We start from the raw sequence: 112,778 nt of genomic DNA, 5'->3' as shown, positions 1-112,778 counted from the left end.
ACCGCCCCGTGTGGTGAAGCCGTCGATGGTGCGCCCCGACTCAGTGAGGCCGTCGACAGTGGGCCCTGGCTCAGGGAGGCCTTCGAAGGATCGAACCCGGCCCGGCCCGCCCCCGTCAGACGGCACACGGCCGGGGACACCTCCCTCGCGCAGCAAGGCGACGCCGAAGAAGAGATCCAGCGACCACAGCCCTGGCAGGAAGCGGACCACCCGCACCAGAGGCGACCTGGCCGCCACCGCCGCCATCGCCCGCCTGGGCACCCCCTTCTCCTGGGGCGGAGGCAACCCCGCAGGACCCAGCAGGGGCATAGGACGAGGGGCCGGCACCGTCGGCTTCGACTGCTCGGGGCTCACCCTGTACGCGTGGTCCAGAGCAGGGGTGAAGCTCGGCCACTACACCGGCACCCAGTTCCGTCAGGGCAAGCGCGTCAGGCTGTCCGACCTGCGCCGGGGCGACCTCGTCTTCTTCGGCGGAGGCACGGGCGATCCCACCCACGTCGGCCTCTATCTGGGCAACGGCATCATGATCCATGCACCCAAGACCGGCGACGTGGTCAAGAAGACCGACTTCCTCGACTCCACGTACTACCGCCCGCGCTATCGCGGCGCCGTCCGACCGGGATGACCCACCCCGGATACCACCCAACCTCCTGACCAACCGACCGTCCCCCGAGACGCCGCCACATGCCCGCCCCCTCCGCGACCCTGCCATGGGCCCGGCCCTCGGAGTCACCACGGACTCGCCTTCCGGAGTCGCCTTCTGGCTCGCTCCAGGGGCGGCTTCGGGGGTCGCCCTCTGAGGTCCGCTTGCGGGGTCGCCTTCCGGGTCGGGGGGTCGCCTTCTGAGGTCGGCTTCCCTGGGTCGCCTTGTGAGGTCACCTCCTGGGGTCGGCTTCCGGGGGCGGTTCCTGGGGCTGCCTTCGATGCCCTGTGAGGTCGGCTTCTCGCGTCGGCTTTCGAGGTCGGACCCCTTGCGAGTTGGCTTGCGGGGTCTCGTTCCGGGTCGGCTTGCGAGGTCAGCTTCCGGGGTCGGCTTACGAGGTCAGCTTTCGGGGGCGTCCTCCGAGGTTGGCTTTCGGAGTAGTCCTCCGAGGTTGGCTTGCGGGTTCGGCTCCGAGGGGCGCCCTGGAGGTCGGCTTGCGGGGTGGCCTCTGGGCGTCTTGGGGCGCACGGGGTACGTCCTGGGGCGATCGTTGTCAGCGCTCATCTCTGGCAGGGGCCAGTTGAGCTGTCGCCAGGGGTTGATCCTGAGAGCGCGGGGCCCTTGTTGTGTAGGTCTCTGGATCATGTTGTGGTGGCGGTGCGCCGGTCTCGTGTCAGGCGCCGGGTTGGACCATCGTCTGCTGGTGGAGACGAGTGCCGTGGTGTCTGAGGCCGGGGACCAGCGGAGTGGGGCCATGCTGGGTGAAGCCCATGCGTTCGAAGAACCGTACTGCGCGGCTGTTCTCGACGAGGGTCTGTAGGTGGCAACCCGGTGACCCGGCTGCCTTGAGCCGATCCAGCCACCCGTTCATCAGTTCGTCGGCGACGCCCGTTCCTCTGGCCGAGGGCGCCACGTTGATGTGCAGGTGGGATGGCCAGCGTGGATCGTCGAAGTCTCCCGCCGTGGGCTCCCGGCGGACGGCGGACCAGGCCAGGTCGGCCATGCTGCGAGCGAAGAAGGCCGCAGGCTTGCGGCGGAAGATCAGGCGGTACTTCCTTATGGCCTTCTCCAAGCGCTCGCTCTCGCTCGGGAACGTCGCGCTGTCGAGGCATCCCGCCAGGTAGCCGACCAGGGCTCCATCGACCACGGCCAGGAACAGCGAGTCGGGTTCCAGATCCATGTAAGGGTCCAGGTAGATGGCGGCTTCGGATTCCTCGTGTTCCCACAGCGAAGCGGTGGGAGCACCTTCGCCTGCGCGGTGGAACAGCCTGCGCAGCTCGGCGCGGTCGGTTTCCGTAAATGTCCGAATCTCCATCACGTCGACACACTCCTCAGTCCCTCGAATCGGTACGGCGGCCGCTGACACCGCCTCAATAGAGCGTATGCCGTACTGTGTATCACGTATAGAGTTTTATGGCGAGGGAGGTGGAGCGCCGAGTCCGCTACGAGCTCGCCCTTGGGAAGGTGTCGCTGTTGGCGCCACCGCCACCGCCACCGCCACCGCCACCGCCACCGCCACCGCCACCGCCACCGCCACCGCCACCGCTGCCGCTACCGCTGCCGCCGCTACCGCTGCCGCCGCCACCGCTGCCGTCGTCGCGGCTCCGGCTGCGGTGGACTGCGTCGGGGTAGCGCTGATCGCGCTCGTGGATGCCGGGGTGGGCACCGATGTCCGCGATCGTGTCTATCCGGCCAGTAGGCGGGCGATCAGACCGGCGGCCAAGTGGAGATCCTCCCCGTGGCCCTTGTGGCCGCCTTCCCCTCAGGCGTTATCGGCGCGGTCGCCGGGGCTTCTGGGTGGGTGACCGTCCTGTCGGTCATCCTCCTGGCCACTGCCTTCCTGTTCGTCACCTCCGCCCGCAGCGTGCGCCTGCTCCAGCGGTGGAGTACCGGCCTTCTCGGCGTGATGGCCGCCCGTGATGCCGCCGTCCCCCCATCCAGCCGCCCGCACCGGAGAGCTGAAACTACCCAGCCTGGCCACTGGCCAGCGCCTCAACAGATAGGACTTGAGGAGCTGCCGCCATGACGGGAACGCGGGGTGGAGGCCGTTGGCGCGCTCGTCGGCTGGATCTCCGGCCGGATGCAACGCGTCGGGGCATCTGCTGGGGCTCCGATACGGGCCGTGCGCGCGTTGCTCGATAGCGAGTTGAGCCTGAGCGCTTGGCGGCGAAGCCGGCCTCAATGCCCGGGGCGTGGCTGGCCTCGGTGTCTGGGGGGGTGAGTCGGGCCTGGTGTTTGGGTGAGCTGGTCTCGGTGCTCGGTGCTCGGTGCTTGGGGGTGCGGTTGGTGTTGGTGTCTGGGGGGTGAGTTGGCCGTGTTCGGGGTGAGGCTGGTCTGAGTGCTCGGGGCGCCGCTGGTCTCGGCGCTCGGGGGATGAGTTGGGTCTCGGTGTTTGGTGGCGATTGGGGGCCAGGGTCGAGGGTGGTCGGGTCGCCGCCGCGAAAGGAGGCGCGGCTGGTCTCGGCGCTCGAGGATGAGTCGGGTCTCGGTGTTCAGTGGCCACTGGGGGTGCCGGGTTCGAGGGTGGTCGGGTCGCCGCCGCGAAGGGGGTCGTGCTGCCGTGTTGGGAGGCGGCTGTGCGAGGTTCGCTTGTGGTTGCCGTACCTGGTCTCCGAGGGTCGGTTGTGGTTGCCGCACCTGGCCTCAGGGGGTGGTGAGGTTGGCGATCAGGGGAGTGAGGAGGAGTTGGTCCTCGGGGCGGGACGGTTCGTACTCGGTGATGCCGATTCCCGCCAGCTCGAAGTGCTCCGTCAGTGTCCTGACGAGCTTGAGGAGGTCGTCGGGGAGGAGGCCGCCGGGGGCGGGGACGCCGACCGAGGCGAAGGTGGCGGGGTCCAGGACGTCCAGGTCGATGTGGATGTAGACCACGTCGGCGCCCGTGTCGGTGACGGCCTGGACCAGGGTGGCGGGGTCGGACAGGTCGGTCACGCCGAGATGGGTGAGGCCGCTGGAGGTGACGAAGTCGCGCTCGGCGGGGTCGAGGTCGCGGACCCCTGCCAGGACGATCCGCTCAGGGCGGATGGGGTGCTCGGGCAGCAGGGCGTCGTGTCCTTCGCCGGTCAGCGTGCGCAGCACCATCCCGTGGAAGGCGCCCGAGGGGGAGGAGCCGGGGGTGTTGAGGTCGCCGTGGGCGTCGAACCAGACGAGGGCGAGGCGGTCGCCGTACCGGTCGAGGGCGGCGGAGACGGGAGCGAGGTCGACGCCGCAGTCTCCGCCGACGGTCACCACGAGCCCGTCGGGGGCTTGAGCCAGGGCGGCACGGGTGCGGCCGGCGGTGGTGGCGAGGTCGGCGGGGGCGTCGCCGTCGGCGATGTCCACGCGCAGATGTACGGCGTTGGGGACCATCTCGGCGAGCAGCTTGGCGCCGTCGCGCAGTCGGTGGGCGGTGGGGGAGGACGAGCCCTGCCACTGCGGTACTTCGATGACCGTTACCTGGGACATCAGTTCACTTCACCTTGTCTACGAGGTCGACCTTTCTGCGAGGCCGAGGTTCTGTGTGAGTGACGGTTCTGCGAGGCGGCGCTTCTGTGTGAGTGACGGTTCTGCGGGGCGGCCCTTTTGTGTGGCCGAGGTTCTGCGGGGCGGATCGGGGTTCTGCGGAGGCTTGTGGACGGCTTCCGCGAATCCCCGGTCCGGTGTTCGCAGGATATGACGGCCGGGTGCGGGCCGAAGAGGAGGGCATGGGGCGCAGGTGGGTCCCGATAGCATCGAGAGCCTTGACCCCGCAGGCCGATGAGAGTGGCAGAAGCAGATGAGTTCCGTGACCGTCCGGGTGCCCGCAAAGGTCAACGTCCAGCTGTCCGTGGGCCCGTTGCGGGATGACGGCTTCCACGACCTGGTGAACGTCTTCCACGCCGTCTCGGTCTTCGACGAGGTCGTGGCCAAGGAGTCGGAGACGGTCTCGGTGCGGGTGGAGGGCGAGTCCGCCGACCAGGTGCCCGTCGACGACGGCAACCTCGCCATCCAGGCCGCCAGGGCGCTGGCCAAGCACGCGGGCAGGACGTACGGCGTCGAGCTGGTCATCCGCAAGGCGATCCCCGTGGCGGGCGGCATGGCCGGAGGCAGCGCCGACGCGGCGGGCACGCTGGTGGCCTGCAACGAGCTGTGGGGGCTCGGGCTGCCGCTGGAGGACCTGATGGAGATCGCCGCGGACCTGGGGAGCGACGTGCCGTTCTCCCTGCTCGGCGGTACGGCGGTGGGCACGGGCAGGGGCGAGCAGCTGACCGCGCTGCCGGTCAAGGGTGACTTCCACTGGGTGTTCGCCGTCGCGGACGGCGGGCTGTCCACGGCGAAGGTCTACGCCGAGTGCGACAGGCTGAGGGCGGCGGCGGGCACGCCGGTGGCGTGGCCGCAGGTGAGCGAGGCGCTGCTGAGGGCGCTGAAGGACGGCGACGCGCGGGCGCTGGGCGCCGAGCTGACCAACGACCTCCAGGAGCCCGCGCTGACGCTGCGTGGATCCCTGGCCAGGACGCTGGAGGCGGGGCGCGAGCACGGGGCGCTGGGCGCGATCGTGTCGGGGTCGGGGCCGACGTGCGCGTTCCTGGCCGCCGACGAGGAGCACGCCCGCGAGCTGGCCGAGGCGCTGAAGGGCGCGGGAGTGTGCCGTACGGCGGTGCCCGCGCATGGCCCCGTGGCGGGGGCGTCGATCGTCTGAGGGCCGGTCGGCGATGGGCCGTCGTGGACGGGGGAGGGGATAGCCTTGGTGAGCGATGAATCTGGTCAATCTTGAGTCTGTTTCCCATGCCTACGGGCCCAAGCCACTGCTGAGTGACGTCTCCCTCGGCATCGAGGCCGGTGAGCGCATCGGCGTCGTCGGGCGCAACGGCGGTGGCAAGACGACGCTGCTGTCGGTGGTCGCGGGGACGGTGAAGCCCGACACCGGCCGCGTGACGCACAACAGGGGTCTGCGGGTCGGCCTGCTGTCCCAGCGCGACGACCTCGACCCCGGCAGGACCATCCACGAGACCGTGCTCGGCGGTCGTGCCGAGCACGAGTGGGCGGGCGACCAGGCGATCAGGGAGATCCTCGCCAACCTCATCGGCGACCTCGACCTGGAGAGCAAGGTCGGAGACCTGTCCGGTGGGGAGCGGCGGCGTACGGCGCTGGCGAAGCTGCTCATCGACGAGCACGAGCTGATCATGCTCGACGAGCCCACCAACCACCTCGACATCGAGGCGATCGCCTGGCTGGCGGGGCACCTGTCGCAGCGCAAGAGCGCGCTGCTGGTCGTGACGCACGACCGGTGGTTCCTCGACGCCGTCTCCACCAGGACGTGGGAGGTCGTCGACGGCAGGGTCGAGCGCTACGAGGGCGGTTACGCCGCGTACGTGCTGGCCAAGGCCGAGCGGGCGCGCATCGCGCAGGCCGCGGAGGAGCGCCGCCAGAACCTCATGCGCAAGGAGATCGCCTGGCTGCGCAGGGGTCCGCCCGCGCGGACGTCGAAGCCGAAGTTCAGGATCGAGGCGGCGCAGGCGCTGATCGCCGACGAGCCTCCCGTGAGGGAGACCGTCGAGCTGATGAAGTTCGCGGCGGCGCGGCTCGGCAGGACCGTCTACGACCTCGAGGACGTCACGCTGCACGCGGGCGGGCCCGACGCGGGTCCGCTGGTGCTCGACCACTCCACCTTCCAGTTCGGGCCCGGCGACAGGATCGGGCTGATCGGGGTCAACGGCTCGGGCAAGTCGACCGTGCTGCGCCTGCTCGCCGACCAGGTCAAGCCCGACTCCGGACGCATCGTGCGCGGCAGGACGGTGCGCCTGGCCTACCTGTCGCAGGAGCTGACCGACCTCGACCCGGGGCAGCGCGTGCTCGAGTCGGTGGAGCAGATCCGCAAGTACATCCAGCTGGGCAAGAAGGAGTGGACCGCCTCCCAGCTGCTCGAACGGCTCGGCTTCAAGGGCGAGGCGCAGTGGAAGGTCGTCGGCGACCTGTCGGGCGGTGAGCGGCGGCGGCTCCAGCTGCTGCGCCTGCTCATGGACGACCCGAACGTCCTGCTGCTCGACGAGCCGACCAACGACCTCGACATCGAGACGCTGAACGAGCTGGAGGACCTGCTCGACGGCTGGCCGGGCACGCTCGTGCTGGTCAGCCACGACCGCTACTTCCTGGAGCGCGTCGCCGACCGGTGCGTGGCGCTGCTGGGCGACGGGCGGCTGTCGATGCTGCCAGGCGGGGTGGACGAGTACCTGCAGCGCAGGGCGGCGGGCACGGCGGTGACGGCCAGGGTCGCCGGTGGCGCGCCCGTGGCGGACGCTCCCGTGAAGGCCGAGCCCACGGGGATGTCGGCCAAGGAGGAGCGTGAGCTGCGCAAGGAGCTGAGCCGCCTTGAGCGCCAGCTCGACAAGCTCGCAGGGCAGGAGGACAAGCTCCACGCGGCGATGGCCGACGCGGCCAGCGACTACGCCAAGCTGGGCGAGCTCGACTCGAAGCTGCGCGACATCCTGAGCGAGAAGGACGCGGTCGAGGCGGAGTGGCTGGAGGTCGCCGAGCGTCTCGGCGAGTAGCGCTGGCGCGAGGTCAGGCGTCGAAGGGTGTGAGGAGGGTGCGCAGGAGGTCGGCGAGGGCCCTCTGCTCCTCGGCTCCCAGCCCCGCCAGCAGCTCCCGTTCGCGGCGCAGCAGGTCGGCGAAGGCCGCGTCGACCCGCGCCCGCCCGTCGTCGGTCAGCGACACGAGCACGCCGCGCCGGTCCTCGGGGTCGGGCCGCCGCCGCACCAGCCCGGCCTGGGCCAGCCTGTCGATGCGGTTGGTCATGGTTCCCGAGGTCACCAGTGTGGCGCGCAGCAGGGCCCCCGGCGACAGTTCGTACGGCTTGCCCGCCCTGCGCAGCGCGGTGAGCACGTCGAACTCCCACGGCTCGAGGTCGTGCTCGGCGAAGGAGGCCCGCCGCGCCCTGTCGAGATGACGGGCAAGGCGGGAGACGCGGCTCAGCACCTGCAGCGGCGTCACATCGAGATCGGGACGCTCCTGCTGCCAGGACGCCACCAGCCTGTCGACCTCGTCCATCGTCATGACACGAGTGTACTGTCTTGACATCGAGATATATATCTCGATATCAATTATCTTTATGTCAAGAGATATCTGGGACCCCGCGACCTATGCCGCGTACGCCGACGAGCGCTCCAGGCCCTTCTTCGAGCTGGTCGGGCGGGTGCGGGCCGATCAACCCGATTATGTCGTCGACGCGGGCTGCGGATCGGGTGAACTCACCGCGACACTCGCCGAGCGCTGGCCGCGCGCCACCGTCTACGGCTTCGACTCCTCTCCCGCGATGATCACCAAGGCGCGCGGCCTCGAGACCAGGGCCCGCTTCGACGTCGCCGACGTCGCGCTCTGGCACCCCGACCGCCCCATCGACGTGATGGTCTCCAACGCGCTGCTGCAGTGGGTGCCCCAGCACCGCGACCTGTTCGAGCGCTGGATCGACGACCTCAGCTCGGGCGGCTGGCTCGCCTTCCAGGTGCCGGGCAACTTCGACGCCCCCAGCCACGTGCTGATCCGCAGGCTGTGCGCCAGCGACAACTGGAGGGACAAGCTGGGCGAGTTCGAGCGCCCGTGGCCGGTCGCCGAGCCGGTGGCCTACCTGGACCAGCTCGCCGCCCTCGGCCTGCGGGTGGACGCGTGGGAGACCACCTACGTCCACGTCCTGCAGGGTGAGAACGCCGTGCTCAACTGGATCTCGGGCACCGCGCTGCGCCCGATCTTCGATCGGCTCGAACCCGACGAGCGCGCCCGCTTCACCGACGAGCTGGCCGTCCTGCTCGACGAGGCCTACCCCACCCGGTCGTACGGCACGCCGTTCCCGTTCCGCCGGATCTTCGTGGTCGGGCAGAAGTGAGAAAACTTCTCCCGTTCATCGCCTAGTGGCATGATTGTCCGCAATCGAACGGTTGCGAGGTGCAGTGGGCATCGAGATCGAGGACAAGTTCGACGTACCGGGTGACTACGAGGTGCCCGATCTGAGCAAGCTGGGCCAGATCACCGGCCCCAAGAGCTACCAGCTGGTGGCGCTCTACTACGACACCGCCGATCTGCGCCTGGCCGCCAGGGGTGTCACGCTGCGGCGGCGGCGCGGGGGGTCCGATCCGGGCTGGCACCTCAAGCTGCCCAAGGCCAAGGGGGCGCGTCAGGAGATCCAGCTGCCGCTCACCCGCAGCACCAAGGTCGTCCCCGCCGAGCTGGCCGACCTCGTCCAGGGCTACACGCGGGGAGCCGAGCTGCGCGTGGTGGCCGAGCTCGACACCCGCAGAACCGTGACCCTGGTGGCCGGAGCCGTCGAGGTGGCCGACGACCGCGTCAAGGGCACCGTCTTCGGCGACGAGCCGCGCGTCCAGCGATGGCGAGAGGTCGAGGCCGAACTGGTCGACGGCGACCAGGACCTGCTGGCGAAGGTCGGCAAGCGGCTGCGCAAGGCCGGAGCCGTCCCCGCGAGCTCGGCCAGCAAGCTCGCCAGGCTGCTCGAACCCGCGCCGCCGGTCCGCGCGAATGTCGAGCACGGCAGCGCCGGCGAGGTCGTCGTGAACTACCTCGCGGACCAGGTCGCGGCCCTCCTCTCGCAGGACCCCCGCGCCCGCAGGGCGGAGGACGACGCCGTGCACCAGATGCGCGTCGCCTCGCGCAGGCTGCGCAGCGCCCTGAAGGCGTTCGCGAGCGTGGTCAAGGACACCGAACCTGTCCAGGAGGAGCTGAAGTGGCTCGCCGCCGTGCTCGGCGAGGCCCGTGACCTCGAGGTCATCAGAGCCAGGTTCGCGGAGCGCCTCAGGAGGCTCGCCCCCGAGCTCGTGGCGGGCCCCATCCAGGTACGCCTCGGCGACGACCTGGGCAAGCGCGAGGAGGAGGCCCACGGCAGGATCAGGGAGACGCTGAGCGGCCCGCGTTACTTCGCGCTGCTCGACGCCCTCGACCGCCTGGTCGCCGAGCCGTCCCTGGGCAAGACGGCGGGCAAGCAGGCAGGGGCCGCGCTGTCCGCGATCGCGGACAAGAACTGGCAGCGCGTGTCGAAGGCCTACGATCACGCTCGGACCGTGACGGATCCCGGCGAGCGCGAGACGGCCATGCACGAGGTACGCAAGGCGGCCAAACGCGCCCGGTACACCGCTGAGGCGATCGGCGTGGACAAGCTGGCCGAACGCGCCGAAGCCGTCCAGGAAGCGCTCGGGGCCCACCAGGACGGGGTCGTCGCGCAGGAGACGCTCGCCCGAGAGGCCGAGAGCGCGCGGCAGGCGGGCGAGGACACCTTCACCTACGGCGTGCTGGTGGGTATCGAGCGAGCGGCCGCCGAGCGCGCGCACGCCGACTTCCCCCAGGTGTGGGCGAAGGTTCAGACCGCGTAGCGCTCGATGTGGACGATCCGGCCGTCCAGGCGGTGGAGGACGGCGAAGGCGCCCTTGCGCAGGTGCACGCGCAGGCCGCTGAGCTCGTCGATCAGCGGAGGCAGCACCTTGCCGTGGCTGCACACGGCCGAGGGCCCCTCGAGCCCGCGGACGAGCTCGGCGCTCTGCTCCCTGTCGTAGCCCTGCTCGCTGAGCAGCGGGTCGAGCCGCAGGTCGGCTCCGGGAAGCGTCTGCACGCACCGCATGCTCGGCGAGCTGACCAGCGAGGAGGGCCGGTAGGCGGGCAGCACCGTGGCAAGGGTGCGCGCCTGGGCCAGGCCGTCGTCGTCGAGGGGACGCAGGTCGTCGTCGCCCTCCCACGCGTCGCGCGAGCCCGCGCTGCCGTGCCGTACGAGGAGCAGCGGGGTGGTCTGCGGCGGAGGGGCGGTCAGCAGGCTCGCGTCCCACTCGTAGCTGAGGCGGGCGCGCGCCGCGTCGCGGGTGAGCCAGACCAGCTCGTCCACCTCGGGACCCGGGACGAACTCGCCCGAGACGGCGCGGGCCGTCCAGTAGTCGACCCGCTTCAGGCGGCCCTTCCTCAGGTAGTGGACGGCGGGCAGCGCCCTGCCGAGCAGCACGGTGAGCCCCGTCTCCTCCCGCACCTCGCGCAGCGCGGCGGCGATCACGTGCTCGCCCGGCTTCACCTTGCCCTTGGGGAAGGTCCAGTCGTCGTACTTGGGCCTGTGGACGAGGGCGACCTCGTCGCCCCGCCAGACGACCGCGCCCGCGGCCCTGATGAGCTCAGTCGTCAATGGTCCTCCACCGGCGCGTCCCGATCAGGTGGCTCTGCAGGTCGTCGCCGTCGTGGCGACTCCATGTGCCGTCGGAGTTCAGCCACCAGCAGGTGGTGGTGTCGGCCATCGCCAGGTCCATGACCTCGATCAGGTAGGCCCTGTGCGACTGGCCCGTCACCTTCACCAGCGCCTCCACCCTCCTGTCGAGGTTGCGGCGCATCAGGTCGGCGCTGCCGATCCAGATCTCGGGGCGCCTGCCGAGCCCGAACTCGTAGACCCTGGAGTGCTCCAGGAACCGCCCCAGGACCGAGCGGACCCTGATGTTCTCCGACAGGCCGGGAATCCCAGGACGGAGCGCGCAGATGCCCCGCACCCACAGGTCCACCCGCACGCCCGCGCGGGAGGCCCGGTAGAGCGCGTCGATCAGCTGCTCGTCCACCAGGGAGTTGGTCTTGATCCTGATGCGGGCGGGCCTGCCCGCCTGCTGGTGGGCGATCTCCCGCTCGATCCTGGCCAGCAGGCCGCCTCTCAGCGAGTGCGGGGCCACCAGCAGCCTGCGGTAGGCAGAGTGGTGGGAGTAGCCGGTCAGGTGGATGAACAGGTCGGTGACGTCCTCGCCGACCAGCGGGTCGGCGGTGAGCAGGCCGAAGTCCTCGTACACGCGGGCGGTCTTGGGGTTGTAGTTGCCCGTCCCGATGTGGCAGTAGCGGCGCAGCTCGCCCGAGGGCTCCTGCCGTACGACCAGGGCGAGCTTGCAGTGCGTCTTCAGCCCGACCACGCCGTAGACCACGTGGCAGCCGGCCTTCTCCAGCTTGCGCGCCCACGAGATGTTCGCGTGCTCGTCGAAGCGGGCCTTGATCTCCACGACGACCACGACCTGCTTGCCCGCCTCGGCCGCGTCGATCAGCGCGTTCACGATGGGGGAGTCGCCGCTGGTGCGGTAGAGCGTCTGCTTGATCGCCAGCACCTGCGGGTCCTCGGCCGCCTCCTCGATGAAGCGCTGCACGCTGGTGGCGAAGGAGTCGTAGGGATGGTGCAGCAGCACGTCGCGCTCGCGCAGCACGGTGAAGATGTCGTCCTCGGCGTGGATGGCCTCGGCGGGGACGAACGGGCGGAAGCTCAGCTCGCCCCTGTCCAGGTCGGCGATGGCGTCGAGGCCCGTCAGGTCGAGCGGGCCGTCGACCCTGTAGATCTCGTGCGGCGCCACGTCGAGCTCGTCGACCAGCAGATCCAGAACCTCGGGGGTGATCGTCTGCTCGACCTCGAGCCGCACCGCGGGGCCGAAGCGGCGCTTGAGCAGCTCCTTCTCCAGCGCCTTCATGAGGTTCTCCGTCACGTCCTCGTCGACGTCGAGATCCTCGTTGCGGGTGACTCTGAAGGCGTGGTGCTGCAGGATCTCCATGCCCTTGAACAGCTGGCCGAGATGGGCCGCGATCACGTCCTCCAGCGGGACGAACCTGTTCTTCGAGGCGGCCACGAAGCGAGGCAGCTGGGAGGGCACCTTCACCCTGGCGAAGACGGTGTGGTCGGTGGAGGGGTTGCGCACGACGACGGCCAGGTTGAGGCTCAGGCCGGAGATGTAGGGGAAGGGGTGCGCGGGGTCGACGGCCAGGGGCGTCAGGACGGGACGGATCCGCTCCCTGAACAGCTTGCGCAGCTCGGTGCGCTCATCGCGGCCGAGGTCGTCCCACCGGACGATCTCGATGCCCTCGGCGGCCAGCTGCGGGCAGATGCGCTCGTGGAAGAGGGCCGCGTGCCGTTTGGCGAGGTCGTCGGCTATCGTCGCGATCCGCGCCAGCTCCTCGCGCGGCTTGAGCCCGCTCTTGGTCCGCAGCAGCAGGCCCGTCGCCATGCGGCGTTTGAGGCCCGCCACCCTCACCCTGAAGAACTCGTCGAGGTTGCTCGCGAAGATCGCCAGGAACCGCACCCGCTCGAGAAGGGGAAGGGAGGGGTCCTCGGCCAGCTCGAGTACGCGTTCGTTGAACTGGAGCCAGCTTTCCTCGCGGTTGAGAAACCGCTCCTGAGGCAGGGGCAGGTCGTTTCCAGAGGACAGGAGCTCGGCGGACATATCCCGTAATATGCCCAATTAGATTGAACAAAGCGTTAACGCTGGCTCAACGACTCACTCTTGTTCGAGCTTCGCCGCCCGCTCGGCCAGTCTGGCCTCCCGCTGACGGAGCTTCTCCTCGCGCTCCCTGGCCCTCTCGGCCTCGCGCAGCAGCCGCTCGCGCTCCTTCAGCTCGCGCTCCCTGGCCTTCTCGGCCTCCTTGAGCTCCTTGGCGCGCGCCTTCTGCGCCTCCTTGAGCTCCTTCTCGGTCGGCCTCGGGGGCAGCGGCGCCATGGCCGACAGCTCCAGGCCCTTGCTCGTCGCGGTGATCTGGGGCATCGGGTTGAGGCCCGTCAGGCCGTTCCACGCCAGGTTCACCAGGTGCGAGGCGACCTCCTCGCGCCCGGGCTTGCGCACGTCGAGCCACCACTGGCCGGTCAGGGCCACCATGCCCACCAGCATCTGGGCGTACATCGGCGCCAGCTTGGGGTCGTAGCCCCTGCTCTTGAACTCGTCGGCCAGGACGTCCTCGACCTGGCTGGCGATCTCACTGATCAGGCTGGCGAACGTGCCGGTGCCCGAGGCCGCGTGCGAGTCGCGCACCAGGATCCGGAAGCCCTCGCTGCTCTCCTCGATGTACTGCAGCAGCGCCAGCGCCGCGCGCTCCAGCTTGATCAGCGAGTGCGACGCCGACAGCGCCGCCGTGATCATGCCGAGTAGTTTCTGCATCTCGCGATCGACCACCACCGCGTAGACGCCCTCCTTGCCGCCGAAGTGTTCGTACACCACAGGCTTGGACACCTGCGCCGTGGCGGCGATCTCCTCGATGGAGGTCCCGTCGAACCCCTTCTCGGCGAACAGCGTGCGGCTGATCGTGATCAGCTGCTCTCTTCGCTCTCTACCGGTCATACGCCTACGAGATCGGGATTCGGTGGTCACAGGTTCCATAATGGCGGTGCCCGGCCCGTGACCGGGCACCGTGGCAGCGGCACTAGCCAATGCGCTTCGCCGCCAGGCGCTCAGGGGTCGGCCACCTGACGTCGTGGACCCAGCCGAATCGCTCGAAGATGCGGATCAGCCCGGCGCTGAGGTCGATCTGCCCCTTCAGCGCCCCGTGACGGGCGCACGTCGGGTCGGAGTGGTGCAGGTTGTGCCACGACTCGCCGAAGGAGGGGATCGCCAGCCACCACACGTTGCGCGACTTGTCGCGGCTCTGGAAGGTCTCCTCGCCGAACACGTGACAGATCGAGTTGATCGACCACGTCACGTGGTGCAGCAGGCCGATGCGCACCAGCGAGCCCCAGAAGAAGGCGGTCAGCGCGCCCTGCCACGACCAGGTCAGCACCCCGCCGAGGACGGCGGGCAGGAAGATGGAGGTGATGGCCAGCGCGGGGAACCACTTGTGCAGCTTGATGATGTCGGGGTCCTTGCACAGGTCAGGGGCGTACTTCTCCCTGTTGGTCCGCTCGCTCTCGAACAGCCACCCCATGTGCGCGTAGAGCAGACCCTTGGTCATCGACCTGAACCCGGGCCCGAAGCGCCACGGCGAGTGCGGGTCGCCCTCCTTGTCGGAGAACTTGTGGTGCTTGCGGTGGGTGGCGACCCAGTCGAGCACCGACATCTCCAGCGACAGGCTGCCCGCGATGCCCAGCGCGATCTTCATCGGCCGCTTGGCCTTGAACGACCCGTGCGTGAAGTAGCGGTGCAGGCCGACGGTGACGCCCAGCCCCGTGACGATGTAGAAGACGAAGGCGATCGCGATGTCGGTCCAGCTCAGCATGCCCCAACCCCATGCCAACGGCACGGCGGCTGCGATCGCGGCCAGGGGGAGCCCCACGACGAGGCCGAAGATGATCAGCTCGGCCCTGGTCTTGGGCTCGGGGTCTACGTCTGGCTTGGGACCGGGCGCCGGTCGGTCGGCAAGAACGGTCATGGGCTACCTCTCACGACGTGTATGAGGACGATTGTCTGGCTACGCAACCGTAACCTACGTCAGCGTAAGTTAGGAATCCCTAAGATGCGAATGTGTGGAAGATGAAGGTCTTCGGGGTGTGCTGAGTGGATTCCATGGCTTGTCCCTGCCCCAGGAATCTGCTAGCACGCGCGCCCGCCGGCGAACTTGTGATCCCGATCAGCACGCGGGGCCCAATCGCCGGTACCCTAGACGCGGGGTAGCCCTCAGGCTCCCTTCTTCCGGCGTTGAGTAATTGGCAGCTCGCGGTCTTTTGGTGTCCGTTGTTCAGGTTCGAGTCCTGGCGCCGGAGCTGTGGTGAATGTCGCCATGGGTGTGAAGAGGTGACGAAGGCGGGCAGGTATCCTCACGGTGTCGGGAGGGTAGCGGTGCGGTAGCCGTACCTAGCCCTGATCCGCCTCGTCACAGGGAGCCTCAGTCCGTGAGTGTGCCGCGCCCGGCCGCCGTCATCGTCCTCGCCGCCGGCGAGGGCACCCGGATGAAGAGCCAGACCCCCAAAGTCCTCCATGAGCTGTGCGGCCTGTCCTTGGTCGACCACATGCTCGCGGCCGCAAGGGAGCTCGATCCCGAGCGGCTCATCGTCGTCATCGGTCACGCGAAGGAACGGGTCGGCGGCCACCTGGCCCGGACCAGCCCCGACGCCAAGGCCATCGTCCAGAGCGAGCAGCGCGGCACCGGCCACGCCGTCCGCACCGTGCTCGAGGAGACGGGCACGATCGCCGGCACGGTGCTGGTCACCTACGGCGACACGCCGCTGCTGACCTCCGAGACACTGGGGCGGCTGCTCGACGCCCACGCCAGTGAGGGGAACGCGGTCACCGTGCTGACCGCGGAGGTCCCCGACCCCACGGGCTACGGAAGGATCCTGCGCGACGCGGCGGGAGCCGTCCTCGAGATCGTCGAGGAGAAGGACGCCACGCCCGCGCAGCGGGCGATCAGGGAGATGAACTCCGGCGTCTACGCCTTCGACGGGCTCCTGCTCGCCGACGCGGTCAAGCGGGTGTCCACCGACAACGCGCAGGGCGAGGAGTACCTCACCGACGTGCTGTCGATCCTGCGCGAGGAGGGCCACAGGGTCGGGGCGCACGTCGCCGACGACTACGTGGAGGTCGAGGGGGTCAACGACCGGGTGCAGCTGGCGTTCGCGCGCGGCGTGCTCAACCGGCGCGTCCTCGAGCGGCACATGCGAGCGGGCGTCACGGTCATCGACCCCTCCAGCACGTTCGTCGACGTGTCGGTGGAGATCGAGCAGGACGCGGTGATCCATCCCGCCACGCAGTTGCACGGCCGTACCCGCATCGAGGCCGGCGCCGAGGTCGGCCCCGCGACCACGCTGACCGACACCTTCGTCGGAGCGGGCGCGGTGGTGCGCAACGCGGTCGCCGACAGCGCGGTGATCGGGGCGGAGGCCTCGGTCGGACCCTACGCCTACCTGCGGCCGGGCACCGAGCTCGGCCACAAGGCCAAGGCGGGCACCTACGTCGAGATGAAGAACGCCAAGGTGGGAGCGCGGTCGAAGGTCCCGCACCTGTCCTACGTGGGCGACGCGACGATCGGCGAGGACGCCAACATCGGCGCCTCCACGGTCTTCGTCAACTACGACGGGGTCAACAAGCACCACACCACCATCGGAGACGGCGTCTTCGCGGGGTGTGACACCATGCTGGTCGCTCCGGTGACCGTCGGCGACGGCGCCTACACGGCGGCCGGATCGGTCATCGTCGACGACGTGCCTCCGGGGGCGATGGGCGTGGCCAGAGCGCGGCAGCGCAACATCGAGAAATGGGTCTTGCGCAGGCGCGCGGGCACGAAGTCGGCTGCGGCGGCCGAAAGGGCGCTGGCCGAGCAAGAGCAGGAGAGTGGCACGTGACGAGCATCAAACAGCCGGGATCCAAGGAGCTGATGCTCTTTTCTGGACGGGCCTATCCTGAACTGGCCGAAGAGGTGGCCAACCACGTGGGCGTCTCGCTCACCCCGACGAAGCTGATCGACTTCGCCAACGGCGAGATCTACGCCCGTTACCTCGAGTCGGTACGCGGGTGCGACGCCTTCGTGATCCAGAGCCACACCGGCCCGATCAACAAGTGGATCATGGAGCAGCTCATCATGGTCGACGCGCTGAAGCGGGCCTCCGCCAAGCGCATCACCGTGGTCATGCCGTTCTTCGGCTACGCCCGCCAGGACAAGAAGGGCCGCGGACGCGAGCCCATCACCGCCAGGCTCATGGCCGACATCTTCAAGACCGCGGGCGCCGACCGGCTGATGTCGATCGACCTGCACACCTCGCAGATCCAGGGCTTCTTCGACGGACCCGTCGACCACCTGTTCGCGATGCCGGTGCTCGAGAGCTACCTCAAGGACAAGCTCGACCTGGCCAACACCACGATCGTCTCGCCCGACACCGGCCGCGTGCGGCTGTCGGAGCGGTGGGCCGACACGCTCGGCACCCCCATGGCCTTCATCCACAAGCGGCGCGACCTCGACGTGGCCAACTCCGTGAAGGTCAACGAGGTCGTCGGCAAGGTGCGGGGCCGCACCTGCGTGCTGATCGACGACATGATCGACACCGCGGGCACGATCTGCAAGGCGGCCGACGCGCTGTACGAGCAGGGGGCCACGAACGTGATCGTGGCGGCCACCCACGCGGTCTTCTCCGACCCCGCGGTCGACAGGCTGAAGAACTCCCGCATCTCCGAGGTCATCGTGACCAACACGCTGCCGCTGTCGGAGGAGAAGAGGTTCGACAAGCTGACGGTGCTGTCCATCGCGCCGCTCATCGGCAGGGCGATCACCGAGGTGTTCAGCGACGGCTCGGTGACCAGTCTGTTCGAGGGCAACACCTGAGTGCCGTAGACTGCAAAGGTTGCGTTCGTAACGCCTTCCGCTAGGGCGGGTGAGGGGGAACGCAGTATCCGATCTCATGCATCCCTAGGAGATGTCGTGTCCGAAGTACGTATCGCCGCCGAAACCCGTACCGAGTTCGGCAAGGGCGCCGCCCGCAAGATCCGTCGCGCCGACAAGGTGCCCGCCGTTCTCTACGGGCACGGCATCGACCCCAAGCACCTCACGCTGCCCGGCCACGAGGTCCTTCTCGCGCTGCGCACCGCCAACGTCCTGATCCGCCTGCAGGGCGACGGCGTGGACGAGCTGGCCCTGCCCAAGGGCGTCCAGCGCGACCCGATCAAGGGCTTCGTCGAGCACGTCGACCTGCTCCTGGTCAAGCGCGGCGAGAAGGTCACCGTCGAGATCCCCGTCACCACCACCGGTGACGTCAACTCCGAGGGGCTGCTCGACCAGCAGCTCGTCTCGATCGCCGTCGAGGCCGAGGCCACCCACATCCCGACCGGCGTCGAGGTCGACGTCGAGGGCCTGACGGTCGGCGCGGTCGTCACGGCCGCCGACCTGAAGCTGCCGCAGGGCACGACCCTGATCGCGGAGCCCGAGACCGTGATCATCCAGGTCAACGCCAAGCCCGCTGGGGAGCCCGTCGAGGGTGAGGCCGCCGAGGCCCCCGAGGCCGCCGAGGGCGAGAGCGCCGAGGCCGCCGAGTAACACGGGCCGCAGAGCCACTGACGGGGCGGCCGGGCCATGTGCCCGGCTCGCCCCGTTGCCGTATGGAGGAGCGCGATGGATCGCTGGCTGATCGTCGGTCTCGGCAACCCTGGGGCCGAGTACGAGGGCAACAGGCACAACGCCGGTTTCATGGTCCTTGACGAGCTGGCCGCCAGGGCGGGCGGCAGGTTCAAGGCGCACAAGAGCCGCGCGCACGTGCTGGAGACCAGGGGCGCGGTGCTGGCCAAGCCGCAGACGTACATGAACCTGTCGGGCGGCCCGACGAAGCTGCTCGCCGACTTCTACAAGATCGGCCCCGAGCGCCTGATCGTGATCCACGACGAGCTCGACATCCCCTACGGCGCGCTCCGCGCCAAGCTGGGCGGCGGAGACAACGGCCACAACGGCCTGAAGTCCATCACCAAGTCGCTGGCGACGCGCGACTACCTGCGCGTGCGGTTCGGCATCGGCCGTCCCCCCGGCCGCATGGACGCCGCCGCCTTCGTGCTGAAGGACTTCGGCACCGCCGAGCGCAAGGATCTGGCGTTCCTGGTCGACAGGGCGGCCGATGTGGTCGAGTCGCTCGTCGAGAAGGGTCTCGAGGCGACGCAGAACGCCTTTCACAGCCTCGATCTGAACATCTCGGCTCCTCCTCGCTGAATCGGCGCCACGCGCGGCTACCCACCGCTACCATTCCATGACTGTCTGTTGAACAACGGTCACGGGGGGCCGCGTGGAGGGGCTGATGACGGTCGCGAAGGTCGAGCCACCGCTCGTCTGGCGAGCCGGCCCCCGCATGCCCGGATGGGTGCGGTCCTACCGTCTCCAGGCGCTCGGGGCCGATCTCGGCTGCGCGGTGGCGGGGGCGATGCTGGCCTTCGTCGCCAGGTTCGGCGAGCTCACGCCCTACGCCACGCCGTACATCCTGCTCAGCCTCGCGCTGCCGCCCGTGTGGGTCTGCGCCATGGCGCTCAACAGGGCCTACGAGCCTCGCCTGATCGGCATCGGCTCGGAGGAGTTCCGCAGGGTCGTCAGGTGCGGGATGGCGCTGACCGCCGCCATGGCGATCTGCGCCTACGCCACCAAGACCGAGGTCGCGCGCGGCTACGTCGTGCTGGCGCTGCCGTTGACGACGCTGCTCACCGTGCTCTTCAGGTACGCCCTGCGCCGCTCGCTGCACCGGCGCAGGGCCGAGGGACAGTGCATGCACAGGGTCGTGGCGGTGGGCCACGAGGCGGGCGTCGCCGAGCTGGTGAGCAGGTTCCGCAGGGAGCGCTACCACGGCATGGAGATCGTGGCCGCCTGCCTTCCTGACGACACCGCACGAAGCAGGGTGGGCGACGTGCCGGTGGCGGGCGGCTTCGCCGACGTGCCGCTGGTGGTGGCCCAGGTCGACGCCGACACGGTGGCGGTCCTCGCCTGCCAGGAGATGGACGGCCTGGCGCTGCGCCGCCTGGCGTGGCGGCTGGAGAAGACCCACACCGAGCTGGTCGTGGCGCCCGCCCTGATGGAGGTGGCGGGGCCGCGCACGACCATCCGCCCCGCCGCCGGGCTGCCGTTGCTCCACGTGGAGCACCCCGAGCTGGCAGGGGCCAGGCAACTGGTGAAGAACGTCTTCGACAGGGTGGTGGCGGGGTTGCTCCTCGTGCTGATCGCGCCGTTACTGCTGGGGCTGGCGCTCGCCGTCCGCGTGAGCAGTCCTGGGCCCGCGCTGTTCAGGCAGACCAGGGTGGGCAGGGACGGCAGGCTCTTCACCATCGTGAAGTTCCGCACGATGCGGCAGGACGCGGAGCGGATGAAGGTGGAACTGGTCAGCGACGCCGACGGCGTGCTGTTCAAGGTGCGCGACGATCCGCGGGTGACGGCTCTGGGGGCGCTGATGCGCCGCCACTCCCTCGACGAGCTGCCCCAGCTGATCAACGTGCTGTTCGGTCACATGTCTCTGGTCGGTCCCAGGCCCCCGCTTCCCGAGGAGGTCGCGCAGTACGGCGACGACGTCCGCAGGCGGCTGCTGGTGCGCCCGGGGCTGACGGGGCTGTGGCAGGTTTCGGGCAGGTCAGATCTGTCGTGGGAGGAATCCGTACGCCTCGACCTGCGTTACGTCGAGAACTGGTCCCTCATGCTGGATCTGCAGATCCTGTGGAAGACTTGGTCGGCCGTCGCCCGCGGGCAAGGAGCTTACTGATGACGATTCGCGACGACCACGCCCTCGCCTCCGACCTGGCCACGGAGGCGGGAGAGCGGCTGCTCTCGCTGCGCGGGCGCGAGGGCTTCGAGCATCCTCCCGCCCTGAGAGCCGAGGGCGACAGACAGGCCCACGTCTTCCTGACGGAGGCGCTGGCGCGGCTGCGGCCCAGCGACAGCGTGCTGTCCGAGGAGGCCACCCGCGAGGAGCGGGAGGATCCGGCCAGACGTACTGCCGAGCGGGTGTGGATCGTCGATCCGCTCGACGGCACAAGAGAGTTCGCCGAGGAGGGCCGTGAAGACTGGGCGGTCCACGTCGCGCTGTGGGAGCGCGGCGAGCTGGTGGCAGGAGCGGTGGCGCTGCCCGCTCAGGGCCGCACGCTGTCCACGGCCGAGCCGCCCAAGCTCCCGCCCTACGAAGGCGGCAGGTTCCGCATCGCGGTCAGTCGCACCAGGCCGCCCGAGTTCGTGCAGAAGCTCGCCTACCTCGCCGGGGCCGACCTCGTGCCGATCGGTTCGGCGGGGGCGAAGATCTCCGCCGTCCTGACGGGTGAGGTCGAGGCGTACGTGCACGCGGGCGGGCAGTACGAGTGGGATTCCGCCGCGCCGGTGGCGGTCGCGCTCGCCTCAGGGGCCCACGCGAGCCGAATCGACGGCTCCGAGCTGGCCTATAACCAGGAGGACCCCACTCTTCCGGATATCCTTGTTTCCCTACCGGAGCTGGCGCCAACGTTGCTCGCCGGGATCCGCGACCTGCACCGCTAATGCCGGAGGAAGCCCCCATGCTTCAGCGCGACTACACCACGTCGCAACTCGACGTTCTCGAGGCCGAGGCCATCCACATCATGCGTGAGGTGGCGGCGGAGTTCGAGCGCCCGTGTCTGCTCTTCTCCGGTGGCAAGGACTCCATCGTGATGCTGCGCATCGCGGAGAAGGCCTTCTGGCCGGCGCCGATCCCCTTCCCGCTCATGCACGTCGACACCGGGCACAACTTCCCCGAGGTCATCGAGTTCCGTGACCGTCGCTCCGCCGAGCTCGGCGCCCGGCTGGTGGTGGCCAGCGTCCAGGACTCCATTGACGCCGGCCGCGTCACCGAGGAGACAGGGCGGCGCGCCTCGCGCAACCGCCTGCAGACCACCACGCTGCTCGACGCGATCGAGGACCACGAGTTCGACGCGGTCTTCGGCGGTGCCAGGCGCGACGAGGAGAAGGCCCGCGCCAAGGAGCGGGTGTTCTCCTTCCGCGACGAGTTCGGCCAGTGGGACCCGAAGAACCAGCGTCCCGAGCTGTGGAACCTCTACAACGCGCGCATTCGCAAGGGCGAGCACATCAGGGTCTTCCCGCTGTCGAACTGGACCGAGCTCGACATCTGGGACTACATCCGCCGCGAGGGCATCGAGATCCCCTCGATCTACTTCGCGCACACCCGCAAGGTCTTCGAGCGCGACGGCATGCTGCTGCCCGACGACCTCGTGGTGAGCAGGGGCGACGACGAGCCGCTGTTCGAGGCGGTGGTCCGCTACCGCACGGTCGGCGACATGACCTGCACGGGCGCGGTGCAGTCGGCCGCCGCGACGGTCGAGGAGATCATCGAGGAGATCGCGGCGACGAGGATCACCGAGCGTGGCGCGACCCGCGCCGACGACCGGGCCTCCGAGGCCGCGATGGAAGACCGCAAGCGCGAAGGCTACTTCTAATGCCGACGTCCACGCCACGCACGGCACACCCACGGAAGACCGGCTGCGTCAGATACAAGGGCTACCTCTAAAAAATGGACATTCTTCGTTTCGCCACCGCCGGGTCCGTCGACGACGGCAAGTCCACGCTGATCGGCCGCCTGCTGTTCGACTCCAAGGCGATCTTCGAGGACCAGCTCGAGGCGGTCGAGCGCACCTCGCGCGATCGCGGCACCGAGTACACCGACCTGTCGCTGCTGACCGACGGCCTGCGGGCCGAGCGGGAGCAGGGCATCACGATCGACGTGGCCTACCGCTACTTCGCCACGCCCAAGCGCAAGTTCATCATCGCCGACACCCCAGGGCACATCCAGTACACCCGCAACATGGTGACCGGCGCCTCCACCGCCGATCTGGCCATCATCCTGATCGACGCGCGCAAGGGCGTGCTGGAGCAGTCGCGCAGGCACGCCTTCCTCACCTCGCTGCTGCGGGTGCCGCACCTGGTGCTCGCGGTGAACAAGATGGACCTCGTCGACTACTCCCAGGAGCGGTTCGAGGAGATCCGCGAGGAGTTCACCGCCTTCGCCTCCAAGCTCAACGTGGCCGACCTGACCTTCATCCCGATCTCCGCGCTCAACGGCGACAACGTGGTCTCCCGGTCGGAGAACATGCCCTGGTACCAGGGCACCTCGCTGCTGCACCACCTGGAGAACGTGCACATCGCCTCCGACCGCAACCTGGTCGACGTGCGCTTCCCCGTGCAGTACGTCATCAGGCCGCACAAGACCGAGTTCCACGACTACCGCGGCTACGCGGGCCAGGTCGCGGGCGGCGTGCTGAAGCCCGGTGACGAGGTGCTGCACCTGCCGTCCGGGCTGGCCACCAGGATCGCCTCGATCGACACCTTCGACGGCCCTGTCGAGGAGGCCTTCCCGCCCATGTCGGTCACCCTCCGCCTGGAGGACCACATCGACATCTCCCGCGGCGACATGATCTGCAGGCCGAACAACAAGCCGCAGGTCGCCCAGGAGCTTGAGGCGATGGTCTGCTGGATGGCCGACGGGGTGAAGCTGGCGCCGCGGTCCAAGCTGAGCATCAAGCACACCACCAGGACGGCCAGGGCGCTGGTGCGTCAGCTGCACTACCGGCTCGACGTCAACACCCTGCACCGCGACGAGGGCGCGACCTCGCTCGGTCTGAACGAGATCGGCAGGGTGTCGCTGCGGGTCACCCAGCCGCTGTTCGTCGACGACTACGCGCGCAACCGGATGACCGGTGGGTTCATCCTCGTGGACGAGTCCACGAACACCACGGTCGGCGCCGGCATGATCGTCGACGCCAGAGCGTAGTCAGGAGCGTTCCCCAGGGCCGTGGTCGGTGACCACGGCCCTGTCGCGTTCCTTAGGTAGATCCTTTGTCGTTCACTGACGCTTTGATTACTCTCCGCGCTAACGTCTCCACGGTCCGTATTCACCGCGCACCGCCGGAGGCATACTGTGACCGACCGGGTGATCTTTCTGGGTGGGCTCGGCCGCAGCGGCACCACGCTGCTCGAGCGCCTCCTCGGCGAGCTGCCAGGGGTCGTGCCGCTCGGCGAGGTGGTCCACCTGTGGGCCCGCGGCGTCGTCGCCGGCGAGCTGTGCGGGTGCGGCGAGGCGTTCCCCCGGTGCCCGTTCTGGCGCGAGGTCGGCGAGCGGGCCTTCGGCGGCTGGTCGCGCGAGCTGGCCGAGCGGGTGCTCTGGCTGCGCCGCAGGGTCGATCGCACCAGGCGCATCCCCGCCGTCGGCCACCCCGACCTGGCCGAGTACGTCGCCGCCTACCGCAGCGTCTACAACGCGGCGCTCCAGGTCGCGGGCGGCGCGGCCGTCGTCGACTCCAGCAAGCACGCCTCGCTGGCCTTCTGCCTGGCGGCAGGGGGCGTGCAGCCGCACGTGGTGCACGTCGTGCGCGACCCGCGCGCGGTGGCCCACTCCTGGCGCAGGACGGTCCCGAGGCCCGAGGACGGCAGCCACATGACCCGATGGGGCGCCATGCGCACCTCCCTGCACTGGAGCGCGCAGAACCTCGCGATCGACCTGCTCGCCGCGCGGGGGGTCGAGGTGACCAGGGTCCGCTACGAGGACCTGCTCGCCGACCCCCGCGCCACGCTGACCGACCTCGCCGAGCGCCTCGGCCTCGACACGAGGCTCGGCTTCCTCGACGGCACCACCGTCAGCCTCGGCCGCGCGCACACCGTCTCGGGCAACCCCATGCGGTTCGCGGTCGGCCAGGTCGAGCTCTCCCACGACGACGCCTGGCGCGGCGGCCTGCCCGCCGTCCAGCGCGCCGTGGTCTCGGGCCTCACGGCCCCTCTCATGACCAGGTACGGCTATCGCGGAGCGGCGGCATGACTCCTTCGGTCGGCGTGGTGATCCCCACGACGGGCAAGCGTCCGGAGCAGCTCAGGGCGGCCGCCCGCGCGGTGCTCACCCAGGACTATCCGGGCAGGATCGACCTGGTCGTCGTGGTCGACGGCGGCGATCCGATCGCGGTGGCCGAGCAGATCGCCGACGTGGTCGCGCCCAGGTCGAAGGGTGACGAGCCGCACTGCGTGCGCGTGCTGCCCAACCGGCTCAGCCCCGGCCTGCCAGGCGCCCGCAACACCGGCATCGCCGCCTCCGACACCGACCTGGTCGCCTTCTGCGACGACGACGACGTCTGGCTGCCAGGCAAGCTCGCCGCGCAGTCGGAGGCGCTCGGTCCTGGCGCCGACTTCTCCAGCTGCGCCATCGAGGTCGAGTACGGCACGCGCCGCGTGCCGAGGCTCGCGGGCCTCACCCAGGTCACCAAGGCCGACCTGGTGCGCTCGCGGATGGTGATGGTGCACTCCTCGACCTTCGTGTTCAGACGCGGCGCCTACTGGGTCGACGAGAGCGCGCCCATGGGCCAGAACGAGGACTGGGACCTCGCGCTGCGCGCCGCCAAGCGGCAGCCGATCGCGCACGTCGACCGTCCGCTCGTCCGGGTTCGCTGGGGCGCGTCACAGTACGTCACCAAGTGGGCCGACCGCATCGCCGGGCTGGAGTGGATGCTCGCCCGGCACCCAGAACTGGCCGTGGATCCGCGCGGCGCGGCGCGGATCTACGGTCAACTCGCCTTCCACCACGCCGCGATGGGGCGGCGCAGGGAAGCGGGCAGGTGGGCGCTGCGCACCTTCGCCGCCAGGGCGGGCGAGCCCCGCGCCCCGATCGCGCTCGCCGTCGCCGCGGGGTTCGTCTCCGCTCCGGCGGTGCTCTCGCTGCTGCACGACAGGGGGCACGGCATTTGACCGCCGGCCTGCCCTCCCGCCCCGCGAGGGTGACGGTCGCGGGGGTCCCGCTCGATCCGTTCACCGAACAGCAGACGGTCGAGTGGGTGGCCGCCGCTCTGGAGGCGGGTGAGGGCGGACACCTCGTCACCCCCAACGTCGACATCTGCCGCGCCGTCGCAGGCAACCCGGCGCTCAGGGAGCTCGTCAGCGCCGCCGACGTGGTGGTGGCCGACGGCATGCCCCTGGTGTGGGCCTCCAGGCTGCTGCGCCAGGCGCTGCCCGAGAGGGTGACGGGAGCCGACCTGATCTGGTCGCTCAGCGCGATGGCGGCGCGTGGAGGCTGGCCGGTCTACCTGCTCGGTGCTCCTCCCGGAGTGGCCGCGAGAGCGGCGTGGGAGCTGGCCGACGGCTGTCGCGGGCTGCGGGTCTGCGGGGTGGACGCTCCGCCGTACGGGTTCGACAGGAGCGAGGAGGGCGTCGCGCGCGTGAGGGAGAAGCTGGTGGAGGCGCAGCCCAGGATCGTCTTCGTGGGTCTCGGCTTCCCCCTGCAGGACAGGCTGATCGCCGGTCTGCGCCCCCACCTGCCCCACACCTGGTTCGTCGGGTGCGGGTCGGCGATCGCGTTCGCGGCGGGGTCGGTCGCGAGGGCGCCGCTGTGGATGCGGCGCACCGGCACCGAGTGGCTGTTCCGCCTGGCCAGCGAGCCGGGACGGCTGGCCAGGCGCTACCTCGTCGACGACGTGCCCTTCGCGACCAGATTGCTGACCAGGTCGCTGCTGCTCAGGCGGTGAGCGCCCGCACCCTGTCGATCTCGTCGGTGGTCAGGCGCTCGCGGTAGGAGCTCAGCGCCTGGCTGGAGTCCATGGGGCGGTAGGCCGTGCGTGAGAGGCCCGACCAGGCGAAACCGCGGTCAGCCTCGCCGCGGGCCGTGCACGCGCGCGTGATGCGGCGCTCGGCCGCCGCCGTCCAGCGCAGGCCCGCCACGTCGTACAGGCGGCGGAAGCCCTGAAGGGGTGAGCGCGCGAGCTCCTCGTAGGAGACCACGGTGATGCCCTCGGTGCGCGCCAGAAGGGAGCGCGTGACCCGCCACAGCGCGCACACCTTGGCGATGCGGTCCTGGGAGCCGGCCAGCGCGCGCAGCTCCTCCATCTCCGGGTGGTCGCGGACCAGGAGCGGCTGCTCGAGCAGCTCCTCGAGATGGATGGTCCAGCCGAGCCGGGTCCACGAGCCGACAAGAGCGACGGGGTCGCGGACCAGCGCGATCACCGTGCAGCCGAGCCGCCCGGCGAACCAGCCGGAGGAGAGCACGGCGAAGGGGTCGTCGAGCAGCGCCCGCCGTCCGGTGAGCCTGCCCCAGGTGAAGGCCGAGCCGTAGCGGGCCAGCCTGGCCAGGTCGTACGGCGAGCGGTTGGCGCGCAGCTCGGCGAGGAAGCCGTAACGCAGCGCCGTGGTGTCGCGGAAGGCCGGCAGCCAGCCGGCGGAGTTGTCGTCGCAGATGTACTGGAAGCGGTGCGTCACCGAGGCCCGCAGCACGCCGGGGCAGCGGCCGGGCGGGTGCTGGGGGTTAAGCGGCTCGTTGACGTAGACCAGCTCGCCCGAGGCGGTCAGCATCTTGCCCGCCCAGCTCGTGCCGCTGCGGGGCAGCCCCGTCACCAGGATCGGCGTCATGCGGTCGCCCACGACCTGAAGCGGAGCGCGGTCAGGCTGTGGCGGCCGAAGGGACGCAGGCCGTAACGCTGGTGGATCTGCCAGAGCGGCAGCAGGTTCTTCACCAGCACCCCGCCGGACCAGCCCATGGCCGCGCCGAGCGCGCCGTGCGCGGGGATCAGCGCCAGGTCGAGCAGCACGGTGACGGCGACCGCCGCCACGAGGTTGGCGAGGCTGGCGGAGGTGTGGCCCGCCGAGATGAGGACCACGTCGACCATGCCGCACGCCGTGGCGACCATCATCGTCCCTGCCAGGACCAGCGCCACGGGCAGGGCCTCGTCGTAGCCCGTGCCGAAGATCCGCAGCAGCCACGGTGCGAGCAGGGCGTAGCCGAGCCAGACCGGCCAGGTCAGCAGCACCAGCCACATGGTCGTCACCTGGTAGAGCTCACGGGCCCTCGGCAGGTCGCCCTCGGCCAGCGCGCGCACCAGGCGGGGCTGGGCGGCCTGGGCGAGCCCCTGGCTGGCCAGCTGACCGACGACCTTGAACCTGGTGGCGGCGGTGTAGATGGCCGCCTGGGCCGGGCCCGCCAGGAGGGCCACGATCACGATGTCGAGGCGCTGGAAGAGCGCCTGGATCGCGCTCGCCGCCGACCTCGGCGCGGTGTGCCGCCACAGGTCGCGCGCCGTTCCCGGCAGGTACGGCGTGCGCGGCACCCGTCGGCGCAGGCTCAGCGCCGCCAGCGCCGCCACCACCAGGTACGGCGCCGCCCACGCCCCCGCCAGCGTCTCCTGCGGGTACGGCAGCGCCGCGGCGGCCACGACGGCGACCAGGGCGAGCTGGGCCACGGGCAGCAGCATGCCGTCCAGCAGCACGGTCGTCCGCATGGAGCCGAACCCCCTGGTCGCCGCGAGCAGGATGTCGGTCACCACCATCAACGGCAGCGCCAGCGCCAGCGGACCGAGCTGTGGATACAGCACCACGCCCGCGACCGTGGAGAGCACCGCCCCAGGGGTCACCGCCGCCCTGACATAGCCGGAGATGCCGCGATAGTCGTAGGTCTTGGCGCGGGCGACGAAGAAGATCAGGCCGTTGCCGGCGTCGAGCTTGGCGATGCCCGCGACCATCAGCGCCAGCGCGACGGCGGTGAAGAACGTGCCCGCCTGTTCGGCGCTGAAGGTGCGGGTCACGATCACGACCAGGAGGAACTGCGCCAGCGCGCTCACCCCTGCTCCGGTGACCCCCGCCAGACCCGCCCTCGCCACCCGCCCGAGCCTGCCGCCGCTCCCCGTGGCGCGTCGCGCGGGCGTCACCGGCGCCACGAGGGGTCACCGCCCAGCCACGGCACGAGTTGCGTGTCGTACACCTCGAAGTGCTCCATCAGGGTCTGGCGCACCGACTCGGGAAGCGGCTTGGGACGGGAACGCCCGTTGTGCCGCTCGAAGGCGGGGTTGCCCATGTGGGGCATCTGCAGGAACTCCAGCACGCGCGCGTAGGTCCGCTCGGGCTCGGCGAAGAAGCGGTGGCTGTCGATCACGAGGATGCGCTCGCGACCGAACAGCGGCTCGAGCCTGTCGAGCTGCTCGGCGTAGCGTCCGCGGGCCAGGTAGGCGTGGTGGCGGTGGGAGTGGTGGACGGAGTGCGGCTCGGCGCGCAGGCGTTCCTCGGCCCCGGCCAGCCGCCTGACCTCCAGCTCCACCGCGTACTCGAAGTGCGACTCGGTCTCATAGCCCCTGGCCAGCTCGTGGGAGTGGGCCGAGAAGGCCCGCTCGACGGGGTCGCGCACCAGGACGATCAGCTTCACCCCTGGCAGGTCTCTGGCGATCCTTTCGCCGGCCAGCGGGTGGTACAGGTAGTAGGGGGCCGACTCGAAGGCGAGGGGCTGCCTGCCGTACCTCTTCCTCAGCAGCGCCGCGCCCACCTTCAGCGGGAAGTGCCCCTGGTACCAGGAGATGCCCTTGCCGTAGCCGACGTCGAAGTAGTGCACCCCCTTGTGCAGCACGGGCTTCAGCAGCAGCGGGTGCTGGGCGAGGGCGCGGTAGAGGGAGGTGGTGCCGCAGCGCTGTGCGCCCATGATCAGGAAGGACGGCAGCATCCGGCCGCCCGAGGTCAGCCGTCCCGTGGTGCGCGAGACGGACAGGACCGAGTGCTTCATGGCGTTCACGTGAGCAGCTCCTGATGATCGACAAGCGGGTTCAGCCAGTTCTCAGGGGGGCCTAGGGGCTCGTAGCCGTCGGCGGCGTGCCGGTCGGCGAGCGCGATGAGGTAGCGGATCACGGTCAGCCTGGCCTGCGCCGACGACAGGCCGAGTGGCGCGAGCACCCGCACCGACTGGGCGAGGCAGGCCTTGGCGGCCTGGTCGGGCGGCATACGGCGCAGCGCGCGCTGGAAGAGGTGGTGGGCGGCGTCGAAACCTGGAGGGACGCCCACCTCGTAGCGCTCCCAGTCCCACACGTGCAGCCGCCCGTCGCCGGTCGGAGCGATGTTCCACGGGGACAGGTCGCCGTGCCAGGCGGGCCCCGCGTGCCCGCCGGTCGCGGCGATCTCCTTGACGGCCGAGATGAGCAGGGACGACGCGACCCTGCCCCTGCGCACGGGCAGCGCGGACATCGCCAGGACGGCCAGGCCGTTCCACATCCCGTGGTGCAGCACGATCGGTGGCACCACGGTCTTGAGCGGCAGGTCGGCCAGCCTCTTCAGCGTGGCGGCCTCGTTGGTGATGAGGTCGCGGGACTGGGGCGTGTCGCCGATCTTCACGAAGGCGACACGCTCGCCGTCCGCGTGGAGCTCCAGGATCGGCTTGCGGTTGGCTCGGCGGGCGGGCCGTACGTGGAGGGTGGCGCGCACGGGCGTGCCGAACACCTCGCCCAGATGGGTCTCGATCGACCCCTCGACCGGCAGCATGACCTTCGGCCCGAACGCACCGTGCCACCAGCGGCGCGGCGTCAGACGCCGGGGGAGTACGGCATGCGGCAGCAGGCTGTAGGGGTGTGGCGCGCCGGGCCCCGGATAGAGCAGGCGGACGGTCTGGCCGAGATAGCGCAGCCTGATGCGGGCATCACGCATGAGCGTTCCTCCACAGGAGGGCGAAGGAGATGAGGTAGAGGCTGAGCGGCGTGACCAGGCCGTCGTAGACGAACATGTAGAGCAGCACGAGGAGCATCACGAGCACCCCCGCCAGGCCGATCGGGCTGCGATCGGGCCAGTGGCGGCGGATGGCGCCGACGAAGAAGGCGACGTAGAGCGCCGCGCCGACGAATCCCTGCGTGATGATCAGGTGCCACAGCTGGCCGTCGCTGCCCAGCGGAGGGTGTCCGCACTCGGTGCACCAGTCGGTCTTGCCGGTGGTGATCGTGCGGTGGTTGCCCATGGCGTTGCGGGTGTTGCCGTAGCCGATGAACGGTGAGCCGCCCGCCGCCTCGACGGTGGCCGAGACGGTGAAGGCTCTGATGTCGTTGCTGTGCGGGTTGTCGATCCGCTGGGTGACCAGGGCGGCCAGGGGGCTGGCGGCGAACACCGCCGCGCCCACCAGCCCCGCCGCGCAGATGGCCAGGCGGGTGCGCCCGCCGACCCGCACGACCAGGTAGAGCGCCGCCAGGCCGAGGCCGATCCACAGGCCGCGGTTGAGCGAGTAGACGACGGGGACGGCGGCGGCCGCGATGAGCAGCACCGCCACGGCCTTCCTGCGCGGCCCGCCGTACACCCACCAGCCCACGACGAACCAGACGAGCAGCACCGACAGGTTGCTGCCCCAGGCGTTGGCCCACTCGAAGGGCGCCTCGGGGCGAGGTGAGGCGTGCCCGAGCACCTTCTGGATCTGGGCGGCGGTGGGGTGGATCAGGTTCTGGACGAAGGGGTTGCCGCCGATCCAGCCTGGCAGGACGCGTTCGAGCGGCGAGGTGAAGGCGAAGCTCGGGAAGAGCACGCCGAGCAGCCCGCCCGCCACGGTGGTGAGGAAGAGCACGCCGAGCATCCGCACCAGGCGCAGCTGCGGCAGCTCGCGCTCGGTGAGGTTGCCGAGGTAGAGCACCATGACCATGAGCGAGAGGTAGAGCGCGAGGCGCATGACGTAGCCGATGATCCTGCCCGCGCCGAACTCGCCGTAGGTGTCGGGCGGCATCTCGGTCAGCATCAGCGCGCTGACCACGTACCCGGCGAGCAGGAGCGCCCACAGCCCGAGGCCGCGGGGCACCCTGATCGGACGCCTGCGCCACAGGACGTACGCCATGGGGAAGGCGAGGACGATCACCGCGAGGCCGCCGAAGCCCAGCGCCCACCACACGGGATAGCCGACCAGCAGGGCCGCGATCGGCCATGCCGCCCGGCTCCGCGTGGTGGGGGCGTCGGGCAGCCTCACGTGTCGGACACCTGTGGAATCGGCGAGGTGTCGGCCGCCTCGGTCCTCCTGACCTGCTCCGTCGCGTTCCCGCGGGAGGCGGCGACACCTGGCTCCCTTCCCGCGGAGCGGCCCGGCGCCTTCCCCTGGGAGATCCCTGACGACTTCCCAGAAGAGAGGATGTCGCCCGTGACCGGGCTCATCCCGTTGACCGGCCTGCCCGTCACCCCCTGCCGCGGCGAGGGAGGACCGGCGGCCGCGCCGTCGGGAAGGGCGGGAAGCGGCCCCACGGACGCGGGACCCGCAGGCGCGGACCCGCCGGAAGCGTCCCCCACCGGCGCGCCTTCCACCGGCGCGCCTTCCACCGGCGCGTCTTCCACGGGCGTGTTGCTCGGTGACGTGTGGTTCACCGCCGCACGCCCGGTCTCTGTCGCCTCGCGAGCGGCCGCCCTGGGCCGTCCACGGGCAGGGCGCGGGGTCTTCGGGGAAGCGGAGGCCGCGCTCCCTGCGGCGGCCCCGCCGCCGACCGTCACCGCTCCGATGATCGGCACCCCGTGCCGTTCCAGACGCCGTACGGCCAGCGAAACATCCCCCGCCCGAGCCGCCGCCAGCCCGACGACCAGCAACGCGCCCTCCGCCCTGGCCAGATCCCCCACGTCGGACCCGTCGAGCAGCTCGATCCGCGCGCGGCCCCCCAGCGGCTCGACCGCCGCGGTGCCCAGCGAAGGGGGCACCGCGCGCACCAGCAGCGAGGGGCCAGGGCAGGCCGCCACGACCGACGAGGCCAGGTCGTGCATCACCGAGGGGTCGGCGGGACCCGACAGGTCCGCGAGCACCGGCAGCCCCGTCAACCGCTCGACGTCGCAGGGAGCGCGCAGACTCGTGTCGAGCCTGTCGCGGCCGTAGGCGGCCGCCGCGCCGACGAGCAGTCCGAGCATGAGCCCGCTGCCCAGGTGGAGCGGCAGGCTGGGCGAGCTGGGCGAGGTCGGCTCGGCCGCCTGGCTGATGACGTAGCCGGGCGTCACCGCGACCGTCTTGAGCGCGTCGTACTTCATGGTCAGGCTGTAGACCTGCCTGCTGAGCACGTTCTGGCGCTGGCCCGCGATGGTGTGCTCCGCCGTGCCCTTGCGCAGCTCGGCCACCTCCTCGACCGCCTTGGCCATGCTCTTGTTGACCTGTTTCAACTTGGTGAGCAGAGCCTTGAGCTGGGTGGTGAGCGCGGCCTGCGCGGTCTCGGCGCGGTGGGCCAGATAGGCCTGGGCATAGGCGCGCGACTGGGCCGCGGCCCTGGCCGGGGTGGTCTCCGTGACGGCGATGGACAGCACGGCCGAGTTAGGGGGGACCGTCACCTCGGCGGGCGAGGGCGTGGCCTTGAGCAGTGCGGCGGCCTTGGCCGCGACGACCGCGGACTGGGCGATCTGGGCCTCGGTGTCGAGGTTGAGCGCCTCGCGCTGCCTTCCCGTCACCTGGTTGGGCTGCTCCTGCACGCCGGTGGCGGCCACGAGGACCTGCGTCGTGGCGGTGTAGGAGGGCGGGGTGAGGCGCAGCAGCGTGGCGCCGCCGAGCACGCCGGTGACAAGGCAGAGCAGGAAGACGACCTTGCGCCTGCGGAGCAGGGAGACGTGCTCGGCCAGGTCCACGCCAGAGCGGTGCGGGTGAAGGTCCGGCGACATGAAGAGCGTTCTCCCTGTAGTCGCGACGCGACTGTGAGTGACTGGGGTCTGGTCACTATAGGGGCGACGAACATTTCCCGGCTGAATAACGAAGATTTTCGCCGCTCACCCGGATCAAATTTCGCGAATTAATAAGAAATGTCGGTGTTGTGACCTGAGAAGTTCGCGACACCGCAGGTCGCGGGCATGGCAGGGTATTCCGCATCACGGCGAGGGCGGGAAAGACTTATGGAGGGGAGTGGAGGCGACTTGCGTCTCAGAAAAGCGACGGCCCTGATACTGCTCGCCGCGTTGCCGGCCTGTTCCCAGGCGTCGGGCACGGCGAGAAAGGCACAGACCGACACGCACACCGAAGCGAGGGTCAACGGCCTGCTCGGCATCGCCGAGTCACCGGCGTGCGCGGTGACGGCCAAGCTCATCCCGTCCTGCGGGGCGTGGTGGGGCATCGCGCCGGAGATCTTCACCGGGCTCCCGCCCGACCGCGCGCTGGCGGGGGCGGAGGAGCGGATGGGCCGCGCCGCCGACATCCTGCACGTCTACCACAGGTCGAACGAGCTGTTCCCCAACGACAGGGAGGTCGCGCTGGCCCGCGACCCGTCCCACCGGCGGCTGCTGCTGATCAACTGGAAGCCGTCGTTCGACGTCACCTGGGCCGAGATCGCCAAGGGGGCGCTCGACAGGCGCATCGACAGGCTGGCCGACCACATCAGGCAGACCTTCCCCGAGCAGTTCTTCCTCACCGTCCACCACGAGCCTGAGGACGACGTCAGGGCGAACCCCGGCTCGGGCATGACGGCCACCGACTACGCCGCGATGTTCCGCCACGTGGTGCAGCGCCTGCGAGAGAAGGGGGTGAAGAACGCGGTCACGGTCATGACCTACATGGGCGCGCCCAACTGGGCCTCGCAGCCGTGGTTCGAGCAGCTCTACCCCGGCGACGACGTGGTCGACTGGGTGGCGATGGACCCCTACGCCGACGCCAGGGTCCGCGACTTCGACGGCCTGGTCAACAAGACCAGGAAGGATCACGCCCGCTGGCCTGGCTTCTACCGGTGGATGCAGTGGCGCTTCCCCGGCAAGCCCATCATGGTCGCGGAGTGGGGGGTGTTCGGCGACGAGCGCAAGGCCGCCTTCTACGATTCGGTGCGCCGGCAGGTCAAGCGCTATCCGCAGATCAAGGCGCTGGTCTACTTCGACTCCCCCCGCGCGCCGAGGGGCGACACGAGGTTCGACACCGACCCGAGCGCCGGGCGGGCCTTCACGGCACTCGCAACCGATCCTCACTTCTCCGCGACGAGCGTGCCGCGACCATGAGCCCGGCGCCGCCGAGGAGCACGGCCCCGCCCACGATCCAGAGCGTGGCGGTGTTCCCCACGCCGAGGAGCTTGAGCGCCGAGGCGAGCAGCACCACGGCGAGCAGGGCCCTGATCGGGCCGTTCGGGGCCCACGCCGAGACCCGGGCGCCGAGGTAGACGCCGGGGATCGAGCCGAGCAGCAGCGAGACGGTGAGGTCGAGCTGGAAGTCGCCGAAGAACAGGTGGCCGAGCGCCGCGGCTGAGACCAGGGGCACCGCCTGCACCAGGTCGGTGCCCACGAGCTGGTTGGCCTTGAGGGCGGGGTAGAGCGCGAGCAGGGCCACGATGATGAGGGAGCCCGACCCCACGGAGGAGACGCCCACGACCAGCCCGCCAACTGTACCGACCAGTACGGTCGGAATTGGGCGCACGACAATGTCGCGGGCGCTCGACGAGCCTCCCTTGCCGCCGAGCCACGCCTTCAGCACCAGCCCGGCGACGGCGAGCAGCAGCGCGATGCCGAGCGCCGTCTTCACCGCCTGCTGGACGGCGGCGCCTTCACCGAAGGCGCGCACCAGGAAGACCCCGCTGAAGGCGGCCGGCACCGAGCCCAGGCACAGCCAGCCGACCAGGCGCAGGTTGACGGTGCCCCTGCGCAGGTGGACGACCCCGCCGACCGGCTTCATGATCGCGGAGGCGACCAGGTCGCTCGAGACGGCGGCCAGAGGGGGGACGTTGAAGAAGAGCATCATCATCGGCGTCATGAGGGCGCCGCCGCCCATGCCGGTCAGTCCGACGATGATCGCGACCAGAAAGGAGCCGACCACCAGGGGAAAGTCGATCAACGTACCCATCCTCCGCTTCGGAGCGTGTCGAGGACGCGGGAGACTGCGGCCTCGATCGAGATGTGCGTCGTGTCGATGACCAGGTCGGCGTCGTCGGGCTCCTCGTAGGGGTCCGACACGCCGGTGAACTCGGGGATCTCGCCCGCGCGGGCCTTGGCGTACAGGCCCTTGCGGTCGCGCCGCTCGCACTCCTCCAGCGGCGTGGAGACGTGCACCAGCAGGAAGTCGGCGCCCACCGACTCGACCGACTCCCTGACCTCGGCGCGGGTGGCCTCGTAGGGGGCGATGGGGGCGCAGATGGCCAGGCCGCCGTGCCTGGCGGCCTCGGTGGCGACGAAGCCGATGCGGCGGATGTTGAGGTCGCGGTCGGACTTGGAGAAGGTCAGGCCCTTGGACAGCAGGTGGCGCACCACGTCGCCGTCGAGGTAGGTGACCGTGCGGCCGCCGAGTTCGAGCAGCGCGTCGCGCAGGCCCCTGGCGATCGTGGACTTGCCCGAGCCCGACAGGCCGGTGAAGAAGACCACGAGGCCGCGCCGGTGCGGAGGGCCGGGCAGCGTGACGGGTTCGGGACCGGCCAGGTGCTCGGCGGCGCCGTAGGCGGTGGCGACGTGCTCGCGCAGCTCGAGATCGATCTCCTTGTCCTCGCGCGGCGCGAGGGGGACCGAGACCACGAGCGTGCCCTCGGGCAGCTTCTCTCGCGCCTTCAGCGCCGCTCGCACGAGCGCGGGGCCGCCCTCGCCGTACGCCAGGGCAAGCAGCAGGACGGTCGCGTCGAGCTCTTCGGCGACGGCGATGATCTCCTGCGTGCTGAGGTCGTCGAGCGGGCCTCGCATGGTGACGGCGAGTGTGGGACGGCCCGCGAGCTCCTTGCGGACCGCGTCGGGGGAGCGGCGCAGCCTGGCGAAGGGGCCGTGCTCGACGGCGCCGAGCGCCTCGAGCGGCCCGGCGACCAGCCCGTCGTGGCCACTCTCCGTCACCGTGAGGACGGCGAGCGCCGCGCCCTCGGGATCGAGCAGCGTGATCCGGTCGCCCGCCTGCGCTCCTGGCACCCGCAGGGTGACGGGCGCGGGCCACGGGGTGCCGTCGGCGAGCGCGCCGTGCGCCTCGACCTCGTGCAGGTCGTCGTGTCCGAGGAAGCCGGTCAGTGGATGGAAGGCCCCGGAAAGGAGCAGCTCCAGGTCGGCGAGCTCGCGCTGGTCGGGGGTCCACTGGAGGTTCGCCGTCATCGCTCCACAATTCCGATCGACTTAGTCGGATTACCTTACCCCGTCATATCAGCCGGGCGAAATGATTGTGGGGCTTCCTGATGACCATCGTCACCTCGTCGTAGGAAGAGGTGAACCTGCCGCGCGAGAGCTTGTCGACCACCCGCACGACGGCCGAGCCGATGCGTCCCCGCGCGGGGCCGCTGACGGTCGTGACGTCATCGGTGATCATCAGCCCGCGCATCAGGCAGAAGGCGTGCATGCCCTCGCGGGAGGCCACCGGCTCGTAGACGGCGGGCAGCGGTCCCGCGATCTGCTCCCTGACCTCGGCCCGCACGAGGCGCCGCCACAGCAGGCGGCGCAGCCACGAAGGGGTGAGGCGGTCGCACAGGCCGTAGGCGGTCGACCTGTCGCGCATGCGCAGCAGCAGCAGCCCGCCGGGGCGCAGGCCGTTGAGCATGCGGTCGAGGACGAGCTCGGCGTGCTGGATGCGCTCGATGACGAACGTCACCTGGATCACGTCGAACGAGCGCGGCGGGATCGGTACCGAGCGCAGGTCGCCGAGTGTCCACGCGTGGAGCTCGGTGCGGCCGGGCATGAGCGCCCTGACCGCGGGCAGGTCCTCGTCGACACCCGTGACCTTGGCGCCGAACCTGTCGAGGTAGGGCGGCGGGTCGTGGGCGCACCCTGCGACGAGCAGGTCGATCCTGCGCCCCAGTTCCTCGCTCCCCTGCTCACGGATTCGCTGCTCGAAAAGGTCGCCTCTGTGGGCGACCGACCGCACGTCAGCCATGTCACCCAGGGTAATCACATCAACCCGATCCGTTAGGTATTTCCATCGGAGCGGCCCCTCCCCAGGTGGGGCAGGGGGATGCGGGGCGGAGGGCGTGCGGCTGCAGCGGTGGAAGTACTCTGGACGGGCAGACCCCCGCGACCTCACCCGGCCGGGGGTAGTCGTGTTGCCGCCGTGGGGCTGAGGGCGTATCTGATGAGTCTTTCCGGACTGCTTGACCTTGTTGCCGCCGACCCGAAGCTGGCCGCCGTCCTGAAGCAGGGCGGCGATGTCTCCTTGGTCGCGCCGGCCGCGCTGCGCCCTTTCGGCGTCGCGGCGCTGGCCGAGCGCGAGCGGCGCACCGTGCTCGCCGTCACCGCGACGGGTCGTGAGGCCGAGGATCTGGCCTCGGCGCTCACGAGCCTCATCGAACCCGCCACCGTGGCGATCTTTCCCGCGTGGGAGACGCTGCCGCACGAGCGGCTGTCGCCGCGCAGCGACACCGTGGGACAGCGGCTGGCCGTCCTGCGCAGGCTGGCCCACCCGGTGTCGGGCGACCCCACCGCGGGCCCGCTGTCGGTGATCGTCGCGCCGATCCGCGCGGTGCTGCAGCCGATCGTCAAGGGCCTCGGCGACCTCGAGCCGATCAGGCTGCGCGCGGGCGACGACGCCGACCTGGACGACGTGGTCGACCGGCTGGTTCAGAACGGCTACGCCAGGGTCGACATGGTGGAGAAGCGCGGCGAGGTGGCCGTGCGCGGTGGCCTGCTCGATGTGTTCCCCCCGACGGAGGAGCACCCGCTGCGCCTGGAGTTCTGGGGCGACACGGTCGAGGAGATCCGCTGGTTCAAGGTGGCCGACCAGCGCTCGCTCGAGGTGGCCGACGACGGCCTGTTCGCGCCGCCGTGCCGCGAGCTGCTGCTGACCGCCGACGTGCGGGAGAAGGCGGCCGCGCTGGCGCATGAGCACCCCGCGCTGGCCGAGGTGCTCGACCAGCTGGCCGAGGGCATGCCGGTCGAGGGCATGGAGGCGTTCGCGCCCGTGCTGGCGGGCGAGATGGACCTGCTGATCGACCACCTGCCGGGGAACGCGGCGGTGTTCGTCTGCGACCCCGAGCGCATCAGGGGCAGGGCGGAGGAGCTGGTCAGGACCAGCCAGGAGTTCCTCGAGGCGTCGTGGATCAACGCGGCGGCGGGAGGCGAGGCGCCGATCGACCTCGACGCGGCCGCCTTCCGCACGCTCGATGAGGTCCGCGACCAGGCCGACTCGCTCGGCCTGCCGTGGTGGACGATGGCGCCCTTCGGCGAGGGCGTCGAGCTCGACGCGCACGACAGCGAGGCCTACAGGGGCGACACGCAGAAGGCCCTGGCCGACATCAAGGGCTGGCTGGGCGAGGAGAAGTCCGTGGTGCTGCTCAGCGAGGGCATGGGCCCCGCCGAGCGGATGGTCGAGCTGCTCAAGGGCGTGGACGTGCCCGCCCGCCTGTCGAGATACCTGGACACGGCGCCCGAGCCCAAGGTCGTGCACGTCAGCACCGGGCTGATCGAGCACGGCTTCGTCACGCCCGAGCTCGCCGTCCTCACCCATCTCGACCTGGTGGGGCAGAAGGCAAGCACCAAGGACATGCGCAGGCTGCCGAGCAGGCGGCGCAACATGGTCGACCCGCTCCAGCTCAGGGTGGGCGACCACGTCGTGCACGAGCAGCACGGAGTCGGCCGCTACGTCGAGATGGTCCAGCGCACCGTGCAGGGCGCCACCCGCGAGTACCTCGTCATCGAGTACGCCAAGGGCGACCGCCTCTACGTGCCGACCGACCAGCTCGACGAGGTCACCCGCTACGTCGGCGGCGAGGCGCCCACCCTCAACAGGATGGGCGGCACCGACTGGGCCAAGGCCAAGTCGAAGGCGAAGAAGGCGGTCAAGGAGATCGCGGGAGAGCTGATCCGCCTCTACAGCGCGCGGATGGCCAGCCCCGGGCACGCGTTCGCGCCCGACTCCCCCTGGCAGAGGGAGATGGAGGACGCCTTCCCCTACGCCGAGACGGGCGACCAGCTCGAGGCCATCGACGAGGTCAAGCGCGACATGGAGCGCGGCGTGCCGATGGACAGGCTCGTCTGCGGCGACGTCGGCTACGGCAAGACCGAGATCGCGGTGCGCGCGGCGTTCAAGGCCGTGCAGGACGGCAAGCAGGTCGCGGTGCTGGTGCCGACGACGCTGCTGGTGCAGCAGCACCTGTCGACCTTCAGCGAGCGCTTCTCCAGCTTCCCCGTCAAGGTGCGCCCCGTCTCCCGCTTCCAGACCGACGGCGAGGTGAAGGCGACGCTGGAGGGGCTCAGGTCGGGCGAGGTCGACCTGGTGATCGGCACGCACAGGCTGCTCAGCCCCGAGATCAGGTTCAAGGACCTCGGCCTGATCATCATCGACGAGGAGCAGCGCTTCGGCGTCGAGCACAAGGAGGCCATGAAGCACCTGCGCACCCAGGTCGACGTGCTGGCGATGTCGGCCACGCCGATCCCGCGCACGCTGGAGATGGGTCTGACCGGCATCCGCGAGATGTCGACGATCCTCACCCCTCCCGAGGAGCGTCACCCGATCCTGACCTTCGTCGGGCCGTACGACGAGAAGCAGCTCACCGCGGCGATCAGGCGCGAGCTGATGCGCGACGGGCAGATCTTCTTCGTCCACAACAGGGTGGCCTCGATCAACAGGGTCGCCGCGCGGATCAGGGAGCTGGTGCCCGAGGCGCGCATCGCGGTCGCCCACGGCCAGATGAACGAGCACCAGCTCGAGAAGATCATGGTCGGCTTCTGGGAGCGCGAGTACGACGTGCTCGTCTGCACCACGATCGTCGAGTCGGGTCTCGACGTGCCCAACGCCAACACGCTGATCGTCGACAGGGCGGACAACTACGGCCTGTCCCAGCTCCACCAGCTGCGCGGCAGGGTCGGGCGCGGTCGCGAGCGCGGCTACGCCTACTTCCTCTACCCGCCGGAGAAGCCGCTCACCGAGACCGCGCACGAGCGCCTCGCCACCATCGCGCAGCACACCGAGATGGGCGCGGGCATGTACGTCGCGATGAAGGACCTCGAGATCCGCGGCGCGGGCAACGTGCTGGGCGCCGAGCAGTCGGGCTTCATCGCGGGCGTCGGCTTCGACCTGTACGTCAGGCTCATGTCCGAGGCCGTGCAGGAGCAGAAGGCGAAGCTGTCGGGCGCGGCGGTCCAGGAGGAGCACCACGACGTCAAGGTCGAGCTGCCCATCAACGCGCACATCCCGCACGACTACGTCACCTCCGAGCGGCTGCGCCTCGAGGCGTACAAGCGCATCGCGGCCATCACCGCCGACGTCAACATCGACGAGGTGCGCGACGAGCTCACCGACAGGTACGGCAAGCCGCCCGTCGAGGTGGAGAACCTCCTGGAGGTCGCGCGCTTCCGCCTGAGGGCCCGCCAGGCGGGGCTGACCGACGTGACGCTCCAGGGGCAGAACATCAAGTTCGGCCCCGTCGAGCTGAAGGAGTCGCAGCAGGTCAGGCTCGACCGCCTGTACAAGAAGGCCCTCTACAAGGCGGCGGCGCAGACGCTGCTGGTCCCGGTGCCGAAGACCAAGCCGCTGGGCGGGGTGCCACTGCGCGACCTTGAACTGCTGAAATGGTGCTCGGACCTGGTCGAGGTCATGTTCCTGGAACCGGCGAGGGTAAAGTAAGCCGCGTTTCGTCGCGAAGGGATGCAAGGGTGAAGTCGATTCGAATGGCCGTCGCGGTCGCCGCGCTCGGAGTTGCGGTGAGCGCCTGTTCCTCGCCCGTCCAGGCCGGATCCGCGGCCGTCGTCGGTAACGAGCGCATCTCGGCCAGCGATCTGAACACGAACGTCAAGCAGCTCGAGAGCGCTCTGGCCAAGGCGCAGATCCCGCAGTCGCAGCTGGGCCTGCCCGTCACGCAGTACGCGCTGCTGCAGATGGTCAACGTCGTGCAGTTCAGGCAGCTCGCCTCCAAGGCGGGCGCCAAGGTCACCGACGGTGAGATCGACCAGCTCATCGCCTCGCAGGGCGGCCTGGCCGCGCTCGAGAAGCAGACCCTGGCCCAGGGCGTGCCGCCCGCCTACACCCGCGAGTGGCTCGGCACCTCGATCGCCATCAACAAGATGATGCAGCAGTACGGCGGCGGCACCGACGAGGCCGCCAGGCAGCGCGGTCAGCAGAAGCTGATCGAGCAGGCCTCCGCGATCAAGGTGACCTACAGCCCTCGCTACGGCACCTTCGACCCCCAGAAGGGCTTCGTCGACGCGGGCCGTTTCGGCAAGCCGACCTCCGCCGCCCAGGGCTGAGATGCCGCTCGTCGTCGTCACCACCTCGCCCAGGGTCGCGCCAGGCGTCCTCAGCCACCAGGCCTGGCGGACGCTGTCCTCGGGCAGGGTGCTGACCGCCTCGGCCGACCACCCGCAGCTGCCCTACCTGGCCGAGGCGGGCATCGAGGTCGAGGTGGTCACCGCCCCCGACCACGCCGCCCTGGTACGGCAGGCGGTCGACGACACGGTGGTCTGGCTGGCCACCGAGGACGAAGGCTTCATGCGGGCGGTCGGCCACGCGGCCCTCGCGCTCGACGACCCGCCGGTGATCGAGGTCGTCCCCGGCTCCTACGACCTGCCGGGCGCGCGCGTGCTCGACCTGGTCGCGGTGATGGACCGGCTCAGGACCGAGTGCCCATGGGATCGCAAGCAGACCCACGCCTCGCTGGTGCCGTACCTGATCGAGGAGGCCTACGAGGTCCAGCACGCGGTGGAGCAGGGCACCGGGCTGCGTGAGGAGCTCGGCGACGTGCTGCTCCAGGTCGCCTTCCACTCCAGGGTCGCCGACGACTTCGACATCGACGACGTGGCCGACGTGATCGTCGGCAAGCTGGTCCGCAGGCATCCGCACGTCTTCGGCGACGTGAGCGTCGAGAGCGCCGACGAGGTCAACACCAACTGGGAGGCCATCAAGGCCACCGAGCGGGCGGGCAAGGACCTGTTCGACGGCGTGCCGATGGGCCAGCCCGCGTTGTCGCTGGTGGCCCAGCTCATCCGCAGGGCCGAGGCCGCGGGCGCGCCCGAAGGCCTGGCGCACGCGGTCGGCCAGGGCGTGGCGAGAGAGCTGTTCGACCTGGTACGGCGGGCGCAGGAGGCGGGGCTCGACCCGGAGGCCGAGCTGCGGGGCGCCGCGCTGGCCTACAGGGCGCGCGTGGAGGCCTGGGAATCGCGCTGACGGCGGCACGACCGTCGTCGCGGCGGCGCACGCGGAGGAGCCTCGATGGCGTGCCGGCTGGTAGGGCTCGATAGGCTCGTATGGCAAACCGCCCTTCGACTCTAGGAGCGCCTGACGTGGCTTCCATCGAGGCCGTTTCCGCCCGCGAGATCCTCGACTCCCGGGGCAACCCGACAGTCGAGGTCGAGGTCCTCCTCGACGACAACAGCACAGGCCGCGCAGCGGTCCCCAGCGGCGCCTCCACCGGCGCGTTCGAGGCCGTGGAGCTCCGCGACGGCGACGAGCGCTACGGCGGCAAGGGCGTCGAGAAGGCCGTGCTGGGCGTCACCGACGAGATCGCCGACGAGATCCTCGGCATCGACGCCGACGAGCAGCGGATCATCGACCAGATCATGATCGACCTGGACGGCACGCCCAACAAGGCCAAGCTCGGCGCCAACGCCATCCTCGGCGTCTCGCTGGCCGTGGCCAAGGCCGCCGCCGACAGCGCCGACCTGCCGCTCTTCCGCTACCTCGGCGGCCCCAACGCCCACGTGCTGCCGGTGCCGATGATGAACATCCTCAACGGCGGCGCCCACGCCGACACGAACGTGGACATCCAGGAGTTCATGATCGCGCCGATCGGGGCCGACACGTTCCGCGAGGCCGTGCGCATGGGCACCGAGGTCTACCACGCCCTGAAGGCGGTGCTGAAGGAGAAGGGCTACGCGACGGGCCTGGGCGACGAGGGCGGCTTCGCGCCCAACCTGCCCTCCAACCGCGACGCGCTCGACCTGATCCTCGTGGCCATCGAGAAGGCGGGCTACACGCCGGGCGAGGACGTCGCTCTGGCCCTCGACGTCGCCGCCTCCGAGTTCCACAACGACGGCGTCTACACCATCGACGGCAAGGGCCTGTCGGCCGACGAGCTGATCGCCTTCTACGCCGACCTGGTCGCCTCCTACCCGCTGGTCTCCATCGAGGACCCGCTCGACGAGAGCGACTGGGAGGGCTGGAACAAGATCACCAAGTCGCTGGGCGACAAGGTCCAGCTCGTCGGCGACGACCTGTTCGTCACCAACCCCGAGCGCCTGCAGCGCGGCATCGACGAGGGCACCGCCAACGCGCTGCTCGTCAAGGTCAACCAGATCGGCACGCTGACCGAGACGCTCGACGCGGTCGACCTGGCCCACCGCAACGGCTACCGCTGCATGATGAGCCACCGCTCGGGCGAGACCGAGGACACCACGATCGCCGACCTGGCCGTGGCGACCAACTGCGGTCAGATCAAGACCGGCGCGCCCGCGAGGTCCGACCGGGTCGCCAAGTACAACCAGCTGCTCCGCATCGAGGAAATGCTCGACGACGCCGCGCGTTACGCGGGTCGCGCGGCTTTCCCCCGCTTCCGGCGCTAGTTTCTTGTACGGCCCCGCGTCAGGTCGAGGGGGCCCTTCCCCGACACCTGACACGGGGCCGCCAGGACGGGTTCGCGAACCCGCACCGGGCCACGCGGGCACTCCTGCGGCACGGTGGGGCGCAGTGAGGCGGAGGGAGCATCCATGGCGAAACGACCGCAGTTGACGGGAAGGGCCGCGATCCTCGCGGTGGTCGTGTGCGCGATCGCCATGAGCCTCGCCTACCCTGTGCGCGAGTACGTCGCCCAGCGGCGGGCGATCTCCCAGCTCGAGGCCGACAAGGCCAAGGAGCAGGAGGAGCAGCGCAAGCTGACCGAGCGGCAGAAGCAGTTGCATGACCCCAACTACCAGAAGCGTGAGGCCAGGCGCAGGCTGCACTACTGCGGCGCGGGCGAGAAGTGCTACATGGTCGCCGACAAGGAGGCCAAGCGCGCCCAGGCGAGCACACGGCAGCAGCCGACCACCACGCCGCCCTGGTACGAGACGCTGTGGGAGTCGGTCGAGGCGGCCGACACAGGCAAGGGCGTCAAGGCCTCCACCGCGCCTGCCGCAGGAGAGAAGAAGGACGATGGAAAGCCATGACATCGCGGCGGTCGAGCAGCAGCTCGGCCGTCCGCCGCGGGGCCTGCGCGGGGTCGCGCACCGCTGCCCCTGCGGCAACCCCGACGTGGTCGAGACGGCGCCCAGGCTGCCCGACGGCACCCCGTTTCCCACGCTCTACTACCTGACCTGTCCCAAGGCCGCCTCCGCGATCGGCACGCTCGAGGGCTCCGGCCTGATGAAGGAGATGCAGGCCAGGCTCGCCGACGATCCCGAGCTGGCCGCCGCCTACCAGGCCGCCCACGACGACTACGTCGCCGGCCGCGACAAGGCCGCCGTGGAGGAGGGCATGGAACCGCTGCCGCGCGACATGCAGAGCACCGGCGGCATGCCGCTCAGGGTGAAGTGCCTGCACGCGCTGGTGGCGCACGAGCTGGCCGCGCCGGGCGCCAACCCGTTCGGCGCCGAGGCGCTCGAACGGCTGCCGAAGTGGTGGGCCGACGGGCCCTGCGTGCGGGTCTCCGACGAGCAGGGCGCGCCCGCCACGGGTGCGGAGGAGGAGGCCGGATGACCCGCGTGGCGGCCGTCGACTGCGGCACCAACTCCGTCCGCCTCCTGGTCGCCGACGTCGACGGCGACAGGCCGGCCGACGTCGAGCGCCGCATGGAGATCGTCAGGCTCGGCCAGGACGTCGACAGGACGGGACGACTGGCGCCCGAGGCGCTGGAGCGCACGTTCGCCGCGATGCGCGAGTACCGCAAGCTGATCGACCTGCACGGCGCGACGGCCACCAGGGTCGTGGCCACGAGCGCCACCCGCGACGCCGCCAACAGGCAGGAGTTCGTCGACGGGGTGCGCGAGATCTTCGGCGTGGAGCCCGAGGTCGTCTCAGGCGCCGAGGAGGCCGAGCTCTCCTTCACGGGGGCGACCAAGGGGCTGCTTCACCTGTCGGCCGAGACCGGGGTGCCCCAGGGGCCGTATCCGCCGTACCTGGTGGTCGACATCGGCGGCGGTTCCACCGAGTTCGTGGTCGGCTCGGAGTCGGTCGAGGGCGCGCTGTCGGTCGACATCGGCTGCGTCAGGCTGACCGAGCGCCACCTGCGCGACGCGGGCGACCCGCCGGATGCCGCGGCCCTCGAACGGGTGGTGGCCGACATCGAGGCGGCGCTCGACAGGGTCGAGGCGGAGGTTCCCGTACGCCGGGCGCGCACGCTGGTCGGTCTCGCGGGATCGGTCACGACGATCGCGGGCATCGCGCTCGATCTGCCCGCTTACGATCCGGAGCGGATTCATCACTCGATTCTTTCCGCGCAACAGGTTCATGATGTGACGCGCCGCCTTCTCGCCATGACCCATGGTGAGCGCGCGGCCGTCCCTGTGATGCATCCTGGCCGGGTCGACGTCATTGGCGCGGGGGCGCTGATTCTCGACCGCATCGTCAGGCGTTTCGCGTTTCCGCAGGTCGTCGTGAGCGAACACGACATTCTGGACGGAATCGCCTACTCCATCTCCTGAAATTTCCGCGATTTGGGACATTCGGCCCCTTTGGCGTGTGTTGAGAGTGCATTCTGTTCTGTGATTAGGTAAAGGGGCTTTACGGGGGCTTTGCCATATGGTCCGGCACAGGATGGTGCCGGCGTGGCGACCGTTCCCGAGCGCGTCTTTTCCCTCACGGAATGGAGCACTCTCACATGAAGTCCTCAGGACTGGCCCGCAGAGTGGCCGCCTTCGGCGCCACGTCCGCGGTGCTGGCCGCCATGGTCACGGGGTTGGCCGCCGCTCCGGCACAAGCGGCGACCACGGCCACGGCAGGCACGGCCTCGACGGCCGGCGCCAAGAGCACGGGCAAGCCCTCCATCGCGATCACGACGCCCAAGGCGTCCGTGCGCAACTACGAGGGTTCGTGTCCGGCCACGGTCAACTTCTCCGCGACGATCGGCGTCAAGCTCAAGGGCAAGACGACGGTCGCGTGGCGTTGGCTGCACGGCGACGGTTCCAAGAGCAAGGTCCAGACCAAGAAGGTCTCGGGCAACGGCGTGAAGAAGATCAACGTCCGTCAGTCCCTGACCTTCAAGGGCAACGTCAAGGGCTGGGAGGCCCTTGAGGTCCTCGGTCCGAAGAACGTGAAGTCGAAGAAGAGCTACTTCTCGGTCACGTGTGAAGACAAGGGCAACGACGACGGCGGCCTGCGCGAGGCCGACTACGACAAGGTGTCCGCCCGCGCGTGGGCGCACCCGGACGAGTACGTCGGTCCCTGCACCCCCGGTGACAAGATCGACTTCACCGGTGTGATCAGGGTCAACAGCCCTCGCTGGGTTCACTACCGTTGGATCCTCAACGGTGACGTCGTCGACGGCGGCAAGGTCAAGGTCTGGAACTCGCGGAAGGTCGGCTTCGGCTTCTCCCCGCGCTCCAGCCACCGTGGCTGGGCGGTCCTCGAGACCCTCGGCCGTGGCGCGACCGAGTCCAACCGCGTCGGCTACAAGGTGTGGTGCAAGGGTGACGGCGGCCACCACGAGACCAAGGTCTCGGTGTCCACTCCCACCACCGGCACCAACCACAACACCTGCGCCGTCGGCGCCAACGCCACCATCTCCTCGAACGGCCGCGGCCGCGTCGAGTACGTGTGGTCGGTGAACGGCAAGGTCGTCGACAGCGGCTCCACCTACTTCGGTGGTGCGGGCAGCAAGTCGGTCGAGCTGAACGAGCAGTCGCTGAGCGGTGACGCCGCCAAGGGCGGCACCGTGTCGATCGCGATCTCGGGTCCGAACAACCGTGACTCGGCCTCGCAGTCGTACGCGGCCTGCAACAAGCCGGAGCCCGGCGCGACCTCGGTGAAGGTCAGCGTCTCGGCTGTGCACGACCAGAGCACCTGCAAGGACGGCAAGGGCTCGACGATCAACGCCACCGCGACCATCACGGTCAACGGCGCGGCGAAGAACGTCGTCGTCCAGCTGTGGAGCGAGGTGGGCGGCTTCTCGAAGAACGTCACCCTCGACTTCGACAAGGCGGGCAGCCAGACCGTGTCCTACAGCCTCCCGGCTGCGGGCACCAACGGCATCCACGCCAAGGCGACCCTCGCGGGTGGCGCGTCGGACAGCAGCCTGGCCACCTACGGTGACCACTGCCCCGCTGCCGAGAAGGAAGCCCCTGCGGGCGCCTGATCGGGTGAACTGAGGCCGGGCGGCACCGTCATGGTGCCGCCCGGTTTTCTGTTGCCACTACTGTGCATTGCGCAGTAGTGTGCTTCGCGTGGATAGCACCCAGCTTCTCAAGGGCGTGCTCGATCTCGCGGTCCTGGCTGTCCTCGACGAGCGCGACGGCTACGGCTACGACGTCGTCCGGCGCCTGAGGGAGGCGGGTCTCGAGGACGTGGGCGACGCGTCCGTCTACGGCACGCTGCGCCGCCTGTTCAAGGCGGGCGCGCTGACCTCCTACGTGGTGGCCTCGGACGAGGGGCCGCATCGCAAGTACTACGGCCTCAACGACGTCGGCCGCGACCAACTGGCCGCCTCGGCCGCGACCTGGACCGCCTTCGCCGCCACCATGGCCGATCTGCTCAAGGAGAGGCACCCGTCATGACCGCCGAACAGTACGCGCAGGCCGTACGAGAGGCTCTGGCCGATCATCCGTACAGGGACGAGCTGTTGGAGGACCTCGACGACCACCTCGCAGAGGTGGCCGCGGAGTCCGAGGTGCCGCTGGAGGAGCGGCTGGGACCGCCCGAGGCCTACGCCGCCGAGCTGGGCGCGGCCTACGGCGACAGGCCGCAGGAGCGGCGCACGAGGTTCCGTCTGGGGGCGGCGCGGGCCTCTCTGGCGGGCCACCCGGCCTTCGGGCAGCTCGCTGCCTTCCTGCCCGAGCTCAGACCGGGGTGGTGGGTACTGCGCGGATACGCCCTGGCCATGCTGCTGATCTCGGCGGCGGGCGACGCGCAGCTGGTGCCCGACGCCCTGGGTGAGTTCGCGCTGGTCGCGGGGGTGATCTGGCTGTCGGTGGTCCTGGGCAGGATGCCAAGGGGTCGCTGGCTGCGGATCACCTCCGCGCTGGCCTCGGGCTTCGCGGTGCTCGCGCTGATGCTCGGCTTCCTCGGCGCGCAGTCGTTGAGCAGGAGCTCCGACCCGTCCCCGCTCGCCTACCAGGAGCCCGTGACGGTCGACATGATGGCCTCCGTCGGCGAGATCTCCAACATCAGGCCCTACGCCAAGGACGGCACGCCGCTGAGCGACGTCTACCTCTACGACCAGGACGGCAGGCCCGTCACCACGAACCCGGAGATGTTCGGCTACACCGTGGACCGCTCGTGCGGCGAGCCTGTGCTGAACCGGTACCCGCTGCCCCTGCGGCTCGAATCGTCCTCGCCCGAGTCCACGCAGGCCCCCGCGGCCTGCCCCACGGTCTCACCCACCGCCGCTCCCAGCGCCACCCCGGAAGTGACGCCCACGGAGGCTCCCACCGCCACCTCCAGGCCGGAATCCGAGTAATCGGTTACTCAAGCCCCTCGGCCGGCGCCGGTGTTCTCTGGAGGCTCGGAACCCGGCACAGGAAGGGGACAGCGATGCGCTGGGCACGGATGGTGGGGGCGCTCACGTCCGACCACAGGGTGACCTTCGACGGGGTCGTCCGCGTCACCGACGGCCCCGCGACCGTGCGCTACCGATGGCGCCTGGACGGCAGGACCGTGGACGACGGCTCGGTACGGGTGCGCCGGAGCGAGCGTCTGCGCCACGTCCTCAGGCCGACGGCGTCGGGCAGCGGCACGATGACGCTGGAGATCTGGGGGCCCAACCGCGACGCCGACCGGGTGCGCTACAGGGTGACGTGCGCGTCGGCGGCTCCCGTGGCGGGGGTCGAGAGCGTGCGGGTCGAACCGGCCGGCCACAACGGGCCGTGCCCGGAGGGGGAGAACGGCTATTACTGGCTCACGGCGAGGGCGACGATCAAGGTGAGCGCTGCCACGACCGTGGCCTACCGGTGGAACTGGTCCACCCCTGGCCACTTCGACGCGCCGGCCGAGACCTTCAGTGGCCCCGGGGAGCGCGAGGTGTCGCACAGGTTCGGTGTCACCGCCACGCCGGGCGCGGTGACGAACGCGAGGGTGTGGGTGGAGATCTCCAGTCCGAACACCGCCAGGTCGGCCGAGGTTCCGTACTCCATCACCTGCACCTGATCGGGCACTATCGGTGCCATGAGCTACGTACCTCCCGGCATCGGCTGGCCTGACGACCCCGCGGCTCCCGACACCCCCGTGGCGCACTCGGCCGAGGGGGTGAGGGAGCTCGCGGCCGCCAGCCGTACGCTCGGTGAGCTGACGGCCCGCGAGTCGGTCTGCAGGGCCTGCCCACGCCTGGTGGAGTGGCGCGAGGAGGTCGCGACGGTCAGGCGGCGGGCCTTCGCGGAGGAGACCTACTGGGGAAGGCCCGTCGCGGGCTGGGGCGAGGAGAGCCCCCGCCTGCTGATCGTGGGCCTGGCGCCCGCCGCGCACGGAGGCAACAGGACGGGACGCATCTTCACAGGAGACCGCAGCGGCGACTGGCTGTTCGCCTCGCTGTACCGCACGGGGTTCGCCGTCCAGGAGACCAGCGTCCACGCCGGCGACGGGCAGAGGCTGGTCGGCGCGCGGATGCTGGCCTCCGTGCGCTGCGCGCCACCGGCCAACAAGCCGCTGCCGGAGGAGAAGGCCGCCTGCTACCCGTGGCTCCAGCGAGAGATCGAACTCGTCGCCGACAGCGTGCGCGTGGTGGTGGCCCTGGGCGGCTACGCCTGGCAGGCCATGTGGCCCGCGCTGAAGGACGCGGGGTACGGCCTGCCGCGCAGCAGGCCGCCGTTCGGGCACGGCGTGGAGGTCCCCGTGGCGTACGGCGAGAGCCAGGTCACGCTGATCGGCTGCTACCACCCGAGCCAGCAGAACACGTTCACCGGGAGGGTCACCGCCCAGATGCTGGACGACATATTCCATAGAGCGGCAAATATCGCTAAATAGCCCGTAAAGCGCCCTTTGGGGCATTTTAGTGTGGGCAGACTCACTGGGAAGGGATTGGCCTTGCCGTGGGTCGCGGGCATATGCTTGTGAATAGTTTCACAAGCGTGACCACGAGGATGGGACCTCAGGTGAACAAGCACATCGTGATCGTCGGCGGCGGGTACGTCGGGATGTACACCGCCCTGCGTCTGCAGCGCAAGCTCGGCAAGGAGCTGCGCAACCGCAGCGTGCGCATCACCGTCATCGACCCCAACTCCTACATGACCTACCAGCCCTTCCTCCCCGAGGCGGCGGCCGGCAACCTGTCGCCCCGGCACGTCGTGGCGCCGCTGCGCAGGGTTCTCCCCAAGGCCACGATCCTCAACGGCATGGTGACCAAGGTCGACCACGCGAACAAGAAGGTCACCTTCGTCCCCGGCGAGGGCGAGCCGCGAGAGATCCCCTACGACCTGCTCGTGATGGCGGCGGGCTCGATCTCGCGCACCCTGCCCATCCCCGGCCTGACCGACATCGGCATCGGCTTCAAGACCGTCGGCGAGGCCATCGCCCTGCGCAACAGGGTGCTGCACCAGCTCGACGTCGCCGAGTCCACCGACGACGTCGAGGTCCGCAGGCGGGCGCTCACCTTCGTGGTGGTCGGCGCCGGATTCGCGGGCGTCGAGGCTCTGGCCGAGCTGGAGGACATGGCCAAGGACTCCACCCGCTACTACCGCAACATCAAGCCCTCGGACGTGCGCTGGGTCCTGGTCGAGGCGACCAACAGGGTGCTGCCCGAGGTCGGCCCTGAGATGGGGAAGTGGACGCTGGAGCAGCTGCGCGAGCGCGGCATCGAGGTCAAGCTCGACACGCGTCTCGAGTCGGCCACCGGCGGCCACGTGGTGCTGTCCGACGGCACCGAGTTCGACGCCGAGACCCTCGTCTGGACGGCGGGCGTGAAGCCGAGCCCCGTGGTGACCGAAGGCGACCTGCCGCTCGACGAGCGCGGCCGGATCAAGACCACCACCCAGCTGACCGTCGCGGGCACGAAGGACGCCTTCGCGGCGGGAGACCTGGCAGGCGTCCCCGACGTCACCAACCCCGGTCAGTACTGCGCGCCCAACGCCCAGCACGCCGTACGGCAGGCGAAGGTCCTGGGCGACAACATCGTCCGCACGCTCCACGGGCAGCAACTGGTCGAATACCGGCACAAGTACGTCGGATCGGTCGCGGGACTCGGCCTTCACCAGGGCGTGGCGAACGTCTACGGGGTCAAGCTTCGCGGATTGGCTGCGTGGTTCATGCACCGCACATACCATCTGTCCCGGGTGCCGACGCTGAACCGCAAGGTCCGCGTCGTCGCGGACTGGACGCTGGCGCTGTTCTTCAAGCGGGAGACCGTGTCTCTCGGCGAGATGGAGCACCCGCGCGACGAGTTCAGGGCGGCGGTCGCGAGCAACCGCCGCTGACGCTTCGGGACCCTCCTTCCGCGCGCGAGGAGAAGGGGGAGATCCAGGGGTGGGGCTCTCTGCTGTGACCGTGCTCGGCACCGACCGGCCAGGCGTGATAGCCGAGGTGGCCGGTTCGCTGGCCGACTGCGGCGTCAACATCCAGGACTCGACCATGACGCTGCTCGGCGGGCACGTCGCGATGATGCTCCTCGTCGCGGGCGATCTGTCCGCCGAGCAGTTGCGTGAGCGGATGCAGGTCGGCGAGCTGGTCGTCACGGCGGCCGCCGTCGAGGGGCGCCGCGACCCCTGCGGGGCGGGCACCGGTCTCGGCTATGTGCTCACCCTGCACGGGCCGGACAGGCCCGGCATCATCTCGTCCGTCTCCCGCGTGCTCGCCTCGGTCGGCGGCAACATCACCGGGATGAGCACCACGCTGAGCGGCCGCCTCTACGTGCTCATCGCCGACGTCGACCTGCCCGCCTCCGTCGACGTGGCCGACCTCATGCGCCGGCTGGCCGTCGTCGGGGCCGGGCTCGGCTCGGAGATCACCTTCCGCCCCTGCGAATCGGACCTGCTGTGAGCGGGGTCCCTCGCGACGTGCTCGGCGCGCCGCACCCCGTGCTGTCCGCCTCCGCCGAACCGGTGGATCCGACCGATCCCTTCGTCGTCTCCGCCGCCGCCGACCTGCTGGCCACCCTGCGCGAGGCCGGCATGCTCACGGGGCTGGCCGCGCCCCAGGTCGGGCTGAGCTGGCGGCTGATCGCCTTCGACGCGGGCCGCCACCCGCGCAGCCGGTCGAGCGCGGGCGCGCTCGCGCTGGTCAACCCCCGCCTGGCCGAGGCCTCTCACTGGCGCGTGGGCAGGGAGGGCTGCCTGTCGGTGCGCGGCCTGTTCGCCGAGGTGCCGCGAGCCGCCCAGATCACGGTGTGCGGCCAGCTGCCCGGCAGCGGCGAACCCGTCACCATCGAGGCCGACGCCTTCGAGGCCCGGTGCATCCAGCACCAACTGGACCATCTGGACGGTGTGCTCTTCCTGGACAGAGTGTCCGGAGCGCGGGCACTTCACCACAGATCTCACTCTTGTTACGCCTGATACAAAGTTGTGCTCCTCGTGAGCATGGTCCGTTTCGTATGATTGCGGCGCCCCCGTGGCCCAATGGCAGAGGCAAACCCCTTAAAAGGGTTGACGTGCGGGTTCGAATCCCGCCGGGGGCACCGCTAATTTATATCCAATTTACCCCCCTGACCTGGCGTTTCTTCTTGACGCTCGGTCAGGGGGCCGCAGGCGGGGCGCCGAAGGGCCTCCCGGCGGCGACCGGCCGCGACGAAGGCGCTCGTCCGGCCAGGTGGACGCCCTTGACTGGACCCATTCACCGAGGTTTATGCGGGTTGTCCCGAATGGGGTTATGTGACCCGCTTAAAGGCCTCTGAACCCCCACACCATTGCGCCACGTTTTGTCAAGGTGATGGGCGTAGAAACTTGTCGGGAAGCGCTCTCCGCGCGCTCGCGCGGAACGAATCGCGTGACCAGATAGTCGCGCACCGCAGCCGCGTCGGGCAGCGTGATCAGCGGAGCGTCCCACCGCTCCACCTCCACCCTCTCGAACACCGCCGCCACCAGCTCCGGCGCCTCCTCGGCGTCGAACGTCGTGCGGGAGGGCCGCCACACCTCCGCCAGCTCGGGGGAGTCGGCTCGGCTGGGCGTCGCGGCCACGAACATGCCGCCGGGCGCCAGCACGCGCCTCGCCTCACGGAGCGCCTCCAGCGGGTCGGGCAGGTGGTAGAGCATGTTCACCGCCACCGCGGCGCCGAAGGAGCCGTCGGCGAAGGGCAGCGCCGTGGCCTCGCCCATGAGCCGGGGCGCGGGATGCTCGCGGAGCAGGGTGAGGGCGGCGTCGACGCCCACGACCTGGGGCAGCTCGGCGCGGAGCGCGCCGTCCGCGCAGCCGATGTCGAGAACGCGCGGCACGTGCCTCAAGCGCTCGGCCAGGAGGGCGTAGAGCGACGTGCCACCGGTCAGATGACGGGCGGTGAGCCCCGCGCCGACCCTGAACCTGCCGGGGTCGGTGTCGTAGTCACGTGGAGTGCTCATCCAGCCATTCCCTCCGGTACGGCCCGCGCCCTTCCCGCGACCACAGGGAACACCTTCGCCGTGGCCGGTGTCCACAGGATTGCCCGGGGCGCCTGGCCTCGACGAAGGCGGGGGCGGGGCGCCTGCCGTACGAACTGCCGGGAAGAGATGTGGGGGCCCGCGTGAGAGACGCGGTCAGGGGGCATCAGATCGATGGGCGGCACCACGGGCGCGCCCCAGGCGGCGAGAGAGGAGGCGACGGAGACCTTCCGTACGAGCGCCACACCGGCCGGCCCACCGACATCACGGTGGCGGCCCCGGCCACCGCATAGTGTGGGGAGCGTGAAGCACCGCAGGGTCCCTGACCTGCAGACCGTGCCTGCCGGCGAGCTCGGCGACCAGCCGGGAACCCGCATGGCATCTCGTTCGTTGAGATCGCTGCGGAAGTCTCGAATGTACATAGATCCCAGCGTGACTTGGCCTGTGTGACAGCCGGTCCAATACTCTGATCACATTGGTCGCAGCGTGGAGGCAGCGATGGAGAGTAAGAACCCCGTATTCAGCCGGTCGCCATACACCCATCAACAGCAAGGGTGGACCCCGAGCCCCGAGCATCTGCAGGGGATGTACGACAGCCCGGCCTACGCGCCCGCGCCGCCGGCCGCCAAGACGATGACCATCGACGACGTCGTGGTCCGCGGGTTCATGACGCTCGGCACGCTTGTCGTCGCCGGCGCCGCCTCGTGGTACTTCGAGGTCGGCATGGGCGTCGCGGCCATATCCGCCCTCATCGGCGTGGTCCTCGGCCTGATCGCCTCGTTCAAGCAGAGCACCAACCCTGCGCTGATCCTCGGCTACGCCCTGTTCTACGGCGTGTTCGTGGGCGCGCTGAGCCGGATGTACGAGTCGTTCTTCAACGGCATCGTGCTCCAGGCGGTGATCGGCACGGCTCTGGCCTTCGCGGCGGTGCTGACCGTCTACTCCCTGCGCATCGTCAGGGTGACACCCAAGTTCACCAAGTTCGTGATCGCGGCCGCGATCGGCGCGCTGGCGCTGGTCCTGGTCAACCTCGTGGCCGGGTTCTTCGTCGACGGCGGCATCGGCCTGCGGACCGACAGCCCGCTCGGCTGGATCTTCAGCGCCGCGATGATCCTGCTCGGCACCTTCTTCCTGCTCCTCGACTTCGACGACATCGAGCGTGGGGTGAAGGCGGGAGCTCCCGAGAAGTACTCGTGGCAGTGCGCGTTCGGGCTCACGCTGAGCCTGGTCTGGATCTACCTCGAGGTGCTGCGATTCATCAGCTATTTCTCGGGCGACGACTGATCGTCCAGGTCAAGACCCCGCTGGTGAACCGGCGGGGTCTTTTCTATGCGCCACGAGGGATCTACGCGCCGTGACAAAAGGCTGGCCGCCGAGGGGTTGCGATTCGCGGTGAGGTGTTGCAGTGTCAAGCAAAGGACCTTAATCCATCCGTGGAGGTGCCCATGTCCTTGAACCACTCACCGGAGACGCAGATCAAGCTCATCGCCAGAGTCCCGGCCATCACGGGACGCGAACTCCCAGAGTGGTTCCAAGCCATCGACAACGGCCCATCCTTCCTCAGATGTGATGAACGAGCGCACTGGCTCGCCGAGGAGCACGGGCTGACCCATGGCTACGCCGCCGCCATCGTCGTCGAGCACGAGCGGCACCGTCGTAACAGAATGGGGTTCATCTAAACCCCCCGAGACCCCCCCACGCGCCCGTGCCGATCATTCGGCTCGGGCGCGCATCATGGTGTGATGGATCTCGACAAGGCGCGCGGCTATCTGGCCCGCCACCACCACGCCGTCCTGCTCACCAGGCACGCCGACGGGCGGCCGCAGATGTCGCCGGTGCTGGTCGGCGTCGACGACGACGGTCACGCGATCATCAGCACCCGCGAGGGCGCGGCCAAGACCAGGAACGCCAGGAGAGACCCGCGGGTCGCCGTGTGCGCGTTCACCGACGGATTCTTCGGCGAGTGGATCCAGGTCGAGGGCACGGCCGAGGTCGTCTCGCTTCCCGAGGCGATGGACCATCTCGTCGCCTACTACCGGGGCATCTCGGGCGAGCACCCCGACTGGGCGGAGTACCGCGACGCCATGGAGAGGGAGCGCAGGGTGGTGCTGAGGATCACGCTCAACCGCGCGGGCCCCGACCGTCACGCCTGAGGACGAAGTCCTGGCCCTGGTCGGTCCACTCGTCGATCGCGCCGACGGCCCACAGGTCCTTCGTGCCGGGGATGGCGGCGACCGCGTTGACGGTGCCCCGGTCCGAGGCGCTCTCGGCGGTCCACTTCCGCCCGTCGAAGTGAAGCAGGACGGATTCGTGTCCTGCGACCCACACGTCGTCGGGCCCGAAGGCGGTGACGCCGGTGAGCGAGCCCTCCGTCAGCGGCACCGGCATCTGCCGCCAGAGGCGGCCGTCCCAGTGCAGGACCAGTGGCGTGGTGGGCTGGTCCTCGGCGCTCTCGTAGGCGTCGGGGCAGGACGACGGGTCACCCTCGTGGGCGTTTCCGCCGCCCTTGATGATCTCGCCGACCGCCCACACATCGGTGGGGGAGATCTGCGCGACCGCCCTCAGACTGCCACCGGGGATGTCGGGCAGGCGCATCTCCTTCCAGGAGGAGCGCTTCTGCCTGCTGTGCAGGACCATCGGGGTCAGACCCGCGCACGACTCCCGCGACTTGGCGCCCACGATCCAGGCGTGACCCGCTCGGAAGGTGATCGCGTTGAACGCGCCCGCCCTCCCGGGGAACTGGAACTCGAATTCGCCGTCCTCGCCGGACACGACGAACGAGCCCGACTCGGCCGAACCGATCAGCAACACCTGGCCGTTGTGGACGGAGACGTCGGAGAAGCGCTCGTCCTCGGAGATCCCGAAGGGGCGCCGTACGGCCCAGCGCCTGCCGTCCCAGTGGGAGACCTCGGACGCGCCCGCGAACCAGACGTCGTCGGGACCGGTGGCGTCGAATCCCCCTGGGCCGGACAGTGGGGGAAGCGGGACCCTCGACCAGGTCCGCCCGTTCCAGCGCTGCATGACGGGCGCGCCCTCGTTGTCCTCCGCGCCGTCTTCGTAGCCGACCGCCCAGGCCGCGTCAGGCCCTGTCGCGACGACGTCCACCAGCCATGAGGCATCCCGCAGCGGAACGCTCCTGACCTGCTTCCATCGGGGCGACCGGACGACCCGCGTGCTCTTCTCGCCGCTCGCGGGCGAGGTGTCCGTCTGATGGGCGGGCGCGGCGGGCGTCGCGCCGGTGCCCAGGGCGGGGGTCGGGCTCGCTTTCGCTGCGGCGGCGCCCCCGCTTCCTCCGTCTCGCTCGCCCGAGCAGGCCGTCGCGAGGCTCGCGCAGAGGACGAGGGCCACGGCTCGCTGTGCGATCTTCATCGCGGGCATTATGGCGAATTTCCCGGCACGGCATGCCGTATACCCGCGTTTCCTCCGAGCCACCCGGCGGGGACGCCGCCCAGATGGAGCGAGGGCCGTGAGGGCGCCTCGCCCGCATCCGGGGCGGGGGGCTGTCCCCGACGGCCCCCGGTCGCGTGCCACATGCCCCGGGTCGTGGGGTGCGGTTAGGACAGGCGCTCCAGGACCATGGCCATGCCCTGGCCGCCGCCGACGCACATGGTCTCCAGCCCGAAGGTCTTGTCGTGGTGCTGGAGGCTGTTGATCAGCGTGGAGGTGATGCGGGCGCCGGTCATGCCGAACGGGTGGCCGACGGCGATGGCGCCGCCGTTGACGTTCAGGCGGTCGAGGTCGATACCGAGGTCCTGGTAGGACGGGATGACCTGGGCGGCGAACGCCTCGTTGATCTCCACGAGGTCGATGTCGGAGATCGACATCCCCGCCCTCGACAGCGCCTGCTTGGAGGCCTCGACGGGCCCGAGACCCATGATCTCGGGTGACAGGCCGGTGACGCCGGTGGAGACGATGCGGGCCAGCGGCGTGATGCCGAGCTCGGCGGCCTTGGTGTCGCTCATGATGACCACCGCGGCGGCGCCGTCGTTCAGCGGGCAGCAGTTGCCCGCCGTGACCGTGCCGTCGGGGCGGAAGACCGGCTTGAGCTGCGAGACCGCCTCGTAGGAGGTGCCGGCGCGCGGCCCGTCGTCCTTGCTGACGACCGTGCCGTCGGGCAGCGTGACGGGGGTGATGTCCTTCTGCCAGAAGCCGTCGGCGAGCGCCTTCTCCGCGAGGTTCTGCGAGCGGACGCCGAACTCGTCCTGCTCCCGCCGCGAGACGCCCTTGATCTGGGCGAGGTTCTCGGCGGTCTGTCCCATCGCGATGTAGATGTCGGGGACCGCGCCGTCCTGACGCGGGTCACGCCAGGTCTGGCCGCCCTCGGCGAAGGTGGAGGTGCGGGCGCGGGCGCCGTCGAAGATCGGGTTCTGGGTGTCGGGCAGCGAGTCGGAGTTGCCCTTGGCGAAGCGGGAGACCGTCTCCACGCCCGCCGAGACGAAGACGTCGCCCTCGCCCGCCTTGATGGCGTGGAAGGCCATGCGGGTGGTCTGCAACGACGAGGAGCAGTACCGGGTGACCGTGGTGCCGGGCACGTTGTCGAGCCCCAGCATCACCGACACCACGCGGGCCATGTTGAAGCCCTGCTCGCCGCCCGGCAGGCCACAGCCGAGCATGAGGTCGTCGATGGTGTTCGGGTCGAGCTGGGGCACCTTGGCCAGCGCCGCCTGGATCATCTGGACGGTCAGGTCGTCGGGACGGATGTCCTTCAGCGACCCCTTGAAGGCTCGGCCGATCGGCGAGCGCGCGGTGGCGACGATGACTGCCTCGGGCATGGGGCTCTCCTGGGTTCGTGTCAGCACTCCATCGCGAGGTTACCCCTCGGTAGTGCCGTTGCCACGACCCGGGGGCCGGTAAAACAGAACTTTGTTTCAGATAGGTGAAAGCCGGGCGATCGGGTCGCCCGGCCGCGGTCATCCGTACATGCCGGGCGAGTTGGCGGCGCCGTCCCTGATGCCGTGGATGGCGCCCTTCTCGTCACGCCAGAGCCGCCAGCCGTCCTGGCTGCCGGTGAACCAGGACGGCGGCGCGCTCTCGCCCGCGATCCGCTTGCCGTTGGACAGGTCGAACTCGCAGATGGCGGCGACCGAGTAGAAGCCGGGAGCCTGCCCCTTCAACGGCAGGGGCTTGGGGTCGGTGACGCAGAAGGACCAGCCGCGCTGGTCCTTCACCGGCACCGAGTTGCCCGTGGTCAGGTCGAAGGCGGAGCCGGCGCCGTTGTGCTTGAGGAAGCCCAGCCGCTCCATGCGCTGGGGGAAGGCCAGCCACCAGCCCGAACCGGGCACCTGGCTGGCGGTGATCTGGCCCATGACCCTGCCGGTCTCGGAGTCGAGCCTGGCGAAGCCGCCGTACTGGCCCTGCTGGTCGACCGGGCGGACCACCGGCGCGAAGCCGGGGCTGCCACTGGGATAGACGCGGACCACGGACGGGCGCATCCAGTTGATGGTGCCGTCGGAGATCTTGAGCGAGAACAGCCCGAACGTGGAGACCTTCTTCGTGCGCGGGCTGGTGTACGGCGCGACGTAGCCGACGAGGTTCTCGCCCGTCGACCCGAACGCCCAGCCGCCCGACATGTCGATGCCGGAGCCCAGAGCCTGCTCGATGGGCTGCTGCCACTGGAGCTTGCCCGACTTGAGCTCGTAGGACTCGATCATCGGGTTGGCCGCCAGGCGCAGCAGCAGCACCCTGTTGGCATCGGACCACTCCACCTCGGCGATGCCTGGGAGCTTCCACTTCTGCTTGCCTGTCGCGGGGTCGAGCACGACCACCCTGGCGGCCGACAGCGCGGTGTGCTCCGACAGGCACACGTAGGGCCCGCAGCGCTGGGGGCCGAAGGTCGAGTGGACGGGCCTGGCCCACTTCTGGCTGCCCGTGCGGGCGTCGCGGGCGACGAGGACGGCGTTCCACCTGCCCTTCTTGCCCGGGTCGAGCGAGACGATGACGTTGTCGACGATCGCGGGTGGCGGCACGCCCATGCCCGGCAGCCGCCCCGCCATCGTGGCGGGCTGGGCCCACAGCTTCTTGCCTGTGGTCAGGTCGAGGGCGACGGTCTCGAGTGTGCCGTCGGGCTTCATGGAGGTGGTCGTGGCCACGCCTGCGGCGGTGACCATGCGGCTGACCACGTTGACGTCGGTGTTGTGCCAGGTCGGGAAGGCTGTCGTGGCGGCGTCGCTGCCTGAGCAGGCGGCCAGGGAAAGGGTTCCGGCCAGGGCGAGGGCCGGTTTCGCGAGGGGCCGGAGCACGGTTATTCCACTCCAATGGGGGCGAGGAGTGGCGGCTCAGCCAGGGAGGGTGTCTTCTGGTCGCCGGCGGAAGAGCGTGACCCATCTACCGTGAGGGCCCGTCGCCCGCCCTGCGACCCTGGTCGCGGTGACCTCTGTGCCTGACTCCTCCGCAGCCGTCGCCGCCGCAAGGTAAATCGTTTGCAGACCTTCGCCACGCCTGGGATGTGGTTCAGGCCACAACCCCAACGCAGCGCATACAGAAGGTAGCACCGCGTAAGCGGCCTGGGCGTAACCTCGGTCAGATGGATGGAAACGATCCGGTCCGAACATTTCGCCCGGGTTTGTGGCAAATTCCGGCCCCAGGAGGTCGGCGAAGGCGACCGTCCTGCCTCCCGCCTCGACCACCGCGACCGTCTGCGCGGCGGCGAGCTGGCGGCTCCACCGCCTGGTCACCCACCGCAGCGGCTGGCCGATCGGGCGCACCGTGCCGAGATCGGGGCAGGTGCCCACGATGACCTCCGCGCCCACCTCGCGCAGCCGCCGCACCGCCTTGGCCAGATGCCGTACGGCGGTCGCGGGCGGCGTCTGCGTGGTCACGTCGTTGGCGCCGACGAAGATGACGGCCACGTCCGGACGCGCCTTGAGCGCTCGGTCCACCTGGTCGCCCAGCTCGACCGAGGCGGCTCCCGACTTGCCTGCGACGGTCAGCCGTACGGGGCGCTCGGCCACGGAGGCCAGGCCGTGCGCCAGCCGTACGCCGGGGGTGTCCTCGGGGTCGCTCATGCCGAGGCCGACGGAGAGGGAGTCGCCGAGCATGACGAGGCTGACGGGCTCGCCGGGGAAGTCGCCGTACAGGCCGTCGGACGGCGGGCCCTCCATGCCGTGAGGACGGCCGATCACCCGCCTGGCGACCAGGCTTTCGGCGATCAGCAGGCCGTACGCCGTCGCGCCCAGAGCCGTCAGACCGCCCCCGCCCACCGCGGCCGCCGCGGCGATCCTGCGCGCCGTGCGCGCCACCCCCGGAGTCCAGATCACTCGGCGGCCCCCCTCGACCTGTCGCGACGGTAGCGTTATCAGGAAACCTAGCTGAGGCCCCACCACCCCCTGGGGGCCCTGGCCATCCACAAGCTGATCAAGCTTCTGCAAAGAAGGTGAACACCTCAGTGCGCGTTTACGATTCCCTGATCGAGCTCATGGGGAACACTCCGCTCGTCAGGCTGCACAAGGTCTCGGCGGGCCTTCCCGCACAGGTGCTCGCCAAGGTCGAGTACTTCAACCCGGGCGGCTCGGTGAAGGACCGCATCGCGGTACGGATGATCGAGGCGGCGGAGGCGTCGGGGGCGTTGCGGCCCGGCGGCACCATCGTCGAGCCGACCTCGGGCAACACCGGCGTCGGGCTGGCCATCGTGGCCCAGAGGAAGGGCTACAAGTGCGTCTTCGTCGTGCCCGACAAGGTCGCCCAGGACAAGATCTCCGTGCTCAGGGCCTACGGAGCCGAGGTCGTGGTGTGCCCCACCGCGGTCTCGCCCGACCACCCCGAGTCCTACTACTCGGTGTCCGACAGGCTGGCCCGCGAGATTCCCAACGCGTGGAAGCCGGACCAGTACTCCAACGTCCAGAACCCCGAGTCGCACTACCACTCGACGGGTCCTGAGCTGTGGGAGCAGACCGAGGGCCGCATCACGCACTTCGTGGCGGGCGTCGGCACCGGCGGCACCATCAGCGGCACGGGCCGCTACCTCAAGGAGGTCTCCGGCGGCCGGGTGAAGATCATCGGCGCCGACCCCGAGGGCTCGGTCTACTCCGGTGGCACGGGACGCCCGTACCTGGTCGAGGGCGTGGGGGAGGACATCTGGCCCGCGACCTACGACACGACGATCTGCGACGAAATCATCGCCGTCTCCGACAAGGACTCCTTCAATATGACCAGGCGCCTGGCCCGCGAGGAGGCGCTGCTGGTGGGCGGCTCCTGCGGCATGGCCGCGGTCGCCGCGCTGCAGGTGGCGGCCAAGGCCGGGCCTGACGACGTGGTCGTCGTGCTGCTGCCCGACGGCGGGCGCGGCTACCTGTCGAAGATCTTCAACGACGAGTGGATGGCCGACTACGGCTTCCTCACCACCCCCTCGGAGAGGGGGCTGGTGCGGGACGTGCTGTCGCGCAAGGGCGGCACCATGCCGTCCTTCGTCCACGCGCATCCGCACGAGTCGGTCGGCACGGCGATCTCCATCATGCGGGAGTACTCCGTCTCGCAGCTGCCCGTCATGAAGGAGGAGCCGCCGGTGATGGCGGCCGAGGTCGTCGGGTCCATCGTGGAGCGCGACCTGCTGGAGGCGCTGTACCGGGGCAAGCTCAGCTCCGACGACCCGATCGCCGAGCACATGTCGCAGCCGCTGCCGATGATCGGCGCGGGCGAGTCGGTGTCGCGGGCGGTGGAGGCGCTGGAGAAGGCGGACGCGGCGGTGGTGCTGGAGGACGGCAAGCCCGCCGGCCTCCTCACCCGCCAGGACCTCCTCGCCTTCCTCGCCAACCACTGACGCGTCGGGGGAAGGCCGCTCCCGGAAGACCCCGTGAGCGCCCACACGATCAGACCGTGTGGGCGATCACGGGCCGGATGTCCTGAGGACGGGCGTCTCGCCTCCACGGAGAGGCGGCGAACCTCGGCCTGCTCCCAGGGGCCTCTGGGGGCTGTGTCGACGTCCCCGGGAGCTTCGAGGGACCTCGGGCCCCGCTCCGGCGGGGGCGGGCGCCGTACGGGTGGTCAGGGCTTCTTGATGGACTCGATGACGGTGCCCAGGCCCTCGGCCCCGCGCCCCTCCGCGTCGGCGCGCTCGAACAGGCGCTTCAACGCGACGGGCAGCGTGGCGTCGATCCCCGCCTCCTCGAACGCGTGCACCACATGGCCCATCCCCACCGCCTGCATGTGCAGGCTGTTGTCCTCGCCGGGGTAGGACCGCTCCTCGAACTCGGCCGTGAGGTACTTCAGGAACCCCATCGGCCCCTCGCCCGCGATCCCGCCGAACGTCTCCTGCGCGAAGGGAAGCAGCTGGGAAGGCGCCACCCCCGCGCTCTGCGCCAGCGCGCTCGCGTACATGTACGCCGTCAGCCCGGACCAGAACATGAACAGCTGCGACTGGTAGAAGACCATCGCCAGTCCCGGGTCGGCGCCGACGTAGGTGACGTCGCTGATCGCCTTCAACGTCTCGGTGTGGCGGGTGACGACCTCGGAAGGGCCGCTGTAGAAGGTGTAGGCGCCGGGCCGGCCGATGCCGGGCGGCGGGACCATGATGCCTCCGGTGACGAGCACGCCGCCGCGCGCGGCCACCCAGTCCGAGGCCTCGCGCAGGACCGAGGGGGCGTCGGAGCTGAGGTTGACCAGCACCTTCCCCCGCAGGTCGACCTCGCCGAGGCTGTCGTACATCGCCTGGTAGTCCAGCTGGCTGATCACCAGGAGCTCTCCGGCCTCGGCGGGCGAGGACGCCTCGTGCGCGCCGAGCGCCACCAGCGCGCCCGCCTTGCCGGGTGTCCTGTTCCACACCGTCACCTGGTGGCCCGCCTTCAAGAACATCTCGGCCATCGTCGAGCCCATGGCCCCGAGGCCGATCACAGTCACATGCGTTGTCATGCCCCCAGCCTCGGCGACCGTACTTCGGAAATCCTTATGGTCGGCTCAGGGTCATGCGTCGCGCGCTCGGCCCGGCCGACGCGGTGGTGCGCGACCCCTCCGGCTACCGGCCGGCCGGGGCGCTCCGGAGCTGGGCGAGCGGGAGTGCGACAGGCTCCACGCCTCAGGTGAGGGGGAACTCGGCGAACACCTCCCACGCGCCTTCAGGGGTGGGCCCTGCCAGCAGCCTGCCGCCGAGCGCCTCGACCCTCTCGGCCATGCCGACCAGCCCGAAGCCCCCGCCGAGCCGTGAGAGGCGCGGGTCGGTGGCCGAGCCGTAGTTGCGCACGCGCAGCCGTACGGTGCGCTCGTGGAGCCGCAGATCGACCTCCACCCATCCGGTTCCGGGGGCGTGGCGGCGGACGTTGGTGAGCGACTCCTGCAGCACCCTGTGCAGGGTGGTCATGACCTCGGGCGGCAGCGCGCCATCGGCGATGCCCTGACCGACCTCGAAGGAGACGCCCGGCCCTCCGGCGCTGAAGCGCTCGGTGAGCAGGCGCAGGTCGGCGAGGGAGGTGCCGGGGGTGCGGGCGGCCTCGTCCTCCGCACGCAGCACGCTGACCAGGCGGCGCATCGAGGTGAGTGCCTCGACCCCCGCGTTGGCGATGGCGTCGAGGGCGGGGGTGACCGCCTCGGGCTTCATCTCGGCGACCGTCCTGGCGGCCTGGGCCTGGACCACGATGCCGGTGATGTGGTGGGCGACCAGGTCGTGCAGTTCCCTGGCCAGCTCCAGACGTTCGGATCGGCGGACGGTGTGGATGGCCTCGACGCGCCGCTCCTGCTGGAAGCGCAGGTAGCCGCCGACGCCCGCCGCCGTGGCCCAGCCGATGAACAGCATGAAGGAGAAGGCCAGGCCGCCGTTGTGATAGTCGCGCATGCCGCCCTCGGCCATCAGCACGCCCATCGCCACCAGGCTCAGCGTGGCCGCCCTCCGCACGGGATCGACGTGCCGCAGGACGCCGATGGTGAGAATGAGCAGCGCGCCGCTCTCCGCCGACCCTGGGACCCCTACGACGTCGATCGCGCCGATGAGGAGGGAGACGCCGAGGGAGCAGGCCATCAGGACGGCGAACCCCTCGATCCTGTAGCGCCTGCGCAGCACCACCGCCACGATGCCGACGGCCCCGCACACGGGAACCAGGAACTGCAGCCCTCCCGCACCCACGGCGACGGCCAGATCGACCAGCAGCATCATGCTCAGCCAGCCGATCATGGCGATCTCGCTGAGCCGCCTGACCCAGTAGACGAAGCGTTTGTTGTCCCCCACGGCACCCGAGCCTAGGCCGGAAGTCGGAGCCCTCATATCCACCATTCGGCCGACCTCCTGAACCGGGGACCAGTCCTTCAGTCGATTCGGGGCCGGCGTCGCGGCGCGCATGCTTGAAGCGTCGAAGGGGATGAGGAAATGGTCGTTATGGGATTCGTGTTCCTGGGCATCGGGCTCGTCGTCGCCGTCCTGCTGGCGCTGGCCGACCCGGTGCTGCTCTCCCGCATCAACGGGGAGCCGGCCGAGGGCGCGAGCGGCCGTCACATCAACGCCGACGTCATACGGCTGCCGCGGCCCGCCGCCGAGGAGTTGAGCGAGAGCAGGGCGGCCTGACACCAGACCCGTCACGGGTGGGCGGTTGGGGGACAAGCCGCCCGTGACGACGATGAGGCCCGTGATCGGTTGGGGGACGGATCACGGGCTTCACGTTTTTCCTGGGCTAGCGTGGGGGGCATGAGCAATGGTTTTGAGACCCTGGCGATTCACGCAGGCCAGGAGCCCGACCCGGTGACCGGCGCGGTCGTGCCGCCGATCTACGCCACGTCCACCTACAAGCAGGACGGCGTGGGCGGTCTCCGGGGCGGATATGAGTACAGCCGGTCGGCCAACCCGACGCGGACCGCGCTGGAGGAGGCGCTGGCCGCGGTCGAGGGCGGCGTGAGGGGCATGGCGTTCGCCTCCGGCCTGGCGGCCGAGGACACCCTGCTGCGCACTGTCTGCAGGCCCAACGACCACGTGGTGATCCCGAACGACGCCTACGGGGGCACCTACCGGCTGTTCTCCAAGGTCCACGAGCGCTGGGGGCTGCACTACGACCCCGTGCCGCTGGGCGACCTCGACGCGGTGGCCGCGGCCATGACGCAGAAGACCAGGCTGATCTGGGTCGAGACGCCGACGAACCCGCTGCTCGGCATCGCCGACATCGCCGCGCTGGCCCAGCTGGCGCACGAGAACGACGCGCTGCTCGTGGTGGACAACACCTTCGCCTCGCCGTACCTGCAGCAGCCGCTGGCGCTGGGCGCCGACGTGGTCGTGCACTCGACCACGAAGTACGTCGGAGGGCACTCCGACGTGGTCGGCGGCGCGCTGATCGCCGCGGACAAGGGGCTGGGCGACGAGCTGGCCTACCACCAGAACGCGATGGGAGGCGTGGCAGGCCCGTTCGACGCGTGGCTGACGCTGCGCGGGCTGAAGACGCTCGGCGTGCGGATGGACCGCCACTGCGACAACGCCGAGCGCGTGGTCGACCTGCTGCTCGCCCACCCGCGCGTCACGCAGGTCCTCTACCCGGGCCTCGACGAGCACCCGGGGCACGAGGTGGCGGCCAAGCAGATGAAGCGCTTCGGCGGCATGGTCTCCTTCCGCGTCGACGGCGGCGAGCAGGAGGCCGTCGACATCTGCGACAGGACGAAGCTGTTCACGCTGGGCGAGTCGCTCGGCGGCGTGGAGTCGCTGATCGAGCACCCCGGCAGGATGACGCACGCCTCGGCGGCCGGCTCGCCGCTGGAGGTGCCCTCCGACCTGGTGCGGCTGTCGGTCGGCATCGAGACCGTCGACGACCTCCTCGCCGACCTGACCCAGGCGCTGGGCTAGGGCTTTCCCGCGAGGCGGACGGTGGCGGGCCTGCCCGGACGAGCGGGCAGGCCGCGCCGTCGCACGTGGCCTTCGGCGACGGCTCGCCGAAAGTACGCCTGATTCATGGATGATCGGCCGGTTCGGATCGGGCCGTTCTGCCGATGAGCCGTCACCCTCCCAGCGGTCACGATCGCCTCATGACCGACAAGAGCCTGACGGCACATCCTCCGCGTCCCCGAAACACCGCAGGCGGCAGGGGTGGCTGGCTGCTGCCCACCGTGCTGGTCGTGCTCAGCGTCGTTCCCCTGATCGCGGGAGGCGTCCGTCTGACCGAGCTCGCGGGCGGCGACGTCACGCCGGGGAACGCGCGGTTCTTCGCCGCACCCCTGCCCGTGGTGGTGCACATCTTCTGCGCCGCCGTGTACAGCCTGCTGGGCGCCTTCCAGTTCGCCCCCCGCTTCCGCCGCAGGAGGCCGGGCTGGCATCGCGTCGCCGGGCGGATTCTCGTCCCCTGCGGACTGGTCGCCGCGCTCTCGGGCCTGTGGATGACGCTGTTCTACGCCCGCCCTGTCGGTGACGGCGACCTTCTGGCCGCCTTCCGGCTCCTGTTCGGCACGGCCATGGTCGTGGCGATCTCGCTGGGTCTGGCCGCGATCCGGCGGCGCGACTTCGCCAGGCACCGCGCCTGGATGATCCGTGGATACGCGATCGGCATGGGCGCGGGCACGCAGGTGCTGGTCCACCTGCCCTGGCTGTTGTTCTTCGGCCTGCCGGACGAGCTCGGCAGGGCGCTGCTCATGGGAGCGGGCTGGGCGATCAACCTCGTCGTGGTCGAATGGGTCATCCGCAGGCGGCCGGCCGCCTTCAGTTCCTGACGCGGTTGGTCTCGTAGGCCCATATGGCGATCTCGACGCGGTTGCGGGCGCCGAGTTTGGCCATGAGGCTGGCGATGTGGGACTTGACGGTGCTGAGAGAGATGTACAGCTCGTCGCCGATCTCACTGTTGGTCCGCCCGCGCGCCACGGTGGCGAGGATCTGCTCCTCGCGCTCGGTGAGCGCCTCGATGGGTTGCACGGGCGAGGCGGAGGATCCGGCGGCGGCGAAGGTCCTGAGCAGCCGCGCGGTGACGCTCGGCGCGATGAGGGCGTCGCCGTCGGCGGCCGCGTGGACGGCCTGGGAGAGCAGGGCGGTGCCCGCGTCCTTCAGCAGGAACCCTCTGGCGCCGGCCCTCAGGGCGGCGTAGACGTACTCGTCGAGGTCGAACGTGGTGATGACGACGACGGCCAGCGGGTCGTCGACGGCCGGCCCCGCGAGGGCGCGGGTCGCCTCGATGCCGTCGATGCCCGGCATGCGGATGTCGAACAGGCACACGTCGGGGCGCAGCCGCCGCGCGAGCTCGACGGCGTGCCGTCCGTCGGCGGCCTCGCCGATGACCTCGATGTCCGGCTGGGCGTTGAGGATCATGGCGAGCCCGGTGCGGACGATCTCCTGATCGTCGGCGACGATCACCCGGATGCTCATGTCGCCGCCCCCTTCCTCGGAAGCACGGCGGTCACGGTCCACCCTCGATCGGGGTTCGGGCCCGCTTCGCAGGTGCCGCCGTGCAGGTCGGCGCGTTCGGCCATGCCGATGAGCCCGTACCCCTGAGAGGGGGCGGCCGGCACGGAGCTGGGGTCGCCGTCGTCGCTCACGCGCAGGCGCACCGACGTGTCGTCGGCGGACACGCGGACCTCGATGCGGGTGGCGTGCCGAGCGTGTCGCAGGGCGTTGGTGACCGACTCCTGCGCGAGGCGGTAGATCGCGGTGCCGACCGACGGGCGGAGGTCGTCGACGTCGCCGTGGATCTCCACGTCGACGGAGGGGCCCGAGCGAGCTCGGCCGGCCAGTCGCTCGAGGTCGGCGATGTGCTGACCCGGCGCCAGGTCCGCCGGTTGGTCCTGGCGCAGGACCCGGACCAGGGCGCGCATCTCGGCGAGGGCGCGCGAGGCCTCCGACTCGATCAGGACGAGCGCCTCGGTCGCGGCGCTCGGCCGCGTCGCGGAGGTGGCGATGCCCGCCTGCGCGCGGATCGCCATGGCCGAGACGTGATGAGCCACGGTGTCGTGCAGGTCGCGGGCCAGCTGCTCACGTTCGAGCAGTTTGACGTGATCGAGCTCGCGTCTCCTCGCCCTGGCCCGGTACCGGAACGCCAGCCCCAGAGCGACGGCCGAGAAGAGGATGGCGAGCCCGCCGATCAGATCGCCGAGGCCCGGATGGTCGACGACCGCCGAGAGGAAGGCCCTGCCGAGGATGATCGCCAACCCGATCACGGCCTCCCGCCCCGCCCCCCAGCGAAACAGTGAGTACGGCAGGAGCAGCAGGAAGACCATGGTGTAGGTCTCGGGGGAGTGGCCGCCCGTCAGGAGCGGCGCCAGGCTCAGGGCGCCGAAGGCGATCGCGACCATCGGCAGCGGTCTGCTCCGGCGCCACAACAGGGTGGGTACCAGCGCCACGGTGAGCGTCACCGAGACGGCCCGCCACGGGAGGTCGGGCCGCAGCACCCCCTCGAGCACCGCGAGCGCCACGAGCAGCCCCACCAGGCCCCAGTCGCGCCGGCCTCGCCGCGGCGGACGGGCAGGGCGGGGTTCGTCCCACAGGGAACGAAGAAGGGGGAGCACCCCATCATCGTATGAGAGCCCCTGCCCCTCCGGATCGGCCCGAAGGAGGAGGAACAGGGTCTCGTGGCGTCCTAGCCCTCGCCGGGGAAGATCATCAAGAACAGGATCACGAGGTAGATCAGGCCGATCACGCCGCTGATCATCGCGATGCGCGCGTTCTCGACCTTCGCGTCGTCGGCGGGGGTCTCGGTGGCGAAGACCCTGACGGCGGCGCGAAGGTCGCGTTCGACGAGGAAGAGCAGGACGAGCGCGACGACGAACAGGGTCATCGACGCGGACATGTACCAACGGCCCAGCACGCCGAGGCTCGCGCCGAGCCAGACGCCGAAGATCAGCACACCGAGCGAGCCGATCCCGTAGATTCGGGTCATCCGCTGCAGGGTCTGCAGGACGGCGGCGTTCTTGGCGCGGATCGCGCGCGGCGCGGCCATGATCACCGCGGTGAGCGGGCCGATGGCGAAGATCGCGAATGCGATGTGCAGCCAGAGCAACGTGCTATTCATGGGGCTGACATTAGTCGTCCGGTGATCGCACCGGTATTACTCACGACCCGCCTTCTGGGGCTCCTCGCGGTCGTGAGGGCAGCTCATGCACAGCTCGAAAGCCGCGATGCCGACGGCCATCACGACGAGCAGCACAATCATGGCGAGCATGGCTTCCTCCTTCCCGAATATCGTCCGTAATGACTAGACGCTCTGGCAATGGAATAAGTTCAGCGCCGGTATGGTTGGCATTCTGTTCTCCAGGCACAAGGGGGTGCCGTCGTGGCCGTGAGGCACGTCGAGCCGTACTCACAGGAATGGGTGCGCCAGCCGTTCTCCTACGTCCGTCAGGTCGTCGACCTGCTCGGCGACGAGGTGGCCGACTGGTGGGAGGGTCCTTGCGACCCTCGTGACGCCACCCTTCGCCTGCGTGACGGCAGTGCCCTGGTCTGGGACGAGGAGAGCGGCTGGCGCCTCGGAGCCTTCGTCTCCGGCGGCCACGGCCTGCACACCGAGCTGGCGGGGGTGCGTTACCTCGGCCACGGCCTGCTGCCCAGGCCGGAGCGGGTGCCGGGAGCGCTGGCCGACGCGCGCGCCGGGGTCGGCGCCAGTTCGGCATGGCGTCCCTGCTACCGCTCCCACCGTAACTGCCGCGACGGGTTCGACGTCGCGCTCAGCTACTACTGCGCGGTGCTCAACGCCTGAGCGTCAGGTCGCTCGTTCCTTCGTGTCGCAGGTCGGGCAGTCGAAGGGTGCGTGCTGGTCATTGGTCGCGTACCTGCATCCCGTGTGATCGACGGTGAACCCGAGAATGCGTCTGGTGCCCGCGTGGATCGGGCCTGGTGGCGCGCCGGTGGCCGAGCTCCTGCCGTCCTCGTGGTGGATCCCTATCACCACGACGACGAACACACCCGCCGCCCCGCTCGCGATGATCAGCGCCAGGATGATGGCTGCTTCCAACATGGAGGCCTCCCCTCGGTCTGAGGTGGATATCGGGGGTCGCGGTCCCGAGATGCGGCCTCCTTGCCGCGTCCGTTCTCGCAGGGAATCCTTCGTGTAGGATTCAGTTGGGTAAACCCAGTCATACCAATGATTGGTGTCATCCAAACCATCGGAACTCAAAGAGGAGCGATCCGGTGCCTCCGAAGTACCAGCAGCTGGCCGACCGCCTGCGCAAGGCCATCGAGGACGGACGGTGGGCCCCGGGCGACCAGATCCCCACCGAGATCGAGCTGCGCGACTCCTCGGGCTTCTCGGTCAACACCGTGCGCGAGGCCATCCGCCAGCTGGTGAACCAGGAGCTGCTGGAGAAGCGCCAGGGCGAGGGCACCTTCGTGCGCCGCAGGCCCGACACCTTCCCCGTGCTGCTGTCGGACGAGGAGGGCAGGCGCGCCGCCGACCTGCCGGGCGACGCCTACGTCTCCTCCGTCCTGCTGCGCGGGCGCCGTCCCGAGGTGGGCAGGCCGCACGTGGACGTCGTGGAGGCCCGAGCCGACGTGGCCCTCAGGCTCGACGTCAAGGTCGGCGCCAAGGTGGTCACCAGGGTCCAGCAGCGCTTCGTGGACGGCACGCCGTGGTCGCTGCAGACCTCCTACTACCCGATGGACATCGCCGACGGCACCGACCTCATCAGGCCGGGTGACATCGAGCGGGGCACGATCAGGCTGCTCGAGGATCTCGGGCACCCGCAGGTCGGCTACACCGACGAGCTGACCGCCCGCATGTCCTACCCCGACGAGAGCGCCTTCTTCGCCGTGACGGGGGCGGGCGTGTCGGTCCAGGTGCTGTGGCGCACCGCCTTCGACGCCGAGCGGCCGATCAGGCTCACCGTGACCGTCTATCCGGCCGACCGCAACCGCCTCGTCTACCACATCGGGTCCGTCCCGGCGAAGTATCGAGACCGGAGCTGAATGATCCACCTGCGCCAGGCCACGCCGGACGACTTCCCGGCGATCATCGGCCTGATCGAGAACGCCGCGGCCTGGCTCGCGGACAAGGACACCGACCAGTGGCAGCGGCCGTGGCCCGACAGGACGGCCAGGGACGCCAGGGTCATGGGCGGCATCGAGCAGCGCCTGACCTGGGTGGGGGAGCGCGACGGCCGTGTCGCGGCCACCGTCACCCTCACCACGGCGGTGCAGAGGGAGCTTTGGGCCGAGCACGAGCCCGACACCCCCGCCCTCTACCTGCACAGGCTTGTCGTCCACCGCGACCACGCGGGCCACGGCATGGGCGCCGAGATCATCGACTGGGCGGAGGCGCGCGGGCCCGGCCTGCTGCGCATCGACGTATGGAAGACGAACGAGTCGCTGCACAAGTACTACCTGCGCCAGGGGTTCGACTTCGTGGGCATGTCGCGCCTGTCCGGGTATCCCTCGGCGGCCCTCTTCCGCAGGAAGATGGTTACAGTGGGGTAAAGCCTCCCCCATCGAAGGGATGAGCATGCGGCCGTACACGCCCGAATGGCTCTCGATGCCTGTCGCCTACGTTGCCGAAGTAGCCCTCGCCGTCGATGCCGTCGAGTGGTGGGACGACCCGTTCGATCCCCGCGACGCCACCATCCTGCTGGTCTCAGGGGCCGCCTTGGTCTGGGACGAGGAGAGCGGCTGGCGCCACGGCCGGTTCCTGTCGGGGGAGAAGGGCGTGCGCACGGTGCTCGCCGACCCCCGCTATCTGGGCGGCGGCGTGCTGCCCGAGCCCGCTGACGTGCCCGTGCTGCAGGCCATGGGCGGCAGTCACGTCCGACCCCACTACCGATCCTTCCGCGACTACGGCGACGGCCTCGACGAGCGGCTGGCCACCTACACGATCCCGGCGATCGTTTAGCGGGCCCTGCGCAGCCGCAGGAAGTCGCTGACGACGTACTCACCGAGGCGGTCGGCGCTGGGGGAGAAGACCCTGCCTCCGTTGCGCCTGGCGACCTCGTCGACGAACTCCTTCAGCCGGTCGTCGGCGGCGAGCATGAACACGTTGATCGTCGCTCGCCGCCTGGTCATCTTGTCGACCTCGGAGAGCGTGAGCTCCAGCGTCTCGGGCGAGGGCGGCCACTCGAAGGCGGAGCGGCCGTTGCGCATCAGGTGCGCGGTCGGCTCACCGTCGGTGACGACCAGCACGACAGGCTCGAAGTCGGGATGCCTGTCGAGGTGCCTGCCCGCGATGAGCAGGGCATGGTGCAGGTTCGTGCCCTGCACCATGTCCCAGTCGAGGCCGGCGAGCTCGTCGGGCTGCAGCACCCTCGCGTAGTTGGAGAAGCCGACGATCTGGACGGCGTCCTGCGGGAACTTCGAGGCGACCAGGGCCTGCAGGGCCAGTGCGGTCTGCTTGGCGGCGGCCCATGTGCCTCGCAGCGCCATCGAGTACGACAGGTCGACCAGCAGGCACACGGCGGCCGCGCTGCGCCGCTCGGTCTCGCTGACCTCGAAGTCGTCCACAGAGAGCCGCACCCTCGAATGCGGCCTCGCGCCGCGCCCACGGGCCAGGGTCCCCCGGGAGGACGGCGCGCTCCTGCCTTCGTGCGCGCGGGGGGAGGCGTCGCCTCGGCGGATGCCGTTGACGAGGGTGCGGACGACGTCGATCGGTTGCTCGTCGCCGAAACGCCACGGCCTGGACGAGCCGGTGAGCTCGCCCGCCGAGCCCGCGTCGCGCTGGTCGTGGTCGCCCCTGCGCCCGGCGTCGAGAGAGGCGAAGACGCGGCGCAGCGCCGTCTCTCCGAGCCTGCGCACCGCCTTGGGCGTGAGTTCGAGCTTGCCGCGCCGCCTCAGCAGGTAGCCCTGCTCCTCCAGCTCACGCTCGATCCGCTTGAGCGCCTCCAGGTCGTCGACGGCCGAGCGGCCGAGAGCACGCCGTACCGCGGCCTCGTCGACGTCGTCGAGGCGCGCGCCGGGGTAGTCCTGGCGGAGGGCGGCCTCCAGCTGGGTGAGGTCGGCCAGCTCCTCCAGGGCCGTCACGGCGTCGCCCATGCCCATGGGGTCCTCGCCCGTCAGCCGTTCGGGGGTGCCCCACGCCAGATCGGGACGGCGGGCGTAGAGCGAGTCGCCAAGACGGCGCATCTGCTCCGACAGCCCCGCCTGGTCGAGCGTCTGGTTGATGAGGTTGTTGAGCTCCTCGCGCTGGCGCGGCGTGAGCGAGGCGAGCATCCGCTGGGTGGCGGCGGCCCTGCGGGCGAGGATGTCGACGAGCTCCTCGAGCGTGCGTGGCCGCTCAGGGAACATGTCTTCGTACTTCGACATGAAGGAGTCGAAATCGCTCTGGGTGTGGGCGCCCTGGGCGTCGCGCTCCAGCATGTCGTTCAGGTCCGACATCATCTGCCTGACCCGCTCCATCGCGGCGGGATCGGGGTTGGCCAGCGCGTCGCGCATCCCCTTGAACTGCGCGTCGAGCACCTCCCGCCGCAACAGGCCGCGCAGCTCCTCGAAGGTCTGCCTGGCCGCCGCCGAGCGCCACTCGTAGGAGCTCAGCTCCTGGATGGCGCTCGCGGTGTCGTCGGGCAGGTTGTCGAGCGTGGCCTCGCGCAGCCGCGCGTCGTCGGAGGGGTCGGGGAACAGCTCGCCGCGCTCCTGCCCGATCGCCTTGTCGAGCAGGGAGCGGGCCCTGTCGAGCGTGCCGTCGAGCCTGCCGCGCTCGCGCAGCTCGCGTCGGCGTCGCCTGACCTCCCTGAGCATGTCGTCGAGCCCGCGACGGTCCTCGGCGCCGGGCAGACCGCGCTTCAGCAGGTCGCGCAGCGCGTGGACGGGCGTCGACCCCGACAGGATGGCGTCGCCCATCTCGTCGAGCGCCGCCCGCACGTCGTACGGCGGAGCAAGCGGGTCAGGCCCGTCGTGGTACTCGCCATAGCGGTAGCCCATGCGCCCACGCTAACCCGGGATCGCCCCTTATGCGTCGCCGTAGACCTCCCACACCTCGATCAGCTCGCCGCTGAGCGGGTTGTAGTCGGCCTTGACCAGCACGGGGTGCTTCTGCGCCTTCAGCACCTTCGTGAAGTCGGCGGCCGTACAGGGCTTCTGCCCGAGGCCGTCGCGGGAGGCGTTGACCGGCTTGCCGGTCAGCCAGCCGCTGGAGCACTTCGCGGTGACCCGGTAGAAGCCGATGGCGTGGGTGTAGCCCAGCTTGATCCCCTTGAAGGAGACCGTGGTGTCGTTGACCCGCTTGATCGTGCCGAACGCGCTCCTGGGGTTGCCCCAGTCGGTCAGGAACTCGCTGACCTTGACGGCCTTGCCGCCTGAGTGCTCGACCTTGAACGGCGCGGGCCCGCGCTGCAGCGTGAAGGCGAGGTCGGCAGGCGTGCACTTCGTCCTGCCCAGGCCCTTGGCGTCGAGCGCCACGCGGCCCTCGGTCTCCACCAGGTCGCAGGCGACCGTGACGCGGCTGTAGGCGGACTTGGTGTAGTCGAGCCTGATCTCCTTGGCGCCGGCGACGGCCTTGAGCTTGTAGCGCAGGATGCCGTGCTCCTTGACGAGCGTCGCCTTGGCGGGCGTGACGCGCAGGACGCCCTTGCCGTCGGACCAGGCGAAGCCGTACGCCACCTTGGCGGCGGCGGACGCGCCTGCGGCGGGCAGGCCGGCAGGCACGGCGGCAGGCACAGTGGCAGGCACAGCGGCAGGCGCCGTGGCAGGGACGGTGCCCGGCGCGCCGGCAGGGACGGCGGCGGCCGAGGCGGCGCCGGTGGCGCTGAGGGCGGCACAAAGACAGGCGCTGGCGGTCAGTGCGAGCAGACGCATGATCTCCCCCGGGATTTAGGTGTCACCGAGTAGGACGCGGGAGATCGCGCGAATGTTTACGTCCGATAGGTGGCGACTCCGTCGACGTCGTCCTTCGACAGCCGGCGCATGAGATAGAGCCCTTCGAGCGCGAACTCCAGCGCGGCCGCCGCGTGGCCGGGTGACTCCTCTCCGGTGCCCATGCCGAGCTTGGACATCACCCGCGCCAGCCCCTCGACGGGGCCGATGCGGCGCAGCAGCTCTCCGGCGGGGACCAGTTCGCCGGACTCCACCTGGGTGCCCGCCGCGAACTTGTCGAGCAGCGGCGTGAGGTCCATGCCGCCGAGCCTGCCGCGGAAGGTCTCCGCGGTGGCGCGGCGCAGCAGGTGGGCCAGGATCTCGGTCTCCCTGCCCTCCTCGCTGACCTCGAACTCCACCTTGCCGCGCAGGCTGGGCACGACCGTGGCCAGGTCGCAGACGCGGGTCACGGCCCGCTCCTCGCCGGTGATGGCGGCCCGCCGTACGGCCGAGGCCGCGGCGGTCTCGGAGGCGGCGATGGAGAAGCGCGCCGACACGCCCGAACGGGCGTCGACGGCGGTCGACTCGCGCACCAGGCGGGTGAAGCGGGCGATGACCTCGACCAGGTGCTCGGGGACGTCCGCGCCGATGCCCGGCGTCGACTCCTGGCGGATGAGCGTGAGCTCGTCCTCGATGGTCAGCGGGTAGTGGGTGCGGATCTCGGCGCCGAAGCGGTCCTTCAGCGGGGTGATGATGCGGCCGCGGTTGGTGTAGTCCTCGGGGTTCGCGCTGGCGATGAGCAGGATGTCGAGCGGCAGGCGCAGGTTGTAGCCGCGCACCTGGATGTCGCGCTCCTCCAGCACGTTGAGCAGCGAGACCTGGATGCGTTCGGCCAGGTCGGGCAGCTCGTTGACGGAGAAGACGCCGCGGTTGGTGCGCGGGACGAGGCCGTAGTGGACGGTCTCGGGGTCGCCGAGCGTGCGCCCCTCGGCGATCTTGATGGGGTCGACGTCGCCGATGAGGTCGCCGACGGAGGTGTCGGGCGTGGCGAGCTTCTCGCCGTAGCGCTCGTCGCGGTGCTTCCACGCCACGGGCAGGGACTCTCCCAGCTCGTCGGCCAGGCGCCTGCAACGGGCGCAGACCGGAGCGTAAGGATGGTCGTTGATCTCGCATCCCTCGACCACGGGGGTCCACTCGTCGAGCAGGCCGGTGACCGTACGGATGAGCCTGGTCTTGCCCTGGCCGCGTTCGCCCAGCAGGACCAGGTCGTGGCCGGCCAGCAGGGCGCGCTCGAGGTGGGGCAGGACGGTCTCGTCGAAGCCCACGATGCCGGGAAAGCGCGGCTCGCCCGCGCGGAGCCTGGCGAGCAGGTTCTCGCGGACCTCGGTCTTGACGCTGCGATGAGCGTGACCGCTCTCTCGCAGCTCACGGAGAATACGAGGCTGATGCACGGGTTCGAGACTACGTCGCCTTGGGGGAATGCGGGAATGTCTTTCGGATTTGACTGATGCGTGACGATAAGGGCGCGTGCTTGTGCTCGCAGTGGGGAGAATCCGCCCGAGGGACACCACCGACGTGTAAGGGAGGCGAGACACGTGGCGCTGTTGACGAGCCGATTCGCTGACGGCCTCGCCGTGGGATCCGACCTCGGCGCGGCCGCTGAGACGGCCGTGCGGCAGGCGCTCGCAGGACTGAGCGGACCCGCCGACCTGGTCTGCTTCTTCATCTGCGGTGAGGACCCCGACGATGTGGCGAGGGCGGGACAGCGGGCCATGGCGGTCGCCTCGTCCGCGCACGTGATCGGCTGCAGCGCGACAGGCGTGATCGGCGACGGCCAGGGCGTGGAGCTGACGCCCTCGGTGAGCGCTTGGGCGGCGACGCTCGACGGCGGGCGGCTGACCACGTTCCAGCTGGAGACGCTGACCGCCGAGGACAAGTTCGTGGTCGTCGGGCTGCCCGAGCGCCAGGCCGACGACCAGGTGGCGATCCTGCTGGCCGATCCGTACACCTTCCCCACCGACGCCTTCGTCGAGCGCTCCTCCGAGGTGCTCGGCGACCTTCCGCTGATCGGCGGCCTGGCCAACGGGCTCGAGGGCAGGGGCTCCGTGCGGCTGTTCGCAGGGGGCGAGGTCTACACCGAGGGCGCCATCGGGGTGCTGCTGGGCGGCGGGGTCAAGGTCAGCACCGTGGTCAGCCAGGGCTGCAGGCCGATCGGGCCGACCATGGTGGTCACCAGCGCGGAGGAGAACCTGCTGCTGGAGCTGGCGGGTCAGCCCGCGCTGGCCAGGCTGGAGGACATCGTCAGCGACCTGGACGAGGACGACCGCGAGCTGGTCGCGGCGGGGCTGCAGATCGGCGTGGCGATGGACGAGTACGCCGAGCACCACGAGCGGGGCGACTTCCTCATCCGCGGGGTCATCGGGATCGACCCCGAACGGGAGGCGGTGGCCATCGGCGACGTGGTCGACATCGGCAGGACCGTGCGCTTCCAGGTGCGCGACGCGGCGACCGCCGACGAGGACCTCTACGACCTGCTCGACGCGCACCGCGAGGAGCTCGGCAGGATCGACGGCGCCCTGCTGTTCGCCTGCAACGGCAGGGGCTCGGCGATGTTCGGCAGCGCCGACCACGACGCGGTCGCGCTGCGCGACACGCTCGGCTCGATCGGCATGGCGGGCTTCTTCGCGGCGGGCGAGGTGGGCCCCGTGGCAGGCCACAACCATGTGCACGGCTTCACCGCCTCGATCCTGGTCTTCTCCTCGTGATCCTCGCGATCGACATCGGCGGGACGAAGTTCGCCGCCGGGCTGGTCTCCGCCGCCGGTGAGGTGGTGGCGGCCGAGCGGGTGGCCACCCCGAGGGGCGGCGGGGCCGAGACGCTGTGGGAGATGCTCGCCGACCTCGTCGAGCCCTTCTCCGCCGACGTCAAGGGCGTCGGCGTCGGCTGCGGAGGGCCGATGACCTGGCCCGCGGGCGAGGTGTCGCCGCTCAACATGCCGGGCTGGCGCGGGTTCCCGCTGCGCGCCAGGCTCGCCGAGCGCTTCCCCTCGGTGCCCGTGCGCCTGCACAACGACGCCGTCTGCCTCGCCGTGGCCGAGCACTGGCGGGGAGCGGGCAGGGGCAGCGCGAACATGCTGGGGATGGTCGTGTCCACAGGTGTGGGCGGCGGGCTCGTCCTCGGGGACCGGCTGATCGACGGCGGCACCGGCAACGCGGGGCACATCGGGCACGTCGTGGTCGATCCCGAGGGCCCGCCGTGCGGATGCGGCGGCCGCGGCTGCCTGGAGGCGGTCGCCCGTGGCCCCGGGCTCACCGCGTGGGCGCTGGCGCAGGGCTGGAAGCCCGCCACGTACGGCGACGCGCACGACGCGGGGCCGTACAGGGAGGATCGCGAGGTGACGGCGCGGGATCTCTCCCGCGACGCCGCGGCGGGCGACGAGGTGGCGATGGCCGCGATGTGCAGGGCGGGCACCGCCCTCGGCGTGGCGATCGCCTCCGCCACGGCGCTGTGCGACCTCGACCTCGTCACCATCGGCGGCGGCCTGTCGCAGGCGGGCGAGCTGCTGTTCGGCCCGCTGGAGGAGGCGCTGCGCGGGCACGCGCGCCTCGACTTCGCGCGCAGGGTGAGGGTCTGCCCCGCCGAGCTCGGGCAGGACGCCGGCCTCGTCGGAGCGGCGGCTCTCGTCCTGGCGGAGGAACGCTACTGGAGCGCCGGGTAGTCCAGCCCACGCGGCCTGGCTCGGTGTGGCCGCGGCTACCGGAGTGCGTCGACCGGCTCCATCCTGGCGGCGCGCAGGGCGGGGTAGAGCCCGGCCAGCAGGCCGACCAAGGCCCCCGCGAGGGGAGCGATCAGGGCCAGCCGCAGGTCGAGCACGGGTGTCCACTGCTTGGCCGCCGAGACGGCGACGATGGCGAGGATGCCGAGGCTGGCGCCGATCACCCCGCCGGTCAGCCCGGTGAGCGTCGACTCCAGCAGGAACTGGGCGGCGATGTGCCGGCGCGCGGCTCCGAGGGAGCGGCGCAGGCCGATCTCGGCGACGCGCTCCATGACGGTGACGAGGGTGACGTTGGCGATGCCCACGGCGCCCACGACGAGCGACACCAGCCCCAGGATGAGGAACAGCGCGTTGACGTCGTTCTGCACGGCGTCACGTGCCCTGGTCGGGCTGGGGGGCGCGATGACCTGCAGCTCGGCCTCGTTGCCCGGGCTGAGCGCGGTCGGCGCCTGCCTGGCGATCAGGTCGGCGGCGCCCAGACTGGTGTTGATCAGCACTCTCGTGACGTCCTTGATCCCGAACCGCTTGCCGATCGTGGGCGGGACCATGACGGCGGTGCCGAGGTTCTTCTCACGCTGCATGGCGCCGAGCACGCCGATCACGGTGTAGGCGTGCTTGCCGATGAAGACGGCGGGCGCCCTGTCCAGCCGGGTGATGCCGAGCATCTTCGCCGCCTGCTCGCCGACCACCACGACCTTGTCCTGCCTGGCGAGATGGCCGGCGTCGAAGTAGCGGCCCTGGATCATGCTGCCCTTGACCGCGCCGGGCAGGCCGGTGCTGGTGGCCACGACGGTCAGCGTCTGGTCGGTGACCCGCGTGGGGTCGATGATCTTGTTGGAGCGCACGCTCAGGTTGGCGCTCTTCTTGGTCTCCGCGACGGCGGCGGCCGAGGTGACGCCACGCAACCTGGTGACCTGGTCGACGGCGTCCCACTCGACGGCGGCCTTGGCGTTCTCCGCCACCTCGACGGTCACCGTCGTGGCGGTCAGCGCGTCGAACCTGCCGACGATCTGGTTGCCCGCGGTGGCGGCGACGCCGAGGGTGATGACGAGTGTGGTGATGCCGAGCACGGTGCCCAGCGTGGTGAGAGCGGTCCTGACGGGACGGGCCAGCATGCCGGCCATGGCCTCGTTCAGCAGGTCACGGAGGTCCACTACTCCTCCACCAGGACGCCGTCGGTGATCCTGACCCTGCGCTGGGCACGGTCGCTCACCTCGATCTCGTGCGTGATGACCACGATCGTCAGCCCCTGCCCTCTCAGCTCGTCGAACAGGTCGAGGACGGCGCCGGTGTTGCGGCTGTCGAGGTTGCCGGTGGGCTCGTCGCACAGGAGCAGGGAGGGGCCGCCCATCAGCGCCCTGGCGATCGCCGCGCGCTGCCGCTCGCCGCCCGACAGCCGGTCGGGCAGGAAGTCCACCCGATGGGACAGCCCGACGCGCTCCAGCGCCTCCAGCGCCCTGGCCCTGCGGTTCCTGCGCTCCCGAGCTCCTCTGCTCCGGTAGACCTCGGCGAGCATCACGTTCTCGGCGACGCTCCTGTGCGCGAGCAGGTGGAACGACTGGAAGACGAAGCCGATCCTGCTTCCGCGCAGCTTGGTGCGTTCGCCGTCGCGCAGGGTCGTGGTCTCGATGCCGTCGATGCGGTAGCTGCCCGAGGTGGGCGTGTCGAGCAGGCCGAGCACGTTGAGCAGGGTGGACTTGCCCGACCCCGAAGGGCCGACGATCGCGAGGTAGTCCTTCGGCAGCACCTCGAGGAAGACGTCGGACAGCGCGCGCACCGGAGGGTCGGCGGGGAACTCCCTGCTGAGGCCCTCGAGGGCGATGACGGGCTCAGGCACCGCTGACCACCACCCTGTCGCCCTCCTTGAGGTCGCCGGTGACCTCGACCTTGCCGTCGGCGGTCAGTCCCGTGCGCACCTCCACGTCCTTCGTCCTGTCGGGCGAGACCTCGACGCGCACCCTGGCCTTGCCGTCGGCCGAGGTGGTGACGGCGGCCACGGGCACCACCAGCACCTCGGTGTCGGTCGCGCCGACCGTCACCTTCGCGGTGACGGCCGTGCCCGCCAGTCCCTTGAGCCCCTTCTCCGACACCGGGCTGATCAGCACGGGCTCCGAGCTCATCCCCTCCTCGCCCTCCGCGGGCTTGGCCTCGTCGGTGGACAACGCGGCCTTCTCGCCGAACGCGGTCAGCGTGGCCGGGTAGGTCTTGCCCGAGGAGGTCTCGATGACGGCGTCGAGCCCCTCCTTCAGCAGGTCGATCTCGGTGGACTCCACCGAGCCCGTGACCACGAAGGACGAGCTGGTGACGGTGGCGACCGCCTTGTCCACGTTCTCGCCGGCCTTGACCCCCGCCTTGTGCAGGCGGGCGGGCAGCTTGGGCAGGAAGACCAGCTCGCCAGGCGGGATCGTGGTGCCGAACGTCCTCTGGTACTCCGCCATCAGCGACCTGGCGGCGGCGAGATCCTTCCGGGCGTTGGCGACCTTCAGCTTGACCGGCGACAGCGAGCGGGCCTGCCGCAGCGCCTGCTCGGCGGCGGCCACGGCCTCCTTGGCGTCGCGCACCGTCTTGCTGAGCTCCGTCAGCCGCTTCCCCCTGGCCAGCCGCGCCTCCTCCTCGATCCGCCCGTAGGCCCTGCGCGCGGACTCCAGGTCGGCCCGCGCGTTGGACACGCGCAGCTCCAGCAGGGTCGTGTCGACGGAGGCCTTCGGTGAGGGCGCGGGCGCGGGCGTGGCGGCCGGCGTGGTCGTGGTCGTGGGAGAGCCGGTGTCAGGCGTGGCGTTCTCCTTCACCGCGGCGGCCAGATCGTTCTCGGCCTGCAGGACCCTCTCCTCCGCCGCGCGCACCGCGACGTCCGCGGCCTCGATCTTGGCGTCGTCCTCGGTGGTGTGGCTGCGCTCCTTCGCCTCGTCGTAGGCGCGCCGGGCGGCCTTGAGGTCGGCCCTGGCGTTGCCGAGCTTCAGCTTCAGCGGCCGGACGTCGCCTCCCTGGTCGAGGGCCTTCTGTTCGGTGACCAGCGTCTCCTGGGCCGTCTGTACGGCCTTGCGCAACGAGTCGAGCTGCTGCCGCGACTCGAGGGTGGGCTGCTGGGCCTCGTAACCCTTCCTGGCGTAGAACTTCGTGACGGCCGCCACGGTCGCCGGGTCGAACACGCCGGTCACCCTGGCGCCGTGGCCGAGAGTGCGCAACGCCCTCTGCAGCTGCTTGACGTCCGCGCCCTTGGCGCCGGGCCCGATCGTGCGGTGCATGGGCACCTTGCCCGACATGGCGAAGACCGGCCTGCCGTTGACCTCCATCAGGACCCCGCCCTCCACGACCTTGCCGGGGCGGGGCGCACGGGTGGCGCGCTGGGTGGTGTCGGAGCCGCCGACCACGCCCGCCAGCGTGACGGGCAGCGGCGAGCCGTACTCCAGGGTGCCGCTGACGACGACCGTGCTGACCAGCTTGGTGCGCTCCACCGGGGCGGTGATCAGCGAGGCTTTCGGCGGCGTGCGCAGCGCCGCCTCGTCGGCGGGTGAGCGCAGCCGGGTGCTGACACCCCAGCCGACGCCCGCGGTCGCGATCACGCAGGCCACGGTGCCGATCAGCACCTTGCGGGGGGACTTCACGACAGAACTCCTTGTTTTCGGGCATGGCGAAGAGAGCTCGTGGCGCTGACGAGGATCAGAGGAGGATGCGACGCCTGGCTCGGAACGGCCCAGCGGCCGCGAGGGCGGTGAGGACGATCAGAAGTCCCCAGTGAGCGAGATCCTGCCGCTGGAGGAACTGGTGGTTCTCGGCGAGGACGGCGCTGGCGGGCAGCAGGTAGGCCCCCGCCGCGATCGCCCAGCGGGGATCGGCGGTGAGGTGGCCCGCGTAGGCCGCGACGCTCAGCAGCGCGACTTCGAGGAAGACTCTCGTCATCGCCATGGGCGAGCCCGCGACGATGTCGAGTCCCGCGGGGTCGGCGCCCGCCACCAGCGGTACGGCGGCCAGCCACCACCACGAACGGCTCTTCGGCCGCTCGCCCCTGGTGGCCAGGATCACCAGGCCGAGGACGATCAGGAGGTTGGCGGTCAGCGGAGCCACGGGACCGCCGTTGCCGTACAGCGCAGGCCCCTGCCACAGCCCGTCGGGGAAGACGGGCAGCAGCGTCGCGTCCAGCCACGGCTGACCCATGGTGATCCCAGTGATCTTGAAGGCGACCAGCCCGGCGAAGGGCAGGGCCAGGCGCGGCAGGCCGCGCAGGACCAGCAGGAGGCTGACGGCCGACAGCCCCAGCCACAGCGGCACGCTCGTGGCGTAGGGGATGAGCACCGCGAGGTTGACCAGAGTCAGCGCCACGACGGCCAGATGCAACCCGTCCACCCAGGCGGGCCCCTGTGCCGCCGTGATGATGCGGGTGCGCAGCCCACCGACGACCAGCGCGACGGCCTCGCGAAGAGGTGGCAGCGCCTGGCCCGGCTTCGCGTTGTCCATCAGGACGTCGAGGAGCTCGTCCCCGTAGTCGGCCCGATAGCCGGAGGGATAGGCCCTGAGCAGCCAGCGGTAGCGCCGCTCGAGAGAGGTCATCCGAACGTCGCCCCCAGGTTGCGGCGGCCCGTGACCACGGCTGCCGCCTGCTGCATGCGCCTGGCCTCCGCCTCGACCATGCCGCTGCCCTCGTCGGTGATCCTGAAGTAGCGCCGTTTGCGGCCGTTGACGACCTCCTCGCGCTCGACGGTGATGACGCCGTTGGCGGCCAGCCTGTCGAGCGCGCCGTAGAGCGTGCCTACGGCCAGGGTGATCCTTCCCTGCGAGAGGTCCACGACCTTCTTGATGATCGCGTGTCCGTGGAGCGGGCCGTCCAGGAGTGCGGCGAGGACAAAGTAGGTCTGCTCACTCAAACCGGATGATCCCTTAGACATAGCGCAAAACGTACTTCGTTCGGCGAAGTATCGTCAAGGTGTCCCCTCCATGCCGTACTCCAGGTCGATCCTCCTGTGGATCTCCTGTTCCTTGGGCAGGTAGGCGGCGTAGAAGTCCCTGCCGCACTCGAGGTCGTCGAGCGCGACCTTGATCTCCTTGGTGAGGTACGGCCTGGCCTGCTCGGCCGTGAGCGTCGGCTCGTAGTAACGGCCGGGTTCGAGCTTGCTGTCGTCGACGTCGTCGGTCTTGCCCAGCTGGACCACCTGGGCGCGGATCTCGGCCGAGCCCCGCTGGGCGATCGCGGTGGGGTTGGACTTGCCCACCCTGTAGCCCTTGCCCGTCAGGCAGTCGGCCATGGCCTTGGCCTTCTCTGCCAGCGCGGGATCGCTGTCGAGCTCGCGCGCCAGCGCCTGGGTCTTCGCCTTCTCGGCCTGTTCGAAGTGGCCCATCATCGACTTCACCTCCTTCCCTGTGATCTTCTTCATGATGGTCACGTAGCAGGCTTCCGAAGCGCTCTGGTAGGACTTGCGCTGCTCCGCGGAGAGTGAGCTCTGAATGGCCCAGTTCGGGTTGATGTCTGGGTTGTCGGGCTTGACCATCGGGTTGTTCTCGTACTCCTTGGGATAGACGTAGAACGAGAAGTGCCCGAACCCGTACTTGGCGCGCTCGGCCCTCATGGACTCGTAGTCGCCGGAGAACGCCTTCTTCCGCTGGTCGCTGAGCTGGATCGGCGGGCTGACGTACGCGACGTACTTGAAGCCCTTCTGCTTCATGCAGGTGGCCATCTCGGCCTCCTTGCGCTGCTTGACTCCCTGGGCCTCGGGGCTGGGCGCCGCGGTCTGCGCGGCGGTGCCGCCGCAGCCGGCCGCCAGGGCGAGGACGAGCAGCGCCGTCGCGCGCCTCACTGGCCGGGCTCCGTGTCGATCACGGCCAGGAGGGAGGTCCGCTTCGGGGTGAACATGAGGGAGAGCTCCTTACCGCGCTCGAGGTGGTCGAGCGCGCTTCCGGTCATGGGTGCATACTGCGATCCGGATCACCGCGTGCGGAGCGATCGCAAAGCGGGACTGATCGCTTGGCACGGAAAGGACCATACTTCGGCCGACGAAGTATGGTCAAGCGGGACATCCGCGACCGCCTGCCCTCGGGCTCGCCAGGATCGGGCGGGCGAGCGGTGGTGGGAGACTTGCCGCATGGTGTTCGCGCAGGTGACCCTCGACGACGTGGTGGCCGCACGCGAGCTGCTCGCAGGGGTGGTCGTGCCGACCCCTGTGCTGCGGTCGCGGATCCTGTCGGAGATCGTCGGCGGCCCCGTGCATCTCAAGTGCGAGAACCTCCAGCGGGCCGGCTCGTTCAAGGTCCGCGGCGCCTACGTCCGCATCGCCAAGCTGACCGACGACGACAGGCGGAGGGGCGTGGTCGCCGCCAGCGCGGGCAACCACGCGCAGGGCGTGGCGCTGGCCTCGGGCCTGGTCGGCACGCGGGCGACGGTCTACATGCCGGAGGCGGCGCCGCTGCCCAAGGTCGAGGCGACGCAAACCTACGGGGCCGAGGTCGTGCTCGGCGGCGAGAGCGTCGACGTGGCGCTCGCGAGGGCGAAGGAGCACGCCGAGCGGACCGGCGCGGTGTTCATCCATCCGTTCGACCACCCCGACGTCATCGCCGGTCAGGGCACGATCGGGCTCGAGATCGTCGAGCAACTCCCCGAGGCGGGCACGATCGTGCTCGGCATCGGAGGGGGAGGGCTGGCCGCAGGGGTGGCGCTGGCGGTCAAGTCGCTGCGCCCGGGCGTGCGCATCGTGGGGGTCCAGGCGGAGCAGGCCGCCGCCTACCCCGCCTCACTGGCCATGGGCGAGCCCGTCGTCGTGGACCCTTCGGGCACGATGGCCGACGGCATCGCGGTGGGCCGCCCCGGCGAGCTGCCCTTCGAGATGATCCACTACCTGGTCGACAGCGTGGTGACGGTGTCGGAGGAGGAGATCTCCAGGGCGCTCGTCCTGTGCGTCGAGCGCGCCAAGCTCGTGGTCGAGCCCGCGGGCGTGGTGGGCGTGGCGGCCCTGCTGGCCCACCCGCACGCCTTCGAGCCGCCCGTCGTGGCCGTGCTGTCGGGCGGCAACATCGACCCGCTGCTGCTGTCGAAGGTGCTCAGGCACGGCCTGGCCGCCGCGGGGCGCTACCTGACCGTGCGGATCAGGATGTCCGACCGTCCCGGCGCGCTCGCGCGGCTGCTCGGCACGCTCGGCGAGCTACGCGCCAACGTGATCGACATCGCCCACGAGCGGGTCAACGCGCGCCTGCACGTCGACGAGGTCGAGGTCAAGCTGCAGGTCGAGACGCGCGGCCAGGCGCACTCCGACGAGGTGCTCGGCGCGCTGGGGAGCCAGGGCTACAAGGTCTTCGTCGGCTGAAGGGCCGATCCAGGCCTCGGACGGTTCCCCAGCCGATCAGCGGGCCGTACTCGTCCATCACCCTGGTCGGCATGCTGGACAAGAGACTCCGTTCAACGGAGCTCTTACAGGGCCGGCTTGCCCTTGGTGAAGAGCCAGGCGTCGAAGAGCTGGTCGAGCTGCTTACCCGACGTCTTCTCCGCCAGCGCGACGAACTCGGGGGTGGTGACGTGTCCGTACTTGTGGTCCTGGGCCCACTTCTTGAGCAGTTCGAAGAAGGCGGTGTCGCCGACGGCAGTGCGCAGCGCGTGCAGCGTCATGGCGCCGCGGATGTAGACCGACTCGTTGAACAGGTCGTTCGGCTTCGCCTGGCCAGGCGGGTAGGCCCACATCGCGTTGCCGGCCGGCTTGGCATAGTAGTTGTCGAACAGGCTCTGCGCGCTCGTCCTGCCCCTGTGCTCCGACCACAGCCACTCGGCGTAGGTGGCGAAGCCCTCGTTGAGCCACAGGTCCTTCCACCGCTTGATGGACAGGCTGTCGCCGTACCACTGGTGGGCCAGCTCGTGGGCGATGATGCTCTCGTCGGGCTTGAAGCCCCCGTACATCGGCTTGGTCTGGTTCTCCAGCGCGTACCCCGCGGCGAAGTCGTCGACCACGCCGCCGGTGGAGGAGAAGGGGTAGGGCCCGAAGACCGTGCTCCAGTGGTCGGTGATCTCGCCCGTGACGGTGTGGAGGTCGGCGAGCGTGCCGCGGTACTTCGGGTCGACGGCGGCCAGGTTGGGAACGCCCTTCGCCGTCCTGCCCTCACGCAGCTCGAACTTGCCCAGCGTCATCGTCGCCAGGTAGGTCACCATCGGATGCCGCTCCGACCAGGTGAAGGTGGTCTTGCCCCCGCTGGTGACCGGCTTCTTGGTCAGCTCCCCGTTGGCCAGGGCGGTCAGGCCCTCGGGCACGGTCAGCTCGAAGTCGAAGCGGGCCTTGTCGGCCGGATGGTCGTTGGAGGGGAACCACGTCTTGGCGCCGTTGGGCTGGGAGACGACGTAGGCGCCGTCGGTGGTGGGGATGAACCCGTAGGTGCCCAGGTTGGAGGAGTCCTTGACCGGCTGGGGAACGCCCTCGTAGGTGACCGTGATGGTGAAGGGGCCGCCCTTGGCCAGGGGCGCGGCCGGCGTCACCGAGAGCTCGTCGCCGCTTCGCGTGAACGTCGCCGGCTTGCCCGCGACGCTCACCTTCCCCACGTCGAAGCCCTTCAGGTCGAGGTTGAAGCGCCGCAGGGACTGCGTGGCCTTCGCCTCGATCGAGACGTTTCCCTTCAGGTGCTTGGTGGCGGGGTCGTAGCCCATCTTCAGCCGGTAGCGCGAGACGTCGTAGCCGCCGTTGCCGTCGAGAGGGAAGTCGGGGTCGCCGATGCCCCGCGCGCCCCACTCCTGGCCCGACCGCGTGGGCGCGGGAGTCTGGGCGGTGGCAGTGGGAGTCGCGTCTCCGTCGGCGTCGGCGGAAAGAAGCGCATCCACGTTGGAGGGGGCGCAGGCGACCGCGCCCAGGAGCAGTACGAGCAGAGCGGAACGCATGGGTGACAAGCCTACGCGAGCAATCGTCGCTGGTCAGGCATCTACAGCAAGCGTCTTGGCCGCCTTGTCGCGCAGGGGCTGCTCGCGCCGGTCGAACGGGACCCAACCATCGTCAAGAGGCTCAAACGGCACAGGGCGGTCAGAACGGCGGCGACCAGAAGCCTGATCGCCGCCTGCCCGAGTGTGGCCGGCCGGTCCCTGTCGGTGACCACCCGCATCCCGAACAGCTTCCTGCCCGGCCTCTGCCCCCGCAGGAGGGGGCAGAGCTCTACAGGTTGCCGCGGCGCTCCTGCTCGCGCTCGATCGCCTCGAACAGCGCCTTGAAGTTGCCCTTGCCGAATCCGAGCGAGCCGTGCCGCTCGATCAGCTCGAAGAAGACCGTCGGGCGGTCCTGCACCGGCTTGGTGAAGATCTGCAGCAGGTAGCCGTCCTCGTCGCGGTCGACGAGGATCTTGCGCTTCTTCAGCTCCTCGATCGGCGCCCTTACCTTGCCGATCCTGGCGCGCAGCTCGGGGTCGTCGTAGTAGGAGTCGGGGGTGTCGAGGAAGTCGACGCCCGCCGCCCTCATGTTGTCGACGGTGGTGAGGATGTCGTTGGTGGCCAGGGCGATGTGCTGCACGCCCGGACCGCCGTAGAACTCCAGGTACTCGTCGATCTGCGACTTCTTGCGGCTGATGGCCGGCTCGTTGAGCGGGAACTTCACCTTGCGCGTGCCGTCCGCCACGACCTTCGACATCAGCGCGGAGTACTCGGTGGCGATGTCGTCGCCGACGAACTCCGCCATGTTGGTGAAGCCCATCACGCGCTTGTAGAACTCCACCCACTCGTCCATCTTGCCGAGCTCGACGTTGCCCACGCAGTGGTCGACCGCCTGGAAGAAGCGCTTGGCGGGCGGCTGCGTGATCGGCTCGGCCGCGCGGTAGCCGGGCAGGTAGACGCCCGAGTAGTTGGAGCGGTCGACGAGGGTGTGCCTGGTCTCGCCGTAGGTGGCGATGGCCGCGATCACCACCTTGCCGTCCTCGTCCTCCATCGTGTACGGCGCGGCGAGCCCACGGGCCCCCTGCGCGACGGCGTGCTCGTAGGCCGCCTCGACGTCGGGCACCTCGATGGCCAGGTCGATCACGCCGTCGCCGTGCTCGGCGACATGGCGGGCCATGTCCGTGCCGGGGCGCACCGACGAGCGGAGCTCGAACCGCGCGCCGCCCGAGGCCAGGACGTAGGCGACCTCGTCCCTGCTGCCGTTCTCTGGGCCGCGGTAGGCCACCAGCCTCATCCCGAAAGCGGTGGAGTAGTAGTGGGCCGCCTGCTTGGCGTTGCCCACGGCGAACACCACGGCATCCATGCCTTTGACCGGAAACACGTCGCTCATACAGGTAACTGTTGATTTGCATGGACGGTCTGCGCAACTGTCACTTGAAATAGTGGACAATTTGTCCATGACCATCGACGAACTGGACGCCAAACTGCTCAGTCTGCTCGCCACCGAGCCGCGCCTGGGCGTGCTGGAGTACTCCCGAAGGCTCGGCGTCGCCCGCGGCACGGTGCAGGCGAGGCTCGACCGCATGATCGCCAGAGGGGTCATCACCGGGTTCGGGCCCGACGTGTCGCCGACCGCGCTGGGCTACGACGTGACCGCGTTCGTGACGATGGAGATCAGACAGGTCAGCGGGCACGATCCGGTCGCCGACCGCCTCGCGCACATCCCCGAGGTGCTGGAGGTCCACACCATCACCGGCGGCAGCGACCTGCTGTGCAGGGTCGTCGCGCGGAGCAACTCCGACCTGCAGCGGGTCATCGACCAGATCGTTGACGTCCAGGGTGTTCTGCGAACCTCGTCGGTCATCGTGCTGGACACACCCGTCCCATACCGAGTTCTGCCATTGGTCGCCGATGTCCCCCGGCGGAGCGCCCGAAAGCCCTAGCATCGTTACCGATCGTTTATTCTTGGCCTTCCGCCCAGCTGACGGGGGTTTGCTGAGCTTGCGATCGGGGGCGCTTGTGCGGATCGGTGGGGACAAGGGCATGCGGAAGCGACGGATCCTTCGCTACGTGGGCATCGCGTTCGGGGTCGGCCTCGTCGCGATGATCGGTCTGTTCGGGGTGGCCTGGGCGATGACCCCCATCCCCGACAGCACGCAGAAGGAGGCCACCGCGCAGGGCTCGGTGATCTACTACCGCGACGGCAAGAGCGTGCTGGCCAAGCAGGGCGTCAACCGCAGGAACGTCAAGCTGGAGCAGGTCCCCGAGCACGTGCGCGACGCCGTGATCGCCGCCGAGAACCGGTCCTTCTACACCGACAGCGGCGTGTCCTTCAAGGGAACGGCCCGCGCCGTCTGGTCCACCGTCACGGGCAAGCAGTTGCAGGGCGGGTCCACCATCACTCAGCAGATGGTCCGCAACTACTACAGCGGTCTCAGCCAGGAACGCTCGATCACCAGGAAGTTCAAGGAGATCCTGATCTCCATCAAGGTCGACCAGTCCAAGTCGAAGGACTGGGTGCTGGAGCAGTACCTCAACACCATCTACTTCGGCAGGGGCGCCAACGGCGTGCAGGCCGCGGCCCAGGCCTACTTCGGCAAGGACGTCGCCAAGCTCTCGGTGTCGGAGGGCGCCTACCTGGCCGCGGTCATCCAGCAGCCCAGCAGGTTCGCCGACCCCCAGGGCGCCGACCTCGACGCGGCCAGGACCAGGTGGAAGGCGATCGTCGACGCCATGACGCAGACCAAGGCGATCACCCCCGAGCAGGCGGCGGCCCAGGTCTTCCCCAAGCTGGCCGCGCCCAAGGCCGCCTTCAGCCTGAAGGGCCAGGCCCAGGTCATGGTCGACAGGGTCCGTGAGGAGCTCCACGCCCGCGGCTACACCGACGAGGACATCAACGGCGGCGGCCTGAAGATCGTCACGACCTTCGACAAAAACCTCATGGCGGCGGCCGAGCGCGCGGTGAAGGCCGTCGTGCCCTCCGGCACGTCCAAGAAGATCCGCACCGGCCTGGCCGCCGTCGACCCCGCGACGGGCGAGGTCGTCGCCTTCTACGGCGGGCCCAAGGACCAGTCGTGGGACAACGCCTTCTCCGCCAAGGTGCAGGCGGGCTCGACGTTCAAGCCGTACACGCTGGCCGCCGCGCTCGAGAACGGCCTCAGCCTGTCCACCACGGTCGACGGCAACTCGCCCATCACCGTGCCGGGCGCCTCCCAGCCCATCCCCAACGACAGCGGACGCTCCTACGGTCACATCAACCTGGTGAGCGCCACGCAGAACTCCGTCAACACCGCCTTCGTCGACCTGGGCCAGAAGGTCGGCCTGGACAAGGTGGCCAAGGTCGCCGAGGCGGCCGGCATCCCCGCCGGCCAGCTCGAACCGCACAAGGCGGCCGCCTCCTTCCCCCTGGGCGTGGCCTCGGTCAGCGCCGTGCAGAACGCCTCGGGCTTCGCCAGCCTCGCCAACGGCGGCGTCCACATGGAGACCCACGTCATCAAGTCGGTGACCGACTCCTACGGCAAGAGGTCCGTCGTCAAGCCCAAGTCGACGACCGTGGTCGGCAAGCAGGCCGCCGCCGACGCGATCTACGCCATGGAGCAGGTCGTCAAGTACGGCACCGGCACCGGCGCCCGCCTCTACGACAGGCCCGTCGCGGGCAAGACCGGCACCACCGACAGCTCGGGCGCCGTCTGGTTCAACGGCTTCACCCCGCAGCTGGCCACCGCGGTCAACATGTTCCGCGACGACAACAAGACCGTCGAGATCCCCGGGTACGGCGTGCAGTTCGGCGGCCAGTTCCCCGCGCGGATCTGGAAGGCGTTCATGACCGAGGCCATGGCAGGCAAGCCGGTCGAGCAGTTCCCCGAGCCCTCCCAGTACGGCGCGGACTCCTGGGACTACCGCGGCGAGGGTGACGACGTCGGCGACGGCTACGACCAGCGCGACAACGGCGACTGGAACGAGCGATGGAACGGCGACGGCGGCGACGACCAGCAGTTCACCTCGCCGCCTGCCTCGCCGCCCGACTCCTCGACGCCTGAGACCCCTGACACCCCTGTCATTCCCGAGGAGACCGACAGGGGCGACGCCAACAACGACGAACAGCAGTCCGACCAGCAGTCGAACCGGCCCGCACGACCCGACAGCCCCGATCCGAACCCCACGACGGGGCCGGGCGAGCTGGAAGACGCCTCAACGCCCGGCGACCGCTAGCTCCGCGCGCAGGTCGGCGGGCGTGGTCACCGGCAGACGGCAGGTGAAGCCTCTGCAGACGTAGGCGGCGGGAGCGCCGTCGACGAGCCCGCGCCCTTCCAGCAGCGGCACGGTCCCCGCGGCGCCGTCCTGGGCTTTCCGCGTGTCCGTCGTTCCCCACGCGCCCTCGGGCCCGAGGGCCACGACCAGGCCGGGGACGTCCGCCAGGAGCGCCGCCCTGTGCAGCTGGGCGGTGCGAGGGTCGTCTGGAGGCCCGACGACGGCCACCTCGACGGGCCCGGCCAGCGCCGCGCGCGCCACCGCCAGCCCCCATCCCGCGAACCTGGCGTGCCCTGTGGCCAGCACCGAGACCGTGCCCAGCGCCGCCTCAGCCGCCTGCCTGTGCCGCGAGGAGCCGGTGAGCGCGGCGTAGGACAGCAGCGCTCCCGCCGCGGCGAACTGCCCCGACGGTGTGGCGTTGTCCGCGGGGTCCTGCGGACGCTGGAAGAGCCGCTCGGCGTCGTCCGCGGTGTCGAAGAAGCCGCCGCGGCCGTCGGCGAAGCGGTCGAGCACCACGTCGAGCAGGCGGCCCGCCAGCTCGAACCAGCGCGTCTCGCCTGTGACGCCGTAGAGCGTGATCAGGCCCTCCGCCAGGTTCGCGTAGTCCTCGAGCACCCCTGCGTTGTGCCCAGGCCGCCCGTCACGGGAGGTCCTGAGCAGCCTGCCGTCCGTGACGTGCGTGCCGGCCAGGAGAGCCGCGGCCGCGCTCGCCGCCTCGACCAGGTCGGGACGTTCGAAGACGGTTCCCGTCTCGGCGAGGGCGGCGATGACCAGGCCGTTCCACGAGGCGACCACCTTGTCGTCGCGGCCAGGCCGTACGCGCAGGTCCCTGGCGGCCATCAGCCTGGCCCGCACGCGCTCGTACCTGTCGGGGTCGTCGGGGTCCTCCAGCAGCTGCAGCACCGAGGCGCCGTGTTCGAAGGTGCCCTTCACCTCGAACAGCTCGACGGCCCACTGCGCGTCCTCGCCCAGCGCCTCGCGCAGTTGCGCGGGGGTCCAGACGTAGAACCTGCCCTCCTCGCCCTCGCTGTCGGCGTCGAGCGCCGAGGCGAACCCGCCCTCGGGGGTGCGCATCTCGCGCAGCAGCCAGTCGGCCGTCTCCAGCGCCACCCGGCGAGCCAGCGGGGCTCCCGTGGCCTTCCACCAGTGCGTGTAGACCCTGAGCAGCAGCGCGTTGTCGTAGAGCATCTTCTCGAAGTGCGGCACCACCCACTCCGCGTCGACGCTGTAGCGCGCGAAGCCGCCGCCGAGCTGGTCGTAGATCCCGCCCCTCGCCATCGCTTCGAGCGTCCTGTCGGACATGACGCGCTCGCCGCTTCTCAGCAGGAACTCCAGCACCATCGACGGGGGGAACTTCGGCGCGCCGCCGAAGCCGCCGCGCGCCGGGTCGAAGGAGCGCTCCAGGTTCGCGACGGCCCGTTCGAGCGTCTCCTCGGTCGGCAGCGCGCCGCCGGGCAGCGCCGTGCCGCTGTTGAGCGCCTCGACGACCTTCGACCCCTGTTCGAGCACCTGCTCCCTGTCGCCTGTCCAGGCGTTGTGCACGCCGACGAGCAGCCGCTGGAACTGCGGCCTGGGGAAGTAGGTGCCGCAGTAGAAGGGATGGCCCTCGGGGGTGGCGAAGACCGTCATCGGCCAGCCGCCGTGCTGCGTCATGGCCTGCGTGGCGCTCATGTAGACGGCGTCCACGTCGGGCCGCTCCTCGCGGTCCACCTTCACGTTGACGAAGTGCGCGTTCATGAGCCGCGCGGTCTCGTCGTCCTCGAAGCTCTCGTGCGCCATGACATGACACCAGTGGCAGGCCGAGTAGCCCACCGAGATCAGCAGCGGCACGTCGCGCCGCCTGGCCTCCTCGAACGCCTCCTCGCCCCATTCGAACCAGTCGACCGGGTTGGCGGCGTGCTGCTGGAGGTAGGGGCTGGTGGCGTGTTGCAGCCTGTTCATGTCTCCAGCCTCTCACGCGCGAGAGGGGGGCCGAAGGCCGCGCGGCGCGCTGCTTCTTCGACGCATGGGCACGTCGGGGCGTAGGTTACCGAACGTGGACCTTGACTTCGTGAGCGCTCACGCGGGGCGCCCCGCCACCGGACTGACCCGCAGGGACGTGGCGCGCGCGCTGCTGGCCGTACCCTCGGGTGTGGCCCTCGTGGCCATGCCCGACCTGCGCAGAGCCATGCTGGCCGTGGGCAACCCGCTGTCGGTCACCTTCTGGGAGACCGCGAGGAGCACGCTCAGCGCGATCGAGTCGGGCAAGGCCACCGTCGGCGAGGTCCAGCGCTGGCTGGAGGCGACGGGCAGCGAGCCGATCCTGCTCACGCCCAGCTACTTCGTCTGGCCGGAGGAGGACGAGCGAGGCCCCGTCGCCGAGGAGATGCACGCCAGGTTCGTCACCTACCTGGAGGAGCGCATCGAGGTGGGAGAGATCGACCCGGACCTCCTGGCCAGGGGCGACACGGCGGCCCGCACCGCCTACGAGGAGCTGCAGGAGCGCTGGCTCAACACGCCGCTGCCCGACGGCAGGGTGCCGAGCGTGGTGGTGAGCGACGAGCAGGACGAGGAGCTGTTCGCCGCATGGGACGAAGAGGAGGCCTACGCGCTCGCCGAGCTGCGGCGGATCCTGTCCGAGCTGCCCCAACGCCCTGAACTGCCCGAAGCCGACCTGCGACTGGCCGCCGCGAGGCTGCGCGAGATGCTCGCCTTCCCCGGCTACCCGGGCAACGTGCTGCGGGCCTGCGCGGGGTTCGAGGGCGGCCTCATCCCCGACGACGACCGTGAGCTGTGGCTGGCCGTCGTCGCGGGCATCGCGGGCCCCATCTCCGACCTCGACGACGACGGCGGCGAGGAGGACGAGGAGCTCGAGGAGGAGCTCAGCCACGAGGAGGCGGTCCTCGCAGCCCTGTGCGCCATCCACCACGCCGACTGGCTGGCAGCGGTGGCGGCGCTGGCCAGGCTCGGCCCCGGCGTGCTCGCCTCGCCCGAGCGCATCGCCAGGCTCATCGCCGAGTCCGAGGACATCACGGTCGACATGGACGACCCCGACGACCTCGACACCACCGAGACCCTCTTCACGCACGTGGCCGCGCTGTGGGCCTACCTCGGCATCGTGGACGAGGACGACGTGCTCACGCCGCTGGGCTGGTGGGGCCTGCCGCAGGCGCTGGAGCGAGCCTGGTCGCCCGACGACTGAACCGCCACCGCGGCGTCCGCTCTGAGGGTTCTACGGGCCCGTCGACCTGGGCGTGCCGGCCGCCGAGTCCTCACACCCCGGTGAGGGGACGAGGTTCACGGTCACTCTTCCTCGAGCAGATCCTTGTACTCGGGGTGACGGCTGATGTACCTGGCCACGTAGGGACACACCGGGCGCACCTTCAGCCCGGTGTCCCTGCTGGCGTCGAGAGCGTGGGCGACCAGCTCGCCGGCCAGCCCCTGCCCCTCGAACTCGGGCTTCACCTCGGTGTGGGTGAAGACGATCGTGGAGGGCAGCAGCTTGTAGTCGGCGAAGCCGGCGAGCTGTCCATCGACATGGATCTCGAACCGGCTCTCCGCCGAGTTGTCCAGAATCTTCACTTCTTGTCCAGGTCGGCCTCGTGGGGAACCTCGATCTTGGAGATCTGCTTGTTCATCGACTTGATGAGAAGGAACAGCGCGAATCCCATGAGGGCCACGACGGTGAAGCCCAGGATTCCAGGGCTCACGTCACCTATGGCGAAGTACGTCACGGCTCCAGCTTACTTGCAGGCTGCCGCGGTCTCCTCGGCGTGTATGCCCGCGAACAGGTCGTCCTCGGGAAGCTCGGTGTCGACGAGCGACCTGGCCAGGTGGTAGTCCTCGGTCGGCCAGATCTCCTGCTGCAGATCCCTCGGGCACACGAACCAGAATCCGTCGGGGTCGACCTGCGTGGCGTGCGCCATCAGCGCCTCGTCGCGGGTGGCGAAGTAGTCGCCGCACGGCACCTTGGTGGTGACGGGCCACTTCTGCGGCCTGTCCTCCCACCTGGCGATCCAGTCGGCGTAGGGCGAGCCCATGCCGCGCTCGTTCATCGCCTCGTGCAGCGCCTCGAACCGCTCCTTGGTGAAGCCCATCTGGTAGTAGAGCTTCAGCGGCTGCCAGGGGTCGCCTGTGCCCGGGTAGCGGTCGGGGTCGCCCGCGGCCTCGAAGGCCTCGACCGAGACCCTGTTGGTCATGATGTGGTCGGGGTGCGGGTAGCCGCCGTCATCGTCGTAGGTGAGGATGACGTGCGGCCTGAACTCGCGCACGGCCGCCACGAGCGGCGCCGAGGCGATCTCGAGCGGCTGCAGGGCGAAGCAGCCCTCGGGCAGCTCCTCCTCCTCGCTCTCCGGCAGCCCCGAGTCGACGAAGCCGAGGAAGCGCTGCTGGACACCCAGGATCTCGCGCGCGCGATCCATTTCCTTGCGCCGCACCTCGCCGATGTTCTCGACGATCTCGGGCCGGTCCATCTTCGGGTTGAGCACGGAGCCCCGTTCGCCGCCCGTGAGGGTGCAGACCAGGACATCGACGCCCTCCGCGACATAACGGGCCATCGTCGCGGCGCCCTTGCTCGACTCGTCATCCGGGTGTGCATGGACGGCCATCAGCCTCAGCGGTGCGCTCACTGGCTCGCTGTCTCCTCAGTTCGGACCGGTTCACTCGCCACAAGAGGTTTACTTCTCTTGGGCGGTCGCGGGGGCGAACCCCCGACAGGCGACAATTGTCTCGGACAACACCGGGGAGTGCAGGGAGATTCCGTCATGGCCACCAGAGATGTCGAGAACGGGCCCGTTCTCGGCACACCGGACGACTTCAGCGACCGTCCCGAACGGCAGGGCAGGTTCGTCGTCCACGTCGTGATCGCGATCCTGGTGGCGATCGTGGCGGGCGGCTGGGGCTACGTGATGTGGACCGCCACAGGGCAGGCCACGGTTCCGCAGCAGGTCGTCGCCTTCGACGCGAGCAGACCCGACTCCGCCGGGATCACCTTCGAGATCTCCAGGCCCGCCGGCAAGGGCGTGGTGTGCAGGCTGCGGGCCACCGACGCCAACCATGTAGAAGTCGGCAGCAAGGAAGTAAAGATTCCCGCTGGTGAGGGGTATATCCGACTGAAGGAGCGCCTGGACACCAGTGCCCAGGCCTCGTCAGTCCACATCCAGGCCTGCTATCTCGTATAGTGAGACATTTGGGGAAGCGCTCAAGCGGTAAGGTTGTTAGTCTTTCGCAATTCGCCAACCCAAGTGAACTCAGGGCCCCCTAAGGAAGCAAGGAGAACCCGTGGCCGACTCTCGCGATGAGAACGTCACCTGGCTGACTCAGGAGGCGTATGACCGCCTCAAGGAGGAGTACGACTACCTCTCCGGCCCGGGTCGCGTTGACATCGCCAAGAAGATCGAGGCCGCTCGCGAGGAGGGCGACCTGAAGGAGAACGGCGGCTACCACGCGGCCAAGGATGAGCAGGGCAAGATGGAAGCCCGCATCTTCCACCTCCGTCAGCTCCTTGACAGCGCCAAGGTCGGCGAAGCCCCCAAGACCGAGGGCGTGGTCGGCCCCGGCATGACCGTCACGATCCGCTTCGAGGGTGACGACGACGAGGTCACCTTCCTGCTGGCCTCCCGTGAGGAGACCGGCGCGCCGATCGACGTCTACTCGCCCAAGTCCCCTCTCGGCGCCGCCATCAACGGCAAGAAGATCGGGGAGAAGGCGACCTACGCCATGCCCAACGGCCGTCAGAACACGGTCGAGATCCTCGAGGCCGTGCCGTACATCGGCAACTGACTCCCGAAGAGATGATCCGCCGGGCCCCTGGCCCGGCGGATTTTCCGCATGCGCCCGGCGGCATCAGGCAGGACCTCTCCTTCCTCGTGAACGGCGGCCGCAAGCGCGGGCGCAGGAGGGCGCTGCGCAGCAGGCTCGTCCCCTACATCTCCGTGACGCTGGCCCTGGTGATCGCCGCGGACCTGGCGCTACTCGGGGAGTTCTCCTCCTCGCCCGACGACCCGGGCGCCGACACGGGCACCGTGACGGCCAGGAAGCTCGCGCCGCAGGAGAACCTCGCGGCAAGGAGCGAGGTCGCACCGCCCGTGCGGCCGCTCGACAAGCTCCACGAGCCGAGCGTGTTCGTGGTGACGCGCAAGCCGCTGCGGCGGGCCACGATGGAGAAGGTCGTCAAGATCAAGGGCATCAGGGCGGTCGAGCTCGCCGACGCCGCCTCGGTCACCATCGACGGCAAGCGCGTGCAGACGCTCGGCGTCGATCCCTCCAGCTTCAGGTCCTACACTCCCAAGGTGACCGCCTCGTCCGACGGCCTGTGGGCCAACGTGGCCGGCGGCGACGTCGCGGTCTCGTTCGTGCTCGGCAACGACGGTGGGCTCACGCTCGGCCGTAGCGTTCCAGGGCCCGGCGGGCAGCTCAGGATCGGCGCCTACGCGACCATGGGCATGGGCGCGGTCGACGCGGTGCTCTCCAGGGACAAGGCCCGCTCGCTCGGCTTCCCGCAGAACAACGCGATCGTGGTGAGCGCCCCCAAGGTCGACACCGCCGCCCTGCGCAGGGCGCTGCTGCGGGTGCTGCCCAAGGGCTCGCAGGTCGCGGCGATCAATCCGGTGCTGGCCGCGCCGAAGAAGGTCGCGCAGTGGAGCTCGGGCTCGTTCATGACGGCCCCCCAGCTGACCACGGCGCTCCACGCCGCGGCCGGCAAGCTGGGCAGGCCGTACGTGTGGGGCGCCGAGGGGCCCGACACCTTCGACTGCTCGGGGCTGGTGCAGTGGGCCTTCGCCCAGGCGGGGGTGCGCATGCCGCGCGTCACCCACCAGCAGTGGGTGACGGGGCCGCAGGTGCCGCTGTCGCAGGTGCAGCCGGGCGACCTGGTCTTCTGGCGGAGCGATCCCACCAACCCCGGCTACATCTCCCACGTGGCGATCTACTGGGGCAACGGCAAGGTGCTCCAGGCCCCCCGCACGGGCGACGTGGTGAAGATCTCCCCGCTCAGCACGCGCAATCTGGCCGGCATCGTGCGGGTCAGCCCGGCCGTGGCCGCGCGCGTCCGCTAGCCGGATTCCCAGCAGGACGATCGGGACTGGCTCTTGTCTCGTTGATGTGTAATTCTCATTACATGGATACTGACGAAGCAGTCACCCAACTTCGCGGATGGTTCACAGGGCGCCTGCCCGAGGGCTGGTTCGAGGGCCCCCTCACTGTCGTCCTCGACCGCGAGGAGATCGCGGTCGTCGGGGCGCTCCCCGAGCCGGCCGGACGCAGGAGCTCCGGGGAAGGCGAGGATCGTGACCATGAACGCGCCGAGTCGGACGTCGAGCGCGCCGCCATGATCGAAGGCCTGATCGGGCGCTTCCGTGAGGAGACCAGGGAGCAGCGCATCGAGATCGCCTCGGAGGCCGAGCGGAAGTTCCGCAGGAAGGTCTCGTGGGGCGTCACGTGCGGCGGCGAGACGGTGATGTTCACCACACTGTCGGTCCCCGTCATGACCCGCCTGCGGCAGCCCGAGCGCCAGGTCCTCGACACCCTGGTGGCCGCGGGAGTGGCCCGCAGCCGCAGTGACGCTCTCGCCTGGTGCGTACGGCTGGTCGGCAAGCACACCGACACCTGGCTGGCCGAGCTGCGCGACGCTTTGCAGCACGTCGACAGGGTGCGGGCAGCGGGTCCCAGCGGAATGGACTGAACCAATCGCCGAATTGGTGTAGACCTTTCATTCTGGTCTGGACCAATTACATTCTTTAAATCGCTTCTCGGTGGGTAGGGACCCCCTCCATCAAGGCCACAGCCTGCGCAAAGGTCTACTCCAATTCGCCTTTGTCGGCATTAGTCGTTAATGATGACGTGGCCCAGAAAAGAGTGGAGGAGCCACCGCCGTGTCCCTTTCCGTGGAAGTACCCACCCCGACGACCAACCAGAAATTGGTCGACTGGGTGAACGAGATCGCCGCCCTGACGCAACCCGCGCGGATCGAGTGGTGCGACGGCTCAGAGGCCGAATGGACGCGCCTGACGAACCTGCTCGTCGACCAGGGCACCTTCACCCGCCTGGCGAAGCGGCCCAACAGCTTCTACGCCAAGTCCGACCCGAGCGACGTCGCGAGGGTCGAGGACCGCACGTTCATCTGCTCCGAGCGCGAGGAGGACGCGGGCCCGACGAACAACTGGATCGCGCCCGCCGAGATGCGCCAGACCTTCGGCGAGCTGTTCAAGGGCTGCATGCGCGGACGCACGATGTACGTCGTGCCGTTCTGCATGGGTCCGCTGGGCGGGGAGATCTCCCAGCTCGGCGTCGAGATCACCGACTCGCCGTACGTCGCCGTGTCCATGCGGATCATGACGCGCATGGGCGAGGAGGCGCTGCGCCTCATCGAGCAGCGCGGTGACTTCGTCAAGGCGGTCCACTCCGTCGGCGCGCCGCTGGCCGAGGGCCAGCAGGACGTGCCGTGGCCGTGCAGCTCCACCAAGTACATCAGCCACTTCCCCGAGACCCGTGAGATCTGGTCGTACGGCTCGGGCTACGGCGGCAACGCGCTGCTGGGCAAGAAGTGCTACGCGCTGCGCATCGCCAGCGTGATGGCGCGCGACGAGGGCTGGCTGGCCGAGCACATGCTCATCCTGAAGCTGACGCCGCCCGAGGGCGAGACGCGCTACGTCGCCGCCGCCTTCCCGAGCGCCTGCGGCAAGACCAACCTCGCCATGCTGCAGCCGACCATTCCCGGCTGGAAGGTCGAGACGATCGGCGACGACATCGCCTGGATGCGATACGGCGCGGACGGCAGGCTCTACGCCATCAACCCGGAGGCCGGCTTCTTCGGCGTCGCGCCGGGCACCGGCGAGACCACCAACGCCAACGCGGTCAAGACGCTCTGGGGCAACAGCATCTTCACCAACGTCGCCCTCACCGACGACGGCGACGTGTGGTGGGAGGGCCTCACCGACGAGCCGCCCGCGCACCTCACAGACTGGAAGGGCCGTTCGTGGACGCCAGGCTCCGACGAGCCCGCCGCGCACCCGAACGCCCGCTTCACCACCCCTGCCTCCCAGGCGCCGACCATCGCGCCGGAATGGCAGGACCCCAAGGGCGTGCCCATCTCGGCCATCCTGTTCGGCGGGCGCCGCGCCACCGCGGTTCCGCTGGTCACGGAGTCGCTGAGCTGGCAGCACGGCGTCTTCCTCGGAGCCAACGTCGCCTCCGAGAAGACCGCCGCCGCCGAGGGCAAGGTCGGCGAGCTGCGCTACGACCCGTTCGCGATGCTGCCCTTCTGCGGCTACAACATGGGCGACTACTTCGGCCACTGGCTGGCGATGGGCAGGCGCGAAGGCGCCAAGCCGCCACGCATCTACTACGTCAACTGGTTCCGCAAGGACGACGCGGGCCGCTTCATCTGGCCGGGCTTCGGCGAGAACAGTCGCGTGCTCAAGTGGATCGTCGAGCGCCTGAACGGCGACGCCGAGGCCGTGTCCACGCCGATCGGGCTGCTGCCGAAGACGCTCGACACCGACGGCCTCGACCTGCCGGAGGAGGACCTGCGCACGCTGCTCACCGTCGACCGCGAGGTCTGGCGTGAGGAGGCGGCGCTGATCCCCGCCCACTTCGAGAAGTTCGGCGACCACCTGCCCAAGGAGCTGTGGAGCGAGTACAACGCGCTGCTCGACCGGCTGTGATCTGACGGCCATGCCGGGCGCGCGTCTCCGGCATGGCCGGTCTTCCTGAGAAGGCGGACTTCCCGAGAAGGCGGACTTCTGAGAAGGTCCCCTGTGGGGGAAACTTTCACCCTGGCGCCGAGCGTCTACTTGGTACACGGGGCATCGTCCTCCTTCCCCTCAGGGAGGCAGTACATGGATCTCCTCCTCTTCGTGGTCTCGTTGGTCCTGATCGCCGCCGTCAGCGGCGCCGCCTCGGCCCTCAAGCGTGAGCACAGCAGGGTCCGCTCGGTCGCGGCCAACGCGTCCCCCGGCGAACTCGGCCACTACGAGCTGGCCTACCTCGCGGGAGGCCCCAGGCGGGTGGTGAACACCGCCATCGCGCTCATGGCCAAGGCGGGCGCGCTGCGGGTCTCGCGCGGCGGCACGCTCCACCACGTCGCGTCGGCCTCCTCCTCCGACCCGGTCGAGCGGGCCGTGCTCGACGTGGTCAGGGCCAGGCCGGGCGGAGTCTCGGCCGGTGTGGTCCGCCACGACGTCGGGAACGGGCCGGTGATGGAGGACCTGCGCCATCACCTCACGCGCGTCGGCCTGCTCGTGCCCGACGGTTCGCTGGTGCCGGTCAGGTCGCGCCTGAACCGGCTCTCGGCGCTGGCCTACCTGTCGGGCGCCCTCGTGCCGGTCGCGTTGGTCCTGATGCTCACGGGCGTGATGCCCGCGTGGCCGCTGGGAGTCGGCACGGTGATCGTCTCCACCCTCCTCTCGATCAGCGGGCTGTCGGCGGCCCGCAGGCACCGCCGCGCCCTCGCCAACGTCCTCAGCACGGCGGGCCAGGCCGAGCTGCTCAGGGCTCAGCAGGCGCACGTGCGGGGCACGGCGATGCCGTACGCGCCCCAGATGGCCTTCGCGATGGCCGTCCCCGTCGCCCTGTACGGTCTGGGTGAGCTCGGCGACCCCACCATGCAGCAGGAACTGCAGAGCGACGAGGACGAGACCCACGCGACCTCCTCAGGCGGCTGCGCGGGAGGTGCCTGCGGCGGCGGCTCGGGGTCGGACAGCAGCTACGGCGGCGCCGACTTCGGCTCGTCCTCCTCCTGCTCGTCGGGCGGCGGAGGAGGCGGTTCCGGCTGCGGCGGCGGCGGTGGGTGCGGCGGCGGCTGCGGCGGCGGGTGACCGATGCGGCGGCCTTCGCCTGAGAGCGGGAAGCTGGGGGTGGGCCTCGGCTGGCGTCCCGAGATCGACCTGACCGTCGAACGCCTTCCCGACGTCGACTTCGTCGAGGTCGTCGCCGAGAACATCAGGCCAGGACGGCTGCCCGAGTCGCTGCGGGTGCTGCGCGGCAGGGGCGTGCCGGTGATCCCGCACGGCGTCGGCCTCGGTCTCGGCGACGCGGCCCCTCCCGACCCCGCACGCCTGGCGCATCTGGCCTCCTGCGCGCAGGAGCTGGACTCGCCGCTGGTCAGCGAGCACCTGGCGTTCGTCAGGGCGGGCGGGATGGAGGCGGGCCACCTGCTGCCCGTGCCGCGCACCAGAGAGATGCTCGAGGTGGTCGCGGACAACATCAGGCGCGCCCAGGACGCCCTTCCCGTCCCCCTGGCGCTGGAGAACGTGGCGGCGATCTTCGGCTGGCCCGAGGACGAGCTGACCGAGGCCCAGTTCCTCGCCGAGCTCGTCGACAGGACCGGAGTCCAGCTGCTCGTGGACGTCGCCAACCTCTACACCAACCAGGTGAACCTCGGCCTGTCGGCGGTCGGGGCGCTGGACGCGCTCCCGCTCGCCTCGCTGGCCTACGCGCACGTCGCGGGCGGTCACCTGCACGACGGCATCTGGCACGACACCCATCAGGAGAGCGTGCCTGAGGCGGTTCTCGAGCTGCTGTCGGAGCTGTGCGCCCGCGTCGAACCCCCAGGCGTCCTGCTGGAGTGGGACGACGCCTACCCGAGCGACGCGGCCCTGGCGGGAGAGCTCGGCAGGATCCGCGCCGCCATGACCACCGCCGGCCGCCCATGAGCCCTCCAGGAAGCCAGGCGCCAGGAAGCCAGGCGCCAGGAAGCCAGGCGCGAGGAAGCCAGGCCGGGGAGAGCCAGGCGGGAGGGGGCCAGGGCGGCGACGGGCAGATCAGGGAGCGGCTCGAGCAGGCGCAGGCGCGGGTCGTCGCCGCGCTGGTGAACGGCGCCGAGCCGCCCCCTGGCTTCGACCCGGTACGGCTGGCCGCCCAGGCCCGCAGCCTGCTCGCCAAGCGGCGCGCGATCGTGGCCAGACTCCGCCCCGACGCGGCGGCCGCGGCGGGTAAGGATCTGGCCACCGAGTTCGCCGCCTACGCCGCGGCCCGCTCGGCCCCTCCACCCGGCTACCGGGCCGACGCCGACGACTTCGCCGCCTGGCTGCGGGCCAGGGGCCGCCTGGCCGAGCCGTCCCCGCTGTCCTCCACCGAGCCCTCCTCCCGCGCCTGGCGGCGGCTGCTCCCTCGCCGGCTGCGCTCACTCTGAGGTGGGGTGCGCCGGGGCGAGGTGAGATAAAGGTGACCATGCATGAGAACGGGCAGTGTCCTGCCAGTCCCCGTCGAACGCCCTGACCCCCTCGCCGTCGTTGCGGGTGACGGTCCTGGCGGCGTGCGTGGTGGCGGTCGCGGAGACGCGCGCCGCGGTCACCGCGAAGGAGATCCACCGGGACCCGGCCTGGTGCAGCACGACCTCGTCGACCAGCGGCCACGAGAAGACGATGTTGGCCAGCGTGGCGAGCTCGGGCGGCGGCTGCAGCCCCATGACGTCCTCCTCGCTGCGGGTGTCCACACGTGATCACACATTCGAGGCGATCACTGTAGGGGGATTCGCGCAGGAACGGGATGTCTTTCCGCCGTGCGTCACGCGGGCGCGGCCGCCGGGACGGCTTGCCCCGTGCCGGGGAGAGATCCTAGGTTTGCGGCGTGATTGTCGACGCGCACCAGCATTTCTGGAACCTCGAGACCGGCGACTACTCCTGGCCCACGCCCGACCTTCCGGCGCTCTACAGGACGTTCGGCCCCGAGGACCTGGCTCCCGAACTGGCCGCCGCGGGCGTCGACAGGACCGTGGTGGTCCAGGCGGACGACTCCTTCTGGGAGACCGACGCGATGCTGGCCCACGCCGAGGCCCACGACTTCATCGCCGGTGTCGTCGGCTGGGTGCCGCTCGACCGTCCTGACGAGGCCGCGCGCGCCCTCGACCGCTACCGGAGACATCCGAAGTTTGTGGGGGTGCGCCACCTCATCCACACCGAGCCTGATCCCGACTGGCTGGTCAGGGACGCTGTGCTGGAAGGGCTGGGACTGCTCGCGGAGGCGGGCGTGCCGTTCGACGTGGTGTCGCTCCTGCCCCGGCATCTGGAGCACGTGGTGACCATCGCCGAGCGCCATCCCTCGCTCCAGGTGGTCGTCGACCACCTGTCCAAGCCAAGGATCGCCGCAGGCGAGCTGGAGCCGTGGGCCGCGGGGCTGCGGGCCGCGGCCGAGCTGCCCAACGTCCACGCCAAGGTGTCGGGACTGGTCACCGAGGCCGACCATGAGCACTGGACGGTCGAGGACCTGCGTCCCTACGTCGAGCACGCGGTGGAGGTGTTCGGCCCCGACCGGCTGATGTTCGGCAGCGACTGGCCGGTGCTGCTGCTGGCGGCCGACTACCAGACTGTTTTCACGGTTTACAGCGCACTTCTCGGCGCCACGGATCGCGGCAAGGTGCTGGGTGGCAATGCTGCCCGTTTCTACGGGTTTAGCGAGATTTAGGGCGGAAACGCTCAGTGCATGGGGGGACTACGTTGCGTCGACGGCTCGTATCTGACCGTCACGCCCATCGCCTGCACGGACAGTGCCGGCCTGCCGTACGAGGTCACCCTGGCGCTCCATCGCGACGGCACGCCGTACGGCGTCGTGGGTGAGCGGTGCGGGTGGTTCCTGGCGCGCCTGGCGCGCGGGGTCGGGGCGGCCAGGTCGGGACGGGGGCAGGCCCGGCTGTGGCCGGACCCCGACGACAGGTTCCCCGCGAACGAGCCCGACGGCGAGCTGTTCGCCTTCCGCTACCGCAACAGGTCCGATGTCGTCGGAGGGGGCGAGCTCCGCTGCCAGCTGAGGACCATCCCTGTCTGGGTGCCCGGCCAGGACGGCAGGGGCGAGTGGCGGGTGACCAGACGGGCGTACATGGAGGCATGGGGGCCCTCCGGCATCGGGATGCGCGCGGTTCTCACCTCTGGAGAGTTGGCCGCCTTCGTGGAGTGCCTGGTAGAGGAGGCGGAAGGGGCGTTGAAGCCCGTGGAGCTCGGCCGTAATCCGATTGAGGGGGCGGGCAGCCTCCAAAGGCGGTGATAATTGCCTGTTAGGTCGTGAGACGACCACAAAGGCACAGCACCGCTGGGGAGGGACTCCGTGGGCCTGCGCGATCTGGTCTACCGGCTCTACGAGCGCCGCTTGGAGGCCAAGCTGTCAGCCGACAGCGACAACTTCCCCCGGCACGTCGGGGTCATCATCGACGGCAACCGCCGTTGGGCGCGCGCGATGGGCATGCGCGACGTCAGCAAGGGGCACCGCAAAGGCGCCGACAAGATTTCCGAGCTGCTCACGTGGTGCCGCGAGGCGGGCGTGGAGGTCGTCACCGTCTGGATGCTCTCCAGCGACAACCTCAACAGGCCGAAGGAGGAGCTCGAGCAGCTTCTGAAGATCATCGAGGACGTCACGCAGGAACTCGTGGCCGAGGGCTGGCGCATCAGCCCGGTCGGCGCGCTCGACCTTCTCCCGGACAGGACGGCGAATGTCCTGAAAAACGCAAAAGAAGTCACATCACACCGTCCAGGGCTGATTGTGAACGTTGCGGTTGGGTATGGAGGAAGACGTGAGATTGCCGATGCGGTGCGCTCACTCCTTCAGGAGCACGCCAGCAAGGGGGCGAGCATCGAGGACCTGGTCGAGGTTCTCGATGTGGAGCACATCGCGGAGCATCTCTACACTCGCGGCCAGCCCGATCCCGACCTGCTCATCAGGACCTCCGGTGAGCAACGGCTGTCAGGATTCATGCTCTGGCAGAGCGCCCACTCCGAGTTCTACTTCTGCGAGGCCTACTGGCCTGACTTCCGCAGAGTCGACTTCCTGCGGGCGCTGCGCGACTACGCCGCGAGACACCGGCGTTACGGTTCCTGAGACGAGTTCACGAACAGCGCGTGAACACACGCTTGGCCTCTTCGGGGGCGGGTATTCAGGACCTAACGTTGGAAGTGGCCGGCCACGGGCCGGCCGCTCCGGAGAGGGCCCGCCTTTGCGCATAGATCTGCCGAGGGGGGCCGGACCCCGGCGCCCTTCGCGGGTGCGGGTCCGGTCCGAATTCCCGCCTCGTCTGCAGGGCGCCCGCCCCACCGGGCGCCCGGGGGAGAACGTGTGGCAGTGTCCTCGAGCAACAAGCCCAACACCAAGCGCACCTACGTGCTGGACACCTCGGTCCTGCTCGCCGACCCGGCGGCGATGACCCGCTTCGCCGAGCATGAGATCGTCCTTCCTATCGTCGTGATCACGGAGTTGGAGGCCAAGCGGCACCATCCCGAGCTCGGCTACTTCGCACGCAAGGCGCTGCGCTACCTCGACGACCTGCGCGTCAAGTACGGCAGGCTCGACGAGCCGATGCCCACGGGCGAGGGCACGATCAGGGTCGAGCTGAACCACAGCGACCCCTCGATCCTGCCCGTCGGGTTCAGGCTGGGCGACAACGACACCCGCATCCTCACCGTGGCGCGCACACTCGCCGCCGAGGGCAAGGACGTGGTGCTGGTATCCAAGGATCTGCCCATGCGGGTCAAGGCGGCCTCGATCGGCCTGTCGGCGGAGGAGTACCGCGCCGAACTGGTCGTGGAGTCCGGCTGGACCGGCATGGCGGAGATCCAGGTCACCACCGAGGACGTCGAGACGCTCTTCGACAAGGGGACCGCCGACCTGGAGGAGGCGCGAGAGCTGCCCACCCACACCGGCCTACGGCTGCTGTCGAGCAGAGGCTCGGCGCTCGGCAGGGTGCTGCCGGACAAGTCCGTACGGCTGGTCAGAGGCGACAGGGAGGCGTTCGGCCTGCACGGCCGCTCCGCCGAACAGCGCATCGCCCTCGACCTCCTCATGGACCCCGAGGTGGGCATCGTCTCCCTCGGCGGCAGGGCGGGCACCGGCAAGTCCGCGCTGGCGCTCTGCGCGGGCCTGGAGGCCGTCCTGGAGCGCCGCCAGCACCGCAAGGTGGTGGTCTTCCGCCCGCTCTACGCGGTCGGCGGCCAGGAGCTCGGCTACCTGCCCGGCAGTGAGGGCGAGAAGATGGGCCCGTGGGCGCAGGCCGTCTACGACACCCTGGGCGCGGTCACCACGCCCGAGGTGATCGAGGAGGTCCTCGACAGGGGCATGCTGGAGGTCCTGCCGCTCACCCACATCCGCGGCCGCTCGCTGCACGACGCCTTCGTGATCGTGGACGAGGCGCAGTCGCTGGAGCGCGGGGTGCTGCTGACGGTGCTGAGCCGCATCGGGGCCAACTCCAGGGTCGTGCTCACCCACGACATCGCCCAGCGCGACAACCTCAGGGTCGGCAGGCACGACGGCGTGGTCGCGGTGGTGGAGAAGCTCAAGGGGCACCCGCTGTTCGCCCACGTCACGCTGACCAGGTCCGAGCGCTCGCCGATCGCCGCCCTGGTGACCGAGATGCTGGAGGACATCACGATGTAGCGGCCGCTAGGAGGGCGCGCCTGCGGGAGCCAGATCGTGGAACTCCTTGCAGGTGCGCCTGCCGCTCGTCGTCGAGGGTGCGACGGTCCTGGCGATGTTGACCTGCACCTTGGAGATGTCGGTGCGCAGCCGCGCGGTGCAGACGATCTGGGCCAGCGCCACGCGGCTGAGCTCCCGCTCGCCCTGCAGGGTGACGTAGAGGACGAGGCTCCTGGTCTCGGAGGGGTCCAGTCGCTGCTGCCTGCCGACGGGCTCGGCCTCGGCGTCCTGGTAGCGCATGCCGTACAGGTCGGTGTCCTGGCCCGACTCCACAGGGTGGTTGGCCAGGTCCATGAGCGTGCGCATGAGGTCTTCGGCGGTCTTGCCCGGGACCCTGACGCGCTGCTGCACCAACCGTCCCTTCTTGATCAGGTAGACCTGGGAGAAGATGGGCTCGGTGCTGATCACGGGCGGCGAGCCGAGCGAGGAGACGGCTGTCGGGCTGATGCCGCAGCCGGTGAGCAACGTCAGGCAGGTCAGGAGAGGGAGCGCCCGTCTCATGCGTGCGGCAGCCAGACCGTGAACAGGGTGCCCGGCTGCTGGCGGCGGACCGAGATCGTGCCGCCGTGCAACTGGGCGTTGGCCCGCGCGATCGAGAGCCCGAGCCCGCTGCCCTGGCTCCTGACCCGCCCCGTGCCCACCTTGAAGAAGCGGTCGAAGACGTGCGGCAGCGCCTCGGGCGGGATGCCCTCGCCGTGGTCTCGCACCTTCACCTCCAGTCCGTTGGGCGTGCTCCGGGCGGTGATCAGGACCGGCTGGCCGCCGTGCTTGAGCGCGTTGCCGACCAGGTTGGCCACGATGACGTCGAACCTGCGCGGATCGAGGTTGGCGACCACGCCCGCGGGCGCCTGGACCCTGACGTCGTCGCTCCAGCCGCGCACCTCGAGGCTGTCGCAGATGGCGTCGGCCACGTCGACGGACTCCAGCGCCAGCGTCGCGGTGCCGGCGTCGAACCTGCTCACCTCGATCAGGTGTTCCACCAGCTCCCTGAGCCTGCCCACCTCCGACAGCACCAGCCGTACGGCCTTGGCGGGCTGCTCGGGCAGCCGCTCGGCCTCCTCGGCCAGCATGTCGGCCACGGCGGTCATCGCGGTCAGCGGGGTGCGCAGCTCGTGCGAGACGTCGGCGACGAACCTGCGCGACATCGCCTCCAGCGCGCGCAGCTCCGACACGCTGAGCTCCAGGGCGGCAGCGGCGTCGTTGAAGTGGGCGGTCAGCTCGGCCAGCTCGTCCTTGCCGCGCACGGGCAGGCGCGTGTCGAGCCTGCCTCTTCCGAGCGCCTGCGCCGCGGCGCTGAGCCTGCCCACAGGGAGCAGCACGTGCCTGGCCGACACCAGGGCGACCGTCAGGGCGATCAGCAGCGTGATGCCGCCCGCCTGGGCGAAGGCCTCCCTGAGGTTGGCCAGCGTGCGCTCCTCCTCGCTGAGCGAGACGAACTCGAAGACCAGCAGCCCGGTCGGGCGGGCGACGTCGTCGGTGCCCGCGCGGTAGACCTGCGTGCCGAGGACGAGCCACAGCGCGCCGTCGATCATCCTGCGCTGGCTCACCAGCTTGCTGCGGGCCTGTCCCCGCAGCTCACCCGTGACGTCGCCGCCGCCGAAGAGGCCCTCGTCGTCGCGGTAGTACTGGTCCTGGTACTCCAGCAGGGTGTGCCGGTCGGGCCCCGCGAGCGCGTTGGCGAGGTTGGTGAGCTCCTCGCTGCTCGGCGGCACCTCGCCTGGGCGCAGCTCGCCGACGGCGAAGTCGATGCGCTCGAGGTCCTTGGTGAGGTCGTCGACCGCGGTCTTCGTCGTCCTCTCGATCAGCGCGCCCTTGGCCAGCTCGAAGCCGATGCCCGCGACCAGCGCGGAGGCCGCCACGGCGACGACGGTGAAGGTGATGACCAGCCGGCCGCGCAGGCCGGTGAGGAAAGCGATCACGGTGGGCTGAACCGGTAGCCGAAGCCGCGCACGGTGTGGATGAACGCCGGTTCGGCCGGCCGGGGTTCGATCTTGGCCCGCACCCGCTGCACGCAGGCGTCGACGAGGCGGGAGTCGGCCACGTGGGTGTGGTCCCAGACCACGCGCAGCAGGTAGCGCCGGTTGAGCACCTGCCCGGGGTGGCGGACCAGCTCCAGCAGCAGCCGCAGCTCGGTGGGGGTGAGGTGGATCTCCTTGCCCGCCAGACTCACCTTGAGCGCGCCCCTGTCGATGACCAGGTCGCCGAAGGAGATGCGGTCGGAGGTGGCCGACTCGGCCCTGCGCAGGATCGCCCTGATGCGCGCGTCGAGCACCCTGGGCTCGACCGGCTTGACGACGTAGTCGTCGGCGCCCGCCTCGAGCCCGACGACCACGTCGAGGTCGTCGCCCCTGGCGGTGAGCAGGATGACGGGGAGCTGGTCGAGCCTGCGGATGCGCCTGCACACCTCGACCCCGTCGATGCCCGGCAGCATGACGTCGAGGATGGCGATCTCGGGCCGGCGCGACCTCACGTGATCGAGAGCCTCCTCCCCGGTCGCGTAGGAGGTGACGGAGTGCCCCTGGCGGGTCAGTGCCAGCTCGAGCGCCGTCCGCACGGAGGGGTCGTCTTCGACCAGGAGGATTCCTGCCACGGGCACATTATTCTTCCAACCTGGGAAAATCCGTTCCGTGTCATGAAACTGTGACATCTCGTGCACAAGACCACAAAAAACCTTAGACAGCCTGGGGGAGGTCCACCCTTCGGGGCGGGGGCACGAGGGGCGGACCCTCATCACGTGTGACGAAAATCACAAGATTTGAAAACGCCTGGTTGGTCAAGGGAACGCCAACTTAATGCCACGTTTCGGTTGCCAACCACCCCCCGGGACAGGGCAAGCTCATAGGTCGTGAGCCCAGGTCCGCAGTTGAGTGAGCGCCCCGCGCCCGAGGTGCCCCATGGTCGGCGCCGGTCGGCCCGTTCCTCCGTGCTGACCCCGAAGCGCGTCCTGATCGCCGGCCTCGCCATCGTGGTCGTCTTCGGCGGCGGCGGCTTCGTGGCCTACACCGCCTACCAGAACGCGACGGCCCCGCCCAAGCCCGGCCTCACGATGGAGGAGATGAGCGGCCTGTTCGGCGGCGATCCCTTCGCCGAGGACCCCGGTGCCGACGTCATCAAGGCCGCGGCCGTCGACGCCATGCGCAAGGACCAGCTGGCCGACAGCCGCAAGAACAAGCCGAAGCTCAACCCCATCAAGGTCGTCGCCCAGGGCCCCGGCGGCGACGGCATCCCGGCCGCCAACTTCCCCCCTGGCAGCACCCCCTCGCCCGGCAGCAACAAGGCGCTGGCCAAGGGCATGCTCGGCGGGTTCGGCTTCGGCGACGACCAGTGGGGCTGCCTGGAGAAGCTCTGGCACAAGGAGAGCGGTTGGAACGAGCGGGCCATGAACCGCTACTCAGGCGCCTACGGCATCCCGCAGTCGCTGCCGGGCAGCAAGATGGCCAGCGCCGGCGCCGACTGGCAGACCAACGCGGCCACCCAGATCAAGTGGGGACTGGGTTACATCAAGGGCCGTTATGGCACGCCCTGTGGTGCGTGGAGCCATTCCATGGCAAGGGGCTGGTACTGACACCCTCTGCGATGGGCAAGTCCACTCGCGGTCGGGGGAATGGCGGCTCACGCTTGGCCGTGTGAAGGTCAGTGTGATCGTGAATGTTCACAATCCCGGCAACACCGCCGACGCCTGCATCCGTTCCGTCCTGGAACAGACGCTGCCACCGGACGACTATGAAGTGATCTTCGTGGACGACGGCTCCACGGACGGGATCGCTGAACGGCTCGACACGGTCGCCTCGGCCAGGCCCAACGTCCGGGTCCTGCACCTGCCTCATACCGGCTCGGTGATGCGCGGTCGCAACGTGGGCGTCGCCAGCGCCACGGGTGAGTACGTCTACCTGCTCGACCAGCGCGACAGGCTCGAGCGCGGGGCCCTGAAGCTGATGTACGAGCGGGCCGTCGAGTGTGACTCCGACGTGCTGATCGGCAGGCTCGTGCGCGACGGCGGCCGGCCGATCGCGGCCTTCGAGGTCAACAGGGCGCGCGCCGACGTGGTGCG

General features: G+C 70.0%; 109 protein-coding genes and 2 tRNA genes (2 of these 111 only partly in view). 65 read left to right on the top strand and 46 right to left on the bottom strand.

Features of this window, described 5'->3' with window-relative positions; all coding sequences use genetic code 11:
* Positions 1-625: the final stretch of an NlpC/P60 family protein gene (locus ABFX50_RS10510; protein ID WP_346145391.1), read on the top strand. The gene continues 629 nt to the left of window position 1, outside the view; the window shows 625 of its 1,254 coding nt (coding positions 630-1,254); the start codon falls outside the window, past its left edge; its stop codon occupies positions 623-625.
* A gap of 691 nt (positions 626-1,316) precedes the next feature.
* On the opposite strand, the gene ABFX50_RS10505 is transcribed toward ABFX50_RS10510, so the two are convergent.
* Positions 1,317-2,009 carry a GNAT family N-acetyltransferase gene (locus ABFX50_RS10505; protein ID WP_346145389.1) on the bottom strand — a complete coding sequence of 231 codons (693 nt, stop codon included), beginning with the start codon at positions 2,007-2,009 and terminating at the stop codon, positions 1,317-1,319.
* Positions 2,010-3,286: 1,277 nt separating this feature from the next.
* Positions 3,287-4,084 (bottom strand): arginase family protein, encoded by a 798-nt coding sequence (locus ABFX50_RS10500; RefSeq protein ID WP_346145387.1) that lies wholly within the window; start codon positions 4,082-4,084, stop codon positions 3,287-3,289.
* A gap of 310 nt (positions 4,085-4,394) precedes the next feature.
* Here ABFX50_RS10500 and ABFX50_RS10495 point away from each other — a divergent pair, with 310 nt between their 5' ends.
* Together ABFX50_RS10495 and ABFX50_RS10490 are read left to right on the top strand one after the other, a co-directional pair.
* Positions 4,395-5,297: a 4-(cytidine 5'-diphospho)-2-C-methyl-D-erythritol kinase gene (locus ABFX50_RS10495; protein WP_183655078.1), complete on the top strand. Its 903-nt coding sequence runs from the start codon at positions 4,395-4,397 to the stop codon at positions 5,295-5,297.
* Positions 5,298-5,352: 55 nt separating this feature from the next.
* Positions 5,353-7,146, top strand: a complete 1,794-nt coding sequence (locus ABFX50_RS10490; protein WP_346145384.1) for an ABC-F family ATP-binding cassette domain-containing protein — start codon at positions 5,353-5,355, stop codon at positions 7,144-7,146.
* 13 nt (positions 7,147-7,159) lie between these two features.
* On the opposite strand, the gene ABFX50_RS10485 is transcribed toward ABFX50_RS10490, so the two are convergent.
* Positions 7,160-7,651 (bottom strand): MarR family winged helix-turn-helix transcriptional regulator, encoded by a 492-nt coding sequence (locus ABFX50_RS10485; protein WP_281388190.1) that lies wholly within the window; start codon positions 7,649-7,651, stop codon positions 7,160-7,162.
* Between the two features lie 55 nt (positions 7,652-7,706).
* Here ABFX50_RS10485 and ABFX50_RS10480 point away from each other — a divergent pair, with 55 nt between their 5' ends.
* Positions 7,707-8,477 carry a trans-aconitate 2-methyltransferase gene (locus tag ABFX50_RS10480; RefSeq protein WP_346145382.1) on the top strand — a complete coding sequence of 257 codons (771 nt, stop codon included), beginning with the start codon at positions 7,707-7,709 and terminating at the stop codon, positions 8,475-8,477.
* 64 nt (positions 8,478-8,541) lie between these two features.
* Positions 8,542-9,972, top strand: a complete 1,431-nt coding sequence (locus ABFX50_RS10475) for a CYTH and CHAD domain-containing protein (protein ID WP_346145380.1) — start codon at positions 8,542-8,544, stop codon at positions 9,970-9,972.
* On the opposite strand, the gene ABFX50_RS10470 is transcribed toward ABFX50_RS10475, so the two are convergent.
* The 4 genes from ABFX50_RS10470 to ABFX50_RS10455 form a co-directional block, all read right to left on the bottom strand.
* A complete protein-coding gene (locus ABFX50_RS10470) occupies positions 9,960-10,763 on the bottom strand; it encodes an NUDIX domain-containing protein (RefSeq protein WP_346145378.1) in 804 nt (267 codons plus the stop codon). The genes ABFX50_RS10475 and ABFX50_RS10470 overlap by 13 nt on opposite strands.
* Positions 10,753-12,813, bottom strand: coding sequence for an RNA degradosome polyphosphate kinase (locus ABFX50_RS10465; protein ID WP_346145376.1), 2,061 nt, complete (start codon positions 12,811-12,813; stop codon positions 10,753-10,755). Before ABFX50_RS10465 ends, ABFX50_RS10470 begins: the two co-directional genes overlap by 11 nt.
* A gap of 54 nt (positions 12,814-12,867) precedes the next feature.
* Positions 12,868-13,701: a TetR/AcrR family transcriptional regulator gene (locus ABFX50_RS10460; protein WP_346145374.1), complete on the bottom strand. Its 834-nt coding sequence runs from the start codon at positions 13,699-13,701 to the stop codon at positions 12,868-12,870.
* 82 nt (positions 13,702-13,783) lie between these two features.
* Positions 13,784-14,725 carry an acyl-CoA desaturase gene (locus ABFX50_RS10455; protein WP_346145372.1) on the bottom strand — a complete coding sequence of 314 codons (942 nt, stop codon included), beginning with the start codon at positions 14,723-14,725 and terminating at the stop codon, positions 13,784-13,786.
* A 259-nt stretch (positions 14,726-14,984) separates the two neighbouring features.
* Here ABFX50_RS10455 and ABFX50_RS10450 point away from each other — a divergent pair.
* From ABFX50_RS10450 to ABFX50_RS10395, 12 genes are all read left to right on the top strand, one after another.
* Positions 14,985-15,056 (top strand) — tRNA-Gln (locus tag ABFX50_RS10450).
* 129 nt (positions 15,057-15,185) lie between these two features.
* Positions 15,186-16,634 (top strand): bifunctional UDP-N-acetylglucosamine diphosphorylase/glucosamine-1-phosphate N-acetyltransferase GlmU, encoded by a 1,449-nt coding sequence (gene glmU / locus ABFX50_RS10445; RefSeq protein WP_346145370.1) that lies wholly within the window; start codon positions 15,186-15,188, stop codon positions 16,632-16,634.
* On the top strand, positions 16,631-17,608 hold the full coding sequence (locus tag ABFX50_RS10440; protein WP_183655094.1) for a ribose-phosphate diphosphokinase: 978 nt from the start codon (positions 16,631-16,633) through the stop codon (positions 17,606-17,608). The genes glmU and ABFX50_RS10440 overlap by 4 nt, the downstream gene beginning before the upstream one ends.
* Positions 17,609-17,704: 96 nt before the next feature.
* On the top strand, positions 17,705-18,316 hold the full coding sequence (locus ABFX50_RS10435; RefSeq protein WP_346145368.1) for a 50S ribosomal protein L25/general stress protein Ctc: 612 nt from the start codon (positions 17,705-17,707) through the stop codon (positions 18,314-18,316).
* Between the two features lie 75 nt (positions 18,317-18,391).
* The gene (pth, locus tag ABFX50_RS10430; protein WP_183655097.1) at positions 18,392-18,976 is read left to right on the top strand and encodes an aminoacyl-tRNA hydrolase; all 585 of its coding nucleotides are present in this window, start codon (positions 18,392-18,394) and stop codon (positions 18,974-18,976) included.
* Between the two features lie 85 nt (positions 18,977-19,061).
* Entirely contained in the window at positions 19,062-20,501 is a 1,440-nt protein-coding gene (locus ABFX50_RS10425; protein WP_346145365.1) for a sugar transferase, read from the top strand.
* Positions 20,501-21,265, top strand: coding sequence for a 3'(2'),5'-bisphosphate nucleotidase CysQ (locus ABFX50_RS10420; RefSeq protein WP_346145363.1), 765 nt, complete (start codon positions 20,501-20,503; stop codon positions 21,263-21,265). Before ABFX50_RS10425 ends, ABFX50_RS10420 begins: the two co-directional genes overlap by 1 nt.
* Positions 21,266-21,282: 17 nt before the next feature.
* Positions 21,283-22,197, top strand: a complete 915-nt coding sequence (gene cysD / locus ABFX50_RS10415; protein WP_183655102.1) for a sulfate adenylyltransferase subunit CysD — start codon at positions 21,283-21,285, stop codon at positions 22,195-22,197.
* A gap of 74 nt (positions 22,198-22,271) precedes the next feature.
* Entirely contained in the window at positions 22,272-23,528 is a 1,257-nt protein-coding gene (gene cysN / locus ABFX50_RS10410; RefSeq protein ID WP_346145361.1) for a sulfate adenylyltransferase subunit CysN, read from the top strand.
* A gap of 162 nt (positions 23,529-23,690) precedes the next feature.
* Positions 23,691-24,569: a sulfotransferase family protein gene (locus ABFX50_RS10405; protein ID WP_346145701.1), complete on the top strand. Its 879-nt coding sequence runs from the start codon at positions 23,691-23,693 to the stop codon at positions 24,567-24,569.
* Positions 24,566-25,486, top strand: coding sequence for a glycosyltransferase family 2 protein (locus tag ABFX50_RS10400; protein ID WP_346145359.1), 921 nt, complete (start codon positions 24,566-24,568; stop codon positions 25,484-25,486). The genes ABFX50_RS10405 and ABFX50_RS10400 overlap by 4 nt, the downstream gene beginning before the upstream one ends.
* Complete coding sequence (locus ABFX50_RS10395; protein ID WP_346145357.1) at positions 25,483-26,259, top strand: WecB/TagA/CpsF family glycosyltransferase; 777 nt, start codon at positions 25,483-25,485, stop codon at positions 26,257-26,259. The genes ABFX50_RS10400 and ABFX50_RS10395 overlap by 4 nt, the downstream gene beginning before the upstream one ends.
* Here the strand turns inward: ABFX50_RS10395 and ABFX50_RS10390 are convergent.
* The 6 genes from ABFX50_RS10390 to ABFX50_RS10365 are packed head-to-tail and all read right to left on the bottom strand — an operon-like array spanning position 26,249 to position 33,124.
* The gene (locus ABFX50_RS10390; RefSeq protein WP_346145355.1) at positions 26,249-27,148 is read right to left on the bottom strand and encodes a sulfotransferase family protein; all 900 of its coding nucleotides are present in this window, start codon (positions 27,146-27,148) and stop codon (positions 26,249-26,251) included. The genes ABFX50_RS10395 and ABFX50_RS10390 overlap by 11 nt on opposite strands.
* Positions 27,133-28,428, bottom strand: coding sequence for a lipopolysaccharide biosynthesis protein (locus ABFX50_RS10385; protein WP_346145353.1), 1,296 nt, complete (start codon positions 28,426-28,428; stop codon positions 27,133-27,135). Before ABFX50_RS10385 ends, ABFX50_RS10390 begins: the two co-directional genes overlap by 16 nt.
* Entirely contained in the window at positions 28,425-29,270 is an 846-nt protein-coding gene (locus ABFX50_RS10380) for a sulfotransferase domain-containing protein (protein ID WP_346145699.1), read from the bottom strand. Before ABFX50_RS10380 ends, ABFX50_RS10385 begins: the two co-directional genes overlap by 4 nt.
* 5 nt (positions 29,271-29,275) lie before the next feature.
* The gene (locus ABFX50_RS10375; RefSeq protein ID WP_346145351.1) at positions 29,276-30,181 is read right to left on the bottom strand and encodes an RIO2 family protein; all 906 of its coding nucleotides are present in this window, start codon (positions 30,179-30,181) and stop codon (positions 29,276-29,278) included.
* Complete coding sequence (locus tag ABFX50_RS10370) at positions 30,174-31,472, bottom strand: hypothetical protein (protein WP_346145349.1); 1,299 nt, start codon at positions 31,470-31,472, stop codon at positions 30,174-30,176. The genes ABFX50_RS10375 and ABFX50_RS10370 overlap by 8 nt, the downstream gene beginning before the upstream one ends.
* Complete coding sequence (locus ABFX50_RS10365) at positions 31,469-33,124, bottom strand: Wzz/FepE/Etk N-terminal domain-containing protein (protein ID WP_346145347.1); 1,656 nt, start codon at positions 33,122-33,124, stop codon at positions 31,469-31,471. The genes ABFX50_RS10370 and ABFX50_RS10365 overlap by 4 nt, the downstream gene beginning before the upstream one ends.
* A gap of 249 nt (positions 33,125-33,373) precedes the next feature.
* Between ABFX50_RS10365 and ABFX50_RS10360 the strand changes: the two genes are divergently transcribed.
* Complete coding sequence (locus ABFX50_RS10360; RefSeq protein ID WP_346145345.1) at positions 33,374-34,438, top strand: glycoside hydrolase family 26 protein; 1,065 nt, start codon at positions 33,374-33,376, stop codon at positions 34,436-34,438.
* Here the strand turns inward: ABFX50_RS10360 and ABFX50_RS10355 are convergent.
* From ABFX50_RS10355 to ABFX50_RS10345, 3 genes are read right to left on the bottom strand one after another with little or no spacing between them, the layout of a single operon-like run.
* Positions 34,383-35,264, bottom strand: coding sequence for a sulfite exporter TauE/SafE family protein (locus tag ABFX50_RS10355; RefSeq protein ID WP_346145344.1), 882 nt, complete (start codon positions 35,262-35,264; stop codon positions 34,383-34,385). The genes ABFX50_RS10360 and ABFX50_RS10355 overlap by 56 nt on opposite strands.
* The gene (cysC, locus tag ABFX50_RS10350) at positions 35,261-36,490 is read right to left on the bottom strand and encodes an adenylyl-sulfate kinase (protein ID WP_346145342.1); all 1,230 of its coding nucleotides are present in this window, start codon (positions 36,488-36,490) and stop codon (positions 35,261-35,263) included. The genes ABFX50_RS10355 and cysC overlap by 4 nt, the downstream gene beginning before the upstream one ends.
* Before the next feature lie 43 nt (positions 36,491-36,533).
* Positions 36,534-37,262, bottom strand: a complete 729-nt coding sequence (locus ABFX50_RS10345) for a methyltransferase domain-containing protein (RefSeq protein WP_346145340.1) — start codon at positions 37,260-37,262, stop codon at positions 36,534-36,536.
* Between the two features lie 195 nt (positions 37,263-37,457).
* On the opposite strand from ABFX50_RS10345, the gene mfd reads away from it, so the two are divergent.
* The 16 genes from mfd (at position 37,458) to ABFX50_RS10265 (ending at position 53,040) form a co-directional block, all read left to right on the top strand.
* Positions 37,458-40,946: a transcription-repair coupling factor gene (gene mfd / locus ABFX50_RS10340; protein ID WP_346145338.1), complete on the top strand. Its 3,489-nt coding sequence runs from the start codon at positions 37,458-37,460 to the stop codon at positions 40,944-40,946.
* A gap of 29 nt (positions 40,947-40,975) precedes the next feature.
* On the top strand, positions 40,976-41,566 hold the full coding sequence (locus ABFX50_RS10335) for a SurA N-terminal domain-containing protein (RefSeq protein WP_346145335.1): 591 nt from the start codon (positions 40,976-40,978) through the stop codon (positions 41,564-41,566).
* Between the two features lies 1 nt (position 41,567).
* Positions 41,568-42,482 (top strand): nucleoside triphosphate pyrophosphohydrolase, encoded by a 915-nt coding sequence (locus ABFX50_RS10330; RefSeq protein WP_346145333.1) that lies wholly within the window; start codon positions 41,568-41,570, stop codon positions 42,480-42,482.
* Between the two features lie 116 nt (positions 42,483-42,598).
* Entirely contained in the window at positions 42,599-43,876 is a 1,278-nt protein-coding gene (gene eno, locus ABFX50_RS10325; protein WP_183655142.1) for a phosphopyruvate hydratase, read from the top strand.
* A 144-nt stretch (positions 43,877-44,020) separates the two neighbouring features.
* On the top strand, positions 44,021-44,458 hold the full coding sequence (locus ABFX50_RS10320; protein WP_346128826.1) for an FtsB family cell division protein: 438 nt from the start codon (positions 44,021-44,023) through the stop codon (positions 44,456-44,458).
* Positions 44,445-44,987, top strand: coding sequence for a DUF501 domain-containing protein (locus ABFX50_RS10315; RefSeq protein WP_346145330.1), 543 nt, complete (start codon positions 44,445-44,447; stop codon positions 44,985-44,987). The genes ABFX50_RS10320 and ABFX50_RS10315 overlap by 14 nt, the downstream gene beginning before the upstream one ends.
* Positions 44,984-45,931, top strand: coding sequence for a Ppx/GppA phosphatase family protein (locus ABFX50_RS10310; protein WP_346145328.1), 948 nt, complete (start codon positions 44,984-44,986; stop codon positions 45,929-45,931). The genes ABFX50_RS10315 and ABFX50_RS10310 overlap by 4 nt, the downstream gene beginning before the upstream one ends.
* A gap of 176 nt (positions 45,932-46,107) precedes the next feature.
* Positions 46,108-47,580: a hypothetical protein gene (locus ABFX50_RS10305; RefSeq protein WP_346145326.1), complete on the top strand. Its 1,473-nt coding sequence runs from the start codon at positions 46,108-46,110 to the stop codon at positions 47,578-47,580.
* An 88-nt stretch (positions 47,581-47,668) separates the two neighbouring features.
* The gene (locus tag ABFX50_RS10300; RefSeq protein WP_346128832.1) at positions 47,669-47,998 is read left to right on the top strand and encodes a PadR family transcriptional regulator; all 330 of its coding nucleotides are present in this window, start codon (positions 47,669-47,671) and stop codon (positions 47,996-47,998) included.
* Complete coding sequence (locus ABFX50_RS10295; RefSeq protein WP_346145323.1) at positions 47,995-48,900, top strand: DUF1700 domain-containing protein; 906 nt, start codon at positions 47,995-47,997, stop codon at positions 48,898-48,900. Before ABFX50_RS10300 ends, ABFX50_RS10295 begins: the two co-directional genes overlap by 4 nt.
* Before the next feature lie 74 nt (positions 48,901-48,974).
* The gene (locus tag ABFX50_RS10290) at positions 48,975-49,586 is read left to right on the top strand and encodes a hypothetical protein (RefSeq protein ID WP_346145321.1); all 612 of its coding nucleotides are present in this window, start codon (positions 48,975-48,977) and stop codon (positions 49,584-49,586) included.
* Positions 49,587-49,604: 18 nt separating this feature from the next.
* Positions 49,605-50,399: a uracil-DNA glycosylase gene (locus ABFX50_RS10285; protein ID WP_346145319.1), complete on the top strand. Its 795-nt coding sequence runs from the start codon at positions 49,605-49,607 to the stop codon at positions 50,397-50,399.
* Between the two features lie 128 nt (positions 50,400-50,527).
* Entirely contained in the window at positions 50,528-51,844 is a 1,317-nt protein-coding gene (locus tag ABFX50_RS10280; protein ID WP_428834689.1) for an NAD(P)/FAD-dependent oxidoreductase, read from the top strand.
* A gap of 49 nt (positions 51,845-51,893) precedes the next feature.
* Positions 51,894-52,406, top strand: coding sequence for an ACT domain-containing protein (locus tag ABFX50_RS10275; RefSeq protein ID WP_183655168.1), 513 nt, complete (start codon positions 51,894-51,896; stop codon positions 52,404-52,406).
* Entirely contained in the window at positions 52,403-52,918 is a 516-nt protein-coding gene (gene def, locus ABFX50_RS10270) for a peptide deformylase (protein ID WP_221241320.1), read from the top strand. The genes ABFX50_RS10275 and def overlap by 4 nt, the downstream gene beginning before the upstream one ends.
* A 49-nt stretch (positions 52,919-52,967) precedes the next feature.
* A tRNA-Leu gene (locus ABFX50_RS10265) sits at positions 52,968-53,040 on the top strand.
* Between the two features lie 202 nt (positions 53,041-53,242).
* Here ABFX50_RS10265 and ABFX50_RS10260 read toward each other — a convergent pair.
* A complete protein-coding gene (locus ABFX50_RS10260) occupies positions 53,243-53,917 on the bottom strand; it encodes a class I SAM-dependent methyltransferase (RefSeq protein WP_346145316.1) in 675 nt (224 codons plus the stop codon).
* Between the two features lie 516 nt (positions 53,918-54,433).
* Here ABFX50_RS10260 and ABFX50_RS10255 point away from each other — a divergent pair.
* The 3 genes from ABFX50_RS10255 (at position 54,434) to ABFX50_RS10245 (ending at position 56,088) form a co-directional block, all read left to right on the top strand.
* On the top strand, positions 54,434-55,219 hold the full coding sequence (locus ABFX50_RS10255; protein WP_346145314.1) for a Bax inhibitor-1/YccA family protein: 786 nt from the start codon (positions 54,434-54,436) through the stop codon (positions 55,217-55,219).
* A 161-nt stretch (positions 55,220-55,380) separates the two neighbouring features.
* The gene (locus ABFX50_RS10250; RefSeq protein ID WP_183655175.1) at positions 55,381-55,614 is read left to right on the top strand and encodes a DUF4287 domain-containing protein; all 234 of its coding nucleotides are present in this window, start codon (positions 55,381-55,383) and stop codon (positions 55,612-55,614) included.
* A gap of 63 nt (positions 55,615-55,677) precedes the next feature.
* On the top strand, positions 55,678-56,088 hold the full coding sequence (locus tag ABFX50_RS10245; RefSeq protein WP_346145312.1) for a PPOX class F420-dependent oxidoreductase: 411 nt from the start codon (positions 55,678-55,680) through the stop codon (positions 56,086-56,088).
* Here ABFX50_RS10245 and ABFX50_RS10240 read toward each other — a convergent pair.
* The 4 genes from ABFX50_RS10240 to ABFX50_RS10225 form a co-directional block, all read right to left on the bottom strand.
* Positions 56,057-57,304, bottom strand: a complete 1,248-nt coding sequence (locus ABFX50_RS10240) for a beta propeller repeat protein (RefSeq protein WP_346145310.1) — start codon at positions 57,302-57,304, stop codon at positions 56,057-56,059. The genes ABFX50_RS10245 and ABFX50_RS10240 overlap by 32 nt on opposite strands.
* 185 nt (positions 57,305-57,489) lie before the next feature.
* Positions 57,490-58,707, bottom strand: a complete 1,218-nt coding sequence (locus ABFX50_RS10235; RefSeq protein WP_346145308.1) for an acetyl-CoA C-acetyltransferase — start codon at positions 58,705-58,707, stop codon at positions 57,490-57,492.
* A 138-nt stretch (positions 58,708-58,845) separates the two neighbouring features.
* Positions 58,846-60,174, bottom strand: coding sequence for an outer membrane protein assembly factor BamB family protein (locus ABFX50_RS10230; protein WP_312895795.1), 1,329 nt, complete (start codon positions 60,172-60,174; stop codon positions 58,846-58,848).
* A gap of 36 nt (positions 60,175-60,210) precedes the next feature.
* Positions 60,211-61,191 carry an SGNH/GDSL hydrolase family protein gene (locus tag ABFX50_RS10225; protein ID WP_346145305.1) on the bottom strand — a complete coding sequence of 327 codons (981 nt, stop codon included), beginning with the start codon at positions 61,189-61,191 and terminating at the stop codon, positions 60,211-60,213.
* Between the two features lie 128 nt (positions 61,192-61,319).
* On the opposite strand from ABFX50_RS10225, the gene ABFX50_RS10220 reads away from it, so the two are divergent.
* Positions 61,320-62,690, top strand: a complete 1,371-nt coding sequence (locus ABFX50_RS10220; protein WP_183655189.1) for a cystathionine beta-synthase — start codon at positions 61,320-61,322, stop codon at positions 62,688-62,690.
* Between the two features lie 224 nt (positions 62,691-62,914).
* On the opposite strand, the gene ABFX50_RS10215 is transcribed toward ABFX50_RS10220, so the two are convergent.
* Positions 62,915-63,778, bottom strand: a complete 864-nt coding sequence (locus ABFX50_RS10215; RefSeq protein WP_346145303.1) for an NAD(P)-dependent oxidoreductase — start codon at positions 63,776-63,778, stop codon at positions 62,915-62,917.
* A gap of 163 nt (positions 63,779-63,941) precedes the next feature.
* The gene (locus ABFX50_RS10210) at positions 63,942-65,084 is read right to left on the bottom strand and encodes a sensor histidine kinase (RefSeq protein WP_346145301.1); all 1,143 of its coding nucleotides are present in this window, start codon (positions 65,082-65,084) and stop codon (positions 63,942-63,944) included.
* Between the two features lie 147 nt (positions 65,085-65,231).
* Between ABFX50_RS10210 and ABFX50_RS10205 the strand changes: the two genes are divergently transcribed.
* From ABFX50_RS10205 to ABFX50_RS10195, 3 genes are all read left to right on the top strand, one after another.
* On the top strand, positions 65,232-65,417 hold the full coding sequence (locus ABFX50_RS10205) for a hypothetical protein (RefSeq protein WP_346145299.1): 186 nt from the start codon (positions 65,232-65,234) through the stop codon (positions 65,415-65,417).
* Between the two features lie 120 nt (positions 65,418-65,537).
* Positions 65,538-66,677, top strand: a complete 1,140-nt coding sequence (locus ABFX50_RS10200) for a cystathionine gamma-synthase (protein WP_183655201.1) — start codon at positions 65,538-65,540, stop codon at positions 66,675-66,677.
* A 179-nt stretch (positions 66,678-66,856) separates the two neighbouring features.
* Positions 66,857-67,534, top strand: coding sequence for a DUF2306 domain-containing protein (locus ABFX50_RS10195; RefSeq protein WP_346145297.1), 678 nt, complete (start codon positions 66,857-66,859; stop codon positions 67,532-67,534).
* On the opposite strand, the gene ABFX50_RS10190 is transcribed toward ABFX50_RS10195, so the two are convergent.
* The 3 genes from ABFX50_RS10190 to ABFX50_RS10180 form a co-directional block, all read right to left on the bottom strand.
* Positions 67,524-68,180: a response regulator gene (locus ABFX50_RS10190; RefSeq protein WP_183655207.1), complete on the bottom strand. Its 657-nt coding sequence runs from the start codon at positions 68,178-68,180 to the stop codon at positions 67,524-67,526. The two genes, ABFX50_RS10195 and ABFX50_RS10190, sit on opposite strands and share 11 nt — an antisense overlap.
* Complete coding sequence (locus ABFX50_RS10185; protein ID WP_346145295.1) at positions 68,177-69,316, bottom strand: sensor histidine kinase; 1,140 nt, start codon at positions 69,314-69,316, stop codon at positions 68,177-68,179. The genes ABFX50_RS10190 and ABFX50_RS10185 overlap by 4 nt, the downstream gene beginning before the upstream one ends.
* A gap of 71 nt (positions 69,317-69,387) precedes the next feature.
* Complete coding sequence (locus tag ABFX50_RS10180; protein ID WP_183655212.1) at positions 69,388-69,819, bottom strand: DUF2269 family protein; 432 nt, start codon at positions 69,817-69,819, stop codon at positions 69,388-69,390.
* Between the two features lie 261 nt (positions 69,820-70,080).
* On the opposite strand from ABFX50_RS10180, the gene ABFX50_RS10175 reads away from it, so the two are divergent.
* Positions 70,081-70,503, top strand: coding sequence for a DUF6292 family protein (locus ABFX50_RS10175; RefSeq protein WP_183655215.1), 423 nt, complete (start codon positions 70,081-70,083; stop codon positions 70,501-70,503).
* Between the two features lie 3 nt (positions 70,504-70,506).
* Here ABFX50_RS10175 and ABFX50_RS10170 read toward each other — a convergent pair whose 3' ends face one another.
* Positions 70,507-70,761 carry a hypothetical protein gene (locus tag ABFX50_RS10170; RefSeq protein ID WP_183655218.1) on the bottom strand — a complete coding sequence of 85 codons (255 nt, stop codon included), beginning with the start codon at positions 70,759-70,761 and terminating at the stop codon, positions 70,507-70,509.
* 173 nt (positions 70,762-70,934) lie between these two features.
* Between ABFX50_RS10170 and ABFX50_RS10165 the strand changes: the two genes are divergently transcribed.
* Genes ABFX50_RS10165 through ABFX50_RS10155 form a run of 3 tightly spaced genes read left to right on the top strand, consistent with a single transcriptional unit; the run spans position 70,935 to position 72,624 of the window.
* Positions 70,935-71,708 carry a GntR family transcriptional regulator gene (locus tag ABFX50_RS10165; protein ID WP_183655220.1) on the top strand — a complete coding sequence of 258 codons (774 nt, stop codon included), beginning with the start codon at positions 70,935-70,937 and terminating at the stop codon, positions 71,706-71,708.
* Complete coding sequence (locus ABFX50_RS10160) at positions 71,709-72,215, top strand: GNAT family N-acetyltransferase (protein ID WP_346145291.1); 507 nt, start codon at positions 71,709-71,711, stop codon at positions 72,213-72,215.
* A 19-nt stretch (positions 72,216-72,234) separates the two neighbouring features.
* The gene (locus ABFX50_RS10155) at positions 72,235-72,624 is read left to right on the top strand and encodes a DUF6292 family protein (protein ID WP_183655225.1); all 390 of its coding nucleotides are present in this window, start codon (positions 72,235-72,237) and stop codon (positions 72,622-72,624) included.
* Here ABFX50_RS10155 and ABFX50_RS10150 read toward each other — a convergent pair.
* From ABFX50_RS10150 to ABFX50_RS10140, 3 genes are read right to left on the bottom strand one after another with little or no spacing between them, the layout of a single operon-like run.
* Complete coding sequence (locus ABFX50_RS10150; protein WP_346145289.1) at positions 72,621-74,642, bottom strand: vWA domain-containing protein; 2,022 nt, start codon at positions 74,640-74,642, stop codon at positions 72,621-72,623. The two genes, ABFX50_RS10155 and ABFX50_RS10150, sit on opposite strands and share 4 nt — an antisense overlap.
* Before the next feature lie 27 nt (positions 74,643-74,669).
* Positions 74,670-75,515, bottom strand: coding sequence for a hypothetical protein (locus tag ABFX50_RS10145; protein WP_346145287.1), 846 nt, complete (start codon positions 75,513-75,515; stop codon positions 74,670-74,672).
* A gap of 56 nt (positions 75,516-75,571) precedes the next feature.
* Positions 75,572-76,963 (bottom strand): sigma 54-interacting transcriptional regulator, encoded by a 1,392-nt coding sequence (locus ABFX50_RS10140; protein WP_183655234.1) that lies wholly within the window; start codon positions 76,961-76,963, stop codon positions 75,572-75,574.
* A gap of 153 nt (positions 76,964-77,116) precedes the next feature.
* Between ABFX50_RS10140 and ABFX50_RS10135 the strand changes: the two genes are divergently transcribed.
* Both ABFX50_RS10135 and ABFX50_RS10130 read left to right on the top strand, forming a co-directional pair.
* Positions 77,117-78,277, top strand: coding sequence for an FIST signal transduction protein (locus ABFX50_RS10135; RefSeq protein ID WP_183660400.1), 1,161 nt, complete (start codon positions 77,117-77,119; stop codon positions 78,275-78,277).
* Entirely contained in the window at positions 78,274-79,230 is a 957-nt protein-coding gene (locus ABFX50_RS10130; RefSeq protein ID WP_346145284.1) for an ROK family protein, read from the top strand. The genes ABFX50_RS10135 and ABFX50_RS10130 overlap by 4 nt, the downstream gene beginning before the upstream one ends.
* A gap of 35 nt (positions 79,231-79,265) precedes the next feature.
* Here the strand turns inward: ABFX50_RS10130 and ABFX50_RS10125 are convergent, their stop codons facing one another.
* The 6 genes from ABFX50_RS10125 to ABFX50_RS10100 are packed head-to-tail and all read right to left on the bottom strand — an operon-like array spanning position 79,266 to position 85,076.
* Positions 79,266-80,441: an ABC transporter permease gene (locus ABFX50_RS10125; protein ID WP_346145282.1), complete on the bottom strand. Its 1,176-nt coding sequence runs from the start codon at positions 80,439-80,441 to the stop codon at positions 79,266-79,268.
* Entirely contained in the window at positions 80,441-81,124 is a 684-nt protein-coding gene (locus ABFX50_RS10120; RefSeq protein ID WP_346145280.1) for an ABC transporter ATP-binding protein, read from the bottom strand. Before ABFX50_RS10120 ends, ABFX50_RS10125 begins: the two co-directional genes overlap by 1 nt.
* Positions 81,117-82,892, bottom strand: coding sequence for a peptidoglycan-binding protein (locus ABFX50_RS10115; protein ID WP_346145278.1), 1,776 nt, complete (start codon positions 82,890-82,892; stop codon positions 81,117-81,119). Before ABFX50_RS10115 ends, ABFX50_RS10120 begins: the two co-directional genes overlap by 8 nt.
* A gap of 55 nt (positions 82,893-82,947) precedes the next feature.
* Positions 82,948-83,835 carry a hypothetical protein gene (locus tag ABFX50_RS10110; protein ID WP_346145276.1) on the bottom strand — a complete coding sequence of 296 codons (888 nt, stop codon included), beginning with the start codon at positions 83,833-83,835 and terminating at the stop codon, positions 82,948-82,950.
* On the bottom strand, positions 83,832-84,149 hold the full coding sequence (locus ABFX50_RS10105; protein WP_346145274.1) for a PadR family transcriptional regulator: 318 nt from the start codon (positions 84,147-84,149) through the stop codon (positions 83,832-83,834). Before ABFX50_RS10105 ends, ABFX50_RS10110 begins: the two co-directional genes overlap by 4 nt.
* A gap of 54 nt (positions 84,150-84,203) precedes the next feature.
* Entirely contained in the window at positions 84,204-85,076 is an 873-nt protein-coding gene (locus tag ABFX50_RS10100; protein WP_346145272.1) for a hypothetical protein, read from the bottom strand.
* A 285-nt stretch (positions 85,077-85,361) separates the two neighbouring features.
* On the opposite strand from ABFX50_RS10100, the gene ilvA reads away from it, so the two are divergent.
* The gene (gene ilvA / locus ABFX50_RS10095) at positions 85,362-86,576 is read left to right on the top strand and encodes a threonine ammonia-lyase (protein WP_346145270.1); all 1,215 of its coding nucleotides are present in this window, start codon (positions 85,362-85,364) and stop codon (positions 86,574-86,576) included.
* 104 nt (positions 86,577-86,680) lie between these two features.
* On the opposite strand, the gene ABFX50_RS10090 is transcribed toward ilvA, so the two are convergent.
* Together ABFX50_RS10090 and hppD are read right to left on the bottom strand one after the other, a co-directional pair.
* Entirely contained in the window at positions 86,681-88,126 is a 1,446-nt protein-coding gene (locus ABFX50_RS10090) for a M1 family metallopeptidase (protein WP_346145269.1), read from the bottom strand.
* A 268-nt stretch (positions 88,127-88,394) separates the two neighbouring features.
* Entirely contained in the window at positions 88,395-89,495 is a 1,101-nt protein-coding gene (hppD, locus tag ABFX50_RS10085; protein ID WP_346128890.1) for a 4-hydroxyphenylpyruvate dioxygenase, read from the bottom strand.
* A gap of 67 nt (positions 89,496-89,562) precedes the next feature.
* Between hppD and ABFX50_RS10080 the strand changes: the two genes are divergently transcribed.
* A complete protein-coding gene (locus ABFX50_RS10080; RefSeq protein ID WP_346128891.1) occupies positions 89,563-90,048 on the top strand; it encodes an Lrp/AsnC family transcriptional regulator in 486 nt (161 codons plus the stop codon).
* Positions 90,049-90,148: 100 nt separating this feature from the next.
* Positions 90,149-92,317: a transglycosylase domain-containing protein gene (locus ABFX50_RS10075; RefSeq protein WP_346145266.1), complete on the top strand. Its 2,169-nt coding sequence runs from the start codon at positions 90,149-90,151 to the stop codon at positions 92,315-92,317.
* Here ABFX50_RS10075 and ABFX50_RS10070 read toward each other — a convergent pair.
* Positions 92,297-94,297 (bottom strand): thioredoxin domain-containing protein, encoded by a 2,001-nt coding sequence (locus ABFX50_RS10070; RefSeq protein ID WP_346145264.1) that lies wholly within the window; start codon positions 94,295-94,297, stop codon positions 92,297-92,299. The two genes, ABFX50_RS10075 and ABFX50_RS10070, sit on opposite strands and share 21 nt — an antisense overlap.
* Positions 94,298-94,391: 94 nt before the next feature.
* Between ABFX50_RS10070 and ABFX50_RS10065 the strand changes: the two genes are divergently transcribed.
* A complete protein-coding gene (locus ABFX50_RS10065; RefSeq protein WP_346145263.1) occupies positions 94,392-95,537 on the top strand; it encodes a hypothetical protein in 1,146 nt (381 codons plus the stop codon).
* A gap of 101 nt (positions 95,538-95,638) precedes the next feature.
* Here ABFX50_RS10065 and ABFX50_RS10060 read toward each other — a convergent pair whose 3' ends face one another.
* Genes ABFX50_RS10060 through mca form a run of 3 tightly spaced genes read right to left on the bottom strand, consistent with a single transcriptional unit; the run spans position 95,639 to position 96,963 of the window.
* Positions 95,639-95,917 carry a GNAT family N-acetyltransferase gene (locus tag ABFX50_RS10060; RefSeq protein WP_346145262.1) on the bottom strand — a complete coding sequence of 93 codons (279 nt, stop codon included), beginning with the start codon at positions 95,915-95,917 and terminating at the stop codon, positions 95,639-95,641.
* Entirely contained in the window at positions 95,914-96,045 is a 132-nt protein-coding gene (locus ABFX50_RS10055; protein ID WP_281388192.1) for a hypothetical protein, read from the bottom strand. The genes ABFX50_RS10060 and ABFX50_RS10055 overlap by 4 nt, the downstream gene beginning before the upstream one ends.
* Before the next feature lie 33 nt (positions 96,046-96,078).
* Positions 96,079-96,963 (bottom strand): mycothiol conjugate amidase Mca, encoded by an 885-nt coding sequence (gene mca / locus ABFX50_RS10050; RefSeq protein WP_346145260.1) that lies wholly within the window; start codon positions 96,961-96,963, stop codon positions 96,079-96,081.
* A 135-nt stretch (positions 96,964-97,098) separates the two neighbouring features.
* Between mca and ABFX50_RS10045 the strand changes: the two genes are divergently transcribed.
* The 8 genes from ABFX50_RS10045 to ABFX50_RS10010 all read left to right on the top strand — a co-directional run bounded on the left by ABFX50_RS10045 (position 97,099) and on the right by ABFX50_RS10010 (position 104,465).
* Entirely contained in the window at positions 97,099-97,515 is a 417-nt protein-coding gene (locus tag ABFX50_RS10045; RefSeq protein ID WP_346128997.1) for a DUF4307 domain-containing protein, read from the top strand.
* 100 nt (positions 97,516-97,615) lie between these two features.
* Positions 97,616-98,116, top strand: coding sequence for a transcription elongation factor GreA (gene greA / locus ABFX50_RS10040; RefSeq protein ID WP_183655289.1), 501 nt, complete (start codon positions 97,616-97,618; stop codon positions 98,114-98,116).
* An 11-nt stretch (positions 98,117-98,127) separates the two neighbouring features.
* A complete protein-coding gene (locus ABFX50_RS10035; RefSeq protein ID WP_346145257.1) occupies positions 98,128-99,390 on the top strand; it encodes a C40 family peptidase in 1,263 nt (420 codons plus the stop codon).
* A gap of 62 nt (positions 99,391-99,452) precedes the next feature.
* Positions 99,453-100,016: a hypothetical protein gene (locus ABFX50_RS10030; protein WP_346145255.1), complete on the top strand. Its 564-nt coding sequence runs from the start codon at positions 99,453-99,455 to the stop codon at positions 100,014-100,016.
* A 190-nt stretch (positions 100,017-100,206) separates the two neighbouring features.
* Positions 100,207-101,997, top strand: a complete 1,791-nt coding sequence (locus tag ABFX50_RS10025; RefSeq protein ID WP_346145253.1) for a phosphoenolpyruvate carboxykinase (GTP) — start codon at positions 100,207-100,209, stop codon at positions 101,995-101,997.
* Between the two features lie 174 nt (positions 101,998-102,171).
* Positions 102,172-103,149, top strand: a complete 978-nt coding sequence (locus ABFX50_RS10020; RefSeq protein ID WP_346145251.1) for a TIGR04222 domain-containing membrane protein — start codon at positions 102,172-102,174, stop codon at positions 103,147-103,149.
* 3 nt (positions 103,150-103,152) lie between these two features.
* Complete coding sequence (locus ABFX50_RS10015) at positions 103,153-103,986, top strand: MbnB/TglH/ChrH family RiPP precursor modification enzyme (RefSeq protein WP_346145249.1); 834 nt, start codon at positions 103,153-103,155, stop codon at positions 103,984-103,986.
* Entirely contained in the window at positions 103,983-104,465 is a 483-nt protein-coding gene (locus ABFX50_RS10010) for an SCO6045 C-terminal-like domain-containing protein (RefSeq protein WP_346145247.1), read from the top strand. Before ABFX50_RS10015 ends, ABFX50_RS10010 begins: the two co-directional genes overlap by 4 nt.
* On the opposite strand, the gene ABFX50_RS10005 is transcribed toward ABFX50_RS10010, so the two are convergent.
* A complete protein-coding gene (locus tag ABFX50_RS10005) occupies positions 104,457-104,768 on the bottom strand; it encodes a hypothetical protein (protein ID WP_346145245.1) in 312 nt (103 codons plus the stop codon). The genes ABFX50_RS10010 and ABFX50_RS10005 overlap by 9 nt on opposite strands.
* Positions 104,769-104,902: 134 nt before the next feature.
* Between ABFX50_RS10005 and ABFX50_RS10000 the strand changes: the two genes are divergently transcribed.
* The 4 genes from ABFX50_RS10000 to phoH2 all read left to right on the top strand — a co-directional run bounded on the left by ABFX50_RS10000 (position 104,903) and on the right by phoH2 (position 108,688).
* Complete coding sequence (locus ABFX50_RS10000) at positions 104,903-105,736, top strand: amidohydrolase family protein (protein ID WP_346145243.1); 834 nt, start codon at positions 104,903-104,905, stop codon at positions 105,734-105,736.
* An 18-nt stretch (positions 105,737-105,754) separates the two neighbouring features.
* Positions 105,755-106,312, top strand: coding sequence for a hypothetical protein (locus ABFX50_RS09995; RefSeq protein ID WP_346145241.1), 558 nt, complete (start codon positions 105,755-105,757; stop codon positions 106,310-106,312).
* A 60-nt stretch (positions 106,313-106,372) separates the two neighbouring features.
* Positions 106,373-107,140, top strand: a complete 768-nt coding sequence (locus tag ABFX50_RS09990) for an isoprenyl transferase (RefSeq protein ID WP_183655321.1) — start codon at positions 106,373-106,375, stop codon at positions 107,138-107,140.
* A 234-nt stretch (positions 107,141-107,374) separates the two neighbouring features.
* Positions 107,375-108,688: an RNA 5'-3' helicase PhoH2 gene (gene phoH2, locus ABFX50_RS09985; RefSeq protein ID WP_183655325.1), complete on the top strand. Its 1,314-nt coding sequence runs from the start codon at positions 107,375-107,377 to the stop codon at positions 108,686-108,688.
* A gap of 6 nt (positions 108,689-108,694) precedes the next feature.
* Here phoH2 and ABFX50_RS09980 read toward each other — a convergent pair whose 3' ends face one another.
* Genes ABFX50_RS09980 through ABFX50_RS09970 form a run of 3 tightly spaced genes read right to left on the bottom strand, consistent with a single transcriptional unit; the run spans position 108,695 to position 111,317 of the window.
* Positions 108,695-109,228, bottom strand: coding sequence for a hypothetical protein (locus tag ABFX50_RS09980; protein WP_346145239.1), 534 nt, complete (start codon positions 109,226-109,228; stop codon positions 108,695-108,697).
* Positions 109,225-110,646 carry an ATP-binding protein gene (locus ABFX50_RS09975; protein ID WP_346145237.1) on the bottom strand — a complete coding sequence of 474 codons (1,422 nt, stop codon included), beginning with the start codon at positions 110,644-110,646 and terminating at the stop codon, positions 109,225-109,227. The genes ABFX50_RS09980 and ABFX50_RS09975 overlap by 4 nt, the downstream gene beginning before the upstream one ends.
* Positions 110,643-111,317, bottom strand: coding sequence for a response regulator (locus ABFX50_RS09970; RefSeq protein WP_346145235.1), 675 nt, complete (start codon positions 111,315-111,317; stop codon positions 110,643-110,645). The genes ABFX50_RS09975 and ABFX50_RS09970 overlap by 4 nt, the downstream gene beginning before the upstream one ends.
* A gap of 333 nt (positions 111,318-111,650) precedes the next feature.
* Between ABFX50_RS09970 and ABFX50_RS09965 the strand changes: the two genes are divergently transcribed.
* On the top strand, positions 111,651-112,292 hold the full coding sequence (locus ABFX50_RS09965) for an aggregation-promoting factor C-terminal-like domain-containing protein (RefSeq protein WP_312895798.1): 642 nt from the start codon (positions 111,651-111,653) through the stop codon (positions 112,290-112,292).
* A gap of 61 nt (positions 112,293-112,353) precedes the next feature.
* Positions 112,354-112,778, top strand: the 5' end (the start) of a protein-coding gene (locus ABFX50_RS09960; protein ID WP_346145233.1) for a glycosyltransferase family 2 protein. The gene runs 1,564 nt beyond the window's last position; only the first 425 of its 1,989 coding nucleotides appear in the window; it begins with the start codon at positions 112,354-112,356; its stop codon lies off the right edge, out of view.

The organism is Nonomuraea recticatena (assembly GCF_039533245.1).
GTDB lineage: Bacteria > Actinomycetota > Actinomycetes > Streptosporangiales > Streptosporangiaceae > Nonomuraea > Nonomuraea roseola.
The sequence above is the reverse complement of the archived record's forward strand: the minus strand, read 5'-3'. Positions and strand labels throughout refer to the sequence as shown.

What these genes read in the sequence shown, in the direction of transcription:
- ABFX50_RS10190 (WP_183655207.1), bottom strand. Translation starts at nt 68,180, where the DNA reads ATGAGCATCCGGGTGATCGTCGCCGACGATCAGGAGATCGTCCGCACC.
- ABFX50_RS10500 (WP_346145387.1), bottom strand. Translation starts at nt 4,084, where the DNA reads ATGTCCCAGGTAACGGTCATCGAAGTACCGCAGTGGCAGGGCTCGTCC.
- ABFX50_RS10145 (WP_346145287.1), bottom strand. Translation starts at nt 75,515, where the DNA reads ATGCGTCTGCTCGCACTGACCGCCAGCGCCTGTCTTTGTGCCGCCCTC.
- ABFX50_RS10250 (WP_183655175.1), top strand. Translation starts at nt 55,381, where the DNA reads ATGTCCTTGAACCACTCACCGGAGACGCAGATCAAGCTCATCGCCAGA.
- ABFX50_RS10380 (WP_346145699.1), bottom strand. Translation starts at nt 29,270, where the DNA reads ATGAAGCACTCGGTCCTGTCCGTCTCGCGCACCACGGGACGGCTGACC.
- ABFX50_RS10155 (WP_183655225.1), top strand. Translation starts at nt 72,235, where the DNA reads ATGAGCATGCGGCCGTACACGCCCGAATGGCTCTCGATGCCTGTCGCC.
- ABFX50_RS10320 (WP_346128826.1), top strand. Translation starts at nt 44,021, where the DNA reads ATGGCGAAACGACCGCAGTTGACGGGAAGGGCCGCGATCCTCGCGGTG.
- ABFX50_RS10030 (WP_346145255.1), top strand. Translation starts at nt 99,453, where the DNA reads ATGGATACTGACGAAGCAGTCACCCAACTTCGCGGATGGTTCACAGGG.
- ABFX50_RS10495 (WP_183655078.1), top strand. Translation starts at nt 4,395, where the DNA reads ATGAGTTCCGTGACCGTCCGGGTGCCCGCAAAGGTCAACGTCCAGCTG.
- ABFX50_RS10090 (WP_346145269.1), bottom strand. Translation starts at nt 88,126, where the DNA reads ATGCGTTCCGCTCTGCTCGTACTGCTCCTGGGCGCGGTCGCCTGCGCC.
- ABFX50_RS10420 (WP_346145363.1), top strand. Translation starts at nt 20,501, where the DNA reads ATGACGATTCGCGACGACCACGCCCTCGCCTCCGACCTGGCCACGGAG.
- ilvA (WP_346145270.1), top strand. Translation starts at nt 85,362, where the DNA reads ATGGTGTTCGCGCAGGTGACCCTCGACGACGTGGTGGCCGCACGCGAG.
- ABFX50_RS10330 (WP_346145333.1), top strand. Translation starts at nt 41,568, where the DNA reads ATGCCGCTCGTCGTCGTCACCACCTCGCCCAGGGTCGCGCCAGGCGTC.
- ABFX50_RS10375 (WP_346145351.1), bottom strand. Translation starts at nt 30,181, where the DNA reads ATGCGTGATGCCCGCATCAGGCTGCGCTATCTCGGCCAGACCGTCCGC.
- ABFX50_RS10310 (WP_346145328.1), top strand. Translation starts at nt 44,984, where the DNA reads ATGACCCGCGTGGCGGCCGTCGACTGCGGCACCAACTCCGTCCGCCTC.
- ABFX50_RS10345 (WP_346145340.1), bottom strand. Translation starts at nt 37,262, where the DNA reads ATGGCTGACGTGCGGTCGGTCGCCCACAGAGGCGACCTTTTCGAGCAG.
- ABFX50_RS10460 (WP_346145374.1), bottom strand. Translation starts at nt 13,701, where the DNA reads ATGACCGGTAGAGAGCGAAGAGAGCAGCTGATCACGATCAGCCGCACG.
- cysC (WP_346145342.1), bottom strand. Translation starts at nt 36,490, where the DNA reads ATGACGGCGAACCTCCAGTGGACCCCCGACCAGCGCGAGCTCGCCGAC.
- ABFX50_RS10255 (WP_346145314.1), top strand. Translation starts at nt 54,434, where the DNA reads ATGGAGAGTAAGAACCCCGTATTCAGCCGGTCGCCATACACCCATCAA.
- ABFX50_RS10305 (WP_346145326.1), top strand. Translation starts at nt 46,108, where the DNA reads ATGAAGTCCTCAGGACTGGCCCGCAGAGTGGCCGCCTTCGGCGCCACG.
- ABFX50_RS10365 (WP_346145347.1), bottom strand. Translation starts at nt 33,124, where the DNA reads ATGTCGCCGGACCTTCACCCGCACCGCTCTGGCGTGGACCTGGCCGAG.
- ABFX50_RS10480 (WP_346145382.1), top strand. Translation starts at nt 7,707, where the DNA reads ATGTCAAGAGATATCTGGGACCCCGCGACCTATGCCGCGTACGCCGAC.
- ABFX50_RS10215 (WP_346145303.1), bottom strand. Translation starts at nt 63,778, where the DNA reads ATGACAACGCATGTGACTGTGATCGGCCTCGGGGCCATGGGCTCGACG.
- ABFX50_RS10170 (WP_183655218.1), bottom strand. Translation starts at nt 70,761, where the DNA reads ATGTTGGAAGCAGCCATCATCCTGGCGCTGATCATCGCGAGCGGGGCG.
- ABFX50_RS10150 (WP_346145289.1), bottom strand. Translation starts at nt 74,642, where the DNA reads ATGGGCTACCGCTATGGCGAGTACCACGACGGGCCTGACCCGCTTGCT.
- ABFX50_RS09995 (WP_346145241.1), top strand. Translation starts at nt 105,755, where the DNA reads ATGGGGGGACTACGTTGCGTCGACGGCTCGTATCTGACCGTCACGCCC.
- ABFX50_RS10465 (WP_346145376.1), bottom strand. Translation starts at nt 12,813, where the DNA reads ATGTCCGCCGAGCTCCTGTCCTCTGGAAACGACCTGCCCCTGCCTCAG.
- ABFX50_RS10195 (WP_346145297.1), top strand. Translation starts at nt 66,857, where the DNA reads ATGACCGACAAGAGCCTGACGGCACATCCTCCGCGTCCCCGAAACACC.
- ABFX50_RS10160 (WP_346145291.1), top strand. Translation starts at nt 71,709, where the DNA reads ATGATCCACCTGCGCCAGGCCACGCCGGACGACTTCCCGGCGATCATC.
- ABFX50_RS10455 (WP_346145372.1), bottom strand. Translation starts at nt 14,725, where the DNA reads ATGACCGTTCTTGCCGACCGACCGGCGCCCGGTCCCAAGCCAGACGTA.
- ABFX50_RS10200 (WP_183655201.1), top strand. Translation starts at nt 65,538, where the DNA reads ATGAGCAATGGTTTTGAGACCCTGGCGATTCACGCAGGCCAGGAGCCC.
- ABFX50_RS09980 (WP_346145239.1), bottom strand. Translation starts at nt 109,228, where the DNA reads ATGAGACGGGCGCTCCCTCTCCTGACCTGCCTGACGTTGCTCACCGGC.
- ABFX50_RS10075 (WP_346145266.1), top strand. Translation starts at nt 90,149, where the DNA reads ATGCGGAAGCGACGGATCCTTCGCTACGTGGGCATCGCGTTCGGGGTC.
- hppD (WP_346128890.1), bottom strand. Translation starts at nt 89,495, where the DNA reads ATGAGCGACGTGTTTCCGGTCAAAGGCATGGATGCCGTGGTGTTCGCC.
- ABFX50_RS10235 (WP_346145308.1), bottom strand. Translation starts at nt 58,707, where the DNA reads ATGCCCGAGGCAGTCATCGTCGCCACCGCGCGCTCGCCGATCGGCCGA.
- ABFX50_RS10245 (WP_346145312.1), top strand. Translation starts at nt 55,678, where the DNA reads ATGGATCTCGACAAGGCGCGCGGCTATCTGGCCCGCCACCACCACGCC.
- ABFX50_RS10425 (WP_346145365.1), top strand. Translation starts at nt 19,062, where the DNA reads ATGACGGTCGCGAAGGTCGAGCCACCGCTCGTCTGGCGAGCCGGCCCC.
- mfd (WP_346145338.1), top strand. Translation starts at nt 37,458, where the DNA reads ATGAGTCTTTCCGGACTGCTTGACCTTGTTGCCGCCGACCCGAAGCTG.
- cysD (WP_183655102.1), top strand. Translation starts at nt 21,283, where the DNA reads ATGCTTCAGCGCGACTACACCACGTCGCAACTCGACGTTCTCGAGGCC.
- ABFX50_RS10110 (WP_346145276.1), bottom strand. Translation starts at nt 83,835, where the DNA reads ATGACCTCTCTCGAGCGGCGCTACCGCTGGCTGCTCAGGGCCTATCCC.
- ABFX50_RS10205 (WP_346145299.1), top strand. Translation starts at nt 65,232, where the DNA reads ATGGGATTCGTGTTCCTGGGCATCGGGCTCGTCGTCGCCGTCCTGCTG.
- ABFX50_RS10080 (WP_346128891.1), top strand. Translation starts at nt 89,563, where the DNA reads ATGACCATCGACGAACTGGACGCCAAACTGCTCAGTCTGCTCGCCACC.
- ABFX50_RS10010 (WP_346145247.1), top strand. Translation starts at nt 103,983, where the DNA reads ATGAGCCCTCCAGGAAGCCAGGCGCCAGGAAGCCAGGCGCCAGGAAGC.
- ABFX50_RS10485 (WP_281388190.1), bottom strand. Translation starts at nt 7,651, where the DNA reads ATGACGATGGACGAGGTCGACAGGCTGGTGGCGTCCTGGCAGCAGGAG.
- cysN (WP_346145361.1), top strand. Translation starts at nt 22,272, where the DNA reads ATGGACATTCTTCGTTTCGCCACCGCCGGGTCCGTCGACGACGGCAAG.
- ABFX50_RS10315 (WP_346145330.1), top strand. Translation starts at nt 44,445, where the DNA reads ATGGAAAGCCATGACATCGCGGCGGTCGAGCAGCAGCTCGGCCGTCCG.
- ABFX50_RS10020 (WP_346145251.1), top strand. Translation starts at nt 102,172, where the DNA reads ATGGATCTCCTCCTCTTCGTGGTCTCGTTGGTCCTGATCGCCGCCGTC.
- ABFX50_RS10260 (WP_346145316.1), bottom strand. Translation starts at nt 53,917, where the DNA reads ATGAGCACTCCACGTGACTACGACACCGACCCCGGCAGGTTCAGGGTC.
- ABFX50_RS10285 (WP_346145319.1), top strand. Translation starts at nt 49,605, where the DNA reads ATGAGCTACGTACCTCCCGGCATCGGCTGGCCTGACGACCCCGCGGCT.
- ABFX50_RS10045 (WP_346128997.1), top strand. Translation starts at nt 97,099, where the DNA reads ATGGCCACCAGAGATGTCGAGAACGGGCCCGTTCTCGGCACACCGGAC.
- ABFX50_RS10295 (WP_346145323.1), top strand. Translation starts at nt 47,995, where the DNA reads ATGACCGCCGAACAGTACGCGCAGGCCGTACGAGAGGCTCTGGCCGAT.
- ABFX50_RS10400 (WP_346145359.1), top strand. Translation starts at nt 24,566, where the DNA reads ATGACTCCTTCGGTCGGCGTGGTGATCCCCACGACGGGCAAGCGTCCG.
- ABFX50_RS10290 (WP_346145321.1), top strand. Translation starts at nt 48,975, where the DNA reads ATGCGCTGGGCACGGATGGTGGGGGCGCTCACGTCCGACCACAGGGTG.
- ABFX50_RS10035 (WP_346145257.1), top strand. Translation starts at nt 98,128, where the DNA reads ATGATCCGCCGGGCCCCTGGCCCGGCGGATTTTCCGCATGCGCCCGGC.
- pth (WP_183655097.1), top strand. Translation starts at nt 18,392, where the DNA reads ATGGATCGCTGGCTGATCGTCGGTCTCGGCAACCCTGGGGCCGAGTAC.
- ABFX50_RS10240 (WP_346145310.1), bottom strand. Translation starts at nt 57,304, where the DNA reads ATGAAGATCGCACAGCGAGCCGTGGCCCTCGTCCTCTGCGCGAGCCTC.
- ABFX50_RS10490 (WP_346145384.1), top strand. Translation starts at nt 5,353, where the DNA reads ATGAATCTGGTCAATCTTGAGTCTGTTTCCCATGCCTACGGGCCCAAG.
- ABFX50_RS10180 (WP_183655212.1), bottom strand. Translation starts at nt 69,819, where the DNA reads ATGAATAGCACGTTGCTCTGGCTGCACATCGCATTCGCGATCTTCGCC.
- ABFX50_RS10015 (WP_346145249.1), top strand. Translation starts at nt 103,153, where the DNA reads ATGCGGCGGCCTTCGCCTGAGAGCGGGAAGCTGGGGGTGGGCCTCGGC.
- ABFX50_RS10070 (WP_346145264.1), bottom strand. Translation starts at nt 94,297, where the DNA reads ATGAACAGGCTGCAACACGCCACCAGCCCCTACCTCCAGCAGCACGCC.